Below are 115343 nucleotides of genomic sequence, written 5' to 3'. Positions count from 1 at the left end.
AAAATCTCTGTGGTAATATTACAAGTATAAAATAGTTGTTTTGGTGTTGAATTTTTAATTAATAATGGGATTTATTCTGAACTTCGCAAAAAATATTTGATTTTTTATATTTGTAATTAAATAATAGGTATATTTGATATAAATCGGATATTAGTCTGACTCAAAATGACTTAACCATCAAAACAAATATATCTATGAGAAAAATTTTACTATTTACTTTTTTATACATTTCCCATTTTCTATACTCTCAACAAGATTGTGCTACAGCACTGGCTGTTTGTGGAAACTCGAATATTACATACAGTCCTTCAGGGTATGGTACTATCAAAGAAATGGTAAATTCCGGAACTTGTATAGATATATCAGGAGAACATAATTCGATCTGGTATAAAATTACTATTGCTACAGGAGGCACTCTTACATTTGATCTCGTTCCCAATAATCAGGATGCAGATTATGACTGGGCTATCTTCGGTCCGAATGTGAATTGCGGAAGCCTCGGATCTGCCATACGTTGCAATGCTGCAACAGTGGTGGGAGTGGGAGCTGCAACAGGATTAAATATGACGAGCACTATCACGAATGGAATTGGGGGGTCAGCAACGCCTTATTGTAAATATTTGGATGTGCTCCCCGGAGAAACCTATTACTTATTTATTGATAACTGGGTAAGCGGTACGAGTAGTACAACAGCTCCTTTCTCATTAACATGGGGTGGAACAGCAACTTTAGCATCTCCTTTTACAGATCCTAATATTCAGCCTAACCCTTTTGTTCCACCCGGAATCCCCGGTGCTAATCCTGCAGATCCGAGAGAGGTTATTATTTGTGGATCTACTGTCGTATTTAACTTCAGTACTTTATCAACGGGCATTATTAATGGGAATCCAGATTTTAATGTAAGTTATCATACCAGTGCAAATGATGCATTAACAGGAAATAACCCTATTACAACTCCCCAAACTGTCAATACAAATACTGTTTTTTATTATAGTATAAGTTATACAGACCCAACGAATCCGAGCAGTCCGCTCAATAAATGTAAACAGACCGGAAAGTTTAAATTCAAAGACGGTTCAATTAAAGCAAAAGATGCCACATTAACGGAATGTAACAATAATAATGCAGGAACGGCTCTTTTTAACCTGACTAACGCCGATGTTATAGCAATTACAGGTGTTACAAAAAGGTACTATAACAGTATGTTTGATCTTAATTCAGGAATTAATGAGATTACAAATCCTACAGCATTTGTATCTGCAGAAGGAATTGTTTATGTAAAAGTTACGTCAGAATTTGGCTGCAGTTCAGTCGCAAAAATTACCTTGAAATTCCATCCTGTAGTTGTTGTTTTTGAAGCAACTTTGACTTCATGTTTCATAGAATCCAATCCGAGTACCGGATCTTTTAACCTTAACAATGCTCCGGTAACAACTCCTGATAATACAGATAAAAAATATTATCCATCCGAAACCGATGCAATCAATCAGACCAATGAGATTACAGCAGCAATGACGTATATTGCTCCTAATGGAGTAGTGTATGTAAGGGTTACCAATGCCCGGGGATGTTATGCTATTGCTAAAGTGAATTTAAAAGTGACTCCGCCGAAATACTCTGATGTGCTTCAGGATAAAATCATATGTGTAGAAAGTAAAACCACCCTGGATGCCGGACCTGGATTCAAAAGCTACCTGTGGAGTACCGGAGCAACAACTAAAACTGTTACTGTAGGAGTTGGGGTATATTGGGTAAAACTTCAAACGGGGGACTGTTTCACCACACAGACAGTAAAAGTAATTCCATCTGAAGTGCCTGTTATTTCTAATATTGAGATTTCCAATAGTACAGTGGCTGTATCTGTAATAGGAGGTATGCCACCTTATCAATATTCGCTGGATAATATTATATGGCAGGATTCTAATGTTTTTACCAGTCTTCCAAGAGGAGAGTATAAGATACTTGTGAAAGACGCCTATAATTGTGAGCCTGTAAAGGTAGAAATTGTTATTCCAAATCTGATTAATGTAATCACTCCAAATGCTGACGGCGTAAATGATGTGATTGATTATTCAGCGCTGGCAGGCAAACAAAATCTGATAATTAATGTTTTTGACCGATATGGAACCAAGATTCATCAGGCTGATAAGCTGAATGGATATAAGTGGGACGGGGCTGTAGGAGGAAGAAAAGTTCCTACAGGTACTTACTGGTATTCCGTATTGTGGAATGAGAATGATAAAAAGAATACTCCTGTTAAATTTACAGGATGGGTATTGGTTAAAAACCGGGAATAACTATTATGTTATAAATAAAATCCATAGATAAAACCATTTCGGAAGAGGTGGTTTTTCTTTTTGAATTTTTTACATTAGTTATCAAAATAGAAAGAATGAAAGATCTGTTTGTAAAACGCTTTGAATATTATAAATCCCTGGTTGATAAGTCATTTGTACAATTATCAGATGAACAGATTTTCTGGCAGTATAATGAAGAAAGTAATTCTATAGCAGTTATTGTACATCATATTGCAGGAAATATGCTGTCGAGATGGACTAATTTTCTTACTGAAGACGGAGAGAAATCATGGCGTAATCGTGATGAAGAATTTGTGAATACCTTTAAAACTAAAGATGAAGTTCTTGAATTCTGGGAAAAAGGATGGAAATGTTTTTTTGAAGCCTTAGATCAGATCAACGAAGAAAATCTTTATGCTACAATCTCTATAAGAGGAGAGGCTCATTCTGTTATTGATGCGGTTTTCAGACAGCTTGCCCATTATCCGTATCACATCGGACAGATTGTTTATATTGCTAAAATGATTAAAAATGATGACTGGAGTACACTTTCTATTGCCAGAAATAAATCTCAGGAATTTAATACTGAAATGAAAAGCAAATTTTCTGGAGAAGAACAAAAGAGCAATTCATCACCAGTCTGCTTTCAAAACAGCCCGGAAGTAAGGGATGAATATAAACAATAGACTGAATCAATATTGGATTATTATTAAAATTACTATCTTTGCACCCATAAAATTCAGGAGTAACACATGTCTACTTTTCAAAGAACTGCCGCGTATCACACACTTGGCTGCAAATTAAATTTTGCAGAAACATCTACTATTGCCCGTCAATTAACAGATGCAGGTTACGATAAGGTGAGCTTTGATGAAAAGGCTAACATTTATGTCATCAATACATGCTCAGTTACTGAAAATGCAGACCGTGAGTGTAAGCTTCACGTAAAAAGAGCAATGAAAGCGAATCCTGATGGATTGGTGGTTATTGTTGGGTGTTATGCACAGCTGAAGCCCGAAGAAATTTCCCAGATTGAAGGAGTAGATCTTGTATTGGGAGCTAAGGAGAAATTTAATATCTTAAGCTACCTGGATGATCTGGAAAAATCAGATAATGAGGGAATTGTTCATTCATGTGAGATTGAAGAAACCGACTTCTTTATCGGAAGTTATTCTATAGGAGACAGAACAAGAGCTTTTCTGAAAGTTCAGGATGGATGTGATTACAAATGTACGTACTGTACCATTCCGTTGGCAAGAGGGATTTCCCGTTCAGACACCATCGAGAATGTTCTTAGAAATGCGACAGAAATTGCAGCAAGAGACATCAAAGAAATCGTTCTTACCGGAGTCAATATCGGTGATTATGGTAAAGGTGAGTTCGGAAATAAAAGACATGAGCACACTTTTCTGGATCTTATTTCAGAATTGGATAGAGTAGAAGGAATCGAAAGAATCCGTATTTCTTCCATTGAACCTAATCTTTTAAAGGATGAAAGTATTGAACTGGTTTCTAAAAGCAGAAGCTTTGTTCCGCATTTTCATATTCCGTTACAATCAGGATGCGATGATTTATTGAAAAAAATGAAACGTCGTTATCTGACTAAACTTTACAATGACAGGGTAAACAAAATCCGTGAGGTAATGCCTGACGCTGCTATTGGCGTGGACGTTATTGTTGGATTCCCTGGAGAAACGGAAGAGAAGTTTATGGAGACTTATAATTTCCTTAATGAACTTCCTATTACCTACCTTCATGTATTTACTTATTCTGAAAGAGAAAATACAGAGGCTGCTGAAATGGAAGGAGTAATTCCGGTAGCGGAAAGAAAAAAACGTAATAAAATGCTGAGAATTCTTTCTGAAAAGAAGAAAATGGCATTTTATCAGACTCAACTTGGAAAAACGCTTCCTGTACTTTGGGAGCACGAAAATAAAGACGGGAAAATGTTCGGCTTCACAGAAAACTATGTGAGAGTCCAGAAAGACTTTGATCCTGCATCCGTAAATCAAATTGAATTTCTAAATTTAGAAAAAATCCTGTCAGATGGCACGGTTTCTGTGCAATCTTCCTACCAAAATTTTTTAGCAAAAGCATAGGCTCTTTGCAAAATTTCCACTAAATTTATTTTTAAACTTTAAATACTACATTCATGAGAGATAAGTTTTTATCTTGGGGAATTGTATTAGTAGTTGCTACCTGGATTGTAGCGCTGCTGATAAAAGCGCATTATTGGATACCGACGCTGCTATCCGCTATTTATGCATTGGGTGTTTACAATGCTTACCAATCGAAACATGCCATTTTGAGGAACTTCCCGGTACTGGGATACTTTAGGTATTTTTTCGAAAGTATTTCACCCGAAATGCAGCAGTATTTCATTGAACGGGAGACAGACGGGAAGCCGTTCCCAAGAAATCAACGCTCTGCAGTATATAGACGTGCTAAAAATCTTAGTGATACTGTGGCTTTTGGAACACAATTGGAAGTGAATCACAGAAAATATGAAGGAATCAAGCATTCTATTTATGCTAAATCTCCATCAGAAGAACTTCCAAGAGTTTGGGTAGGAGGGGAGCAGTGTACACAGCCTTATCATGCTTCTTTATTCAATATCTCAGCAATGAGTTTTGGAGCATTAAGTGACAGAGCACAGATTTCATTGAACAGAGGTGCTAAAAAAGGAAATTTCTTCCATAATACAGGAGAAGGAGGGATCTCTCCCCACCATTTGGAAGGAGGAGACTTATGCTGGCAGATTGGTACAGGATATTTTGGATGCCGTGATGAAGAAGGAAAATTTAACCCTGAATTATTTAAAAAATATTCAACGCTTCCTAATGTGAAAATGATTGAGATCAAATTATCACAGGGAGCTAAACCAGGACACGGAGGAGTACTTCCGGGGGTGAAAAATACACCTGAGATTGCAGCTATTCGTCATGTAAAGCCAGGAATGACCATTATTTCTCCGCCATCGCATACTGCATTTTCAAATGCTGCCGGATTGCTGAAATTTGTACAGGAATTAAGAGAACTCTCAGGAGGAAAGCCTGTCGGATTTAAGCTTTGTATTGGTGATACCAAAGAATTTGAAGATGTCTGTGTACAAATGAACGTACTGAAGATTTACCCTGACTTTATAACCATTGATGGAGCAGAAGGAGGAACCGGAGCGGCACCACCGGAATTTTCAGATGGAGTAGGAATGCCTTTGGAGCCAGCTTTGATCTTTGTCAACAGAACGCTTAATAACTATAACCTAAGAAACAAATTAAGAGTTATTGCCAGCGGTAAAGTACTTACAAGTTTGGATATATTAAGAGCTGTAGCAATGGGTGCGGATATGTGCAATAATGCAAGAGGATTTATGTTCTCATTGGGATGTATTCAGGCTTTAAGATGTAATTCCAACAACTGTCCTACTGGAGTGGCTACGCAAGATAAAATGCTTATTAAAGGGCTTGATGTGACAGATAAGGCAGAAAGAGTATATCATTTCCATAAAAATACCCTTCATACCTGTAATGAATTGATTGCAGCAGCAGGAAGAAGTTCTTATGAAGAAGTAGATGCTACTATGTTTATGAGGGGAGATGAATTCGATCACCTTGCAGACCTTTATTTCCCTGATATTTTAGGAAATGTAAAACAGAAAGCAAGATCTTAAAAAATATTGAGTAGCTATAAAAGTTGCTTTATGAAAAACAGATTAGAAATATACTAATCTGTTTTTTTATGCCTGAGATCAGATAAGTTTGAAGTCTGGTCCTATTGATTATTGAACTCAAAAGAATGAAATAAATATATGTTTAATCTCGAGTTATAATGAAACGACGAGTGAAAAGATATAATACTCATTGTTTTTGATCTTTACAACAAGAGATTGATATCTTAAATTTCCGATTGGGCATAAAAAAACCGTCCTAAGACGGTTTTTTTATGTTTGTTTTTTATTGCTGTTCAGGTGTTTGTATTTGATCAGCTGGTCTGTTTTCTCTTCCGTAGATCTGAAAGTTGAAAACAAAAGATCTGTTTGAGTAATCTATACCCAGATATGGATAAAAACTGTTTCTTGCAAAAGCTGCTCTTGATGGAACAATAATTACTCCCTGTAGATTATAAGGTGCCTCATCAGGTAGATTAAAAGCACTGAACTTTTGTAATGCTTCCCTGAATCCTGGTATTTGATAGTAACTTGCTTTTTTTGCAGTTGCCACTGTCGCGTCGTCCATGACCTTTTTCTTAGTATAGTAATACATTGGATCAATTACAGGAACAGTACTTCCTCCCTCTATGGTATTAAAAAAACCAACCTGTTCAATAAATGAAACAACTCCATTATTGTTTCTGGATAGGAATGTGTATGCTCTTCCCATGATTCTGATGATATCCTTATCCTGAATAGGATTACTTACAGCAGGTTGTGCTCCATCTCTCATGATGTAAATAGTTCCCGATGGAAGAGTCACAGGATTAAGTTGTGATAATTTCTTTTCATGATCATCAGCAGTGTCCGTAGCACTAAAAGGTTTTATATTTCCCGCTGCATCAAGATAATTCTCATCCATGAATTTTTTAATGGCCTGATCATCATCACCGTTTTGGTTGGTAAGGTCTCGCGTTTCTGTATAAAATGCTATCTCATCATCTTTTTTACAAGCAGAGAAACACAAAGATCCTACAAGGATATATAAAAATATTTTTTTCATTTCAAAAAACTTTAATTACTTTACAAATAATATAACGGCAAAAGTATAAAAAAATATGAGAATAGATAAATTTTTATGGAGCATTCGTTTTTATAAGACGAGAAGTATTGCAACAGAGGAGATTAAAAAGAACAGAGTTTCCATTGGAACATCCGCCGTAAAGTCATCTAAGGAAGTAAAAGAAGGAGATATTATTAAAATCCGTAAGAATCAGATTGATTATAAAATAAAAGTACTTCAGATTCCTAAAAGCAGGATGGGAGCAAAACTGGTTCCGCTTCATATACAGGATGTGACAGATAAAGAGCAGTACGAACTATTAAAGCTTCGTAAAATGACCCAGGATTATTACAGAAACAAAGGAGAAGGAAGACCTACAAAAAAAGACAGAAGAGATATGGATGATTATGTAGGTAACGATGTTGATGCTGATTTTACCGATTGGGACGATTTCTTCGGAGAAACAAATGATGAATCTGAAGAGGACAATTAAAATAAAAAAGCTCTAGAGATAGAGCTTTTCTACTATTTCTTTAACGATGTCTTCAGGTTCTCTGGCATCGGTTCCAACAGTGAACTGGGCTTTACTGTAAAACTGATTTCTTTCAAATAAATGCTTGGCGATGAATTCTGGAAGGTCTTCATCGGAAATATTGGCGATTAAAGGTCTTTTTTCTTTCTGTTTAGAGATTCTCTCCGCTAATGTTCCTACAGAAGTTCTTAAAAAAACACTTTTAGAATTATGATTGATGATCTCCATATTGTTATAATAAACAGGAGTTCCGCCTCCGAGGCTTAATACAAGATTTTCTTCAGAAGCCAATATTTCTTCAAGTGCTTCTCTTTCCAGTTTTCTAAAATAAATTTCTCCCTTTTTTCCAAATATTTCGGGAATGCTTAATTTGTTCCTTCTGGAAATCTCTTTATCAAGATCAATGAGTTTGAAATCGATTTTATCGCTTAAAATTTTGGAAATGTGGGATTTGCCACTACCCATGTATCCAATTAGTGAAATTATCATGAATTTTTTTTAAACAAATTTGCGAAAAAGTTTTGAGATAAAGAAAAAAGTTATATCTTTGCACCACTTAAAACAAGGGACATTACTTAAATGAAAACTTGTTTAATAAGTGGCCGACTCGGTAGCTCAGCTGGTAGAGCAATACACTTTTAATGTATGGGTCCTGGGTTCGAATCCCAGCCGGGTCACTAGCAATAAAAATTACTTTTATGGTAATTTTATTGCCTGCGTGGTGAAATTGGTAGACACGCCATCTTGAGGGGGTGGTTTCCTAAGGATGTGCTGGTTCGAGTCCAGTCGCAGGCACTGCAAAGAAAATTTTATAATCCGGAATATTTCTCTATATTTATTCCTGATTGTGGCCGACTCGGTAGCTCAGCTGGTAGAGCAATACACTTTTAATGTATGGGTCCTGGGTTCGAATCCCAGCCGGGTCACAAGTTTACTGAAAAGTAAATTTTTTTCATATTAATATTTTGTGATTTGGTGTTTCAAAGGCTTCCTTCCGGAGGCCTTTGATTTTTTGTGTTAAAGCCAAGGATACAATGAATTATGTAATATTACTGAGTGATATCAGTATTATTAATGAAGGCTTAACAGCAAGTAAGAGATTTGAAGCTGATTAAAATAAAAAGCCCTGGTCATAAAATGATCAGAGCTGTATTTTTATTAGACGATGGTCTTTAATAATGTTAATCCAGATGCATATTATCTATTAATCTTACTCCATCCACAACGACAACGATAAAGGCTCTGAAATTTCTGTCTTTGTAAAAGAAATCAGTTTCCTGTAAGGTGTTTTCGTCTGCGATCAGGAAGTATTCCAATTGCATTCCCTGTTGATTGTCAAAAATATCAGTTACCCTTTCTTTAATTTCAGGAATACTGACAGTTCTGAACCAGTCATTTACTTTCTTTAGTGTTTCGTAAATAATTTTAGAAGTATCTTTTCTGTCTTCATGAAGTCTTTGGTTTCTTGAACTTAAAGCCAGTCCGTTATCTGCTCTGTAAATAGAAACCCCTTTTATTTTAACGGGAAGCTGTTTTTTGTCAACCATCTTTCTGATGATGGCAAGCTGTTGGAAATCTTTTTCTCCAAAATAAGCATTGTCAGGCTTTACCTGTCTGAATAACTCCTCTACAACGGTTCCTACTCCATCAAAATGTCCTGGTCTGGATTTACCTTCCATTTCATTTTCCAGGCCATCAAAATCATAATGCTGACTTTCTGCTTTTTCGGGATAAATATCTGTGATTTCAGGAATATAAACGGCATCTACAAGTCCTGAGCTTTCTAGAATCATGATGTCTCTGTTGATATCTCTAGGGTATTTTTCAAGATCTTCAGGGTTGTTGAATTGGGTTGGATTTACAAAAATTGAAGAAATAACAAGGTCATTCTCCTTTTTTGCTTCTTCGTACAGGGAAAGATGTCCCTTGTGCAGAGCTCCCATCGTAGGGGCAAAGCCAATTCTTTTTCCCATTTCCTTCTGTCTTTCAATGAAGTCCTGAAGTGTTTTCCTGTTTTTTATAACTTCCATAGTTTATTTTAATACTTATTCAAAAATACTAAAAATATCATATAATAAAATGTGTTTTTATCAATTTGGAAAAGGGAATTTTCGTAAAAAAATGTTAATTAAAATAATGTTGGATGTTTTTTTGTAATTTTGCACATTAAAGCATTTTTACAAAAATTAGATAGAAAGTTTATGCCGAATCAAAAAATACTGTACATTACTACAGAGATGTATCCGTACCAGGAAGATACAAATATGGCCACTGTGGTAAACAAAATGGCGCTTAAGATGCACAATGAAGGCAATGATGTAAGAGTTTTTATGCCAAGATTTGGACAAATAAGTGAGAGAAAATTCCAGCTTCATGAAGTAATCCGTCTTTCAGGGATGAATATTATTATCAATGATCTGGATCAACCACTTATCATTAAAGTAGCGTCTCTTCCGGGGGAAAGACTTCAGGTTTACTTTATTGACAATGAAGAATACTTCAAAAGAAAACAATATTATTTCGATGATGAAGGAACTCCTTTCGAAGATAACGACGAAAGAGCTATTTTCTTCGCAAGAGGAGTGATTGAAACGATCAAGAAGCTCAACTGGGTTCCGGATGTTATTCATTTGAACGGATGGATGTCTTCATTTGTTCCAGTTTATCTTAAAACTTACTACGAATCAGATACTTATTTCAAGGATGCTAAAATTGTTCTTTCCCTATACAATGAGAAAGACGCGGATCTTGATAAAAAGATCGATGAAAAGCTGAAGTTTGATAATATTTCAGGTCTAAAAGCGTTAGATAACCCAACAATCAAAAGTTTTGTTATCGAAAGCATGAACTATGTAGATACTGTTGTGAAAGGAGATGAATTCCTTGATGAAGACCTGGATCAGGCCTTTAATGAAACAGCGACTCAAAAGTCTGAGTATCTGGACGTAGATTCTATAAATCAACTTTATTAAAAAACACATTTTTAATGACTCATACTCTTAAAAGAACGTTCGCCATGCTTCTATTGGCGGTTTTCGGAAGTGCAATACTTTATAACTGCGAACCTGATCCGGATTCTCTTGGTAAGCAACTCTTTGATCAAGATGCGGCTACAGGTAATGAAAGCCTGCGTGAGGTTATAGCTTATAATATCAGTAATAATGATTCCATCAGAAGTGATGCTGCGAGACTTTTAACCGGAGCTACCCAGGCAGGATCAAATTTCTCTGCAGTTCTGGGTGCCTTTAATGAAGGTCAGTTTGGAATGCAGAAAGCTTCTTATATTACTCAGTTGAGAATGCCGGTGGATAACTTCGATTTTGACGGACCAAAACCACAGGTCGATTCTGTAGTTTTAGTTTTAAAAACTCCAGCAAATACTGCAGAGAACACCTACTATATTGCTGATTCACTAAAAGCACCGGGTGCTTATGATAAAGATGACTTCATGATTGGTACAGAAAAAGTACCTGTTTCAATAGAGAAAAAATCTTACCCGGTTCGTAAATATGGCCGTTATGTTAAATCAATGAAAATTAACGTAAATGAGATTACTACATTTTTGAATCCAAACATGCCGGATGTTTTCAGCCGTTCCAATGTAACTGTTGGTATAGGTGATTTGCTAGGATCTGCTTCTTTTGATGGAAATATAAGCACTGTAACAGTTACCAAAAGATCAGATAATTCTAATGTATTTACCGGAGCACTGGGATTCAGAATGCCGTTGGATAAAGATTTTTTCCAGAAGCGTATTATTGATAAAAAAGGATCTGCTGATCTGAAAGATGCAGCTAATTTTACAAGATACTTTAAAGGAATTAGAATTTCAGTTGAAGATAAAGACGGTTACCTTTTCCAGATCTCTCCTAATGATACAGATATTATCATGTACTACAAATATGATAAAACAGATAATGGTGTAGTAACCAGACCACAGACTTCTCTTAAATTTAATTTGGGAAGTATCAATACTCATATCGGTCAGTATGAATATGAAAGGTCTGCTACTTATCAAGCTGCATTGCAGAGTCCCAACAAAACAGAAGGAGACAAAGTTCTTTTCCTTCAGGGAATGGGAGGTGCTTCGATAGGATTGAAAATTCCTGATTCAACTATTGATAGTCTTAGACAGATGTTTGTTGATAAGAAAGCAGGTATTGTGGGGGCTAAGATCAGATTGTTCGTTGATAAAAAGAATACGTGGACTCAACCTAATTTTACAGATGCTGACCGTAAGTTTATCGTTTCTCCAATCACCTTTAAAGATGATAAAGTAACAATAGACTACTCAAAATGGGCTTTTACATCAGATTCACAAAAAGGGTTCCCTATATACTACTATAAGAAGAATGCTAATAATGAAGTTGATTATTATGATTTTACAGTAACACAAGCTCTTAAGGATATTGTTGAAGTTAAAGATTATAGTGTTGCTAAAAATGCTCCGCTAATTATCAACGCAGGAGGATTTGTGAAAAATCCAGCTGGAGCAGCATATGGTCCACTAGTGACAACGCGTGCTACAGACATGAACAGAATGGTATTTATAGGAACAGACAAGACTAAGCAAAGTACTAGAGCAAGGTTGAGAGTTACTTATTCAACAAATAATAAATAAAACACAATAAACACAAGACAAAATACATATGTGCGGAATAGTAGGATATACAGGATTTCAGGATGCTTATGAGATCGTAATCAACGGTCTTAGAAGACTGGAATACAGAGGGTATGATAGTGCCGGAATTGTTTTAGAAGGTTCAGACAATAAGCTTGAAGTGGAAAAAACAAAAGGTAAAGTAGAGGATTTGGTGAATATTTCGAAGCAGTTGAAAGGAACAGCCAATGTTGGTATGGGACATACCCGTTGGGCTACCCATGGTGTTCCAAGCGATAGAAATTCTCACCCGCATTTGTCAAATAATGGAAAAATAGCACTTGTACATAACGGGATCATTGAAAACTATGATACCATTAAAACAATGCTTTCTGAAAAAGGATTTACTTTCCAATCAGAAACGGATACTGAAGTATTGGTTAATCTAATCCAGTACTTTATGGATCTTAATCCTGAAATTGATTTCCCTACAGCGGTGAGATATGCTTTGAATGAAGTATATGGAGCATATGCAATCACAGTACTGCATGAAGATCATCCTGGAGTATTGGTTGTAGGTAGATTAGGTTCTCCGTTAGCAATTGGAATCGGTGAAAAAGAATACTTTATTGCATCAGATGCTTCTCCTTTTGTAGAATTTACAAAAGAAGCTATCTACCTTGAAGAAGGTCACATGGCTACCATTTCCTTAGAAAATGGGGTAGATATCAGAACGATTAATGATAATTCTAAAATTGAACCTGAAATTCAGGAACTTAAATTAAGTTTAGAACAGATTGAGAAAGGTGGATATGAGCACTTCATGCTGAAAGAAATCTTTGAACAGCCTAAGTCTATTCATGATACGATGAGAGGAAGACTTATTGTAGAAGAAGGAGTTATCAAAATGGCAGGGATCTGGGATCATGTAGAAAAGTTTAAAAATGCAAACAGGATTATTATCATCGCTTGTGGAACTTCATGGCATGCAGGTCTTATCGGAGAATACCTTATTGAAGAATATGCCAGAATTCCGGTAGAAGTAGAATATGCTTCAGAATTCAGATACAGAAACCCAATCATTACGGATAAAGATGTTGTGATTGCCATTTCTCAGTCAGGAGAAACAGCTGATACAATGGCTGCTTTAAAACTGGCAAAAGAAAGAGGTGCATTTATATATGGAATCTGTAACGTAGTAGATTCTTCCATTGCAAGAATTACAGATGCAGGTTCATATACTCACGCAGGTCCTGAAATTGGGGTGGCTTCTACAAAAGCATTTACTGCTCAGCTTACCATTCTTACTCTAATTGCTTTCAAATTAGGAAAGCATAATGGAAATCTTGGTAATGCAGAATTTATGAGCTTAATTGCTGAGCTTGAAGCGATTCCTAAGAAAGTTGAGGAAGTATTAAGTGCAACTCATGAACTGACTCAGGATATTGCTAAAAACTTTGTGAAAGCAACAAACTTCCTTTATTTAGGAAGAGGATATAACTATCCTGCTGCTTTGGAAGGAGCTTTGAAATTAAAGGAAATTTCTTATATCCACGCAGAAGGTTATCCGGCTGCAGAAATGAAGCATGGTCCAATTGCCTTGATTGATGAGAATATGCCAATTGTTATTATAGCTCCTAAGAAAGGGCATTATGATAAAATTGTAAGTAATGTTCAGGAAATCAAAGCCAGAAAAGGAAAAGTTATAGCTGTTGTTAACAAAGGTGACCGTCAGGTTAGTGAGATGGCAGATTATGTTATCGAAATTCCTGAAACCTCAGAATGCTTCTCTCCAATTGTAGCATCAGTACCGTTACAGTTGCTTGCTTATTACATCGCAGTGTATAGAGGAGCAAACGTAGATCAGCCAAGAAATTTGGCAAAATCTGTAACTGTGGAATAAAAATTAGTTGTAAATAAAATAAATTTAGATTTCTTCCGTTATTTCAAAAAAAATCTTAAAAGTTTCTTAAAAAAATTATATATTTACGGCTTAATTATAAAAATTAACATGAAAAGGATATTTCTTTTATTATTGTCTGCGTCGGTAGCATCGGTATCTTGTTCAGGTGGTGGCAGCTCTTCTGTAGGGAAGCCAGGAACAAAAGGAGAATTGATACCAAGAGAAAAAACGAAATCATTTGTTGCGGAACGACCATACGGAATGGTTGCAATTCCTGCAGGTTCATTTGTTGCTGGTTTAGCAGACCAGGACCCAACAAATACACCTGAAAAAGCATCATTGAAGACAGTTACTGTTTCTTCTTTCTTCATGGATGAAGCAGAAACTACCAATGCAGAATACAGGGTATTTATCAACTATGTAAGAGATTCTATTGCAAGAACTCTACTCGCTGAAGCTGCCGGAGAAGGTGGTGACGAAGGCGGAGGTAGAGGGGCAAGCATAGGAGATTATGCATACCTTGCTAAAAAAGAAGAAAATTTAACACCTTATCAAGAATATATGGAAGGGCAGGGTGGCCGCGAAGAGGGTACCTATGATGCAAGCAAAAGATTAGACTGGAAAATTCCTTTACACTGGAGTACTTCAAAATACCCGGATGTAGAATACGCAGAAGTTTTAGAGTCTATGTATCTGCCTGCTTCTTCAAGAATTGGAAACGAAAGAATTTTAGATGTTAGTAAGCTGAAGTATACTTACCGTTGGGGAGATATGGATGCTGCACTTGCAGATAACGAAAGAGGAGCCAATTACCTGAAAAGCCAAAGTATCGCGATCTATCCCGATACTACGGTTTGGGTAAAAGATTTCCACTTTGCTTACAATGAGCCATTATTTGAACAGTATTTCTGGCACAAGGCTTATAAAAACTACCCTGTAGTAGGAGTTACCTGGGATCAGGCAAGAGCTTACTGTAACTTCAGATCTAAATTGAAAACTGATTACAACGAAAGTTTAAAAAGAAAAAAACAAAGACCATTGCAGTTCCGTCTTCCAACAGAGATCGAATGGGAATATGCTGCAAGAGGAGGTATGCAAAATGCCACTTACCCTTGGGGAGGTCCATATTTAATGGACGACAGAGGTTGCTATTTAGCAAACTTTAAACCTAAGAGAGGTAATTATATGGAAGACGAGAAAAAAGGTACTTATACATATACAGCTCCAGTTAAGAAATTTAAGAAAAATGGATTTGGGTTATTTGATATGGCTGGAAATGTTTCTGAATGGACAGAATCTGCATATAACAACTCTTCATATGGATTCTCTTCTACATTAAATCCTTCTACTAAAGATAAAAAGGATACTAAGAAATCTGTAAGAGGTGGATCTTGGAAAGATATAGGATATGCGTTAATGACGGGTGCAAGAGATTGGGAAAGAAAAGATTCAGCAAGAAGTTATATCGGATTTAGAACTGTTCAGGATATTCCTGAAGCAGCTGTTAAGCCAAGAAGAGTTAACAGATAACATACCAAAACAATTATTTTTCAATACAATTTTATTTAACATTAAAAAAACTAACGCAATATGTTTAAGACGAAAGATGCTTGGATGAATTTCTTCTATTCATTCGGTGCTGCAATTGTAATTCTTGGAGCTTGGCTTAAAATTACTCACATTACCCTGGGACCAATAAACGGTAATATCGCTCTTACAGTAGGGCTTATTACAGAGGCTATTATTTTTATCATTTTTGCATTTGACCCTCCAAAATCTGAAGAGTCTTATGCTTGGGAAAATGTTTATCCTGAATTATTAGATAAACATGCTAATCCTAACCCTTTACACTCTAACGTGTCTTCTAGAAATAATAATGCTGCAGCTCAATTTGCTGAATTAGAAAACTCTCTTTCAACCAAATTGGATAAAATGCTTCAGGATGCTAAATTAGATGTTCAATTATTTGATAGATTAAGAACAGGAATTGATAAGTTTTCAAACTCTGTGGATCAAATCAATCAAACTGTTGATGTATCTGCTTCTACTCATAAATATAATGACCAGCTAAACAAAGCAGCTTTACATATGGAAAGTATGAATGCTTTATATGCAATGCAATTGGAAAGCGGTAAAAAGCAGTCTGAATTTGCTAATAAATATGTTGCAGATATGCAGAAGTCTGCAGAGCAATCTGAAAAATTCAACCAAGAGCTACAAGGTTTAACTTCTAATCTTAATAATTTAAATAGAGTTTATGGTGGTATGTTAACTGCTATGAAATCTTAATTCCTAACCATTTCTGAACTTAAACTATTTAATCAAAAAACAAAGAAAAGAGAATGGCACAAGGAAAACAGACCCCTCGTCAGAAGATGATCAACCTAATGTATCTGGTGTTCATCGCGATGATGGCCCTAAACATTGATGCAGAAATCATCAGATCATATTATGACTCCACCAGAGCGTTAAATGATACAAGAACTTTAACAGAGAAGAAGAACGAAAAGATTTTTGAAAGAACGCTGGAAGCGAAAGCTCAGCAGGTTCCGGATACTTATGCTCAGCCTTGGGAACAATACAAAATATTGAAAACTAAGATTGATGTATTGGTGAAATCGGCTCAAGATATCAAAGATTTGTTAAAGAAACAATCTGATTTTCATGACAAAGATCCTAAAACAGGAAAAGAAATTGATGTAAGTGAAAACTTTGCTGCACTTAACAACAATGAAGCTACAACTGATTACTTTTTTAAAGAAGGTGACGAAAATACACCATCAAAAAATGCTACAGATTTAAAAGGAAAAATTGATGATGTAAGAAACTATATTAATGTTACTTTTGGAAAGAACCCTCAATTAAATGATTTAGTTGAGAGAGCAAACAAGTCTCTTATTGCAGAATACCCTAAAGGAAAATCTCCAAACGAAAAGACTTGGTTCCAAAATAAATTTTATCATCAGCCACTAATTGCTGCTATATCTAATTTGGAGATCATCCAAAATGATGCCAGAAATGTTCAGTCTGATGCATTAGCATTATTGCTTCAGGAAAAAGTTGATGCTAGCATCAAGTTTACAAGCTATGAAGCAATTGTTGCAGGTCCGGTTGATATCCAGGCAGGTAAACAAGCTGAAGTAAAAGTAATGTTAGGAAATTATTCTAATAGTAACAAAATCAGTATCTCTAATGTAAGTAAATTGGAGAATGGAAAAGGTATTATTCCTATCTCTGGTAATGGCATTGGTGAACATAAATTAGGTGGAGTAATTACATTAACAGATGCTACAGGTAAAGCGCAAACTTTCCCTTGGACGCATACTTATAATGTAATCGCAGGTCCTAGAGAAGTAAAACTTGAAAAAGGATTATTACTTTCTGCTGATAAAATGAATGTAATGTATAGAGGATTGGAGAACCCTGTATCAGGATCTATCTTAGGTGCAGATAACTCTAAACTTTCATTATCAGCTCCGGGAGCTACTGTAAGAAATACAGGCCCTGGTAAATGGATTGTAAAACCTTCAACAGGTACTACAGTGAAATTGACATTATCTGGAGTAGACCCTAACGGAAAATCAGTGTCTCAGGTATTTGAATATAGAATCAAGAATGTTCCGCCACCGCAAGGTCAGATGAGAGGACAGAATGTATTGTCGATGCCGGCAACTTCTATTCCGAACCAATCTGTACAGGCTGCTATTCCTGACTTCGACTTCCCGGTTTCGTTCAACGTAACGCAATTCATGGTAAGAGTACCTGGTAGAGCTGCACTATTGATCCACGGAAATACATTAAGTGATGCAGCAGGATTGATAAAAAATCTGAGAACGGGAGACGTTGTATCGATCTTCGATATTAAAGCAACAGCTCAAGGATTGGAAGGACAACAGATTAAAAACATTACTCCTATAATTATTAATGTTCAATAGGACTAAAATTGTAATTTATTATGAAAAAATATATTAGCACCCTTTTAGTATTAGTTTCGGGATTTGCATTTTCCCAGACTATTCTGAACGCTTCTTCTCCAGAAGAGTTTAGACAGATGAGAGCGGAGAACAAACAAAAAGTTGGTGATACTATTATTGATAAAACAGTAAAGCCTCTTGAATATGGATTTGTAGAAGATAAAGATATCCTTAAGAGCATGTTTGTTTGGGAAATCATCGATATGAATGATAAAATCAATCAGCCATTTTACTATGATAACCCGGATGGTCTTCTTTCTACCCCTACAAGATCCCTATATCAGTTACTGTTAGATGCAGCTTTAACTGGTAAAATCGAGCAGGTGTATGATGACGAAAACTTTACTGTAAAACTTTCACCTGAAGGAATACAGAAAAGATTGGAGAACGTTAGAATCAACGACGCTGCTATCGATATTCTAAATTCAGGGAGACAATTAACTGAACAGGAGAAAAAAGAATATACCGATGTATTTAAGACGACTACCGATAAAGTAAAAGTTCTTAAAATTATGGGAATGTGGTTCGTAGATAAGAGAGACGGGCAGATGAAATACAGACCTCTTGGTATTGCAGCTATGGGACCAGATCCAGCAGTACAGGGAGTTATAGGACCAGACGGTAAGCCTATTGCAAGCAATGACGAACTTATTGACCTGTTCTGGATTTTCTATCCGAATGCAAGAGATATTTTAGCAAACAATTATGTTTTCAACAGAAAAAATTCGTCTGCTGACCTTTCTTTCGATGATATCATTAATGCAAGAAGATTCTCTTCAATTATCTATAAATCTTCAAGTGGTTTAGGAGATGGTACTATTAAAGATTATATCCCTAAAGATGCTGATGATCAGTTGGATGAAAGCGACAGAATCAAGTTGCAGATCCTAGAAATGGAAAATGATATGTGGAATTACTAAATTTCACTTGATATTTATACAAAACCTGAGTATTTTTACTCAGGTTTTTTTATTATGAGAAATGTAGATTATATTATTGTAGGAGATGGATATGCCGGACTCTTTTTAGCCCATCAGCTTATTAAAAACAATAAATCCTTTGTGATCTTTTCCGAGGGAAGAAAAAGTGCTTCACAGGTTTCCGCAGGAATTATCAATCCGGTCGTTCTTAAAAAGTTTACCACATTCTGGAAAGCTCAGGAACAGATTGATTTTTTAAAGAGTAGCCTGAAAGAAATAGAGTCGTATACAGGAGAAAACTATCTTATCAATGCACCTATTCACAGAATTTTTCATGATGAAAATGAGCAGAAGCTTTGGCTTAAAAAATTTGGAAATGAAGAATTATCTAAGTTTTTGGATGAAAAATTTGATTCTTTAGATGTGGTAAAAAACGACTTTCTCACAGGAAAGGTGAATCAGTCTGCTAGATTAAATGTTAATGGATTTTTCACAGGTTTATTCGGTTATTTTGAAAAAAACGGTTTTCTCATCAGCGAAAAATTTGAATATACTAAACTGAGCCCATCAGAATCCTCTTACAAAGATTTTAAATTTAAAAATATAATTTTCTGTGAAGGAATGGGAGTGAAAGATAACCCTTACTTTTCAGAAATTGCTGTGGTTCCCAATAAAGGACATCATATTAAAGTTGAGCTTTCTCAGCCGATCCCTGAAAATATAACCATTAAAAAGAAACACTTCCTTTTCCCAACCGGTAACGGACTTTATTTCTATGGTGGGACCTATGATCGTGAGCAGCTTCATCATCACATTGATGAATCAGCGGTGAATCAGCTAATTAACGGGCTGTCTGAATTTTACCCTTATGATTTTGAAGTAAAAGAAGTCAATTTTGGATTCAGGCCGACAGTTAAGGACAGGAGACCAATTATTGGAAGACACGAAATCCATCATAATCTTTATGTATTCAATGGGTTGGGAGCAAGAGGAATTTTAAATGGCTGTTATTTCTCAAGAGATCTGTTTCGTTTTATGGAAGAAGGGATTCCATTGCATGAAGAAGTTTCATCAGAGAGATTCAGATAATTATCAGATATAATCTAAAATCAGACAATCTATGAATGAAAACCTACTAGGAATTATCGCAGGAGTACTTACTTCCATATCTATGATTCCACAGCTTATAAAAGTGATCAGGGAAAAAAATGTGGAGGATATTTCTCTGCTGATGCTTTTGGTACTTATTTCCGGATTGTCTTTATGGGTTTGGTATGGTTTTATGAAGGATGAGCTTCCTATCATTTTATCAAATTCTTTTGCAGTCCTGGTAAATATAAGCCTTTTGATTTGCTACACGATATATAACAAAAAGTAAAAAAGACGTCCCAATACAAGGACGTCTTTTTATATTAAATCTAATTATTTTTTTTCTTATTCAAGAACGAATTTGGCTAAAGGAGCCATTCTCGCTTTGTTTAAAGTCAGCGTGTTTCCGTTAACAGAATAGTTGTCAGCAGCAAGTATTGCCTTTGTAAACTGATTTTCGATATCAAGATCTTCACAAGCCATCATTGTAGACATTCCCTGATTGAATTTGATTCTCATAGCATCCTGTTTGATCTCAAAAGTTCCTCCCAGTCCGTTGCATCCTGCATGACCTTCATATTTCATTCCGTTCATATCAAGTTTGAAATAAGGATTGTTCTTTGGATTCTTTAATGCAATCGGCTGACCGTTAAGCTCTGTTAATTTCCATTTTTTTCCTGTAATATCTGTAGTAGGTTTCTGTGCAGTCTGTGTCTGACAAGAAACAAGAAATACAGCCAGGAAAAGAGCAGATAAATAGTAATACAAGCTTTTCATAAATTTTAAATTTTAATTTTTCTGTTTGTACATAAGCTAATACGATGCCATTTTTGCAGGACCAGATTCTTTTTTTGCCTGTTTAAGATGGAAAAGTACCATATCTACATTCTTCTTTAAAAAAGTGATATTTCCCTTAATTTCAGAGTATTGATACTCCTCGTTGGAAGCTGTATAGTCTGGTAAAGCCTCACTTTTTTTAAGGTCATAAGTTTTGCCGTTTAAATGTACTGTTGCTATATTTTTAGTACGGTTTATCGTTACTTCTATTTTTTCTCCATAGCTGTCAACATATACATCTTTTGAAATGTCATCTGTATTTTCAGGAGTAGCAGCGGTAATGGTTTCAGCATCTTTTCCGGGATGTTTACACGCTGTTTGGGAAAGAACTGCCAATCCAAAAAGAAGTGCTGTTAATAATTTTTTCATAGTGATAAGTGATTTTAAAGTGTTTCATGAATTATGGTGTTAATACTATATAAAATTACAAATATTTTCGATAATTATATGTTAATTTTACATAAAATAACATTATATTTTGATTGATTGGTTTTTTCCCATTCTTTTCAAAATATTTTTTCAGTGAAACAGAACTGATTATTTAGAGTGAGAAATTTGTGATTGAAAGTGGTGAAGGCGATTTTTTAACCGATTTATTTTCAATAGGATAGAGGGTAGTTTTTTCGTTGTTCATTTGTTGTTTAAATTTCCGGCAAAAATAATTCAAAAATAAGAGAATAACAATACGCTTATGTTAATAATTTGAAATCATGATAAAGTTTAGTTTTTCAGATGAATATTTTTTCCGGATAGTAACATTGTTCAGAATAAAATATCGAAAATCAGGATACAAGCCCATTGAAAAAAAAAGAACCTCGAGATATTATCCTATTGATAAGGGATTTTAATAATTTATAAAAGTCTGTATTTCACAGTGTTTAATATTCGATGGGATTTCAAATTCAGGTTATTTAAAGGAGCGTTAAATTTTGTTAATCTGTATGAAGATATGATAATCTAAATGTACATTTGCCACTTCAAAATGAGAAATTTTATAGTATATTTTTTAACCGGTCTTTTTCTGCTCTTTGTAGTAGAAAGCAGATTGAATGTTAAAACGCTCAGAAATGACTATTCCGGTCATGTTTCTCATCATTTACCTAAAAGAGCCAACCGACTGAATCAGACGTATGAAAAGCTGTCAGTGCAACAGATGGCCGATACTGTGGATAATTCAACTTTAGAACTTGCCGAAAATGATTTTCAGCTGTCTGATGTATTTCAGGCCATTGTTATTTTCGCCGGAGTTTTCAGTTTAATCTATATTTTTGGATTAAAGAACAATAAACAGTTTAAACCGGATATTCACGGTTTCATTTGGGGTCTTACCACCAAAAAGTTTATTCTGATCCGTTCCATTAGAATTTAAAATTTCATTTTTTTCCAATGAATTTCTGTCTGTTTTTCAGGTGGGAATACTTTGCGTTGTGTATGCTGGTAATCATCACATCGTACCATCCTCTATTACCATTTTATTTCTATTCAAAACATTAACGATTTATAAAACTCTAGAATTATGATAAAAAGAGTTGCCTCAGGTATTGCACTTAGTGTCCTTTTACTGGCTGTAAGCTGCAATAAGAAAAAAGAGGAGAAAGAAGAAGTAACCACTTACCCGGTAACATCTCCGGTAGTGATGGACACTGTAATTAATAAGGAATATGTAGCTCAGATCCAGTCTGTAAAGAATATTGAAGTTCGGGCTCAGGAAAAAGGGTTCCTTGAAAAGATTTTTGTCGATGAAGGGCAGTATGTACAGGCAGGGCAAACCCTGTTCCGTATTATGCCTAAGCTTTATCAGGCAGAATTATTAAAAGCAAAGGCGGAAGTAGAACAGGCCTCTATTGAACTGAAAAACGCCAGTACATTAGCGGGAAACAATATCGTTTCTAAAAACGAGAAAGCAATGGCTAAAGCAAAGCTGGATGCAGCCAATGCAGAAATGAAACTGGCACAGATTCATTTATCTTTTACTGATATTAAAGCTCCGTTCTCAGGGATCATCAACAGAATTCCTTTAAAGCTGGGAAGTCTGGTGGATGAAGGTGATTTGTTGACTTCATTATCAGATAATACAAGTATCTATACTTATTTCAATGTTTCTGAGCCGGAATATCTGAGCTATCAGACTCACGCTGCAGACAGAGGAAGTAACCAGGTATCCCTCATTACAGCAAATGGAGAAACGTATTCGCAAAAAGGAGAAATCCAGACTATTGAAGGAGAATTTGACAATGAAACCGGAAATATTGCGTTCCGGGCCAAGTTTCCTAACCCTGATAAACTTCTGAGAAACGGAGAAACCGGAAAAGTACAGATGACCATGCCGGTTCACAATGCACTTATTATTCCTCAGAAAGCTACTTATGAAATCCAGGATCAGAAATATGTATTTGTTGTTGATAAAAACGGGACAGCAAAATCCAGAAATATTAAAGTTGCCTATGAACTTCCGGATCTATATGTAGTAAGTTCAGGAATTTCAAAAGGAGATCAGATTCTTTTGGAAGGTGTTCAGAAAGTGAAGGATGATCAGAAAGTAAAAACAAAATTCCAGGACCCTAAAAAGGTTCTTCAGTCATTGAAATTAAAAGCAGAGTAGTGGTCTCTAAAGTGAAGTAGTATGTTTAAGAAATTCATCCGCAGACCCGTTCTGTCTATCGTAATCTCATTGATTATTGTGTTTATGGGAATACTGTCATTGGTAAAGCTTCCGGTGACGCAGTTTCCCTCCATTTCTCCCCCTAAAGTAAATATTACCGCAGAATATCCCGGAGCCAACAACGAATTATTGATTAAATCTGTTGTTATCCCATTAGAAAGAGGATTGAATGGGGTACCGGGTATGAAATATATGACCTCAGATGCCGGAAATGATGGGGAAGCTTCCATTCAGATCGTATTTGATCTGGGAACAGATCCCAACGTTGCAGCAGTAAATGTTCAAAACCGTGTATCTTCTGTAGTGAATAAATTACCTCCTCTGGTCGTTCGTGAAGGGGTGAAAATTACCCGTGAAGAACCGAACATGTTGATGTATATTAACCTGTACAGTGACGATCCTAAAGCCGATCAGAAATTCCTGTTCAACTATGCAGATATTAATGTAATGTCTGAATTGAGAAGGGTAAGCGGTGTAGGTTTTGCCGACATTTTGGGTACCCGTGAATATGCAATGCGTATTTGGCTTAAGCCGGATAGGTTAACGGCCTATAACATTTCAGCAGATGAAGTGATGGAATCACTGAACGAACAGAGTCTGGAAGCCTCTCCGGGAAAAACAGGAGAAAGTTCAGGAAAACGTTCACAGTCATTTGAATATGTACTAAAATATCCTGGTCGTTTTAATAATGAAAAAGATTATGGAAATATCATCTTAAGAGCAAAACCGGATGGTGAATCCATCAGGCTAAAAGATGTTGCCGATATTGAATTCGGAAGCTCGATGTATGATATTTATTCCACTTTGAATGGAAAACCTTCTGCAGCCATTACGGTAAAGCAGTCTTATGGATCCAATGCCAGTGATGTTATTAAAAATGTAAAAACTTTAATGGCAGACCTGGAAAAAAATACTTTTCCTAAGGGAATGCATTATGATATCAGCTATGACGTTTCAAGATTCCTGGATGCTTCCATGGAAAAAGTAATCCATACTTTATTTGAAGCTTTTATACTGGTTGCCATTGTGGTATTTCTTTTCCTTGGAGACTGGCGTTCAACCTTAATTCCGGCATTGGCGGTTCCGGTTTCATTGGTAGGAACCTTTGCCGTGATGTCCGCATTTGGTATCACACTGAATATGATCTCACTCTTTGCCCTTGTAATGGCAATCGGGGTTGTAGTTGATGATGCTATTGTTGTAATTGAAGCAGTGCATGCCAAGATGGAGGAGAAAAACCTTTCCCCTTTAAAAGCTACGGAAGAAGCCATGCATGAGATCAGCGGAGCAATTATCGCAATTACTCTGGTAATGGCGTCTGTATTTATTCCGATTGCATTTATGTCCGGACCGGTTGGGGTATTTTACCGTCAGTTCTCAATTACCATGGCATCGTCCATTATTCTATCGGGAGTCGTGGCTTTGACTTTGACGCCGGCATTATGTGCTTTAATTCTGAAAAATAACCACGGGAAAGCTAAAAAGAAGACCCCGATTACTGTTTTCCTTGATAAATTCAATAACCTGTTTACAAAAGGGGCTGGGAAATATGAAGGAATGCTTAAGAAGACTGTTACCAAAAAAGGAATCACATTGCCATTGCTATTGGCGTTTTGTGCCTGTACATTCTTCCTGAGTAATTCTCTTCCTTCCGGATTTATTCCGGCTGAAGATCAGGGAATGATTTATGCGATTATCCAGACACCTCCGGGATCTACCCTGGAAAGAACCAATCAGATTGCCAGAGAGCTGCTGAAAGAATCTGAAGATGTGGACGGAGTAAAATCTGTTTCTTCACTGGCAGGGTACGAGATTTTAACGGAAGGTACAGGATCCAACTCGGGAACCTGTCTTATCAATCTTAAAAGTTGGGAAGAACGTAAAGAATCTGCTGCAGAAATCATCGAAAAGCTTGAAGAAAAAGCTAAAAATATTCCGGGAGCCAATATTGAATTCTTCCAGCCACCTTCTATTCCAGGTTATGGAGCCGCAGGAGGTTTTGAACTTCGTTTGCTGGATAAGGCGGGAAGTGGTGATTATCATAAAATGGAGCAGGTGAGCAATGATTTTGTTAAGGAACTGAAGAAACGCCCGGAACTGGGATCTGCATTTACATTCTATTCTGCGAGTTTTCCTCAGTATATGCTTCGCGTGGATAATGACCTTGCTGAACAGAAAGGAGTCACCATTGCAAAAGCGATGGATAACCTGTCGACGCTTATCGGTTCAAACTATGAGACCAGCTTTATCCGTTTTGACAGGCCATACAAAGTTATTGTTCAGGCAGGACCTCAATATCGTGCCCTTCCAACGGATCTTTTAAAACTGTATGTGAAGAATGATAAGGATCAGATGGTACCTTATTCAGACTTTATGCACCTTGAAAAAGTATATGGACTATCTGAGATTACAAGACATAATATGTACAATTCCGCAGAGGTGAGCGGAACTCCGGCACCTGGATACAGTAGCGGGCAGGCCATTAAAGCGATTCAGGAAGTTGCGGATAAGACACTTCCCAGAGGTTTTGGTATCGACTGGGCGGGGATTTCGAAAGATGAAGTAAGCCGTGGGAATGAAGCGATATTTATATTTCTTGTGTGTTTAGGATTTGTATACCTGATCCTTGCTGCACAATATGAAAGTTTTATTCTTCCGTTACCGGTGATTTTATCCCTTCCTACAGGTATTTTTGGAGCATTTTTATGTTTAAAATTATTAGGATTGGAGAACAATATCTATGCTCAGGTAGCTATGGTAATGCTTATCGGGCTTTTAGGTAAGAATGCCGTTTTGATTGTGGAATTTGCAGTACAGAAGAAAGCTGAAGAAGGCATTTCGGTGGCAAAAGCTGCTATTGAAGGTGCTGCCATTCGTTTCCGTCCAATTCTAATGACCTCATTTGCCTTTATTGCAGGGTTAATTCCATTGGTGATTGCAACAGGTCCGGGAGCTATTGGTAACCGTACAATTGGAACGGCAGCAGCAGGAGGAATGTTGATAGGAACTGTTTTCGGATTAATGATTATTCCGGGGTTGTATTACATTTTCGGAACTATTGCTGAAAAATCAAGACTGGCAAGATATGAGGAAGAGAATCCTTTAACAGAACAAACAGAACCTTATGAACACGATGGAAAATTCGAAGACTAAAAATATTATAACAGCCATTGCCTTATCTCTTGTGTTAGCAAGTTGTAAGGCGCCAATGGCGACGGTCATAAAAGACGAGGTAAAAACAAATATTCCTCAAAACTTCAATCAGGAAGAGCAGGAAGATGGGAATAATAACAGTGGGATGACTCCGTGGAGACAGTTTTTTACTGATCCAAACCTGGTAAGCCTTATTGAAACTGCTTTAAAGAACAATCAGGAGCTGATGATTACCCTTCAGGAAATTGAAATTGCCAAGAGTGGAGTTTTAGCTAAAAAAGGGAAACTAAGTCCTACTGTTTCTGCAGGAATAGGAGCCGGATTGAAAAAAGCGGGCCGATATACGAGTGAAGGAGCCGGAGATGCCACTACAGAAATAGAACCGGGTAGAGAAATGCCGGATCCTCTTGGAAATTTTGAAGGGGGTTTAATGGCCAATTGGGAAATTGATATCTGGAAGAAACTGAGAACAGAAAAGGAATCCGCAGTGGCCCATTATCTTTCTACAGTGGAAGGGAAAAACTTTGTTCTGTCTAGCCTTATAGAGGAAGTTGCTGATAATTATTATGAGTTGCTGGCTCTGGATAATCAATTGGATATTATTCAACAGTATATCAAGCTTCAGCAAAGAGCATTGGAAATTTCCAAGATTCAGAAAGAAGCTGCTGCTGCAACAGAATTGGCGGTGAAGAAATTTGAAGCAGAATTGGCAAAATCGAAAGCTTCAGAATATACCATTCGTCAACAAATTACTGAGAAAGAGAATGAGATCAATGCTTTGTTGGGAAGATATCCGCAGCCGATTGTCAGAACAAAGGAAAACTTTATGTCAACAATTCCACCAACGGTTTATACGGGAATCCCGTCACAATTGCTGGCCAATCGTCCTGATATCAAGCGGGCTGAATTAGAATTAAGGTCTTCCAAACTGGATGTAGAAGCAGCGAGAAAAGAATTCTACCCATCACTGGAGATTTCTGCAACCTTAGGATTGGAAGCATTTAAGCCATCTTATCTGGTAAAAATGCCAGAGTCTATTGCTTATAATCTTGTAGGCGAGCTGGCCGGGCCACTCATTAATAAAAGTGCAATCAAAGCGAACTTTCAGACCGCAGATGCTAGACAGGTACAGGCATTATATGAATATGATAAAACTATTTTGAATGCTTATCTGGATGTGGCTAATCTGATGTCGAAAGTTAAAAATATAGACCAGTATTATCAGTTGAAATCTCAGGAAACAAAAGCCCTGGATCAATCGATTGATATTGCGAACCAGTTATTCAGAAATTCCAGAGCAGATTATCTTGAAGTTCTTTTGAACCAAAGAGATGCTCTTGATGCCAAAATGGAGCTTATAGAAGCAAAAGAAAAACAGCTGAGCACAGTAGTAGATATCTATAAAAGTCTGGGTGGAGGCTGGAAATAAAGAAACATCATAATTCAATCAATAAACAGTTAATGTTTTGAGGGTTGGCTCTTCGGAGCTGGCCCTTTTTTATTTCTAATGCGTCAAGTTCTGTCGTTTTAGCAGAGTAGCTTTGCATAAGAATGATATGGAAAATAAAAAGTGAGGTCAACTCTCTTTTGGATCGGAAATACTTGCACTACTTTAATAAAACTGACCATAAAATTCAAAAATAGGGAATGAAAAGCACTTTTAGGGGGATTTTATACTTTCATAACCTCAGTACCTGTATTTCAGGATTACATCATTATTTTAATAATCAATAATCTTTCTCTATAAATAAAGAATTAATGTGTACAAATGTTACAGATTAAGTTGTAACAGTAAAAGATATTATATCGCGTTTAAGTGTATTATTAATTATTATATTTAGCAAAACAAATGTTAATGAAAAAGATTTATCTCAGTGCATGTACTGTATGCACGATTCTTGGCGTATCTGCCCAGAATATTCTCTGGCAAAAAGATGTCAAGTCCTCTACTCAGGATTTCCTTAGCCAGGTCACTACCACTATCGATCAGCAGTATCTTATCACAGGAAGCTCTATACAAAGCGACAAACAGCAAACTTCAGGAAGTAAACAGAACAATGGCTACGATTTCCATCTGGTTAAACTCAATCAACAGGGAGAAGAAGCCTGGGAAAAGTATTTCTCGGGAAACAATCACGATTATTTAACTGCAACAGTCAGCACTCAGGAGGGAGGATTTCTTTTAGCAGGAACCTCATACTCTGGAAAAGGACTGGATAAGAAAGAAGATTCCAAAGGAGGTTCAGATATCTGGCTGATCCGGATCAGTGAATCCGGAGATGAATTATGGCAGAAAACATTAGGAACCTCTTCCGATGAAGAAGCTAAAGCAGTCATTCAAAGTACAGATTTAGGCTTTTTTGTAGCCGGGAATGTACAAAACTCTTCCCAAGGGTATGGCTCCAAAGATGTCTGGATCACCAGACTCGACAAAGACGGAAAAGAAGTTTCCCAATTGATAGTAGGCGGAAAAGGTTTGGATGAAGTAGAGAAAATGATTCCCACAAAAGATGGTGGAGCCTTATTAGGAATTTATTCAAGAAGCTCCGAAGTTCGAGGTTCAGGATTAAGAAATCCTGAAAGTAAATCTTCAGATGAAAGGTCTGTCAGTTCAACAGCCATTAGCCAGACGCCAAAAGCCAGCAGCAACTTCGGTGAAGGCGACTACTGGATTATCAAGCTGGATAAAAACGGAAAAGTAGAATGGGAAAAGAACTATGGTGGTAAAGGAGATGACCATATCAGAACCCTGTCTTTGACCTCAAATGGCTATATCATCGGTGGTGAATCCAGATCCGAAAGATCAGGAAACAAAACGGTAGGGATTGAAGAAGGAACCGATCTGTGGCTGATTTCTTTAAATGGAAAAGGTGATGAACAGTGGCAGAAATCCTATAATTTCAAAAACCGTGATATTCTGATGGGAGCAAGCGTAATCCATTCAGGAGACGACAAATCCTCGAAAGGAATTCTGTTAGGTGGTTACACCCAGGCAGAAGGAAGAATAGAAAAAAATGATGAGACGTTCTGGATGATCTACCTGGATGGTAATGGAAACGAACAGTGGCGAAAGCATGTAAGCGGAGAATCCAGACAGAAAGAAGAAAGACTTTCAGATTTGAAACTCAACAGAGACGGTTCTATTATTTTAGCAGGAACCAGTGCCAAAGAATTAGGGAAAGAAAACTGGAAGATTGTAAAACTTGGCGATAAACAGGTAAATGATCTGATTGAAAAATATGATATCAAGATCTATCCCAATCCTGTATCTGATTATGCTTACATAGAAATCGGTTTTGATTTTAAAGAGGCTGATATTATGCTCTATGATATGAGCGGAAGACAGCTTCAGAACTTTAAAACAAAGAACAGAGTGACTAAGATGAATACCCAAGCTTTGGTGCAGGGAGCGTATTTGGTGACGATAAAAACGGATACTAATAAAACAGCGAATGCAAAGCTAATTAAGAAATAAACACGAGAAAAAATGAAAAGAAAAAATATATTTTCAGTAGCCTTATTATTTTTGTGCAGTATCATCGAAGCTCAAAATATATCCAATATTTTACCTCCATCCCCCAATGCTTACAGCTTGTATAAAGTCAGAGATTTGGAACTTGATAAGATGAGTGGAACTGCCAACTTTTCAATTCCCATTTTTGAAATTGTTCAGGATGGAGTAACAATTCCTATTAGTTTATCTTACAATACCGGGGGAATAAAAGTAGACGAAAGATCGGGTTCTGTTGGCTTAGGCTGGGCATTGAATATTCCATATGATATAACTAAGCAAATTCATGGGTTTGATGATGACAATAGAAGACTCAAACTACCCGATAAAAAATATTATCATCCCTCAAGCTATCCTGAGATGCTTCCTTCGTTTAATTATGCTGCTATTGAAATTCCAAATGCTATGCTCATCGATATATTTGATGAAAACAGTATTTATGATATTCAACCGGATATGTATCATTATAAATTGGGGGCGTACTCCGGAAAGTTTTTTCTAGACACCCAAAGAAAACCTCAACTTATTCCTTATCAGCCTATTCAGATAAGTTCAGTTTCTCCTATGAAAATTAATGATTTTGAAGGAAATCTATACGAATTTAATTCAACACTTAATTTTCTGACTAAAGACCGTTGCTCAAATTTTAATGCTGGTGGGGATTTCAGTGGATATAATAATTATAAGATTTCCAATATCACCACTAAGAATAAAACCAATATTTTCTTTAAATATGATCAAAGTGAGAACTATGTAATTCGGGGTTTATATGAAATGAAAAATTTTAAAATAGAAGGCCCCTCGTTAGAGTTTAGCTCTCAACCGTTTTCAATTTCTTGCCAACCAATCAGAGAGGAGCATCATAAATTAATCACTGAAATTTTATTTGACCAGGGAAGAATACAATTCCAATACAAAACTATTCGAAGCGATATGGAGCCGATTAACACTCCTTCTAAAAGTCTTGATGAAATTACCATTTATGATAAAAATAACCGGATAATCAAGAGAGTTCTCTTTTCTTATAATTATTTTACAAGCTCATCTTTTTTAAGTAATAGTAATACATATTTAAACAAACGATTAAAGTTAACTTCATTAAAGATGGATAATGAAATCCATGAATTTGAATATTATGAAGATTCTTCAATCCCAGCCATTAATGTCAATTCAGTGGATTATTGGGGATATCACAGAGGAACAGCAGGAGCAACAAGAATTCCTATAATATACTTTAAAGGATCGGTAAATACAGATGGAGTCAATAGAGAGCCCGATCCAACAGGATTTTTTACAAGGATAATGAGTCTTAAAAAGATCAAATACCCAACAAAAGGGACACTCGAAATTATTTATGAGAATAATGATTATTATGGAGAGAAAAACACTTTTTTAAATCAAAGTATAGGAATAGATTCTGATAATCCATCAGTTGTTTTTACATTAGGGCCGCAGGATATTAAAAGGGTTGTTTATTTTACAACAGATTATGATAATTCTCCTGGTGGATTTGAAAATGGAATTTGTATAGGAAAAGTCTGGATGAAAGAGAACCAAGGAAATTATAAATTGATAGGGAATTTTTCAGATAACGGATCTTTTCCTAAAATTTTATCTTTAGATGGTGAATATAGGTTTACTTTAAACAATTTTGGAGACAAAAAATGTTTTATAAATGCAGAATATCTACAGAAAAAGACTGAAATGGGAGTATTTCCCGCAGGAGGATTAAGATTGAAAACCTTAAATTATTTTGATCATGATTCAAAATTGGCAAAACAAAAACAGTATCGATATGTATCAGATACTCTTGGGTATACGTCAAGTATCATGATGGGACTTCCCAATTTTATTAACGAACGGGTGATACAACAGAAAGTAGGGACGGAATATGAATATAAACTACAATATCTGATCTCTTCAGATGCGGATTTCAACCATTCTTTAAATTCTAATTCATCCGTATCATATACTCAGGTAGACGAGTTTCTGTCTGATGGAAATAAAAATAACGGGAAAATTAAATCCTTTAATTATATTGATAGTAAATTCAATTTTAGTTCATTAAAAAATTCATTTTCTTATAGATTGGTAGATGATTGGAAGAATCACACCTATAAGACACAAGTATATGATTCGAAAAATCAACTCTTAGAATACAATGAATATTTTTACAAAATTTACAGAGCAAAAAACGAATTGTCTGCCGATGCATATGGAAAATATATAGGATATGCAATGAGTAAAGGAGTTTTTCCCTCCGTTAATTCCAGTGAAATGATTGGAAATGGTTTTATAACAATAAGAGGATATCAAGCTCTTCTTGAAAGCCTTAGTTTCTATGGTCTAGATTCAGGGCTAAAGTTTCTTGCAGAATCCCGGAATTATAAAATTTTGAACGGAAAACCAGTCCTTACAAAAGAAAATAAAGAGTTCCAAAATTCTAAAGAATTCCCACATCTGCTTCTCTCAAGTACCACCACAGATCCTGATGGTAGCGTTATTCAATCCAAATATCAATATGCCCATGAAAAAGGGAATCAATTGATGATCTCAAAGAATATGATTAGAGTTCCTTTAGAAGTCAAAACAAGTAAGACTATGGGAGTTAACAGTAAAATGCTGACCAAAACAGAAACATTATATCCATCTAACCAATCGGAAGCGGATATCAAAACATCAGGCTTAGTATTGCCATATGCTGTACTTTCAACTGATTTGCAAAATGTTACATCGACTGATGTTACTTATGATAAGTATGATTCTAAAGGAAATCTTTTACAGTATACCACCAAAGACGGTGCTGTAACGGTTATTATTTGGGGCTACAACCAGACTAAACCTATTGCCAAGATTGAAAATATACGATTAACTGATATCCAGCAATCTTTTATAGACAGTATCGTGAATGCTTCTGATCTGGATGCTGCAGCCGGAGCAAATAATGAGAATAACCTACTTAATGCCTTTCAAACTTTCAGAGCCAATTTGTCCGGGCATCAGGTGACGACTTACAGTTATGATCCATTAATTGGAGTAAGAAGCATTACCCCGCCATCCGGAATAAGAGAAAGTTACCTTTATGATTCGGCCAATAGACTTGAAAAAGTAGTTGATGCTAACGGAAAGATCCTGAGGGAAATGAAATACAACTATAAAAACTAAAACCGATGAAAAAAATAATAATCCCCATAAGCATGCTGCTGATTACCCATTCAGTGCATGCCCAGCTTACCCCGCTCCCTAATACGGAGAATTATATACAGACCAAAACCTATCTGGATTATAATGGATCTGTTCCTACAAAATCTTCTGAAACAGTAGGATATTTCGATGGCTTGGGAAGACCTAAGCAGGTAGTGAACGTAAAAGCTTCCCCATTAGGAAGAGATGTGGTCATCCATATAGAATACGATCAGTTTGGAAGACAGACAAAAGATTATCTTCCTGTCCCACAATCAGGAACTCAGAATGGTGCCATTATTACCAATCCTTTATCCAATGCAACCCAACCCGGGATTTATGGGTCAGAAAAGATCTATTCGGAAAAGATGTTGGAAAAATCACCTTTGGACAGAATTATGCAACAGATTCAGCCCGGTAACGACTGGGCCAATAAACCTGTAGGATTTGTATATGAAGCCAATATTCTGAATGAAGTATATCAATATACCACGAAAACAGCATGGGAGAATGGAGCTACCAAAAGCGAGCTTATTCTGGCTTCAGCTACTTCCTTCTATGCTCCCGGAACATTGTATAAAAATGTAGTCACTGATGAAGACGGAAATAAAACCGTGGAGTTTAAGAATGGAAGGGGTCAGACCCTGATGGTAAGAAAGATCATTACCAATGCATATATAGACACTTATTATGTGTATAATGAATATGACCAGTTGGCTTTTGTTATTTCCCCCAATGCGGCAAACAAACCAATTACGGAAACATTACTTAATGATCTCTGCTACCAATACCGATATGATGGCAGAAACCGTCTGGTTGAGAAGAAATTACCAGGCAAAGGATGGGAATATATCGTTTATGACAAAAGGGATAGACCTGTGATGACACAGGATGCAAATCTCAAAGCTAAAAATCAATGGCTTCTTACAAAATATGACCAATTCAGCAGAGTTGTTTATACTGGTATTACTAATAATCCTTCCTTAAGGATTGATTTACAGGAGTATATCAATAACAGTATGGGGAGTCCTATAAATGATGAACAAAGAACTCTATCATATTTCACCATAAATGGGATGAATGTATATTACACCAATTTAGTATCTCCATCAGGAATCAATGTTTTACTGACAATCAATTACTATGATACTTATCCTGGATATACCTTTAATCCGCCGTTTCCTTCCACCATTCAGGGAGTACCTACCTTAACTGAGACAATATCTTCAGAAGGAAGAAGTACCAAAGGGCTTCCTGTGATGAGCCTGGTAAAGAATATTGAAGATGACAGTTGGACCAAAAACTACACCTATTATGACACCAAAGCAAGAGCTATTGGAACTCATTCTATCAATCATTTAGGGGGGTATACCCAAACAGAGTCTAGGCTGGATTTTACCGGAGTAGCTCACAATGTTGTTACCAGACATAAAAGACTGGCAACCGATACAGAAACAGTGATCACAGAGAATTTTGAGTACGATCACCAGAACAGGCTGCTTGTACACAAACATCAGGTAGACTCTAATCCTGCAGAAATCCTTACTCAGAATACATACAATGAACTTTCCCAGCTGGAATCTAAAAAGGTGGGTGGAATTTCTGTAGGAACTCCACTTCAGCAGATTAACTATAAATACAATATCAGAGGCTGGATGACTAAAATTAATGATCCTGTTAACCTGAATGGAAAACTGTTTGGGTATGAAATAAAATACACTAATCCAGTTAATCCACTCTATGCCACTGCAAAATACAACGGTAATATCGCAGAAATAGACTGGAATACCTCCAACGATAATGTATTGAGAAGATATACCTATGATTACTATGCAGATAATAAACTGAAGTTTGGGCATTACTCTGAACCCTGGGCAACAGTACCTCAAAACAGCTTTTACAGTGAGTATATTATTTATGACCTGAACGGAAATATCACTCAGTTATACCGTAACGCTAAGAACTCCACTACTGGAGTCGCAATGCAGATTGATGATCTTACCTATAGCTATGCAGGAAACAGGTTACAGACGGTAACAGATGGCACCCAGAATAATGCAGGTTATGAAGGAGGAGGTAATATTATTGAGTATGACCTGAATGGGAGTATGACCAGTATGAAGGATAAAGGAATTACATCCATCGCTTACAATTTTCTCAATCTTCCTGATAAAATGATCATGCTACAGTCCGGAGTAGGTCTTACTTATTTATATGGAGCCAATGGTACAAAACTTCAGAAAGTAAACTCAACTTATGAATGTGGTATTGTAGATTGCTATACTGTCAATGCTATATCAGATTATCTGGATGGCTTCCAGTATATGAGTACTTCTATAAGTAGGGGTAATGGTGGTGATACTGAGTTATTGTCTAAAAGTCGGGAAATGTCTAAGGCAATGGAGATCCAGGCCTATACACTCAATGATACTATTGTCCCAGCTACAGCAAGAGGTTCTTTGGGGCAAACAAAGAATCCCAATCTTTCTTTTTTTCCAACAGCAGAAGGGTATTATGATTATCAAAAAGATCAGTATATTTACCAATACAAGGATCACCTTGGAAATGTGAGAATAAGTTTCGGAAGAAACAGCGCAGGTGCTCTTGAAATCACAGATGCCAATGATTACTATCCATTTGGAATGAATCACCTCAATACCGGAAATACATTTTTTGGACAGGGTACTTATAAGAACTACAAGTACAATGGCAAAGAGTTGCAAGAGACGGGTATGTATGATTATGGAGCGAGATTTTATATGCCGGATTTGGGAAGATGGGGTGTGATGGATCCACTGGCGGAAACTTCCAGACGTTGGAGTACTTACACCTATGCCTACAATAACCCAATTAGATTTATTGACCCAGATGGAATGCAAAATAAAGATATAACATTTGGTAAAAATATTTCTGCTGAAACTCAAAATAAAATTGTAAGTGATTTAGAGCAAGAAACAGGACTTAAACTATCTATTGGTGATAATGGTAAATTAAGTTATACGGAACCTTCCGATGCTAGTGGAAGTAAAACAGCCCGTGATATGATAAAAGGAGCAATCGATAATCATAGAACAGTATATAGTATAGACTCAGACAATAGTAAAGGTTCATCAATTAGTGGTGAACCTACAGTAAAAGGAGAATGGATTGGAAATAAATACGGTTTTACAAGCTATTTTGATTTAAACATTAATACTGACCAAATAGATGCTTTTATTTCAGGAACTAGTGAAGCTCTTAATCCTTTGACTATGGGATATGGAATGATAACTCTTCATGAAGTAAGTCATAAATATAATAATTTAATAGATGGTATTATTGGAGATGATGGAAGAGAGCTTTCGGCGACCTCTATATATGGTATGCAGGGAGATAATGAAAAAAAAGTTATTAATGTCATTAGAACTGAGTTAGATAATTCAAAAGGATTTAAACTGCCATTTGGCCAACGAAAATCTTATTCTCCAATGAATTCAGGAAGTTTTAATTTTAGTGCATTTAGTAGTGAAGCCTATTCTAAAGGACCGCTGAAAGTCGATCCTAAAAAAGATTTATATATCAAAACTCCTCAAAGATAATAAACTCAATAAAAGATATAAAATGAAAACTTATCAAGTACTTGTATATTGTGTAGCTCTTGTTACTTTTATTAGCTGTAATTCTCAATCGAAAACAATGTATAATGAAGCATATATGGCTATAAGCAATGATTTTATCAGCAAAGATATTTCATTAAAAGAGTTTGGGAAAGATGTTTCTGGATTATATATTTATGATTTAATCTATCCCTATCCTTTAGATAAAAATGATTCAAGTAATTTTTATAAAAATATTTTATCAGAAAAAGAAGAAATAAAACCTTTAAGAGAAGATAAGCATCTTAAAGAGTTATCTAATAAATATAAGAATATAAACTGGGAACTTAATGCTCAATTTAATACTATATTTAAAACCGTTGTGCAATATCAAGGGGTTCCAAATGGACCATTAAATGCTGCTATATTTTCTGAAATTCACGACAATCAATTAAGAATTGATGTGGTCCCTTTTTTTAAAGGAAATCCCAAATATTGCGGATCAATTACCAAATACTACTTTAAATTTGATAAAACTAAAATTATAGAAAATAAAAAATGGACTGATCACTATGAGTGTTGGTAATAAAGACTATTGATTGGTAGCTTTAATTATAAGTACCAAGGGCAAGAGTTACAAGAGACTGGTTTTTACTCGTTTAAGTGGCGTAAATACATGCCGGATATAGGACGCTTCGCTCAAATAGATCCGCTTTCTGAAAAATATGCTTATAATTCTACATATGCGTTCCAAGAGAATAAGTTAGGAATGGGCGTTGAGTTGGAGGGGTTGGAATTATTGAAAAATCATACAGGCTTTTTTGCTATTCATGGAAATGCTATGAAAGTTAGACAAGCTCCTGTTTCTCAAAGAGATAGTAATGGAAGTCCTGCGTTTACAGCTGGAGATATTGGGTTGTCAACAAGTGGTTATAGTCCTAATGGGGCAAGAATGTCTTCAGGAAATACAGGCTTAAGGCTTGATTCTTATAAATATGACGGTCCAGTAGCTGATGCTGTGCAAATGCAGAATACAAGGGATAAAATATCCACTAAAGTTCGTCAGAGTTTTAAAACTACAAAAACGGGTGCGGAAATGTGGAATATTAAGCAGTATCGAGCCGATCAGGCGAGTGCAGCAAGTAGTGGAATAAAAGAGATTGTTAAATTGGCGAAGTTGGGAGCAAATATTCCTGATGCTATTAAAAGTACTAGTGATTATGTGCAGGCAGTAAATGATGTTACAGCAGTAAAGTCTCAGGCTGTGACTATGGATCAAGCAATTAAATACGTTGACGGAAGTGGAATTGATATGAATCAACAGACTAGGAATGACGTAGTAAATTATGTATTTGACGGAACGTTGCCTAGCCCTGATGCCGGATTAATGCCAAATTCTTTAATCATCCAGAATGGCTCAGAGATTATGAGAACTAATGGCATCCCTATTCAACCACTTGACGAACAATTAACAACAAAAAGTAGAAATATACCTCAATAATGAAAACAATTAAATACATTTTAGGAATACTATTCTTATTGAATATAAGCTGCTGTGTAAATCAGAAGAAAAAGGATGAAGAGCAAATAAAGGAAACAGTTACTAAATACTGGAAAGCGGTTAAGGAAAATGATTTACAGTCATATAATAACTTGATTTACGATTCAGAAAATTATCCTGGTGTAACTGCGTCCGAATTATTTTTTTTAAACAAGCATTATAATGCAATTAACTCAAAGGAAAAGTTTTTAAATAATATTAAGATAAAGGATACAACAGATATTATTCCAAGTGTTAAAATGAAATATGTTCAGTATACATACAAGAAAGAGAACGATAGTAATAATCTGAAAAAACCTTTGATTATAACACTTATGTTTTACAAACAAATGGGGTTTGATAAGATATACTATCCAGGAATTTTACAAAACCATATAGGTTGGGATAAATAAGAGCACCCCCAGCTGCGCAAAGTCTCCTGACTTTGAGCAATCAAAATAAAAGAACCTTTGCAAGAGCAAAGGTTTTTTACTTATACACTGCTCATCCGGATAAAAAATCTCATCCATCAAATATAATTACTTGAATTTGCCTCAACAGGTTATCCAAGATTCAAAAACAACTTATTATATCTACAGAGCGGATGGAACAAAGGTTAAAAAATCAGGAACTGCTGGCTTGGCTACAGATTATCTGGATGGTTTCCAATATACAGAAGCAAGCTTGAAATTTGTTCCTACTTCAGAAGGTTATTTTAATTTTGAAAATAATAAGTACATTTACAATTACGCAGACCATTTGGGAAATGTACGATTGAGTTATTTCAAAAATGGTACGGGAATAGAAGTTCTTGAGGAGAATAATTATTATCCTTTTGGTTTGAAACATGAAGGGTATAATATATTAGGAGGTAATCCAAACTATAATTACAAGTATCAGGGACAGGAGTTGCAAGAAACTGGTTTTTACTCGTTTAAGTGGCGTGAATATATGCCCGACATTGGTCGATTTATTCAGTTAGATCCATTAGCAGAAAAGTTCCCATATAATTCTACCTATGCTATTCAAGAAAATAAAATGGGAATGGGTATTGAATTAGAAGGTTTAGAATTGTTACCACATCATTCTGGTTATTTTGCGATTGGTGGAAATCAAATGATAGTTAAGCAAGCTCCTATTACACAAAGAGATTCCTTTGGAAGACCATCTTTCAGAGCTGGAGATATTGGTTTATCAACAAGTGGTTATAATCCTGACAGAGCAAGAATGTCTTCAGGAACAACAGGTTTGAAGCTGAATTCTTACAGATATAGTGGACCAACTCCGTCTAGTGCAAAAATGGAAAGCGTTAGAGGGGACGACCGACCAACAAATATTTGGACAAAAACATACGATAAAGGTCTTGATAAAGCAGGTAAGTTAAATAGTGGGATTAAAGAGCTATACAAGTTAGGCGATATGACAGCCAATATTACTGACGCAATAAAAAGTACAAGTAATTATACACAAGCAACAAAAGATGTAAACTCCGTTTTGGATCAAGCTGGAGTTATGGGAGATGCTATCAATTATGTAGATTCTAATGGAATGAAAATGGATTCACAATTAAGAAATGATGTTGTTAATTACGTTTTTGATGGTACTTTACCAGCGGGTACAGATACACAAAACGGTCTTATTATTCAGAACGGAACATCAGTTTTAAACTCTAACAATTTACCAGTTCGTCCAACACCTGGACAAGTACAAAGTATGCTGGAAAACAAGCAAAAAGAAATGCAAAATCAAGTAAACAGTATTCCACACTAATATGAAGACAATTAAGTACATATCAATATTATTGATCCTTTTCAGTTTCAGCTGTTGTGTAAACCAGAAGAAAAAGGATGAAGAACAAATAAAAGAAACGGTTCAAAAATTTTGGGAGAAAGCCAAGATAAATGATTTTGAAGGTTATAAAAGTTTAGTTGCGGATCCTGATGTTTTTTCAGGAGTAATGCAGGTAGATCTTAATTTTATTCATAAAAACTATGATAAAATAAATCCTAATGATATTCTCCTAAAAAATATTAAAGTGAAAGATACTAGTATTGCAGGACCTAATGTGCATCAAAAATACGTACAGTATGTAATAAAAAAAGAAAATGACACTAATTATCTGAAGAAACCTTTGCTTATTACATTATTATTTTATAAGCCTGTCGGATATGATAAAATATTTAATAGAAAAATTTTGCAAAACCACATAGGTTGGGATAAATAAGGGCAATAACGCTTATCAAGTGTTGTTGCTATCAATATAAGTATAATGGAAAGGAGCTGCAGGAGACAGGAATGTATGATTATGGGGTAAGAATGTATATGCCAGATATTGGAAGATGGGGTGTCGTTGACCCAACTAGCGGAAAAGTCTAGGAGATTTTCACCATTTGCGTATGCAATGGATAATCCATTAAGATTCATTGATCCAGATGGTAGACAAGTCGATGATTGGAGAAACAAGAATGGACAGTTAGTTTATGATACTAAAAATAAAGGGCACCTATTAGATTAATTTCGTGTAGTACTGGAGTTTTTGGTGATGGTGCAGCATATCAATTATCAAGATATTTAAAATCTCCAGTAACAGCTCCTACAAACTTAGTTAGGGTATTAAAAGATGGTAGTTATCAGGTTTTTGGGGGTGGAAGATTTAGAACATTTTATAATACAACAATGAAATATATAGGGTTTATAAAAGAATATGATACAATTCCTGAAGCTTTGGAGTTAGAAGCATACAGAAATGCAGGAATATATAATAGTGTAAATAAAAATAAAATTCTTGATTATTTAAAAAATGGAGAAGTAGCTTTAGCTTGGATGGGTGTTTTTATTAATGTAGAAAGTCAAGACTTTATTGGGCCTCAAATATATTACACTGATGGTAATTGGATATGGCCATCTTATTTAATTTATTACTTAGAAAATGATAAAAACTTTTGTCTAGAAAATAATTTTATAAGTCAAAAAATTCCAAAAGATAAACTTACTGAAATTGAAAATGATTTTATTATGAAATTAGAAGATGGAACCACTCTGCAAAGTTTGTAACTTTAAGGATTTAAATAAAAAAACCGCTAGCGCGAGCGTCATGCTCGTGATAATAATAACAAAAGTCACCCCTCGCTGCCGCACGAATCCTTTCGTGTGGGTGAGATAATAATAAACAGCCACTGCTATTTTTGCAGTGGCTGTTTACTTTCTTAATAAAACAAATTTTTATTCTTTAACTTTGTCTTTTTCAGTACCTATGAATATCTTTTAGTATTGAAATTTATATCCAATCAAAAAATAATATCATGTCAATTACCAGCGATGATCAGTTAATCGGAATGCAAAAAGTAAGTGAGGCGGTTGCCTATACTTTAAAAGAAATGACACAATATGCCCAGCCAGGGATGACTACAAAAGAGCTTGATGAATATGGTGCCAAAATACTCGCCGGTTTCGGAGCCAAATCTGCACCTTACCTTACTTATGGATTTCCGGGATGGACCTGTATAAGCGTAGATAATGAATTTTGCCACGGGATTCCTACCGATCAAAGAGTTTTGAAAGAAGGGGATCTTATCAATATTGATGTTTCCGCTGAACTCAACGGATATTGGGCTGATAATGGCGGTTCTTTTGTGATAGGGAAAGATGTCAATCAGCATCAGAAATTGGTAGAAGCTTCCAAAGATATTCTTCAAAAAACCATTGATAACATTAAAGGAGGGGTGAAAATTGCTGATATTGGATTTTTAATGGAGACAGAAGCGAAGAAAAGAGGTTTTAAAGTTATTAAGAACCTCGGTGGACATGGAGTAGGAAGAAGTTTACACGAACAACCTGATGAGTTGCTAAATTATAAAAACCGTTTTGATACCAGACGTTTTAAGAAAAATTCTGTGGTGGCTATTGAAACATTTATTTCCACTTCCTCAAATCTTGCTGTAGAATTAAAAGATGGCTGGACTATGGTAGGGAACAAAGGCGGCTATATGGCACAACATGAACATACTATTTTAATCACTGATGGAAAACCAATCATTCTGACCCAAATGAATGAAATCCTGAACTGATATCCTCCATCCTTAAAATTGTTAATGAGAAAATACTTTGCTATATTTAAAGAACCAAACCATTCATAAACTATTCACTATGAAAAAAGTTCTTTTAACCATTCTTGGAATTCTTGTTATTCTTGCAGCAATAGTATTGATTAAAACATACACCTATCCTTTTAAGAAAAATCTATCAGGAGCCGGAGAAGAATGGAAGCCTGTAAAAAATGATTCTGCAGTATCAAGGTTTTCCGGAGGGATAAAGATTCCTACCGTTTCTACAGGTAGTTTGGGCGAATTTAATTATGCCCCTTTTGATCAGTTTAAAGAATATCTGAAAACAACCTATCCATTAGTATATCAAAATACCGAAAACATAGAGGTTAATAAATACGGACTGGTTTTCAGGCTTAAAGGAAGTAATTCAGCATTAGAACCCATATTGTTTCTTTCCCACATGGATGTAGTTCCACCGGGAGATGCTGATATAAAAAATACAGATGAAAATGTTTTCAGACCGGATGATAAACCTTCCGAGTCAGTTTCAAAAGTTGCTGAAGATTGGGAATATGCCCCTTTTTCAGGAGCAGTGGCCAGTGGAAGAATCTATGGAAGGGGAGCAATAGACATGAAAGGGATGCTTTTCTCTTTGATGGAGTCTATGAATAATCTGATTAAAAGCAAGCAGATTCCTCAAAGAGATATCTATTTAGCTTTTGGTTTCGATGAAGAGGTAGGTGGAAAGAATGGAGCCATTCAGATTGCAGATTATTTTAAGAAAAAAGGATTGAAGTTCGATGCTGTATATGATGAAGGCGGATTGATTATGAAAAAAGGAAATGTAGCAGGAGTAGATGCGGATGTAGCAGTTGTAGGATGTGCTGAAAAAGGCTTTCTATCTGCAAAAATAAAAGTAAAAGGACTGGGGGGGCACTCCTCAATGCCACCTATGGAAAGTGCTATAGGAAAAGCAGCCGTTATTATGCAAAAACTGGAAGATGATCAGATGAAACCTGTTATCACTCCACTGGTAAAAGATTTTTTTGATAATATAGGCGGAGCAATGCCCTTTACAACAAGGCTGGCTTTGGCTAATCAGTGGCTTTTAAAACCGTTGTTGATCTCACAACTAACCAAAAGTAATACAACCACCAATGCATTGGTACGAACTACAACAGCGTTAACGATGATGAAAGGAAGTGACGGAACCAATGTGCTTTCTCCCGAAGTTGAGTTTGTTGTTAATTTCAGACTACTTCCCGGAAATACAGTGAAAGATGTTCGGGACCATATCGCAAAAGCAACCCAGGGTTTTGATGTTGAAATTGAAGAAATCGACAATACAAGAGAAGCTTCGTCAGTATCTCCATCCAATACAAAAGCGTTCAAACTGATTGAAGCAGGAGTTAAAGAAATTTACCCCGCAGCTATTGTTTCACCCTATCTTACAATGGCTGGAACCGATGCAGGGAAATACGAAATTGTAAGCAAAAACGTCTACAGATTCATGCCGATCAGGATCAATAGTGCCGAACAGCAAAGTATCCACAGTACCAATGAGTACCTGAGCATAGAAAACTACCTGAAAATGATCCATTATTTTGAATTCATGATGAAGAATTATGATAAGTAGGACGAGGTGTGTAAGATGCATTTCTAGTTGGATGAATATGTCAATTGGTTGTTAATCAGTTTGTTTTACTTGTTGGTTTTTATAAGAAATGGAATTATAATTGATATTTAGTTGCTTAGAATTGTTAATTACTGATCAAAGTTTCTCATTTCAGATTTCTTTTTCTTTTTTCAGAAAAAAAATAATACGTCAAGTTTTGTCGCATTACGGTAATAGCTTTGTCCTATCAAAATTACAGAGCTATGGAATTGCCATTTTACTTAAACTTTAACGACTTTGAAAACCATTATTATGATCAGCTTGAAAAATGGTTTGAAGAATATCATAATACCAGTGAGGCAGATTATCTGAAGACCCTTGCAGGCTTATATGCTCCTTATCTCTATTATAATTTTGCTGATGACAGCCTGCAGGCAGATGCCACCATTGAAATTAAAGATTGTTTCTTTCCCTATCATGAAAAGATAGGTATTTCATTCTGTACAGGCTGTGAACATGGTACATCACCCCAAAAAGGAATGAATCATGTTTTTGAATGGAAAACTATTTCCATGATGGAATATGCCCAGCATATCCTGGATAAGATCAACCGCCATTGCTCAAAAAATAAAGAAGCCCTGAGTGGTTATAAAAATATTCTGGATTACATCAATGATTATGATATTGTAACTTCCCGTGAAGGAGCCGGATATTGTGTGAGCTATAACAGACATCAGATGACGATTCCTTTTCTTAAAGCTTATCTTCCGTATTATGGACAGACCGTAGATATGGCGCTGTACAGAGATTTTATTTTCTCCATTGTACAGATCGCAGAATTTATCGATCAGAAATTAAAGATCATTCAGGCTTACGAACATACCATTTATGCCCAGTCAAGGGCAGAAGCTAAATTCAAGGTACAGATGAGCCGCCAGTTTCTGACTCTTTGCAACTAAAATTTTACACCAACATTCATACTTAATTATATTACGGAGAATTTATATTTTCCAACGAAAATCCCGGTCAGCAATGACTGGGGTTTTTAGATTTATTTTAATCAAGATGATCCTGATCGTTGGTCTCTCTCTTTTTATAAGGAATATTCCAGATGAGGTCTGCTGCAATATAGTGAACCCCACCATGGTGAATACTTCTGCTTCCTCTGATCAGATCATCCATATAACCAATATCTACTGTAAAAGGAGAGTTGGGGATATTGAACATATAATAAGCTGCCAGCCGCAGCTCCCGGTATCCGAAAGAATTCCAGTGCTGGTCATGTTCGTTGAAGTGACTGATAGAAAATAATGCTTCAGCACTTATTGCCAGCTTCTGATTATTCTTTGGAGATAAATTATAGGTCAGTTGGCTTTTGACACGCATTCTGAGTTGGAAATCTTCATCCACTTTATGAAAATCAGCATCAAAAAACTTTCTGAATTCCTGACGAACTGTATTTTTAAGTTTAAATTTTTTACCCAGATCAAAAGTATAGGCATACCGGCCATAAATTCTGAATTCCTGTTCTATATTTTCCCTGTCATAAGGTGATTCCTTTTCATATTCAGGTTGTCGTCTGTAGCTTAAAGCATAACTGTATTGCTGATGAGGAGCAAAAGAATGATAAAACTCGTGGTTTAATACAAAAATAGCCTGTTTAGCAAACAGATTATCATTGTCAGGGCTGCTTTTACGTCCTATAGCAATATAGCTCATGGTTTGCTTCTTTCCCAAAGAATCAAGATTACGTTTCACTCCAAACGCTGACCAGAATGCAGTGTTGGCGTCTCCAAGGCCTGGTGGGCTGATCTGTGCTTTTACAAAGCTTGCTAAAAAACCTGTGATACTTAATAAAATGAAGACTTTTTTTATACCGAACATCATGATAACTGCTTTATTATTAAAGTTAACATCTGCGAAATCATAAGGTTAGATGAAAATATCTAAGATGCGCAGAGAAAATATTTTGTCATAACAAATTTATAGGGCTTTATGAATACAATGTTTATCCAAAATCCTTAAATACTGTTTAAAAACATGACAAAATAAATAGACGACTTTGGAAAGATTTAGGAATACAATTATTCAATCCCCATTTTTTCCTGAGAACAGTCAATGTAAATTCTGTTATTTAAAAAGATTTTATTCCCCAGCATTCCTGTCATCCCGGAAAATTTCATCAGCATATATTGAGTCTGGGAAAATCCTTCTACATAGGTAACTTCACTGAGTAGAATATCTCTGTTTCCAAGACCAATCAACTCATGACTTCCTGTTGTATGAGTTATTAAAATATGGGGCCTCGACTGAGCTTTTTCCGTTTTAACTTTTGACTGCGGCAGTCTTAAGATTTCCCAGTTTTCCTTACTTGTAAGCAATTCATAAGCACTGGTTCCGGAGTCATAAAGGAATTTTTCATCCTTTCCTTTTAAATTGCCGTTAATAATGATTTTCCTCTTTTTGAATTTAAAACCAATAAGATTATTCCGAAACTCATCCGGCTCTTGGGACATATTGAAAACAATATGTTGATCTCTGAAATTGATCATTGTTTTCCTGTTTTCAAGAATATCAGCACCTAATGTTCCTATAATTTTAACAGGATCATTTTTTTCGAAAGCTTTTCCTGTATTGGATATTTTGATCTTATCAGATGTAATTTTCGACTGACCGATATAAAATGAGGATATCGCCCTTTCATTTCTGAAGGAGATTCCTTTCAGCTTTTGTATTGCTTTACTGTAAAATTCCGTGTCTGCAGCTCCTGTATCAAACTGAAGATAATAAGTTGTGGTGTCTTTAGGAAAATGAATGGGGACCATCAGGGCATTTTTATCATTTTCCATCCATTTGATGGGTACAGCTCCGCTTTCATCTTCAACCCTTAAATAATTCTTTTCAGGAGTGAATTTCTGATCAAAGTAGAGATATCCGCTTAATCCTGCAATAGCAATGATCATTAAAACAGATATCACAATTTTCTTAAATGTTTTCATGTTGATTTTTTAAGCAAGATTCGGAAATCTTACGTGGCTTTTGCACAAAAACAATACGACAGTTTTACGACATTTTTATGTCCTTGATTATAAAAAGTTGGTTTTCAGTTTTATACTTAAATCCTGGTTTTGGTTTAAACTGATTCCATTCTTGATAATGATCAATAATTTTAAAACTAAAAATAGAATTAACGGAATGATAAAAAGTGGAAATTTGAGTGAAAGAAACTTTTGTATAAACGGGCAGATAATCATTAATAAAGAAAAAATAGCTGAGATAATGATCTGTATGCAGATAATACTTTTCCCAAGCTCTCTGCTTTTGAAATCTTTGGTCTGATAGGTTAAAATAGCAGGAAGAATAATACTTCCATATGGAATAATGAGACCGGCAAGAGCAGAAAAATTAATGGTTTTGGCCTGTTGAATGTCAATTTGTTCTTCAGGAATAACAATAAGATTCTCAGGGTGGGTGTTCAAAGCGTGAGCCAGTGTTTTTAAAGTAAACCCTTTAAGAATGCTTCCACCTTCAATCCTTTGAACGGTCCGAAGGGAAAGTCCGGATTTCTCAGCAAGTTCATGCTGAGTTATATTCATTTTCTCCCTCAAAATTTTAACCTGGTTTTTCATGATCTGATAACTGTGGGTTTGTAACTGGCAGCTAATTTAATAAAAAGGGGTATTCACGTAATAATCTATTGCATTTACACTTCAATAAATTGATGCAAGTTCGATTGTGGATAACTTGTGGATAATTTATTGGTAAAATGTGGAAAAGTCCATATTTTAATTTTAAAAAGTCTTTGAAATGGTTTGTAGAGGGTAGTGATAGAAATTCTTACCTCAATAATTTAAAGGAATCATTCAAAAGGGAAATGATGATTTTTATCTTTTATTTAGAATAATTCAAATTAGTATGGTGTGAAAACTTGGTTATCCTTTATTTTTGCACTTTTATTTATAATTATTTTAAATAAGGGTGAAAAATGATACAATCAAATGAGTGTGAGCTTCCGTTGAAGTCAATACCTCCTGTCTTGAAAGTAAAGCAGGAGAACATTTTAACAGGTAAAATAATACAATGGTCTAAACCATTTCTGATTTTCTTCTTTTCCCTGACATGCTTAACGTTAATAGATGCACAGGATCTACAGGGTGGTATAACCGGTAAGGTTAATATGGTGGATGGACAGCCTTTAAGAGCGATATCAGTTTCTTTATTGGAGGCAGATCGGCAGACATTGACCGATGATGATGGAAACTATCGCTTTGTAAATGTGAATGCAGGCTCATATACTGTAAAATTGCAGATCTTAGGATCTAAAGAAATACGTATTCCTGTTGAGGTAAAAACAGGAGAAACTACTGCGCTGGATTATCAGTTATCCAAAGAAAATATTCAGGCCATACAGGAGGTGGTCATCATGAAAAATGTGAACAGATTTTCTAAAAAAGAAAGTGGATTCGTTGCAAGGCTTCCTTTAAAAAATCTTGAAAACCCTCAGGTTTACAATACCGTGACCAAAGAACTTTTTCAGGAGCAGGTAGCAGTAGATCTTGGAAGTATTTCTAAAAACGTTCCGGGTGCCGGTGTTCCTATGATTGCCAATCAGGGGAGAGTAACCTTTCGTTCCAGAGGATTTGAAACAGAACCTAACGCTCGGAATGGAGTGGCAGGAGCTGCCTTTTCAGTAATTGATCCTGTCAACTTAGAACGTATTGAAGCTATAAAAGGACCTTCCGCAACATTATTCGGGAAGAGTGTGGCAAGCAGTTATGGTGGGGTTTACAATCGTGTCACGAAAAAGCCTTACAATAAATTTGGTGGTGAAGTAGGCTATGTTGGCGGAAGCTGGGATTACAACCGTCTGACAGTAGATGTGAATACTCCGGTGAATAAGGACAGGACAGCTCTTTTCCGTCTTAATGCTGCCGGAACTTTTGAGAAAAGCTTTCAGGATTTAGGATTCACCAATTCATTGGCTATTGCCCCAAGCTTCTCATACCAGATCAATGACCGTATGTCGCTTCTTTTGGATGTAGAGTTTAATCAGGCTAAAGGAACCTCTGTAGTGCGTTTTAATCCTTATACAGGAAGTCATAAAACACAGTCTATTGCAGATATGAAGTTTCCTTATTACAAAAACTTCCTGGGTGACGATCTTGCTTATGAAACGCAGATGATGAATATCTTTGCCCAACTGAACTATAAAGTTTCAGAAAACTGGACTTCCCAGACGATTATATCCCGTGCAAGATCTACAATTAATGGTTATATTTCTGCCATTAACGGAAAAACAGATTCTACAGCAAGTGCTCAGGTAATGGTAGGAACTACCTCTTTTATCGCAACAAATATTCAGCAGAACTTTATCGGAGACTTTCATATCGGGCGTTTCAGAAACAGAATGGTGGTGGGCTTGGATTATTATAACAATTCTAATCATTTTGACCGTTATCATACCAATACAAAAGTGTTTAATTTCGTTCATCCTTCAGTAGATTTCAGAGTTAATCAGAATACCATTGATGCCCTTACCGCTACTTCTGTGGCCAGAAGAGAGAATAATAGTGACAATACTTATGCTGCCTATGTTTCGAATGTCTTCAATATAACGGATCAGTTAATGGTAATGGCCAGTCTGAGAGTAGACCGTTTTCAGTTTAAAGGGGTCTACGATATTGCTACAGGACAAATAAAAGGAGGGTTAAGTAACAGCGGAACCCAGACAGGACCTTATGCACAGACAGCACTTTCTCCTAAACTGGGGCTTGTGTATGAAATCCTGAAGAATAAAGTTTCCCTGTTTGGGAACTATATGAACGGCTTCAATAATGTAAGTGGAGTGGATATCAATGGAAATTCATTCAGACCGGAATATGCCAATCAGTTGGAATTGGGAGTAAAAGGAGATCTTTTCAACCACAGGCTTGTGGGAACATTAAGTTATTATAACATTCGTGTTGATAATATATTAAGAACCAACCCGGATGATATCAATTATTCTATACAGGACGGAACTCAGCTGAGTAAAGGATTTGAAGCGGAATTAACAGCCAATCCTTTTGATGGGCTTAATATTGTGGCGGGTTATGCTTACAATGACAGTAAATTCACGAACGCCAATCCTTCCGTTAATGGTTTAAGACCTGCATTATCCGGTCCTGCGAATATGTTCAACTTCTGGATCAGCTACAGGGTCCCGCAAGGCAAATTAAAAGGCCTTGGAATAGGAGGAGGTGGAAATATGGGATCTTCTTCCTATCAGACCAATACCCAGACTGCTAAAGTAATTATCCCATCCTATACAATGTTTGACCTGGGGATTTTCTATGACCAGCCAAAATACAGGGTAGGATTAAAATTTGATAATATAACCAATGAAAAAGCCTGGTCGGTACGTTTAACACCACAGGCACCAGCCCGTTTCTTAGGAAGTGTTTCTTTGAAATTCTAAAATAAGATTTTAATAATTGATAACAAAAAGTCCCGGGTTCATAGATCCGGGACTTTTATTTATAATGATTTTCTGTGCTTTTATTTCATTGATGGATGTTTATTCAATTTACCGTTTAAGATAACTTCCATCTTCCATCTTCCCGCTTACGTCCTCCTAATTAATCCAAAGGCAATAATTATTACGGTATCTTATCTTTGCGTAAGAAGTTCCCAAAAATATTCCTGGAGTATTGTCCTGCCAATCCTGCCTGATTATATAAAGTCCGGGCATAGTGGGTTTAAAGAAAGCTTTATTGTTTTCGTTTACCAGAATGTTCTTTTCCCAGTTTTCAGGGTTAAAAATCCTCAGCACTGTTCCTTTCTCTGCCGGTTTCATATTACGGTATGGGAAAATAGTGTAAATTCCATTTTTTTCAAAAAGTCTTATATCCATCAATGGAAGCGGAGGATTGTTACTGGATGGGATTCCCACCTGATAAGCCCCACACATAAAATCAATAGGCCGCACATTTTCCTGTGGATTTTGAGACCGTACCAAGACAGGCTGTTGGTCATTCATTCCTAAAATCCTGTAGGTTCCTTCCTGATTCGGAATAAAGGTTCCTACCCAGTGATCTCCCATAAGTTGCAACTCAATTTTTAATTTTTCTCCCTTTGCATTGTAAAGAAAAAAATTAAAATCTTTGATTCTCTGAAATTCTGGACCGGTAGAGCGGTGCCGCTCACTGAGATCATCAATAAAACCATAGCATACCTCAATTTTAACCTGATCTTTTATTTTTCCCGTTCCATGAATTTCCATCCAGTAAGCACTTGCTTTTGTGAGATGGGGGAAAAGAAAAGCGCTTAAACAAAACAGCAAAGAAAGCGCTGTCTTTATTTTATACATATACATTGAATTATAGTGATCCTGCAAATTTAAGGAAAAGGATGAATCCTATGTTGTAGCTTAAAACCAAAACTGCGATATTTTAAAAAAATACCGCAGTAAACTTGGTTATAATGATTGATTTATGTTATACTCCTGTTCTGCACATAGCATCCCAGGTAGTCCAGAAATGGGCATTAATAGCTCCAATAGGAGGATTGGTACTGTCTGCCACAATACCTACCATAGAGGCACAGTTGGAGTTACAGCCTATTTCATTGTGACTTCCTGCCTGAGGGGGAATTTGTCTCCATGTACCCGTAGAACCACTTAATAATTCTACTTTAATCTCAAAGATCCCTGATAGATTTGGGGTCTGGATCTGTTTTGTAGGATTATCGCTGGAGATAGAATCGCTCCAGTTTCCCTGTGAGAATGTTACGCGCCATTTGGAAATCATTTTAGCGGTCTCATTTTGAGGGGAAAGATATACCCAGAATTGTGCTCCGCCTCCCAGTTGTAACTGGCCGGATGAATTGGCATTTACGCTTGTTGATGTCATCTTAAATTGGTTTTTGTGGTTATTTTATAGACCAAAGTAACGAAGAACAAAACGGATAATGTAGAGTATAAACAACCAATTGTAGACTTGAGTAGAAATACTTAGATGAATGGAAAATTGATATTCTGAAAAGATTTAAAAAAAACTAGTAAAAAAGGGTAAGAGGACCTGAGCATTCATACAGAATGATAATATTTTTTAAACACAAAGTTTTACTGTTATATTCTGTAGATTTTAGGGAGCAAAGTTGGAATCAATGGATTTGATTCTTTCTAAGCTGACGCATAAACCAAATTGCTTCATCAGCGACATAGCTACATCTCTTAGCTTCCTTAAAGTATAAAGATTGTTATCATAAAACTTTGTGTCAAATTAATCCACAAATTATTGGCAGTCAAATGTTTAAAAGGGTATGAAAACAAAAAAGTCTTAAGTGTAAAACCTAAGACTTTTTTTTGCAGAGAGGAAGGGATTCGAACCCTCGATACAGTTACCCGTATACTACCTTTCCAGGGTAGCTCCTTCAACCACTCATGTTACCTTTACTTTAAATGTACTCCTATTTATATGCCTTTTTTAGATATGTCTCCTTTTCTGATAACTCAATACAATTTTCTTTTCCTTTTCAGGTTTTCTCAATATTAGATAGTACTTTCCCATGTACCAGGAACAAACATAAGTTTTATTAATGCGCTTTTGCTCATAAGCAATGCCTATAAATTGCTGTATCCACACTTTTAATTTTGTATATAAATGAGGTTTGAAATAATAGTCTATCTTAGTTAATACATCAGCATTATAATACAGCATTATCTTTTCCACTTTCAAGTCAAATAAATGCTCATGATCTGCCTTATCAAACTCATATACTTCATAGCAATACTTTTTACAGCAGTATTCCTCTTTATAGAATAGTCTAAATTCATGTTTACAGGATTCTTCACCAATCCTAAATTTTAGATGTTTATGTATCTCATTTTTCATTTGGTTTACAGATATAAAAAAACCACCTTATTTATGGTGGCTAAATATTAGTTTTATATTACTCTTAACTCATGGATGAATGCAATCTATTTCAGACTATTTCCCACTATGTAAAAAATAACTCCAAAAACAATGTATAAAACTGTTTTAGTGAATAGCATCTTTCTTTCATAAATTAATTCAGAAGGATATAGTTTGATTGCAATAAATGGTGTTACTAAATACAAGCAGATAATATTGCTTATAATAAGTATCAACCAATGCAGGTTAATACCCTTATATAAAGGGAATAATGCAATAATAAATCCACTGACAAATACCAAGAAAAGATATAATGTATTTTCATTTAATTTGCCATTTTCAAGCTCATAGTTAAAAGCCTTATCTGGATTATACTTCTGCATTCTTTTAAATCTTCTAATTGTGTCTTGATAAGTTGCAAATGGTAGCTGAAATAAAACTGCTGAAATGATAAATAATAAAGTACTCATTTCATTATATCTTATTAAGGAACTTTGCTCCAAATTCTGTTAGATAAATTTCACTAGAATATTCTGTTACTATTCTTACTCCTATTACATTGCCATTCTTTTCATCATATATAATGGCAAATGCACCTAATTCTGATTTTGATCTTCTATTTAAAGTATGTTGTATTACATCAGTTTCAAAGCCAAGGTTGAATAATCCACCATTATCATAGAATGAGTTTTTATATTTAATGTAATACTGTCTCTGAATGTTTAAATCTTTATCATTGGTATATAACTTACCTTGGGATATGTCAAAGTAAAAATAGTAGTTCTCTTTTGCTACATCTCTATCAGGTTTCATTCTATATTGTGTATCAATAGTAACATCACTTTGAGCAAAAGAGAACTGAAAACTTAGTAATGAAATTAGTAGTAGTGTTAGTGTATAAATTCGTTTCATATTTGTAAATTATTTAATTGTTCATTTAACAAAGATATAAAATGTATCATTTATGATAACCAAAAATTATCATTTATGACCACTTTTGGCTATTAATATAAAAGAGTGGATAAGAAAGAGTTTCAAATTGCTATTGGTAAGAGAATAAGACAACTTCGTGAAGAAAAGAAAATATCACAAGTTGAACTAGCAGCATTCTGTAACTTTGAAAAGTCTAATATGAGTAGACTTGAAGCTGGAAATACTAATCCTACAGCTTACACATTATATGTTATTGCTCAAAAATTAGAAGTTGAAGTCTTTGAACTTCTTAATTTTAAACCTTTAATTAAAGAATGAATTGGCTATTAATACCTATCTTAATAAATAATTGAGTTCAAATCATCTTAGATTACCTGGCATATGAGTGTAGATTCATGTATATTTATTTCCTGGTATTTTGAAATCGTGTAATCTGAAAACATAAAAAACCGTATATTTTCCCTAATCATATATAATATTCAGGAAAATATATGGTTTTCCAATTAAAAAATATCCAAACCTTACTGAAACCTATTTATGATTTTATAGTAAAATTTGGATATTTTATGATGTGAGATTAAGAAAACTCTACATGTTTTCCATTCTTAGAGAAAGATTCCATATCAGTAGCAAAGCTATTGCTTACCTGTTGCTTAACAGTATTCTTTGCTCCTGGTTCCTGTGGTGAGTATACAAATCTGTGATGTAACATAATCACTTCTCCTGTGTCCTTAACTGTATATTCGTAAGGTTCACATTCCTGTTTAACGATGCTTCCCTGCATTTGTGTTCCAATAGTAGGCTTGAAAATTGTATGTTCTTTGAAAAATGGGAATTATTATATAATGTAGAGTATGATGAAACCTTTGGAATATATGAGGTTCAAATTTTGTCTCTCTTAAATATTGTTGAAGATTTAGAAATTTATTGTGAAAAGAATCTGAAAAAATATCAGTATAGAACATCGACTACAATGGGGCTTAAGAGACCTTTTTATATGACCTTTGATTAATCAAGATAATTCCCTAAAGTATAATATCAAGGTTGCCATAAGCTCATTGTTTCATTTTACAGACTAAATAAGAAAAATAGTAAAATAAATCAACTATTTAAAACTACTGAGTTAACCAGTATTGAAGATAAGTAATTAAGTACAAAACTCTCTCATATTGATAAGAGAGTTTTTTATTTACAAGTGCATTGAATCTAGTTATTTTATTTAAATATATACAATAAATTGAATAACAATAAAAGGAATGTAAAAGCAATTATTATAAAGTCTTGTTTATTATTCCTTTTGAAGTCAATTAATAATACTATAATAAGGGTAATCTGTATTAGAGTACATAGATAAAACACCAAGTTCATTATTCCTTCAAATTGCCTAGGATTTATATAATTGTACAGTTTATTGGGAACTATTGTTTTATATAGTTTAAACCTTGAAAAAGAACTTACTATAGTAACTATAATTAATAGTATGCTTCTAAATTTCATTTATTTGATTGATGGTGCTGGCTCTGGAATATACCTGTCACTATAATTAAATAAATTCATTTTCATTGCTTCCTCTAAAGAGATGTTTTTATATGTATTGTCTGTGATTTTAAATATTGTATATTGTGGATGATATAAAGAAATGGTCTCATTTTTATATTCAAGTGCATTATCTGGTTTAAATTTATTTTTATTGTTGTTTTTGAAAAATTTTTTTGAGTAAAGAACAACAGTTTTCCCATTATGTAGATAACTTCCTGATATTGAATCTTTATTATAAAATTGAGATGTAGCAATTCTTACATAATCATTTCCATGGGTTTTTTCGTGAGTTACAGTATATAAGTTTACTGAATATTCCTTTGGAAAACTGGATGACATTGAGTCAATGACATTATTAATTTGTGTATATAAAGGTTCTTTTTCCTTTTCTTCTTTAGTAAAAGGTTTTTTTACATTTTTATTGCAACAGCACAAAAAAATAAAAAATACGATGTAACAAACTCTATTTAACATTGTAATAATTAATTTTATTTAAACTTTTAACATTTGCAGGGGTTAATTTTTGCCCTGTATTTTTATGACCAAATCTTGTATATTCAATTATACCATTGCCCAGACCTTCATGTACTGTGAAAAATCTTGGAATCATGTAGCTTCCTTTAGTTACTGAATTTGTCACTGTTACTCTTGTATCTTGGTCTGCTCCCCACTGATTTCCATATAAATCTGGATTTGCCCCTTGTAATCCATCATGATTATGATAAAAAGAGATTAAATTATTATAACCTCCAATATATTGTGTCATAAAATTAAATCCTTTGGTGTTATCATTAAGTGAATGTTGGGTTGTTATTAGATAATTTTCTGAACTTCCACCTTTTGAAAACCTCCCCAATCCAAATTCAATCCCATCAGTTGTATTATTATTAAGAAAATTAAATACACCTACAGCATCATTTACATTATTTGTATATCCTGCTGAAACAGTTCCATCTTTTATTGGTCTCATACCTCCTAAATAGCCAGTGGCCTGGCTTAAGTCGCTAATAATACTTCCATCAGTTGATTTAGCTTTATCTACTACGACAGGTGCTGTATTTGTCACATTTCCTTTCTTATCAGTAGCAAATAGCCTATCATCACTTCTTTTCTCACTACCATCATTAGGGTCTTTTCTGGTAACAGTACCATCTTGTAACAGCTTATAATCAGTAAAAACCTGCCTTCCATCAGGATCAATATTACTTATAGGATTATTTAAAACCATATTATAAGGAGACCAGCTTGAATATTCCTCACTCAATGGATCAGGGGAAAACCATCTCCCTGCTGTATCTAAATAAGGTTGAGCATCAGGATCACTCAAATCTATTTCTCTGAACTCTGTAATTTCTTTAGTTTTCCTATTGTACTTTACAGAACCAATATTGACTACAGCATCCATATCATGGAATTCTAAGTACTTTCCTTTACTTAGTGTAGCAATTTTAGGATAATAACCATATTTCTTAAAAGGATTCCCAATAGCAATATTCTTTCTTCTTCTTTCAGCTTCTTCAGGAGTAATGGAATCTCTGGTTTTTAACACTTCATCCATATAAGGTCTGTTTCTCTCTTCCTTAGTCAGCTTTACAGGATTAACCCATTTCTTCTCAGCTTTTGGCTTAGACTGGGATTTCTTGACCTGAGCATGTGTAATTCCAGTAAGAAGAACAAAGCCAGTAAGTATAATTCTTTTCATAGTCATTTGGTTATTTTGTAAAGTTATTTAATAATTTCTTATTCTCATATTTATCTCTTTCAGTTCTCAGAGATACCAACCAGTCCAAATACATTTCCTCTGGCATCTGTCTGTAACCTATTTCATAAATATGTCCATATTCTTGTGTCATTAGTTCCATGAGTTCTTTAGCTTTAGGATCTTGCTGTTGTACAAGCTTCATGTTTTCAGGCTTGTCAGTTTTGAGATTATGTTTATCCATCATTTTTGTAAACTGCTCTTTGTGAGTTTCAGCTCTAAGAATAAGTGCTTTTGCAAAGTTGGGATATACTTCTATTGCCTTGTTTACAGCTTTTAATACAAATTCTCCATCATTACCTGGAAAATTCCTATTGTAAGCCTGTGCTAAATCAAATAAGCATAATGCTAAACTTTCCTTATCATTCAGAGCCTTCATAAATACCCCATTTTTAATGGCATCTAAATGGATATACCCAGAAGCCATTAACCATGAATCCTGTGGAAACATCCCACTTGTAAGCTCTGTATTGTACCAGCCATCAGATTTAATCTGGTGTTTAATATAAACATGATTTGGAGCTAATGCTAAATTGGCTGTTTCTCCTAGCTCTTCTGCTAATATTTTATATAGGTAAGGCATGGAATTGCAATTCCCTTTCTTGGTAGCTAACAATTTAGATACAAATAAGTTAGTAATATCATTATGTCCAAATACATCAGTAAAGTCATAATTAAAAGGTTTGTACTGTATTACAGTATCTTTTATAGCAATAGGTAAAGTTTGACACATAATAGAGTACACTGCTGCATATTTACTTACTCTGTCTTTATCAGATTGTTTGTAGGTCAAATCTCTATTGACTATAATAGCTTTAGCAAACTTAGATAGAAATCTGATTTCATTATTAAGTTGTACAGTGTCTAACTTCCCTTGAAAATAAGCATTCTCTACACTGAATACAGCATCTTTAAAGCTATATTTCTGTTTATCATTCAGCATATTATCAATGGTCTGATAAGCATCATTATAAAATTGGTTACTTTGGGCTTTAACCATTCCTGAACTCAGCCATACAAATACTAAGGATAAAAGGAATAAGGTTCTATAGGATAAATATTTCTTCATTATATGATTATAAATGTTTTGGATCTATTGGGAAGTACTGAGCTTTCTGCTTAGATTGATCAGATTCTTTTTTCTTCTGTTCCTGTGCTTTTCTCAAAGCTTCCAATTGTTTCTGCTTTTGCTTCTCAGCATTAATCTGTCTCATTCTTTCAGCAATAGCTTCACTTTTCTGCTTGTTGGCTTCTCCTTTCATATTGCCTAACCATTCTTCATAAGCACCTTCTGGCATAGCTACATATCCAAGATTGTCAATAGTATTAAACTGTGCTTTAGTTTCCTGTAGTAGAGCTAATGCTTTAGGGTAGAATCTAATACTCTGTAGCTCTTCTGGATTTTCAAGGTCTTTAATACCTAATTGTATTGCTACATAACCTAACTTAGCTTGTTGGTAGGTGGATTTAAGCAGATTGGCATAAATATTATTAGGTGAGTATTCCAGAGCTTTGTCTAAAGTCTTTCCTACAAACTCATCCATTCCATACTTGTGGGCATAACCATTGGCTAAATCAGCATATAGTTGTCCCATAAGTTCCTTTTTACTCAAACTGCTCATATAAATATCATTCTGTAAAGCTTCTGATTTAATATAACCTGATTCCAGAATAATTGAACTTGTAGTAAATATTCCATTGGTAAGTTCTGCATTTTGCCATTCTCCCTCTTCATCCTTAAACTTGATGTAAGTATGGTTTGGGGCAAAGGCTAAATGAGCTTCTGCATTCATTTCTTCTGCCAGCATCAAATAATACAAGGGCATGGAGTGACATTGACCAGAGCCTGTTTTAAGGAGTTTGGAAACAAACATTTTACTCCAATCCTTTGTACCCATGTAATCCTCAAAATCATATTTGATGGCTTTGTGCTGAACACCTCCTAACTTCATACCTTTAGAAAGGTACTCAAATATCATTAAATTCTTATCTGTATTACTTTCAGTGTCCTGTTTTCTCTCTTTCATTTTCTGCAAGAGCTGTTTTGCAGTTTTCTGAATCCCAGATTTGAATTGATTATAATTCTGTTTATCTCCATAATAAGCATTCTCTACAATAAAGTTAGCTTCACTTATGGAGTAATTATTAGTATCAAGTCCAGAAAGTATATTAAAGGCATGATAATAAGATTCTGTACCTGCTTTTCCTGAAAATGATGGTAAGGTATGATAAGAATCCTCTTTGGCTTGTAGTCTATTTTCTTGTTCCTGTTTACTTCTCAGTTCTTGTTCCTGAGCTACTTTCTTAAAGTCCTCCTGAACCATTCTCATATTTTGTTGTTTTATCTGTGAACTTCCTTGATTATATAGACCTCCATGAGGAACAGAGGGAACACTAGACCTAGCTGGACTGCCATAATTCTGATTGGAATAATTCTGTAAACTACTGGTATTAGGTCTTGATATGGTAGGTAGATTAGGAATCTGTCCCAATCCATATATGCTGATACACAATAGAGGTAAAACCTGTAGTTTTTTCATCATATAAAATATTAATATTTCTGTGTTTTATTCATGATTGCAAGTTATGAAAATTCTCCAATACAAGATAAATTAGTTGTCATTTATGATTACAGATCAAAAATTGTCAAATTTTATATTGTTTTGGTATTTCTAATACAAAGCTATATCATAGGTGTGTCAAAACTTGACGTATTATATTTTATATAGAACTAAAAGACCACCCCACAAATGCAGGGTGGAAATAACTAACTCAAAAACCAATGATAATTAGAATTATCACTGAGTGTTTTCTGAACCCCTTTAGTAAATTCAAAGGCATTCAGATTTCTGTCAAGAAAAGTATCTATATAACTGCTCTTATTAGCCTGTGTAAATAAATTGTAGACATTCCATAAGTTGATCTCTCCATTATCAGCCTTACAAAAACACTTGTCGTCGTAGTAGTCTTTAGCTATGGTATTTAACTGGCTATCATTGAAAGTTAATTGAGGGATATTCAATCTTTGTTTTTCAGTCTTAGAGATATGTTGATATAGCCTTGTTCTTCCCAATAATTGAGCAAACTGATGTTCAGTCAAATAATGGTCTGAAAACTCTTTCATTTCCAATAAATGTTGCTGTGCATTATACTCTGTTAAAGTACTCATTATTTTATTCTGTAATTCCTGATATGAACTTACCCTCATATCATCTATAAAGCCATCACTCCAAACACACAAATTACAGCATACTTTATTCTGAAAACCAATGAAGAACTTAAATTTTTCAAAAGTCTTCTTATTGTATAAATTCTCCTGATTATAGGCTCTGACTCCACCCACTGTTAAGGATAATTCATTACCATTAATAGAATCAGTTATACCAGGAATCCTAATAATAAATGCCATTCTTTCAAAATACTGTGTTCTTTCATGGTCTAATAAATCTTTTGCATTCTTATAAATAGCATCAGGAGTTCTACTCTTAATTTGGTGTGAAACTCTTATCTCAGGTTGCATAAAAGAATGATGAGGAAACATCTTACTAATACAGTCCTGTATAACAACAGAAAATAAACATATCTGCTACTTGTTGTAGTCTGTCAGAAGCAAACTTGTGATTCTCAATTATGCTCAGTTCTTCCATAGTTAAGTAGATAATCTCCTTCTTAGGTTCTTTTGTTCTATATAAAAGAAAGGGGTCTTTTACTAAATAATCCATTGCTACTGCTACTCTTATGACCTTTCTGAATCTTCCTATACTTCTGTATGTAGTTGTAGGCTTAAACTTCTTTTCAACTTTCAGGTAGTACTCAAAGTCTGCAATAAAGCTGAATTGTATCTCTTTTAGCTTCATATCATTTCTCTTGAATTTAAACCAAAGAAAGTCCTTAATATGGTTGTGGGTATTATGATACCTTTCCCAACTATTAATAGAACCTTCAATGCCTATCAAGCTTTTCATCTTGTTATTATGGTAGTTGAATATATCCATTAATGTGTTATCCTCATTCTGAGTTTCACCTTTGTATTGCTTATAGATTTTCCCAGTATCAAAATCAGATTTTTGAAGCTGTAGAAACAAAAAAGCCTGATTAATTTCATTCTTAATCAGACTTAGTTGAGAGTTGATGAACTTATTATGTTCATTAGGTGGATGTGCTTTCTGTTTGGTATTCTGCCAATGTGATGGATTAATAAATAGTCCTGTAGCAAATTGTTTTCTTTCACTATTATAGGTTAATCTACAGAACAAGGGAGATGCACCATCTTTTCTCATTCTGTTGTTGGCAATGAGAAATAATATATTTAATTTTGTAATACTCATAATTGGTTAATTTTCAAATATTTAGTTTGATACCTCAAAGGTTGTAGTGATACCTATTTTGATACCTGTAAATGAGGTTGCACTTGATTAATGAGAACATAAGAAAAATTGTATTTAAGGATACAGAAGAGTATAACTACTTAAAAGTAATAGAGTTATAAAACAAAAAAGTCCTAAACAATTAAGTTTAAGACTTACAATGCAGAGAGGAAGGGATTCGAACCCTCGATACAGTTACCCGCATACTACCTTTCCAGGGTAGCTCCTTCAACCACTCGGACACCTCTCTATTTGAGATTGCAAAAATAGGATATTTTCTTTAAATACCAAATTTTTTACTGCATTTTTTCAGCCGTAATTTCTCCACAAAGGCTTTGGGTAAAGTTATCCGCGAAGCTTCCGGAGTAATTAGGATTGTCTATCAGGTGCATAGCTTTTGTGATGGCCGTTTCTGCAGTCATATCTCTTCCACTGATCGCTCCGATCCTTGAAAAGATATTACTGTTCTCATACTTGCCAAACGAAATTCCACCAGAGATGCATTGACTTACTACTACGATCTCTGTACCGTTATTTCTGATCTCCTGAAGAGTTTCCTGAGTCTTTTCACTGCTGAAAATGGTTCCCGAACCGAAAACCTGTAGGATCAGGACCTTCATTTTAGGAATTTCTCTGAAGTGACTCAGATGCATTCCCGGAAAAATTCTCCAGAACAGAACATCCTCAGAGATATATTCGTCAACATGAAATTCAATCTCAGGATCACAACGGAAAAGATTGTCTTTGAGAATATTTAAATGAACTCCGGATTGCCCAAGGATAGGGTAGTTCGGACTTGCATATGCATCAAAATATTCGGCAGAATACTTCAGTGTTCTGTTTCCTCTCAGAAGTTTATATTCGAAATAGATGGCAACCTCCTGAATGACTGCTTCATCATTTTCATACAGACTTGCATAATACAGACTTGTCAGAAGGTTTTCCTTGGCATCGGTTCTCAGATCACCAATTGGAAGTTGTGAACCAGTCATGATTACAGGCTTTCTTAACCCTTTTAGCATGAAACTTAGAGCAGAAGCGGTATAAGACATCGTATCCGTCCCATGAAGGATCAGGAAACCGTCATAGTCATTATAGTTCTTCAGGATATAATTGGCGATTACTCTCCATTCTTCAGGTCCCATATCTGAAGAATCCAGTGGTTTGGCAAAAGGATGTACGAAAACTTCACATTCCATAAGCTTCATTTCAGGCATCTTTTCGAAGATATTACCAAAATCAAAGGCACGCAGACTGCCGGTTTCATAATCTTTTTCCATACCGATGGTTCCTCCGGTATAGATGAGCAGGACTTTTCGTTTCATGTATTATTTTTAATTAAGAATGATCCCGATTAAGGATCATAGCCCAAAATTACGTTAATTTGCAAAGATTTGAAAATGAATAAAGGCTTATGATTAAATTTTATAAGAATAAGATTGTAATTATAGGCTTTATATAGAGCTATTGAAAAAATAACTAAATGCAGATGAAAGATTTAGCACAGACTTATGAATATTTAAAACAGTTTTTAACAGAAGAAAGATTATCAAAGATTGAACATTTTTCCCAGGAAAGTTCTGATTTTGTACTTCCGGTGGTGGAAGATATCTATCAGTTCCGGAATGCAGCAGCCATTGTACGCTCTGTAGAGGCCTGTGGTTTTCATAAAGTAGTGGCTTTGCAGGAAGAATATAGCTTTGAACCCAATCTTCGGGTTACCAAAGGAGCAGATACCTGGGTTGAGGTTGAAAAAATGCCACGTAATATGGAATCTTTTCAGGAAATTAAAGACCGAGGCTACAAAATTGTAGTGGTTTCACTGGAAAATAATGCTAAAATGTTACCCGAATATGAAATTACGGAACCTATGGCATTGGTATTCGGGACAGAAATGGAAGGAGTTTCTCAGGAGATTCTGGATTTTGCAGATGAAACACTGGCGATTCCGATGTATGGCTTTACAAGAAGCTTTAATGTTTCCGTGGCAGCTTCAATCTGTATGTATGAATTGAAACAGAAGCTGATAAAATCTGGTATTGATTATAAACTAGATGAAGAAAAACTGTTAAGAATGAAAATCCTTTGGACAGTAAACTCTATAAGAAGCGGGCAGCAGATTTTTGAAAAGTATCTGAACGAAAATAACATTGATTGGAAATAATCAGTTAAAATATAAATATAAAAAGGAGGTCGCTGAACCTCCTTTATTTTTTATAGATAGATTAAAAATCCATTACCTATATCATATTGTAATAATTCCACGCTGCTACAAATACGCCTGCCGTTTCAGTTCTTAACCTTTGATTTCCTAATGAAACCGCTTTAATTTTCTGTTCGGCCAAAAATGCAATTTCCTTTTCAGAGAAATCACCTTCAGGACCAATTAAAAAAGTAATCTCTTCCATTGTAGGAATACTTTTGAGTTCCATTCTTTCAAGATTTTCATGACAGTGGGCTACAAAAGTATTTTCAGAATTAATATCCTTCAAAAAATCAGTTAGCTTTACCGGATCATTGATCACCGGAAAATGAAATCTCAGACTTTGTTTAGAGGCAGCTACAGCCTGTTTTCTGATCTTATCAATATTAATATTTTTACGTTCCGTTTTTTCTGTAATAATAATGCTGATTTCTGAAATACCCATTTCTACAGCTTTTTCCACAAAAAATTCGATACGGTCAATATTTTTAGTAGGAGCAATGGCAATATGAAGTTTCGGATTGAAATCCTTTAGGTTCTCTTTAATTTCAGATACATCAATAGCAGCTTTCTTTCCTTCTATAACGAGTTTTCCCGAAGCTAACGCTCCATTTCCGTCCGTTACATAAATTTCCTCTCCCTGCTTCATACGAAGAACTTTTACAATATGCTGCTGTTCCTCGTCGTTGATGATTACTTTTTTGCCTTCTATTTCTCCGTAAAATAATTTCATATATCCTGAGTTAAGAATGCAACTCCTGTTTTTATAGTCGTATAAATATCTGTATCACATTCACGGTAAGTACACATGAATATTTCTTCTATCCACTTATTATTAATAAAAATCAGATTTAAATATTCCTGCTTTCTTAAGTTATTTTTTATAGATAAATAATCACCTTCTTTTGGTGTATAGGGAAAGCTGAAAACTTCTTCTGAATTTATTGTTTCAAGAATCTCCTCTTTTACATCCTGAATATATCCTTTTTCAGAGCTTGCCGGAAAATAATCCATAGCGTCTTCCGGATTTTCAATTTTTCCTGTAATGGTTTCTAATACCCAATAATATTTTGAGTTCTTTTTAGAATGCGTTCCCAGTACTTTTTCTTCTAAAAGTATTTTCATAAGTCATATTTTGCGGTCGCAGTAGTTTTCAAATCTGTAAATTCACCTCTTTCGAACTTCAGCTGTGCTACCATAGCAATCATGGCTGCATTATCGGTAGTGTATTCAAATTTTGGAATGTAGATATTCCAGTCTAATTTTTCTTTATTGTCTTCCATTGCCTTTCTTAGTGCAGAATTGGCAGAAACCCCACCCGCAATAGCTACTTCTTTCACCTCAAGATCTTTGGCTGCTTTTTCAAGTTTGTTCATCAGGATTTCAATAATACATTTTTGTACGGAAGCACAAAGATCGTTGAGGTTTTCCTTAATGAACTCAGGATTTTTTCTGACTTCTTTCTGAATGAAATATAAAACGGAAGTTTTTATACCACTGAAAGAATAATCATAATTTTCCAGTTTGGGTTTGTTGAATGTAAAAGCATTGGGATTTCCTTCTTTGGCAAGTCTGTCGATAATAGGACCGGCAGGATAATCCAGATCAAAGATCTTTCCGATTTTGTCAAAGGCTTCTCCGGCGGCATCATCAATGGTTTTTCCGATAATCTCCATGTCAAAATAGTCTTTTACCAGTACGATCATGGTGTGACCTCCACTTACGGTAAGACATAGAAATGGAAAAGTAGGCGGCACAGGATTTGCATCCTCGATGAAATGGGCCAGAATGTGAGCTTGAAGGTGATTAACTTCAATTAACGGAACATTAAGACTCATAGCCAGAGACTTAGCAAATGATGTTCCTACAAGAAGTGATCCCAAAAGTCCGGGGCCGCGTGTAAATCCTATAGCAGAGATTGCATTTTGTTGTATATTTGCTTTCGTAAAAGATTTTTCAACAACGGGAATAATGTTTTGTTGATGGGCTCGCGAAGCCAATTCAGGAACCACACCTCCATATTCTTGATGGATGGTCTGATTCGCAGCAATGTTTGAAAGAATAGAATTCCCCTTGATGATAGCTGCTGAGGTGTCGTCGCAAGACGATTCAATACCTAAAATTATAGAGTCGCTCATAATAATGGCAAAGTTAGAGAATAATAACGAGAATGAGAATAAAAAATCAGTAACTGAAAACCTAGGGGATCAGGTACAGAAGACTGTTGAAAATGTGGAGGAAAAGGTACGGGAGACTGTAAAAGAAGCATCTGAACTGGCTTCAGACGCTATCAATCATCCTGTAGAAACAGCAGAGGAGTTTGGAAAACAGGCTATGAAAGATGTCACCAGCTACACCTGGTGGGCAAAGCTTTTGCTTATTCTTTTTTGGCTGGGTATCGTTCTTGTTGCAGGAGTTCTTATTACAGTCAATCTTCCGGTAACTAAACAGTGGGCTGCAGATCAGGCTTTAAAATTGGTAAACAATGATTTCAAGTCTGAATTTTCTACTGAAAGTGTAGAGGTGAACTATTTCGGAGATGTTACCATAAAAGGATTAAAAGTAAAAGATTATAAAGGACTCGAGTTTATCAAAGCCCGCGAGTTTTATGCTGATTCAGACTGGATCTCTCTTGCGGTGAATGCTATTTCAGGAAACAGTAATTCTTTAAGCTTTAATTCCCTGAAGCTTGTGAATGCAGATGTAAAAGTGATTACCTATAAAGGAGACAGTATTTCTAATTTTATCAGATTTGTTGACCTTTTTGATGATGGTAAAAAAAGAAATCCAAACAAACCGCCTTTTCAGCTGAATTCCAGAATTCAGATCCTGGATTCCAAAGTTTCTATTGTTAATGAAAATTCTTCCGGAGATCACGGAAAATGGCTTACCGCAACGAACTTTAATTTAAAAGCACCCAATGTTAAGGTGAACGGACCTAATATTTCGGCGCTTATTAATAATATGTCTTTTGTAACTACCAGATGGGGGAAATCCCATACGGTAGACACTTTTTCAACAGAACTGTCTTTAACCAAGCAGTTTTTGTCCTTAAAAGACCTTACTTTAAATACAGATCATACTTTACTTCAGGGAGATATTAAATTTAATCTTCATGATGGTTCATGGGCAGATTTTGAAGATAAGGTTCGCTGGGATATGAATATTGCACAGGGAAGTCAGATGAGCGGATATGATATCAGCTATTTTGTTACAAACTGGGATAATATCAAGCCCTTCAACCTTTCAGGAAAAATGACTGGTCCTTTAAATAAATTTCATTTAGAGAACTTTCTGATCCGGAATCCTGATGTGAATATTGCCACCAAAACGATGAAGGTTGATAATCTGCTGAAAGGACACTTTTCCATTGAAACAAAAGACCTTTCTACAGACTTTACTTATAAAGATCTGAAGGCTATGATGCCTACTTTTATCTCCAGCAAGATGAAGAATTTTGCAGATGATTTCGGAAAACTGAAATATAACGGAACGGCAAAAGTAAATCCTGATCAGATTTATGTTGACAACGGAAACTTAATGACGGGAATAGGACAGGCAAAAATTTCCAAACTTTCTTTAACAGGATACAGCACAGCTATGCCTAAATATTCAGGACATCTGGATGTAAAAGACCTTAATACCTCCGTTATTACTAAAAATAAATCCGTTGGGCTGATTTCCGGTAATTTTGATCTTAATGGGCAAAGCTTTGATGTGAATACCATGCGTCTTACCACCACATCTAAGATTTCCAGCATTGAAATAATGGATAAGGTGATCAATAATCTTTATCTGGATGGCTTATTGGATCATAAAAAATACAACGGGCTGATTACGGTAAATGATGAGCAGGCAAAAGCAACCATTAAAGGGTTGATAGATTTCAGTACATCAAAAATTATGATGGATGTAAATGCTGATGTTACCCAGTTGAATATGAATTATTTTACCAATAAACCCGGAAGCCAGATTGTAAGCGGCCTGGTAGAAGGTAAAATGTCTATGTCATCCATTAATGATCTTACACTTGACGTTAATGCCAATAATCTTCACTTTGCAACTGCTACTCAGAAATACAGTATCCCAGCTGCAAAATTAAAAACTTTTGTTGAAGCAGGAGGACGTGTAATAGATGTAGATGCTCCTGGAGCTGCTACCGGAAAAATCTCGGGTAAATATAATCTTGCAGATCTTGTAGGAATGGTAGAAAACGGAGTGGGAAGAATTCTTGTGGGGCCACCACCAAGAAAATTATACAGAGATCAGAATTTTGCAATGAAATTTGATGTTCAACAGGGACTGGTTAATTATTTTTTACCTGATCTGAAGCTTCCTCACGGAGCTTTGGTAGAAGGAGAGTATGATGGAAATTCAAATAACCTGATCCTGAACCTTGATGCCACTGCGCTGAAATATATTATGACCAAAGAAGAGGAAATTACCGATGCTGATAAAGCTTTGGCAGCTTCCAATCCTAACTACCAGATCAATGGCAGAAAGAGTCTCAGCAGAGACAGTGCTATGGTAGACAGTGTTAAAGTAAGGATCAATACTGCGAATCTTGCTCAGCAGGTGTATGCAAGGATCAATAGGTTGGAGTATAATAAAAATATTATTAAAGATTTCGAACTTAAAGGGAATAACGAAAACGGAAATACCCTTCATCTGGCTACCCTATTTAAGCATGGAAGCCCGGATGATGAAATTAATGAAAAGCTTAAAGAATATGCCATTAATGTAGATCAGTCTACAGATGCAGCCGGTGATTATGTTTTCAGGTTTGAACCTACTGAAGTTAAATTCAATGAAGTTTCCTGGGCTATTGATACCAGTCCGGAACTGAATCATTCCATTACCTACAGAAAACAGACAGGCGATTTTGATATCAGAAATCTGAGGATCTATTCAGATAAGAGTGCTTTGTTTATAAAAGAAGCCCAATTTAAATCTGCTAAAGACTTCTATGTAGATGCTGATATCAACGATTTTGCAATAGAGAAACTCCTGGAAATGCAGTCGGGTGGAAATGGAATGGATATAAAAGGTCTGGCTAACGGAACTGTAAAGATCAAAATGGATAAGAACACTTTGCAGCCTCTTGTAGACGTTACGGTGGATGATATCAAAATGAATGGTAACGACATGGGTGATATCTCAATTTCTGCTACCAACGGATTCTCACTCAACGTTTATGATATTGATGTAAAAGTTCATTCTGCAGGTGTATTGGGGAATAACAGTTTAAATCTTACGGGTACTGTTAATAATAATACAGCTTCTCCTGATATTGATCTTACTGCTGAAATGCGTGATTTTGACCTTTCATTTACCCAACAGTTTGTTCATACTATTTTTGGAAACCTCAGAGGGAAAGCAACCGGTGATCTTAAGATTAACGGAAAGCTTAATAACCTTGATTACAATGGTGATATTGCTTTGAAAGATTTTGGATTAAAACTTCTGTTTACAGGGGTAGACTATTCATTTGATGATACCGTAATCCAATTAACCAAAGGGCTTGCAATTCTCAATAATATTGAAGTTCATGACGGGAGATCCAATTCCAAAGGAAATATTTCTGGAGCGATTCAGTTTGAAACCCTGTCTTCAATGGGGGTATCTCTTGTAATGAGGGCTGATAACCTGTTGATGCTGAATAGCTCTCAAAAAGATTTTGACCTTTTCTGGGGAAGGGTTTACGGACAGGGAGATCTTTATGTGGATGGACCGGTATCAGGACTGAGTATTACGACACCTAATATGAAGGCTCTTAACGGAAGTACTTTTACCTTTAATTCAGGTTCCACTTCAAATGTTGAAGAATTCAAAATGCTGAGATTCCTGAAAGAAGGAAAAGATGGGTTGATAACCTTGGAAGATAAGAAAAAGACTGGTGCCAACATGAATATTGATTTCAATCTGGCTGTGGATAAAGGGACCACTGTAAATGTTCTTATTGGAGATGATGTAGGAAGTATTACTGTAAAAGGAGTTGCAGAACCTTTGAAGTTCCAGATGAACAGACAGGGAAATATTGCGATGAACGGTACTTATAAGGTAGATAACGGAACATTTATTTCAAAAGCGATTCTTAATAAAACTTTTCAGATTCAGAAAAACAGCAGCATCAGATGGGATGGTGACGCTATGAAACCAGGACTGGATATCACGGCTAACTATGTAAGAATGGTTTCCAATGTAGGGGAATATCTGAGCTTAGGGAAACTGCAGCCTATCAGTGTTTTGCTTCAGGCTAATATTACCGAATCATTGATAGATCCTAAAGTAGAGCTGAATGTTACAGCAATGGATGTCTCCAGCCAGGTAAGAGAAACTTTAGCGGCAAAAATGAGCCAGGAAGGGGAAAAAGTACTTCAGTTTGGTTCCGTTCTTCTATTGAGTACCTTTAATGTATCCAATAGTGGTGGAGTAGAAGTGAATATGGGTAACGTTGCAGAATCACAAGGATATAATATGCTTCTGAAACAGCTGGGATCGGTTCTTAATACAATGAGTAATGAATTCCAGATTGACCTGAATTATGTGAAAGGTGATCAGAACTCAAATATCGGAGACAGGGCCAATGCAGGGGTAAGTGTTGCCCTTTCGCCAAGGATGAATATAAAGACAGGACTGGGAATTCCGTTGTCAAAAACAGATGCAAGTACAACCGGAGCACAGAATAATTATCTTTCAGGAGAAGGATCTATAGAATATGATTTGTCTAAAAAGAATGACGGTACTTTGGTGGTAAGAGGGTATTCTAAGCCAACAAACATCGGAATGATCAGTACGAACGGAGCTGCAAATCAAGCCTATGGAGTAGGGGTTATGTGGAGTAAAAGCTTCAATTCTTTGTTTAAAAAGAAGAAAAAAGACAAAAAAGTGACTGAACAGAAAACTGAAATAAAAACAGATTCTATAAAATCAAATGCTAAATAATCGGAATATTTTAATGATTTTTATCATCCGTGTTAATTATTGTTAATGTTTGATATATTTTTTTTAGTTAAATTATTTTTCGTAAATTTGCAAAAAATACATAGATTTTTTAAAGAAATTGTAATTTAACTAATATGAACTATCAACTGGACGAAATAGACAAGAAGATTCTTGATTTCTTAGTAGAAAACACAAGAATGCCTTTTACCGAAATTGCTAAGCAGATGGATGTTTCTGCTGGGACAATTCACGTAAGAGTGAAAAAGATGGAAGATGCAGGTATTATTTTGGGATCATCTCTAAACATCGATTATGGTAAGCTGGACTATCACTTTACAGCTTTCATCGGGATCCTTTTGACAAAATCAAACCGTACTCAGGAAGTATTGAAAGAATTGTCAACTATTCCTAACGTAATTGAAGCTAGCGTTATTTCTGGAAAATATAATATTTTCTGTAAAGTAAGAGCTAAAAACACGGATGATGCTAAGAGAATTATCTATCAGATTGACGACATTCAGGACGTAATGAGAACTGAAAGTATGATCTCTATGGAAGAATTCTTGAGTGACAAAAATAGACTGATCAACGCGATCTCTATTTAATTCAAATTTTAAACGAATAACTATAAAAGAACTTATGAAATCTCTCATAAGTTCTTTATTTTTGTACCTATGGAAGAATACAGCTATTTTGACGAAGATCCGAAGAAAGGATGGGGATTTGTACTGGCATTTGCAGCCTTGATGTTGTTTACAGTAATGGGATTGGGAATTGATGTTGATGAGTACCTTCAGCATGAATATCTTGATATCCCAAGATGGTACTTTTATATTATCTTTTCAATTGATGCATTGATGATGATAGGATTGGTCCTGATGTTCTTCTACAGAAAAGTCGGAATTATTATGTTCCCGGCACTTTTGGTCATGCATTTTTTTATGCACAACTATTACCTGTCTACATTTTTGTATACGGATGTGACAAACCTTTTCCTTTTTACAGGTTTTGGTATGCTGGCCATTATTCCGAAATGGAAGTTTTTTAAATAAGAGTTTTTTCTTATTTCTACATAAAAAATAGCTTTTAAACATGGTTTAAAAGCTATTTTGTTTTCCGGATGCCATAATATTGAATGGTTTTCTGTTTCAACGGATTTTTACTCCAGTCTTTCCATTCGTTGGTATAAGGATTATAACCACATTTTAACGGCTTCGAAATATCCCTGTTTTCCTGTGTATAATGAGACCGTTCTGTATAAGCCCTGCAATCTGTGCAGATATACCTGAATTCGCAGTCTTTGCAGCCTTCTATGCCGTCTTTGGTTATATCCCAGTATCTTTTGAAACCAGGTTGAAGTAAAGCATCCTCAAGGCTTATATTCTGAATGTTTCCAAAGCTTTCAGCCATTAAAGGACAGTTTTTAATGTTTCCTTCCTGATCTATCCCCATTTTTTTATACAGGCAGGAATTATGATTAATGGCTTCCAGAACCTTGGGAAGGTTGGTATTGAAGTATTTCATATCCACTTTTCCGCAGGATGATATTTTTAGAGTTTCCTTTACAAAGTTCAGACTGAACCTGAATTCATCTTTTATTTTAAAAGGCTTCTGCGTACACAGATAGAAAATAAGATTGTAAATCCTTTCTGTGCTATGGTTCAGTTTCTGTATGAATAACCGATCTATTGCTGAGTGAAAAGGAGAAATGATTTCTATTCCCTTAAGGGCAGATGAGCTAAATGTACGGTCTATGTTAATAATCTCCTCTAATGTTAATGATCTTGAACTATAAATTACCATATGCCTGATCTCAAGATTTTCTACAGAGTCTTTAAGCCTGTTTAAAAGCCTAATATCTGCCATCTCGATAAAAAGGTTATTAATACTATTAGGCTCGCTATATTGGTGAGACAAGGCCGGAAAATTACCATCCCGGTCATTCTCTGTAATAAAACCGTATTCATTGTTTAAAAGGATTTCTACATATTCCTGAACAATATCTTGAGATTCATCATTATATGTTTCCAGAATTTCTTCAATGGAATTCTTTTTCAACTGTTCAATAAGGTCATAAAATTCCAGAGGATATAATTCTGAAGCATTTCTCTGGAGATCTGAAATCAGTATCCTGTTGGCTCCTTTTGTAATCAGAATATTACTAAATAAGGTAAAATATTTCATAGCAGTCTGGAGAGTGGTTTACAAGGTTTTTCTCTGAGATAATAATCAGTTTGGTATTTTTTACATATTGAATAATAAAATGAATTGCTATCTAGCTTAGCAGAATTCCTAATTTTGAAGATATCCATATACTGGAAGGTGAGTGGCAGTTTATTTTTTTCTTTGTATAAATTTCTCATAAATATTCAGCTATTTTTCTTTCCAATTGATAGTTACAGGTATTTGATAATCCCAGGAACTGTCCTATGGGATTTATTTCCAGAAAATAAAATTTGTTTTCTTTTTTGATAAAGTCTATTGAACCACAATTGAGATCTAAGGATTGCATCAACAGATGGATCTTTTCTTCAATGTGTTTTGGAAGCTGATAGGGAACATTTCTATTAGGTTTCTTATTATTATACTTTCGGAAATCTATTTTTGTTTGTTGGTCATTTTGTGAGAAAATTGCCATGGACCAGCACTTTGTATTCAAATAAAAAGTTCTGATTTCAAAATCTTTTTCAATTTTTTCCTGAAAAAAAGTAATGAAAAAATCATTTTTTTCCTCTTTTTCAACAATTGAGGTATACATAAAACCACCGTAGTCCTTTTTGATTTCCTCCAACATAACATTTCCCCCTATAGTTTTTACGATCGTTTTATTAATCTCTACTTCTTCGGTATTTTCAGCGAGAAAATATTCAGGAACATCAAAACCTAAGTCTTTGGCCCTTTCAAGCACAATAAGCTTGTTAATATGGCAGGTGCTTTCTTTGTTGATATGTTTTTTTGATTCAAGAGTCATTCTGACGTAATCTTCAAGCCAGTGCTGTGTTTCGTACATATCAAGGTTAATTGAAGGATTACTATATTTTAAACGGTTAAAATTTAATTTACCTCTTCTATACCATACACTGTTAATTTCATCAAGAAAAAAACGATTGGCAAGGCTTTGTAAGAATATCCTCTTTTTATGTGTTCTGATTTCAAATACCTCATCTTCATGAATACGGATAAATTTTTTCTTCATGATCATCAGATATCTGATAACTTCATTTGTAGTAGCTTCATTATTTTGCGAAATGATCAGTATCATAGGTGCTTTATTCTATTTTGAAACCTTCCGGTTATTGAGCTTTTGAAAGTCTTTTGTAATGTTAGCAGATTGTTTAAGGCTTGGAAAACCTATTGCTTTACGGTTACGGTTTATCCTTGCAGAATCTGATGCATTAAAATCGGGTGTAGAATAATGTACGAATATACCGTATTGAGTTTCCAGATGATTAATATATTGATGTTTGTCAACCATTTCCATGTAATCTCTAGGAGTACATTCAACGGACTTTACATATTCTAATAGCATTGTTTTAAAGTATTCATAATGTTCATAACCTGCCATATGGTTGAATAGTAATCCCATTGGCATAAAAACGCCGTTATTCCCATACAGACCAATTTTCTGAATTGAGGGAAATCTATTTTTTTTTAAAGTCCAAACTAATAGATCTGCATTCTTCCTATCGTTAATACTAACGATTGTGCCAATACGATGATTATATTGATCTCTGTTAAATGCAATACTGAAAGAATCTACTAATTCTTTATTAAGGCTTTTTTTCCATTGTATCACTTCCTGTTCTATCTGAATGCTATCAATTCCATACTTTTTATAAAGTTTGAAAAAATCCGGATCTGCTTTTTTATATTTCCAATAGGGAGCAACCTGTGTTATAAGACTGTAAAGACTTTTTTTTCCACCAAAGTTCTTATTGAATTTATCAGAAAGCTTAATATAAGTTTCATATTCCTTAAGCCTTTCATTTTGTTGAAACAAAGGATATTTCCTAAATAATTTTTTATACTGTTTAATGGTTGATAGTGTATCTTTATTTACTCTAAAGCTGCTATCAATGGCATATAATTTATGGTAATAGTCTATATAATTTACTTTTCTAGTCTGGCAGGAAAAGAATAGTAAGACAACAATGAGTATAAAAATATTTTTTATATAATTCATTCTCTTATATTTTGACCGGTTTATGTTGATTGCCTGTTAGTTTGTCAAGAATATAGAGGGAGAGTCTCCCTCCATATATTAATTAATCTATTTCTAACGTAGCAACGAGCTCCCCGTCATTATATAATTTGGTATCACCAGTATTGCCAGGATTTCCGTTTGCTCCTGTTTCTGAAGTGGTTCTAGTATTTGTTCCGCCACCAAATATAACCTTTGAGTTCTTCAGTTTTCTGTTTTCTAAAGAAGAGAAATTTCTCTTCATTCCAACTAATTTTTTCATTTTAAGAGTTTTTGTTTGTTAAGTAAAATAGTCTGCCATATGATCCCTGGCATTGGGTGATTCATTCTGATGTTTAAATATGTACTGTACATATACAATCCAAATACAGAATGTTTTATCAACGTCGATGGTTCAAAACTAAAAATAATTACATCACTTAATGGTGATTAAATTTGTGTTTATTTTGTAATATTTTATTACAGAAACCCATAAAATGTACAGTTATTGAAGTAATTGTACATGATTTATTACATTCAATTTGAGTGTGATTTAACAAGGTGATGGAAAATAAAAAAAGGATAAAGTTTTGTTGTGAGAAAAGAAAATGGAATCAGGATAATGAAGCTGAAAAGCATGAATTATTTTCTATTGTACATAAATTACATATTAGATACAAGTTGTATCTAATTTTTTTAACCAGATAGATATTAAATGGTAGCTTAAGGAGTATTTTTGAAAAAATGATGTCTTTATGGGGCAAAAAATAACCGCATGGAGACATAAAATAATGGAAACATGTTTTGAATGTGTGAACTGCTAATTTTTTGTATATAAACAGTGTCAAATAATACGTCTATTTTCCGCTAAAAAATATACCGATGGTTTTAAGCTGAAAATACGCCTTGAAAGAAAGTATTCAAAGCCATATTTTCATCCAGTCCAAATTTCTTTTTTAAACGGTATTTAGTCATTCTTACACTCTTAGGTTCCACGTTTAGGAGATTGGCAATTTGTTTTGTATCCATTCCAAGGTAGATATAAGCGCAGTATTTCAAATCCAATGGTGTTAACTTCTGTTTAGCCTTTTCATTGATGTTTTTGAAGAAGTCAGGATGTAATTCCTGGATGGTAAACCTGATCTTTTCAAAATCATTATCTACCCGGTTTTGTTCTTTCACTACCTGGTTGATATTGATATCTGTATCTGAAAGCTTGGTCTGAAGCTGGTGAAGCACCTCATTTTTATGCTGAATATGCAACTGACTGGCCAGAACTTCACTTTGAAGTTTTTGTTGTTGTAAGGTAAGAAGTTCCTGCTCAGCTTTTAGTCTGGCTTGTTCCTCTTCCTGAAGTTTTACCCGCATTTCAGCTTCGTATTTTTCAGTATTCAGCTTTTTTTCCCTTACAATAGAGTAGCGTAATTTATAATGATAAGAACGGAACATAAAAAATGTTCCTATAAGCCCTATTATTACAAGTCCTATATACAGGAACTTCTCTTTCTTAAGGCTTGCTGTTTTTTCTGTAAGAGCTTTCAGTTCGGTCTCTTTTTTCTGGGACTGAAACTGGGCTTCCAGTCTTTTTGCGGTCTCTGCCTGTCCTTCGTTATACAGCAGATTACTGTATTCTGTTACTTTAGCCTGGTATTCATAAGCCTTTTGATAATTTTTCTGTTTTACATACAGCTTAGAAAGGTCAGTAACTATATTAATCATGACGTGATAGTATACAGGTTGCTGTGTGAGTAAGATCTGCTCAGATTTTAAAAGATACTGTTCTGATAATGCATCATCCTGATCACGTGCTGCAAGATTGCTCAGAATTCCTAATGCTCCGGCCTGGATACCTTGGTTTAAAGTCGTATGTTGAGTGAGTTTGAGGATTTCAGCTGTATCATCCTGAATTTCCTTACGGGTTTCCGGCGTAATGACGGGATAGCTCAGATAATAATTGGCAAGATTTAATAATGCAAGAGCATGAGCATGAGCTGAAACCTGTCCCGGAAATTCATGATAAAGAGCAACAGCTTTTTTACACATATCTGTTACACGTTTTAAATCCTTTAGATCGCCGGTTTTTTCATAGGGAAAATAATAGCAGACTGCCATAGCAGAATAGGCTGAACTCAACATGTTCTTATTCCCTGAATTTTGGGCTAGTTCTACTGCTTTTCGAGCATATAGGGTTGCATTTTTTGCATCATTCCACTCAGAGTGAATACCATATAGGAGATAATTGAGTTTAGCATTCAAAAGAATCTCTGAAGGCTGCTTTTCAACTTCCGGAAGAATTTTCTGAATAAGTTTAATGGTATTTTCAGACTCTCCCAAGGTATTATTATAATAAATATTCAGATAAGCAGCATAGAGAGAGGCCGTTTTATCATTTGATTTTTGGGCAGTTGCATGAGCAGCATCAATGAGATTTGGAACCTTATCATATTCAGATTGATTAAGTTTAATGATTCCATTCTGAACCAGAGCTTTTACTTCTTCAGTATAATTACGCTCACTTTTGGCCAGTTTTAATTGTTCCTGAATGTATTTTTCAGCAGTAGAATACTGATCACTGACTCTGTAATATTCTGTAAGTTCATTGTAGATTTTAAATTTTTCCTCAGCAGAAGTATTGCTCTTCAACTGGTTCTTAAGTCCATCAATGTATGTATTTTGAGCCGGGCAAAAAATACAGATAAAGAATATGAAAAATAAAAAAGTGAACTTCCGTTTCATGAGGTGAAAGTACAAAAATTGCAAAGACTGATCACTGATTAAAAGTAAAAAAAAGAAATTGTAGTCTTTGTTTAAATTACTGTTAAATAGTTTGTTATGGTGTTTTGTAGACGCTTTGTAGGCACTCCTTCTTTGAGTTGAAGTTGTTTTGTAGTAATACAAAAAATTGGAGATATGCTTTCCTGTCGCAATTTTGAGGCAGTAAAAAATCAAAAAAATATTAATTAAAAAACTTTATTATGGACAACAAGACATTATCTATCGTATCATACATCACCATTATAGGATGGCTGATCTCTTTTGTATTAGGAAAAGAAAAACCAGACAGCTTTTTAAAATATCATCTTAAGCAGTCTTTAGGAGCAGCTATTCTTTCTCTTATTCTGCCAGTAATTCTTGGTATTTTAATTTCGGTTACTCATCTCGGTATTTTGGGAGTAATAGGATTATTACCATTAGTACTGATGATTATTGGAGCCATTAATGCAGCCAATGAAGTTGAAAAACCTTTGCCGTTAATCGGAAAAATGGTTGAAGATAAATTTTCGTTTATCGGATAGAATCTGAAAAACTTACATCAATGGAAGGGTTCAAGCATCTAAAAAGGGAAGGAGCAGGCTATCAGGTGAAGCAGTACATATCATTACAACATCTGATAGTAGTGATCTGGGTATTGATTTCTATCATTGTGATTGTGAATACCAGCTATCTCAAGACAGGAATCGGAATGCTGGTATTTTCACTTTTACTAACCATTATTTCCTTTATTCCTCCTAAAATTTATTTTGATCCTGCTTCACAGGTTCTAACAGTTATCAATACAGGGTTGGTACGTAGGAAATTTACTTATGATCTTAATGATTTTGAAGGATTTGAACTGCAGACCATCGGTTTGAGTATGATTCCTTTAGGTTGTTATCTATATGGTAATTTCAAAAATATATCCCATTTTAAGCGTCCGGTCATATCTCAATCCTTTAGTAAGAGAACCATGCAGGAAGTAGTAAATGAGCTGGAAGACCTTAATAAAAAATACAACAGAACACTTATTTAATTTTTAATATCAGATTATGAAGAAATCATTGCTCATTGCAGGAATACTCAGTCTCGGGCTTTCGATGACCTCCTGTGATAAACTAGAGAAAATTAAAGAAAAGCTTTCACAAAATGGGAGTAATAATAATCAGACAAACCCTTTTAGTGTCAATTCAGGAGATGAAAACAGGGATATCGTTGCTTTTAATAATAAGGTTGTGAAAATGGATGAAGCCCAGACGGATTTCATCAAAAATTTTCAGGAGTCATTGATGCAGATGGATGAATATGTAAAGAGTGTAACGGCTAATCCTCAACATATCGGGATGTCCCCCATATTTACGCCTACTATTATGATGTGGGTCAACCAGGACATTAAGGCACCGGATGCATTGGGTAAAGATTATCAGGTACTTGTTGATAAGATGAAGGAAACAGCCTCTGAGCTGGAAGTGCTGAAGAAAGAGCTGGAAACTTATAAAACAGCCGAAGACTGGAAAGATGACAAAGGAAAGAAAATCACTGAGATCACTGAAAAATCCCAAAAACTTATTCAGGAAAACCGTAAGGCAGCCAATGATTTGTTTTCCAAACTTTCTCCCAAGGCAGATAAGGCAGAAATAGAGGTTCTTAAAGGGCATCCGTTGAAAGATCACATCATTCAGTCTAAAGAAGTGATGGAACTTGCCCAAAAGATCGTTGATGATTCTTATGATATTAAAGATCTGAACACTTACAAACAGAAATTTACCCAAGAGTATCAGCAGATGGAAAAATTGTATAAACGGAATATTGATGAAAAAATCCCATCATCTGAAAAACACAAAGAAGGAAGTTATATGGCTTTTAATAATTCGGTAAATGATTTCCTGGGTAAAATGAGAATTGTTCAAAGAAGCCTGAACGAAAATAGTGCTGAACTGAACAAAGATCTTGATGACCTTGAAAGCGAAGCAAATACTGTACTTAGCCGTTATAACAATTTTGTAGACTAATTGATAACAATTAATATTTGGATTATGAAAAAAACACTAGGAATTATTATGATTATCATAGGTTTCTGTTTGACTGTTGTTGTGAAAATAGGACCTTCTAAAGAAACATCCTGGCTGTTCAGATATGGAGAACTTCCTCTATTAATCATTGCAGCGGCCATTATAATTCCGGGATTTATCCTGTACAACAAAAACAGATAATCTTCAATAATAAAAAAAGACTAGCCATAATCATGAAACTGGCTGTACTTTTAAAAAATACAAAGCAGGATAAGGGTAATTTTACCGCCCATTTTAAAGAAGATACGAAGCATGGATTTTGAGACGTTGAAGCAACAGATAGAAAAAGCAGCAAAAAAGGCTTTTTTGGAAATGTATGAAAAGCATGGCGCTGAAAACATTTACAGTTTTGCGTTGTATAGTGATGAAGGAGCAATGACAGTCTGCCCTTCTTCCAATACAGTGGAGACCCTTAAAGAGATTGATGAAGATGATGCCGTATATTATAAATACGAACCTGCGGAATGGACGTACGAAATGGAAGGTGCAGATCAGGATTTTAATGAAATTTGTACCCATCTGAGAACAGAGCTTGATCAACATGAAGAAGATGACGAATGGTTTCAGCAATTTCAGGCTAAGCTTTATACTAGTTGTATTGAAGTATTGGAAAAACTTAAAAATGAGAACTTTTTTAAAAATACTATAGGGAAAGATATTTTCCTGATTTTTACGGTGTCAGATTATGAATTTGAGAAGCAGGATCTGAAAGATATCATTATCAGACTGAACGATAATGAGTATAAAAGTGAATATCTGGAGTGGATGGAAACCTGGGGCAATTAGAAGAATGAAGAATAAAAAAACACATTAATTATATTATATGAAGCAAGATAAAATAATTGTCTCAGACACATCTTATAACAGTAACGATCCTTATGATCTGATCCTATCCAATATTTCTGTGGTGAATCTCCTGAACGAAGAAGGATTTGAGCCAGAAAATAGGCATGAAGATTCTATCATCAGTTATTATCTTGATTACTATCTCGCCCAATATTCCAACGGGAATTTTTCCCAGTTTGTATGGAATTCAGGATGGTCACCGGAACTCAATCGGGATATTGAAGAAGGGTTGAAAAAAACTGGCGCGCAAAAGAACCTTATCCTTTTTCTTGAACAGTGTACAAAAGTAGAAAACCTGGAAGAAGGAGAACTTGAAAAATATCTGAAAAGCGAATATTTCGGACCTAATAAGACCAGGGATAAGCTAAAAAATAGTTCATTTTATAGCTTGGAAGAAGATTTAATAGTATTACATTCGCAATGGTTGAGAAATCATCCTGATCTACAGGTTTTGCCTGTTGAAGAAATGTTTTCAGCGTTAGAAAAACTTGTTGGGAGAAAAATTGAAAGATCATAATCATTACAACAAAATCAGTCTTATGGAAGATCTTAAAAAGCTCAATATTGAATTTAAAAATTATCTGGAAGCAATCAGTGATAAGCTTACAGAAGATTTGAGTCATCTGCTGAACGGAGACCATATCAGTTATGTTGGGAACAACGGAAGATCTGATATCAGAGCATTCTATTTCGAGTACGAATATGAATATCTGAATATTGTATTCTGGGGCGTAGACGGCAACAATAAAATCGCGACCAATACAATTTCTTTGCCCACTGAAAAGAATGGCAATGCTGAAGAAAATAGTGATTGGGATGCGCTGATCCCGGAAAAAATATGGATGGCAGCTTCAGATTTTCAGGATCATTATGAAGGGGAGGATTTTGATGATATACTGGATGAATATGATGACGAAAAATATAAACTGTTTGAACAATGGTTTTTTGACTGCTGGAAGAAAGCTTCGGAACAGACCAAAGTAAAAATGGATGCCTATTTTTCTATTCATGATACCTATTTCAGAACAGATTTAAATACTCTGAAGACCATTAATGAAGATGAGATTGCCCTACGCTATGAAAATTGATTCAAACCCAATACTAAACAAAATATAAACCCAAATCTATTATGAACTCTTATAAATTTTACAAACAGGAAGGAAACCAATACATTTTTAAAAATCAACCGGTTTTCGTATCTGTTTTATGTCTTTTCTTTTTAATAATAGCAGGATGGATCTTTAAAGATGTAAGAATCCTCAGCCTTATTCTTATTGCATTGGTAGTACTTATCGCTATTAATTTCTTTACCAAGAAGTTTATTATTGATATGGACCGAAAAACCATTACCGGGAAGCATACCATTTTTGTTCCGGCAAAAACTTATGATTTAAAGGATTTTACCAATTTCCATGTATTGGCTACAAAGTATATGGGTTTTATTACCACGAATGTAATATTGTCTATTTATTTTGAAGTAGAAGGGAAAGAAAAACATCTGACCATTGGGCAGGCTTTGTCGCAAAAAGGAATCCAAAAGATGGTGAATGAAACAGAAGACATCATGAAAATTAATGATTCAGGAAATGAACATAACAGACCGTTATAAATTTGAAGAGAATGGCAGTGAAATAAGCCTTATGCCCAATTACAGCTTCCTGCGCACTTTAATCTGGTGGCTGGCCTTTGGAATGATTGCCCTTTTGGTCATTATCTATTATTTTATGGATAAAATGTCTGCAGATCAGTTCAAAATTGCATTGATAATATGGGGGATTTATATGATCTATTTCCTGTTTGATCTGTTTTTCAGGATTCCTGTGAAGTATATTTTTGATAAATCTGAGAAATGTATTTACAAAAAATGGATCCTTTCTAAAAAAATTATGACTTTTGATGAAATGACCTATTTTATCAATGATGAAACAGGTGGATATTACTATTCCATAGGAAAGAAACGCAATCAGTTTGTGAAAAACTACAGGATCAGCAATTACTTTTCAGGATCAAAAGCTTCAGACAGAAGACAGGAAGAGTATATAACAGAAATATTATGCCCAATTCTTCTAGCAGTGGGAATTCCTTTGAATCAACCGGAATAATAAAAAACAAACGATAAGTAGGGTAGAAACTACAACCATGATAACTCTATGTATAACTATTCCCCTCCTGTGGAGGGGTGTCAAAAATTTAAAGAATTTTTGACGGGGTGGTTAACTCCAACATTGAATCACTCATTCAATAAAAGACTGCGGGCTGTTTCGAAGAAACAGCCCGCAGTTATTATGATAAAGCTAATGATTAGTTAGCTAAAATTCTCTTTACAGCTTCTTTCACTGCAGCAGCATCAATCTTATACTTTTTCATCAGTTCAGCAGGTGTTGCAGATTCTCCGAATGTATCGTTTACTGCTACAAATTCCTGTCTTGTAGGTCTTTTTCTTGCAAGCATTCCCGCAACAGACTCCCCTAAACCACCAAGGTAGTTGTGTTCTTCAGCCGTTACAATCTTCCCTGTTTTTTCAACAGATTTTAAGATGATCTCTTCATCAAGAGGCTTAATCGTGTGGATGTTGATTACCTCACAAGAAATGCCTTCTTTCTCAAGTTCATCAGCAGCTACAAGAGATTCCCATACAAGGTGCCCTGTTGCAACAATCGTTACATCAGTACCTTCCTGAAGCATGATTCCTTTTCCAATTTCGAAAGGCATATCTTCAGGGATGAATACAGGAACAGTGGGTCTACCGAATCTTAAATATACAGGACCTTCAAAATCAGCAATCGCAAGAGTAGCCGCTTTTGTCTGGTTGTAGTCACAAGGGTTGATTACCGTCATTCCAGGAAGCATTTTCATCATCCCGATATCTTCCAATACCTGGTGAGTTGCTCCATCTTCTCCTAGCGTAAGACCTGCGTGAGATGCACAGATTTTTACATTTTTTCCAGAGTAAGCAATAGACTGACGAATTTGGTCATATACTCTTGAAGTAGAGAAGTTTGCAAAAGTTCCTGTGAAAGGAATTTTCCCTGTGATACTAAGACCTGCAGCAATACCCATCATGTTTGCTTCTGCAATACCCACCTGGATAAATCTTTCAGGAGCTTTCTCAATGAATTTCTCCATTTTCAAAGATCCGATAAGGTCTGCACAAAGTGCTACTACATTAGGATTTTTATCAGCAAGCTCAGCTAATCCGGCTCCGAATCCTGAACGTGTGTCCTTTTTTTCTGTATATGTATATTTCATTTTTATTTTTATTAATCGAGAGTTTAACTGATGGTTAGAGATTAGTAGTCAGCAGGAGCTTCTAAATACAATTGTTTGAATGCAGTTTCCAATTGCTCATCATTAGGAGCTTTACCATGCCAAGCATGAGATCCCATCATAAAGTCTACTCCGGCACCCATCTCTGTGTGAAGCATGATGGCTACAGGCTTTCCTTTTCCTGTTTCAGCTTTTGCTCTTTCAAGAATACCGATTACAGCTTCAAGATCGTTACCGTTCTTTTCTTCTAAAACAATCCATCCGAAAGCTTCAAGTTTAGCATGAAGATTTCCAAGGCTTAATACATCATCTGTATCACCATCAATCTGACGTCCGTTATAGTCAATAGTAGAAATAATGTTATCTACTTTTTTAGCAGCAGCAAACATCAGTGCTTCCCAGACTTGACCTTCCTGAAGTTCACCATCTCCGTGAAGAGTGTAAACAAGAGACTGGTCTCCGTCCATTTTTTTACCTAAAGCAGCTCCCAATGCTACAGAAAGACCTTGTCCTAAAGAACCGGAAGCAATTCTGATCCCTGGAAGACCTTCATGAGTAGTAGGGTGTCCCTGTAATCTTGAATCAAGCTTTCTGAAAGTCTTCAATTCTTCTACCGGGAAGAAGTTGAATCTTGCCAAAGTAGAGTAGTACACAGGAGAAATATGCCCGTTTGATAGATAAAAATGATCTTCATTCTTGCCTTCCATTGTAAAAGGAAGATGATAGTTCATCACCTTTCCATAAAGTGCTGTAAAGTACTCTGTACAGCCTAAGCTTCCTCCCGGGTGTCCTGAATTTACAGCGTGAACCATTCTTAAAATGTCTCTTCTGATCTGCGTAGTAAGAGATTTTAACTCTTCAATACTTTTACTCATTATATCTGATTTATTTGCACGCGAATTTACAATTTTTTACCGGCTTACGGAAATGCAAAAATCCGGATATAAAAATCCGGATTTTGATTGATTTGAATATTTTCCTGCTTTTAACAGCCTTCGTTGATGTAAACAGTAATTTCTGTAACGATATTATTAATAAATTTAAATGTTAACTGAGTTCCTGCATCATAGTCCTCAATATTAAAGTATCCTGCATCTTTAACACGTTTACCATTGTCATCAACCTCCGGGCGAACACTAAATATAGGATAATTTCTATAAGCATTAATCAATTCATCTCTGGTACTTCCAACACCCATTCCGCTTTTGGTTTTGAATTTTTTACTGGTAGTGGTCATTCCTGCAATGGTAACAGCATCAGGCTTTGCTGCTCCACCATACCCCTGAAAAACTTCAATACTAATAGCCTCTCCATTGTATTTTACAAAACTCTTTTGCTGTCCGTCAGAAATTTTGATTGTAGTCCCTGCAATTTTTTCTGCTTCACTTTTTTCCATGAAGATCTTGTAAGGCCCAATCCTTAAAGTAGACACCTCAAAATTTTCCTGAGCTGCTACAGAACCGAATGTTAATATAAAGACGAAAAGTGAAATAATTTTTTTCATAGTTTTAATACTGTTTTTTTATTTTAATTCTTGCTTTCAAAGATATTGAAATAGATCCCTCTATAAAGGATGAACACAGAATATTTGAGGGCCTTCTGATAAAATTCCGAGTTTTTTACCATTTAGAAGTGAATACAAAGCAGCCTTGTTAATATTTTCCATGATGTTTATTGTTTTTTAAGTATTTATTTTTCAGATTATTAGAATCTGTATTGTTTTATGAATAGATAGAGAATATTTGTTTTTTTGTATAGGTTTATTGTCTAGATTTATAATTATTTTTGGTTAAATAATTTATTTTTAACCCCCTTTGATTATTTATTTAAGAGTTAAAACCACATACACAATGAAAATTAAACAATTACTCTATTTAGGGATATTTATGATATCCATTTCTTTGGGGAAGGCCCAGGACTTTTTTACAAAAATTAGTGAAAGGTCTGTTGAGGCTAAACCAGGTGACAGGTTGATACAACCAGAAAGATTTCTCAGTTACAGGTTAGATGTAGCAGGAATGAAAAGCTACTTCCAATCAGTTCCGGAATTGAGGGATGCTGATTTTAAAGATAAGGCTCCCATTATTATTTTGCCTATGCCTGATGGAACAAAAGCAAAATTCAAAATCTGGAAATCTTCAGTAATGGCTCCTGAATTAGCTGATAAATACCCTCAATTGGTTACTTTTACAGGACAAGGGGTTGATGATCAATACGCTACTGTGAAATTAGATTTTACAGAATTGGGATTTCATGCTCAGATAAAATCTGTGGTGGCGGGAGATATGTATATTGATCCTTATGCAAAAAATGATCTGAATAATTATATTATCTACAAAAAAGGCGATTTAATTAATAAGAGCCCGATAACTTGCGGTACTAAAGACGGGAAATTTCAAGCAGAAAAAAAAAACGGACAAAAAAGCGTCACTCCGGGCGTAGGAAATCAAATTAGAATTTTCCGGTTTGCAGTAGCCTGTACAGGTGAATATGCAAAAGCTGCAACAGGGCTAGCTTCTCCTACTGTGGCTCAAACACTGTCTGCTATTGTAACAACCGTAAACAGAGTAAATGGTGTTTATGAGCAAGAAGTGGCTGTGAGACTAATATTAGTTCCTGATGAGACGAGTCTTATTTTTACAAATCCTGCTACGGATCCTTTTAATGGTAATAATAATTCAGACCTGTTAGTTGAGGAAAGTCAGACTCAGATTAATGCAATAATTGGAATTAACAGTTATGATATAGGACATACTTTTAGCACAGGTGGTGGTGGTGTAGCTTATTATGGTATATGTGATCCTGAGTATAAAGGAAAAGGAATCACAGGAAGAAGTAACCCGGTTGGTGATCCTTATGATATTGATTACGTTGCTCATGAAGTAGGGCATCAGTTTTGGGGACCCCATACTTTTAATGCTGTAACTGGAAATTGCGGAGGCGGTAACCGGGATGCTGATGCTGCCGTAGAACCGGGAAGCGGGATTACGATTATGGGATATGCCGGAATTTGCGGATCTCTGAATAATTTGGCTAACAACAGTATTCCTATTTTTCATACCAACTCATTTCAGTCGATCACTACAGCAGTAGCATCAGCAGATTGTCCGGTGATCACTCCTGTCAGCAACACTGCCCCTACAGTAAATGCCGGAAATGATTATACAATCCCTAAAGGAACACCATTTAAGCTTACTGGTTCTGCAACAGACTCTGAAAACAATGCGCTTACCTATTGCTGGGAACAAAATGATAACGGTCCTGAAGGAGATTGGAATACTCCAACCGGAAACGCTGCTATATTCAGATCATTTGTACCGGAAACCGCTTCCTACAGATACTTTCCAAAATTGGCAAGTATTCTCAACAATACGGTATCAAAAGGAGAAATTTTACCATCTTACGGAAGAACAATGGAGTTCAGACTTACTGTAAGAGATAATAATGCAGGTTGTGGAGGAGTAGCCAATGATGATGCAATTATTACGGTTGCTGGAAACTCTGGTCCGTTTAAAGTAACTGCACCCAATACTGCGGTAACATGGGGTGCTAGCTCTACACAGACTATAACATGGGATGTAGCCAATACTGCCGCTGCTCCGGTAAACTGTGCCAATGTAAGTATTTTACTCTCAACGGATGGAGGTCTTACTTATCCAACTACTCTGGTTGCCTCTACCCCAAATGATGGATCCGAAGCTATAACTATTCCTGACGTAAATACAACAACGGCTAGAATTATGGTAGCAGGGGCAGGAAACGTATTTTTTAATATTAATCCTGTTAATTTTACAATCAGTAAAAATGTATTGGCTGTAAATGATGTAACCGGAAATAAAGATGCATTTGTCATATATCCTAACCCAGGTAAAGAATTTCTTAATATTAAATTTTCAAATACAAATGAAGTTTATGATGTTACCATATATGATGTAAGTGGAAAACTAGTATTCAGTAAGTTGAATAATACACCTGATCACAATAATCTGGGTACTTTTAATGTGGCTCAGCTTATAAAAGGAGATTATTTGATTAAAGTTAAAACAAAAACTTTTGACAGAACCATAAAATGGATTAAAGAATAAAGAATAAACAATTCACAAAAAAGGCTGTTTTCAAAAAAGAAAACAGCCTTTTTACTTTTTATAAAGACCCAAAAGGTTGGACGCTAAAGTCTTTTAATCCTAAACAACTCTTAAATGCTGTTTATCCTTCACTAGCCATAAACCGATAAAGGTAAGCAGCCCATTAAGAACAATAAGCTCTACACCAATTCTGTAATCTGTGTAAGAAGTCACAGCAAAGTTGATTAAATAAGTGATGATAGGAGCAAGGATCGTTACTGTAAGAATTGAATACTTCTTGGAAATATGGAACTTGGTGAAAATTCCGAAGGCAAAAAGTCCTAATAACGGCCCATAAGTATATCCGGCAACCTCCATAATCAGGTATACAATAGATTTGTCGTTCAGAGCTTTGAATACCATGATTAAAATAAAAAACATAATGGTGAATGTCAAATGCACTTTCATACGAAGGCTTTTCTTTTCTTTTTCAGTCTTTGTTTTATCTTCGTTAAGGTTTAATAAATCTACACAATACGAACTTGTTACTGCCGTTAATGCCCCATCCGCAGAAGGGAATAATGCTGAGATTAATCCAATAATGAAAATTACAGAAATGGTCATCGGGAAATACCCGTTAAGAGATAAGGCTGGGAAAAGGTCATCACCCATAACATTCTTGATGTTTCCTGCAGCATCTTTGAATCCGAAGATATTGCTTACAGGATCGGTTCCTGTTGTTCCATATTCTGCTCCATGTTGCAAAGCAAAAAGGTAAAGTAATCCACCTAAAAATAGGAATGCAAGATTAACTAACAGAAGAGTTCCTGCAAAAGTTAACATGTTTTTCTTTGAGTTTTGGAGATTATCTACAGAGATATTTTTCTGCATCATTTCCTGATCCAGTCCGGTCATTGCAATCGTAATGAAAATTCCACCCAGGATGGTTTTAAGGAAAAACGTCTTGGAATTAGGATCGAAATTGATAAAGTGAGTATAATTTTTCTGTTCTAAAATTGTGTATGCTTCACCAAAAGACAGGTTCAGGTTAGATAGGATGTATACAATACATGCCACCAGGCTGATAATCATGAAAGAAGTCTGTAAAGTATCTGTAATCACAATGGTTTTTACTCCGCCTTCAAAAGTATAAAGAAGAACCATGAGTAAAAGCACCATGGAAGTTACCCAAAATGGAACCCCTAATCCTTCAAGAAGGAAAATCTGTAAGACATTTACTACCAGATATAATCTTGCTGTAGCTCCGATTGCTCTTGAAATAATAAAAAATATCGATCCGATCTTATGCGCTTCCACATTGAATCTTTTTCCCAAATACGTATAAATGGAAGTAAGGTTCATCTTATAATACAGAGGCAGAAGGATGGCAGCAACAATAAAATATCCAATGAAGAAGCCGATCACCATCATATAATATTCAAAACCTCCATAAATATATTCGGAGCCGGTCATTTTTCCAACTGTTCCTGGAACTGAAATAAAGGTAACCCCACTTAAACTGGTCCCAATCATCCCGAATGCAACGAGCCACCATTTGCTTTTTTTATTACCGATAAAGAAAGACTGGTTGTCAGAATTTCGGCTGGTGAAATATGAGATCACCAAAAGGCCGATAAAGTAGATAAAGACAAACAGCAAAAGGACAGTTCCTGGATTCATGCTTAGATTTTAAATTTTAGCAAATATATAAAAAAGAAGCATCGTGAATCATGAATTTAGTTAAGAGGTAATTTTTATATAATTACTTAGGGGGAAGTAACCTAAGCTTGGGATTAAGCTTATGTTTTTCAGAAAGGTTTGAAGCTGGGAGCTGGAAGCAGGAAGTTATGGCACTTATAAAAGCAATTATTCTCTACGTCTTCATCTTTTTTATAGTGATAAAGAGTAATTGTTTCATTAAAATTAGCTTCGCATTTATTAAAGCGGGGCCTGTTTTCTAAGCTAATGATAACAGTTCGTTTTATCAAATCGATTGAAAATCGATTCCCTCTTTGCTCACTTAAAAATTTAATATAATCCAAAATAAACCTTTGCGTGAAGAAAGAACCTAGTGAGGGATAAAGAGTTTCTGCTAAGTGAAACGCCTTTGCGAGCTCTTTGCTGTAATTTAAATAAACTCTTTGCAAACTTAGCGTTAAAAAGAAAATTATTTCCCACTTAAAGAAAAAACCTTCCAGATCTGCTCTGAAAGGTTTGTATTGTAAGGGTAGAAACTGTGACTAATTCACCAAAACATCCTGTAATTCCTCACTCTTCTGAAAACTGGCTTTCGCAAAAGGACAAAGCGGAATGATTTTTTTTCCGTTTTTTCTTGCAAAATCTACAGCAGCCAAAAGCATTTCCTTACCTACCCCTTTTCCGTTGTAGGCTTCTTCCACCTCGGTGTGGTCAATAATAAATCTTTCTTCTCCTGCCCAGGTGTACGTCATTATTCCTGCGCGTCTTCCATCTATGAAAGCTTCAAAACTTCCGTGTTTCTCGTCGTTGTTTTGTTTTACTTCGATCATGTTTTATGAGAATTTAGTTAGTATTTCTATATCGTTGGTTAATATTTTATGTACCGGACATGCATCAGCAATGGTATGAAGTCTTTTTATTTGCTCATCATCCAAAATTCCTTCAAAGGTAATATCTCTTTTGAAGATTGCTTTTTTTGTCAAGGGATAATTTTCAAGTTCCACTTCTACATTGATGTTTTCCACATCCCATTCCTTTCTTTCAATATACATTCTAAGGGTTGCTGCTGTACAGCTTGCCAAAGAAGTAGCCAGAATTTCCATGGGATTGAAACCTTTGTTCTGTCCGCCTTTATCTATAGGTTCATCGGTAATAATCGTATTTTCTCCCGCTGTTACCTCTGTATAATATTTTGTTTTTCCTAAACTTGCTTTTACCGTTACTGCCATTATTTTTCAGTATTGAATTTATAACTTAATGCTCCAGATGGGCATTGATCTATCTGTATTTTTAGTTCTTCCGGGGTTGCATTGGTTGCTTTTATCCAGGGTCTGTCTTTTGGATTGTAGACTTTGGGAAGCATTTTTACACATACAGCCGAGTGGATACACTTCTGAGGCTGCCAGATGACAGTAATGTCGCCGTTGGGATATTCGTGTGTTTCCATATTAATTGTCTTTTAATGATTTTTCGATTCTTCTGTCGGGAATCATCCATATAAGAGCCACTATATAATAAAAACCTATGGCAATATAAGGATAAAAAAATGAAGTAGCGATGCCCAGAATATAAAATATAATGGATATATTCTCTTTATACTTTGAATGTATAGCCTCCTTCAGCTGTGAATTTTCACCCTCACACCGGATAATAACATTCTCCAAAATACTATAGGCAATAGCGCATAATACGAGAACAATACCATAGGTTGCTACAGGGTTTTCTGCAAAACCGGTAGTGCCGATCCATTCTGTAGCAATAGGCATCATGGAAAGCCAAAATAACAAATGAAGATTGGCCCAAAGAATACCTCCGTTTACTTTTTTTACTGTCTGAAATAAGTGATGATGATTGTTCCAGTAAATTCCTACATAGATAAAGCTGAAAATATAGGCTAAAAATTTAGGAATCAGAGGTTTTAGGCTTATCCAGCTGCTTCCTTCAGGTACTTTCAGTTCAAGAACCATGATGGTGATAATGATGGCTAGAACTCCATCACTAAAAGCTTCCAGTCTTCCCTTAGTCATTGGTAATTGAATTTTTAAAGCTTTCAATCTTCATTTTCAGCTCGCTCAGCATATCAGGATTGATCACTCCACTTTCAAGATCAAAATTCTCATAGAACTTGGGTAGGGAAAAAGTATCCTTGATATCCGCTGCAAATTGAGGGAAAAATGTTTTTGCTGTATCCATAACATTTCCACCACCATACCCTCCGGGAGAAGTACTCATCAGAAGCATTGGTTTATTCTGGAATACTTTCACATTAATCCTTGATGCCCAATCGAAAAGATTTTTAAAAGCAGCGCTGTAAGACCTGTTGTGTTCTGCAAGAGAACAGATGATAACATCACATTCTTCAATGGCTTTTAAAAAATGATGAGCTTCATCCGGAAATCCTTTCTTTTCAAGATCTACGGAAAAAACAGGCATTGTGAAATTGTTGAGATCAATAAGGTTGATCTCTTCATGCTGGAAATCTTTTAAAACAAACTTTACCAGTTCCCTGTTGATGGAAGTGGAAGAACTGCTTCCTGCAAATGCTAATATTTTCATGGTTTATGTCAGCTGAAATTATTTTCTGTTTAAAATCGCTTTTGGCAATGGAACGTATTCCTGCTCATCACCAGGAACCAAAGGAAATGCATCATGATTCTGATCGTTCCAGTTTACTTTAGCCTGATCAATTATTTCCTTGTCAGAGTTTACAAAGTTCCAGAAGATAAAACGCTCCTCATCAAAAGGTTCACCTCCGAAAAGATAGACCGTTCCGTTTTCACTCATATCAAATTCACACAGCTTAGTGTCTTTGGCGATCATCAGCTGTTTTGAACCATAAGAGTTTCCTTCAGTAGTTACCGTACCATCCAGAACATACATAGCAGCTTCCCCATAAAGATCCTTTCCTATGCTGATTTTCTTCGCTTCTTTGGTTTTGATTTCAATGAAAAATAATTTGCTGTGTACGGGAACAGGTGAGGTTTTTCCAAATGCTTCTCCCGCAATTAATTTATACTGAATGCCGTCTTCTTCCCAAACCGGAATCTCATCCGCTTCAATATGATGGAAAGTAGGTTCAGACTGTTCAAGATGTTTTGGAAGTCCCACCCAAATCTGAAATCCGTGAAGTCTTTTATCACTGTGTCTTAAATATTCAGGCGTTCTTTCAGAATGTACCACCCCTTTTCCGGCAGTCATCCAGTTTACTGCACCGGGTTTAATCTCAAGAGCACTTCCGATGCTGTCTCTATGGAAAATAGATCCTTCCAGCAGATAAGTTAATGTAGATAATCCGATATGTGGATGAGGGGGAACATCAAGGTTTTGATAATCCTTTAATTCCGAAGGGCCCATGTGGTCAATAAATACAAAAGGTCCAACCGCTCTTTTTTCACGGAACGGAAGAAGTCTTCCTACCAGAAAATTTCCGATATCTGCTGCTTTTTCTTCGATGATAAGTCCAATATTTGACATAATGATGTAATGCTTTTTTAATGTGTTAAATAAATGTTGATAAATAGTTACAGTTTATGGTATCCATCAAATTTTTCATCTACGATACGTTTCCATTCAGGATGCTTTTTGATAAAGGCAAAAACATACGGACAGAACGGAAGAAGTTTTTTACCGCTTTCTTCAATATAATTCAGGGTTTTTTCCACTACAGCAGCGGCTGCACCTGTTCCCGCCAGTTCTGGTTCTGCTTCAGTGTGGATCAAAGCAATCTGATGACTTGTTTCACGATAATTAATAAAGGCATAATGTCCATTAACTTCTATTTCAAATCTTTTTTCGGCTTTTACAAGGGGGATATTTTCAAATTCTGATTTCATAATTTTTTGTATTAAAAAGTTGGTTAAGGTCTAGGTCTAAAGAGGTTAATGTCTTTTGTATTTATAAAAGAAAGAAACAAACCTTATAGGTTTTCGAAACCTATAAGGTTTATATCCATCCATTATTTAACATTAATCTTTGACATCTTAAACCCGTTATAATGTTATATAAAGTTAGTAAAAAAGAACTCATTTAAGATTAAGGAAAACTTAAATCTATCCTTTTAATCTTCAAGATATCCGAATTTTCCGGTATTGAAATCCTCAAAAGCCTGCATGATCTCTTCTCTTGTATTCATTACAAAAGGTCCATGAGGAAAGATGGGTTCATTAATAGGCTCTCCACTGATGATTAAAACAATTGAATCTTCTTGGGTTTCAATGGTAAAGCTTTCTCCTTCATTTTTAAATAATGCAAAATGATCTGCTTTCACTTGTTCTTCTCCATTGACAGTAATATTTCCTTCAATAACCAAAGCGGCTGTGTTGAAGTGGGCAGGGAAATTAAATTCTGCTTTACCTCCAGCTTTAAGTTTTGCATTCATCATATGAATAGGAGTGAAGGTAAATGCAGGACCTTTGTTTCCATTATAATTTCCGGCAATTACTTCAATAAAGCCATTTTTACCAAGATCTACTTTTTCCATCTTAGAGTTTTCAATGGACTGGTATTTTGGATGGCTCATCTTATCTTTTGCAGGAAGGTTGACCCACAGCTGAACCATCTGAAAGATTCCACCTTCTTTAGCCCATTCTGTTTCATGGTATTCTTTGTGAAGAACTCCTTTGGCAGCAGTCATCCATTGTACATCGCCTTCGCCAATAATACCACCGCCTCCGGCACTGTCATGATGTTCCACTTTACCGCTATAGGCTATGGTTACTGTTTCAAAACCTCTGTGTGGGTGAACTCCTACACCTCTTGGTCTATCTGAACCGTTGAAATGAAATTTTGAATTATAATCAAGCATAATGAACGGATCCATTCTTTTCATATCTAAGCCATGTACGCCCGGAATAAAATTATGAACTCTAAAACCGTCACCTACAAAGTGTGCAGGTCTTGGAGATACTACCATTTCTACTTTTTTAGTTGCCATAATATTGTTGATTTTATGTAAACAAAATTACCATACTTATAAAGCAAATGCATTGATCTGTGATAAGTTCGTATTGTAGTAAAAGACTGATGTACAATTAACCTTTGCTTATTCCTCTTTTGATTTCATATTCTTTCCGTCTGAAATGTGTAGTCTTCTAAATACAAAACCTGATAATATCGTTAATATTCCTACCGTGAGAAAGGTATATCGGAAAGCATTGTGAGTTTCTCCCTGGATGAGGTCAGAGTTTTCAAATATTTTTAAAACAATCAATCCAAAGGCAATTCCGAAACCGATCGCGAGCTGCTGATTAACGGAGATTAATGAATTGCCACTGCTGGTCTGAAAATTCCGGAGATCTGCAATGGAAATCGTGTTCATAGAAGTGAACTGTATAGAATTGAAAAATCCAAGCACAGCAATAATAGGAACAAACCAATATAATGAAGTGTGAATATCTGGAATAGCCAGCATGCAGATTAAAGTTCCAATGATAAATGTATTTACCATCAACGTTTGCCGATAGCCATATTTATCAAGAATTTTAATAACAGATGATTTCCCGAATATAGCAGTCAGAGCCATTGGAGCAATGATCCATCCTGAAGTTACGGCAGACTGTTTATAAGCAATCTGGATCATAAGCGGAAGCAGTAACGGAACAGAGCTGATCCCGAGTCTTGTCGCTAAGTTCCCTACAATCCCAACGCGGAAAGTCCTTACCTGAAACAGGTTTAAAGGGAAAATAGGATGTCCTTCTTTTTTTGCATGTTTATAGTAATAGTAAAGAAACAGGAATCCCAGGATAAATACAATGAGAACCGGTGTTATATTCTGCATATTTCCAAAAAGTTCTAAGGAAATAGAGAGTAAGAGAGAGGCTGCTGCAAAGATTAAGAATCCTTTAAAATCAAAATCTACATCATCAGATCTATAATCAGGCATAAATTTTAATCCTAAAATAATTCCTAAAAAACCAATAGGAATATTAATAAGAAATATCCAGTGCCATGACAAATAATCCACCATATAGCCACCTACCAAAGGTCCGAGAACAGGCCCGATAAGGGCAGGGATAATAGCAAAGTTCATAGCCTTAAGCAATTCACTCTTATCAAAAGTTTTAATGAGTGCCAGCTTTCCGACAGGTGTCATCAGACTTCCTCCAACACCCTGAATTACCCTTGAAATAACAAGATGGGTAAGGTTTTGAGACAGTGAACAGAATAATGAACCCAAACTAAATAGTATCAATGAGAAAATAAATACTTTTTTCGTTCCGAACCGGTCTGCCAAAAATCCACTTGCAGGCATGAAGACAGCCAAAGTCAATACATAACTGATGATAGCGTTCTGCATATTCAGCGGAGATTCATGAAGGTCCTTGGCAATGGAGGGAAGAGAAGTATTCAGAATGGTTGAATCCAGCATTTGCATAAAAATAGCAGTGGCGAGAATCAAAGGAAGAATTTTCTTTATTGAGGTCTGTTGGGGGCTTGTTTCTGTCATTTTGTATAGGCTGGAATATTCAAAAAATTCCAGACTTATTTTTATTGAAGAGAATGCTTGCTTTAAGCAGTTTGATTCTTAGATAAAGAAATCCATATAAAATTAAAAAAGTCCTGTGAAATATCACAGGACTTTTTGATTTATTTTTTAGGTTTTTCTACTCCTTTCCATTCGTCACCGGCTTTTCTATACTGGCTTAAAGTGAAATTTTTGAAATCCTTTGTTTTGTATTCAATATTATCGGTATTCTGCTCGAAAGGCATGATATAATAATATTCTATATCTGTTTTATCAGACTTGTTTCCTTTTTTTACAGAAGGAACATATTTTGAAAACTTATAGTTAGGAAGGTATTGTCTCAATCTTGTGTAGAATGATTTGTCATCTTTTTCACTAGGAATAATATCTACAATGTTAAGATCATCTTTTTTCTTATCCACCCAAAGATAGTAGGTCTTTTCTTCTCCTAAATTTCTGTTGAAAGAATTAAAGGCAAACAATTCTTTCGGAACCAGTTCTTTGATCTTTTCAGGATCAACCTTTGTATAGAATTGTCCTTTTGACGGGTCAACGTAAGTTTCAAGGTTGTACATTAAAACAGAATTGTTCTCAAAATTCTTGTTCTTGAAGTATTGATTTAAAGACAATTCTGCAGTAGCTCTAAGCTCTTTGTCTCTTTTATCCAGTTTTTTTGTCGGATTCTGAGGGTTTACGTATTTTACAAATTCATACAACACTACTGGCTTTATATCCTTAAGGTGAGGATAAGTCTTAAGTTGCTCAGCTTTTACCAACCAGTAGAACTGTTGATAATAGTCATCCTTATCAGCATCTTTCACGCTTTTATAAGCTAAAGCAAGCTTTTTTGAGTTCAGATATTTGCCATATTTTCCCTGTCCAAAAGCAAAACTGATGGATAATAAGGCAAATAAAACAGTAAGGTTTCTTCTCATTTTTTTATAATTGATATTTTCGTTTTCCAAATATAATTATTTATTAGATATTATTTTTGATTGTCAGTTAAATTATGCCATATTGTTATTGTTAATTCAAAAAATAATCCCGTATTGCTACAGGATTAATAAATTATTGTGGTAGAGTTTAGAAACAAGAGGGAAGATAATCCGGATAAGAGGTAAAGACACGAAAAGATAATAGATAATAGACAAAGTGGATAGAACCTGAAATCTTAGATCTTTTTAATGTCAATCATCCATTTGGCTTCGCAAGCGAATCGTGAATTTAGGATCATACAAACTTTACCCCTCAAGCCCTCAAACTTCTAGTACGATGTCTCATGTACTTTCACTGCTCTTCCACTTGGATCATTCATCTTTTTGAAAGCTTCATCCCATTCCAGAGCGATAGGAGTAGAGCAGGCGACAGATGGAACAGATGGAACAGTTGCTGCTGCTGTCTCACTTGGGAAATGCTCTTCAAAAATAGTTCTGTAACGGTATTCCTCCTTGTTTTGTGGGGTGTTTAACGGGAATCTGAATCTTGCGTTAGTCATCATCTCATCAGTAACTTCTTTTTGAGCAACTTCTTTTAACGTATCAATCCATGAATATCCCACACCATCCGAGAACTGTTCTTTTTGTCTCCATACAATAGATTCCGGAAGAATATCTTCAAAAGCTTTTCTTAATACCCATTTTTCAATTTTCCCTTCAGAAACATTAATCATTTTATCCTGTGGGTTAAGCGTCATGGCAATATCCATAAATTCTTTATCAAGGAAAGGAACCCTGCCTTCTATTCCCCAGCTCATTAAAGCCTTGTTGGCTCTCAGGCAGTCATATAAATGAAGCTTTCCAAGTTTTCTTACTGTTTCATCATGGAATTCTTTAGCGTTAGGCGCCTTATGGAAGTACAGATAGCCACCGAACAGTTCATCAGCACCCTCTCCGGACAATACCATCTTGATTCCCATTGATTTGATCACTCGTGCTAAAAGATACATTGGGGTGGAAGCTCTGATGGTTGTCACATCATAAGTTTCCAGATGATAGATTACATCACGTACTGCATCTAATCCTTCCTGAACGGTAAAGTTAACTTCATGGTGAACAGATCCTATATGCTTGGCTGCTTTTTGAGCAGCTGCCAGGTCTGGAGAACCTACAAGTCCTACCGCAAAGCTGTGCAGTCTAGGATACCATGCTTCCTGAGTATCTCCGCTTTCAATTCTTTGCCTTGCAAACTTTGCTGTAATCGCTGAGATAACAGACGAGTCAAGCCCACCGGAAAGTAATACACCATAAGGGACATCACTCATCAGCTGTCTGTGAACAGCATCTTCAAGCCCCTTTCTTAGTTTATCAATATCTGTTTCGTTATCCTTTACGTGGTCAAAGCTTTCCCATTCTCTGGTATACCATTGCTGAAGCTCAGCTCCATCTTTGCTGTATACCAAATGTCCAGGTAAGAATGTTTCAATGGTTTTGCATATGCCTTCCAAAGCTTTTAGTTCAGAAGCTACATAATAATTTCCGTTTTTATCCCATCCCTGATACAGTGGGCAGATTCCCATATGATCACGAGCAACGAGATACACGTCGTTTTCTGTATCGTATAATGCAAATGCGAAAATCCCGTTCAGCTTTTCAACAAAGTCTTTTCCGTATTTTCTGTAAAGTGCCAGAATAACCTCACAGTCAGATTGAGTCTGGAACTCATAATCGGTAAATTCTTCTTTTAATTCTCTATGGTTGTAGATCTCACCATTTACGGCTAATACTACTTTTCCGTCTTTAGTAAATAAAGGCTGCTTTCCGGAAGTAGGATCTACAATAGCAAGTCTTTCATGAGAGAAAACTACTTTTTCATCCTGATAAACTCCACTCCAATCCGGTCCTCTATGACGGATCTTTTTTGACATTTCTAAAACCTGAGGCCTTAATGTCTCGGTTTTCTGCTTGGCGTCAAATAAACATACTATTCCACACATATTTTTATTATTTATATGACAAAAGTAAAGGGGATGTTTATAAATAACAATTAAAATTACGTGTAAGTTAAAATTTTCAATTAATTAATTTATTTGAAAGAAAAATATTAACTATTTAAGAGAATTGTAATGTTTTTGATTAATTTTTTTCGTTAGGCTAAAATAGATGTTACCTCTATACAAAATAAAAATGACATATTTCTTAATATATGGTAATTTATTATGTGAATTTTAGCCCTTACTTTGTGGCTCGAAATAATTTTTTTTCATCATTTGTGTTTTTACCTTCTTGCAATTCTCATGCAAGAAGGTTTTGTTTTTATAGACTTTTAATAAGTTCTTTTTAAACTCTATTAGTAAGCTAAAAATCCTGTTTTCTTACTAATCTTTATATTCAGACCTTGAAATGATTTTTCCTGCTTAAAAAAGCAAGACAGCATTGTCAGGTCGTCTTTTAAATGAGTAATCGTTTTGTATTCACTGTTGGTGCTACTCCTGATGAATTTTTCCTGCTCATGGCCAGAATGGGAGTCGGATGTTTTTTATATGATAAGAACTGATATAACGGCTCCCGTATGCCTGTGTAGAAGACAGGTAAGGTAAAAGGGCAGCCGGAAATTTAAGTACAGTTCCTTTATTCATAATATTATTTGGCAATAAAGTAATTTGGTTTACAAATATACTTTACAGCAACAAAACGGTTAATCTATAGAGTTAGTAGGGAATTGGTATGAAATGTTACATTTTAACTACAAAAAACAAAAAAACTACTCCTTAGAGTAGTTTTTTATAGTTGTATGGAGGAATCGGTTAAGAAACTCTTTCGATCAACGCCATATAGAATCCATCATACCCTTCGCTTGGCATTACTTTCTCATCCTTGATCATTTTGAATCCCGGATTGTTTTGAAGGAATTCTTTTACCTGAAGGTTGTTTTCAGATGGCAGGATAGAACATGTGGCATATACCATCTTTCCTCCTTTTTTAAGTATTTTAGAATAGTCCTGAAGGATCTGCTGTTGCTCTTTCTTGATTCTGTCAATGAAGTCCTGATCAATTTTCCATTTACTGTCCGGATTTCTTTTCAAAACTCCAAGACCTGAACATGGTGCATCAATCAATAACCTGTCTGCTTTATCATGAAGACGCTTGATCACCTTATTGTCGGAGATCATACGGGTTTCAATATTGTGTGCTCCCGCTCTTTTAGCACGACGCTTCAATTCAGTAAGTTTCCACTCGAAAATATCTAAAGCGATAATCTGACCTTTATTTCCCATTAGTGCTGCCAGGTGAAGAGTCTTTCCTCCTGCACCCGCACATGCGTCCACAACTCTCTGTCCTTCCTTTACATCAAGGAAATACCCGATCTTCTGAGAAGAGGCATCCTGAACTTCAAATAATCCTTCTTTGAAAGCTGTAGTAAGAAAAACATTCTTTTTCTCTTCAAGCTGTATAGCGTCAGGATAATTTTTAATAGAAAAGGATACAACACCTTCATCCGAAAGGTCCGAAATAAGTTCCTTTGTAGTTGTTTTTAATGAGTTTGTTCTTAAAACAGTAGGTGCCTGCTCATTCAAAGCAATCATTTCTCTTTCCCAGGTAGCTCCCAATTCTTTTTCCAACGTTTCTGCCAACCAGTCCGGGATAGAATGTTCTATTGCTTTTGTAGGAACCGTATTCTTTTTAAGTTTGGTAAGGATATCCGCAATCTTGATTCCGTCAAACTCTTCAAACTTTTTATAATTGGTCTTGCTCCAAAGAAGATAAGCAATGATAAGTTTATAAATATTGTTGGGCTTTACCCCTTCACCCATATAATATTCAAGGCGTTTTTTCCAACGGATAATATTGTAGAAAATCTCAGAAACAACGGCTCTGTCCTGGCTTCCCCATTTTTTGTTTGCCTTTAAAAGTCTTTCAATAACTTTATCGGCATACTTGTTTTTTTCAAAAAATGTTTCTTGTAAGGCATCGTGAATCCCGATAGCCAAGTTTCTGTGAATAAGTTCCATAAATTTGCTTCGCTGTTTGAATCTGCAAAAATACGAATTAAAGTTGAGAGTTGAAGATTGAGTTGGAGAGTTTGACGGGTAGTGGGTTTTAGAGTTGGATAATAAGAGGGGGGAAGGGGAATGGTGAATGGTTTGTCAATTTTTGTAGCCATCAATGATTTTCTGTTCACTTCCTAAGAAAAATTCACTATTGATATTTAAAAGGACTGAAGTTATCAGCTTTGTCCTTCCTGTCTCTCATCTCTTAGTCTGTTATCTTTCCGTCTTTTTACCTCTCATCCAGATTCCCTCTTGACTTCAACCTCCAAAAAGCTATACCTTTGCAAAAATTAAAAATATGAGTGATACAGTACTTTGTCCGAAATGTAGTTCTGAGTTTACGTACCCAAATGATAACATGATGGTATGTTCTCAGTGTTTCTACGAATGGAATCCTGAAGAAGCAGCTTCTGAAGTAGCAAACGAAGGGAAAATATTGGACTCTAACGGGAATGAGCTTCAGGATGGTGATTCTGTAGTGGTTGTAAAGGATCTTCCTGTAAAAGGAGCACCAAAGCCGGTAAAAGCTGGGACTAAAGTAAAAAATATCCGTCTGAGACCAGGAAGCGATCACAATATCGACTGTAAAATTGATGGTTTCGGAGCAATGGCTTTAAAGTCAGAATTTGTGAAGAAAGCATAATAGCTGTTAGTGAATAGCTTTTTGCTGTTAATACTATACTTTTGATTAAAAGTTTTTAGCTTAAGACCATAAAAAAAAGGAAAAAATTGGACAGTGTAATCTTTCAATAAACTTAATTGCAAAATTGCTAATGTCCGTCTAGAAGGCAGAAAGAGAAATAACCAATAATTTCCTTATGCTGTGGAAATACAAATGTAAGAAAAAGTTTGATAACAGATTCTTATGTTTGTATTTTTTTTATTGATAAGTGTAAGTAAATGTATGAGTTATGTGCTTTTTTGTAAGGCTTAAAAGGTCAAGGGAGCTAATGTGCTTAGGTTTAAATATTAATCATTTACTGTCTCGTTATTCTTCGATTTAAATAAACGAAATACTAACTAAGCCTTCTAATTTTTCATCGGTATAGATCACAAGTTCTTTGTTTCTTGCTTTAATTTTATTCCAGTAATAGTTTCCGGCAAACCTGCTTTCCAGTACTTCAGCTTCAGGGCCAGCTTCGGATATTTTTATTTCTTTTGGGTAGTAAGAAAGTTTTGTAAGCTGGAAATCTGCTGCTTCAGTTTCAGTAAACAGATTGACTTCTCCGAATAATTTAGCAACATAGGCATTGTAAGGTTTTCGGTAGGTTTCTTCCGGACTGTCATTCTGAATGAGTCTTCCATCCTGAAGAATAACAATCTGATCCAGCCATGGCATGATGTCCTGAAGTTCGTGGGTAGAAATGATCAGAGAGATCTGCTGCTCCTTTACGTATCGGAAAAGTCTCTCCCTAAGCTCTATTTTTCTTGGAAAATCCAGATTACTGAAGGGTTCATCCAGAATAAGCAGTTTGGGCAAAACGGAAAGTGCTCTTGCAATAGCAACTCTTTGTTGTTGTCCACCACTTAAATATTTAGGAAGTACATCGGCAAACTCCTGAAGTCCGACAACTTCAAGAAGTTCCATGACGGTTTCTCTTTTCTTTGCTAAATTGATATTTGAAATAAATTTACCTACATTTTCAGCAACAGTAGCATAAGGCATAAGGTCAAAATTCTGGGCTACAAATTTCATTTGAGCTTCTCCGGGAACAAGGTTTCCTTTGGGGCCCAGCAATCTGATTCCATCAAAAATAATATCTCCGCTTTCCCAATTCAGTAATCCATACACCAGGTTTAAAAGAGTGGATTTTCCACATCCGCTTTCCCCTGCCAGGGCAATGATTTTATTGGCTTCAAATCTTAAATTAAGGTTTTGAAACAAGGGATTATCTTTGGTGTGTGAGAAAAATAAATTGTTTATTTCTAATAGCATATTACAAATGTAAGGTTTTTATGAAAACATAATTTTTTTTATTATATTAGCGGAAGTAATAAAAATAAATCAAAAATGAGAAAAAAACTGTTTTCGTTGGCTATTCCTGCTTTATTCGTTGCTGCTGTAGTGGTTTCTTGTAAAAAAGATAAACCGCTTACCAGCGAAGGTAATGAGGTGACTACAACCAAGGATGGTAACCAGTACACTTTGGATACGCTAAACAGTAAGGTTGAATGGAAAGGATACAAAGTATTTAAATCTGAAAATACGAGCCACTTCGGAACAATTAAGTTTGAAAGTGGAGATGTAACGGTGAAGGATGGAAAACTGGAAAGCGGTAAATTTGTTTCTGATATGAACTCCCTGACTTCTGTAGACTTGAAAGACAGTCCTGAAGATATGGGTAAATTAAACGGTCACCTTAAAAGCGGTGATTTCTTCGAAGTAGAAAAGTTCCCTACGGCTTCTTATGAGATTACAAAGGTTACTCCTTCTACAGAAGGTGATTATAATACTCTTTTGGACGGTAATTTAACGATTAAAGGAATTACAAAACCTGTACAGTTTAAAGCTAATGTTTCTGTGAAAGACGGAGAAGTAAGTGTAGCGACTGAGCCAAAAGATATCAAACGAGAAGAGTTTGGCGTGAAGTTCCAGGCTCCGGCTGAAAATGGAGTGATTAAAGATGAGGTAACTCTTCAGATCAACGTTAAAGCTTTAGAAAAGAAATAATTTTTTTATTTAAGTGAAATAAGTGATTGAAGTCTGCCTCCCGAAAAAGAGGCAGATTTTTTTATGACGGACTTATTATTCAACTTAAAAGTCGTATTTTTGCAAAACATTTTGAAAGGGTAAAATAATGATAGAAAAGATAGAAGAACTACTGATCGAAGTAAACGGCTTCAATGCTACCTCTAAGGAAGATATAGAAAGCTTCCGAATCAAGTACAACGGTAAAAAAGGGGTTCTGAATGATTTTTTTGAAAAATTTAAAGAAGTTCCTAACGACCAGAAGAAAGAATTCGGACAAAAGATCAATACTTTAAAACAGGCAGTTGCTGTAAAACTGGAAGATTTGAAAAATACTTCCACATCTTCTGTTGTGTTAGAAAAAGAAGATCTTACGAGGCCTGCTTTTCCATTGGAATTGGGCTCCAGACACCCGATCAATCTGGTTAAAAACAGAATCATTGAAATCTTCAAATCGATTGGCTTCGCAGTTGCTGACGGTCCTGAAATTGAAGATGACTGGCATAATTTTACTGCATTGAACCTTCCGGAGTATCACCCGGCAAGAGATATGCAGGATACTTTCTTTATTGAGCAGAATCCGGATATTCTCTTGAGAACGCATACTTCTTCTGTACAGACCCGCTATATGGAAGAAAATCAGCCGCCTATCAGAATTTTGTCTCCGGGAAGAGTATTCAGAAATGAAGCTATTTCTTCACGTTCTCACTGTATCTTCCATCAGATTGAAGGATTATATATTGATGAAAATGTAAGCTTTGCAGATCTGAAGCAAACAATCCAGTTCTTTACTACTGAGCTTTTCGGGAAATCTAAAATCAGAATGAGACCTTCATTCTTCCCGTTCACAGAGCCAAGTGCTGAAATTGATGTGTATTGGGGATTAAACTCTGAAACAGATTACAGAATCACAAAAGGAACAGGATGGTTAGAAATCATGGGTTGTGGTATGGTAGATCCTGCAGTATTAAAGAATGTAAATATTGATGCTGAAAAATATTCAGGATATGCATTCGGAATGGGAATTGAAAGAATCACCATGCTTCTTTACCAAATGAGTGATATCAGAATGTTCTTTGAAAATGATATAAGAACCTTGGAGCAATTCAAGACACTATAAAAATAAACCTCCGGAGCTCCGGAGGTTTTTGTTTTTAATTACTGACCTAAGAAACAAAACGTAATTAAAAACTGATTTTATTGAAAAATTTACACGTGTCTTGTTTCTTTCTATAATACGCTGCATATTCATCCACATTTAGGAACATTGTGCCCTTTATTTCTCTGGTATTATATTTTCGCTCTTATTATTAAGACAACTTAAAACCATACTATATTACACGGTTGACAGAAAAAAACGAATATATGTTTCTTTTTCAATGGGGGGCAGTTATTGTACGCCAGGTGAAGTTCTCATCAATAAAATTCAGTCATTAAATTTTTTTTTCTTTTTTAATGTTCCGGAATCTGGCAACTGTCCTCAGTACAGTGAATGGGGATGATTTTTCGCTTTATAGCCAGTTCTTTGTAAATAATTTCCCCAATTCCTGAAATTTTTAATAAAAATAAGATAGGAATGAAAACCCATGCAAGAGGAAGTCTTATCAATATGAGATAAATAGAAATAAAACCATAATTCCATTTTTCCTGATAAGAAGCCATTTCTTTATATGCTTTCTGTAAATCCAATCCAGGATATTGATTTGAAAGGGCCGGATTTCTTAACGGAACCTCATGAATTCCCTGCAGCCAATCGACTTTCTTTACAGTGTTTATAAATCGTGTACAATTGGGACACCAGTTATCATAAAAAACAATCACTTGCTTACTCATACTGTAGATTTTAGGGTTAATAATTAATCTTTACTATGGGTTTCGATGTGTTATTGGGAACTTTTATCCATCACACTGATCATTGATTTGGTCAGCTCGGCTTTCTGTTCCAAAAAGATGTTTTCCTTGATAAGAAATTTCTTTTTGTTGGTATTGAAATCCTGTTGTAAAGAGGTGTAGAGTTCATCAAATTTTGAACTGAAATTATTCAGGTACTCAATTTTAGTCATCTGGGTAGTTCTGAAAAAATCTTCAGACCAGATTACCAATCCGGGTAAGCCAAAGAAATTCACAGGGCCGCTGGATACAGGAATGTCATCGGTATACCATGTTGTAATTAAATATTCTTCTTTTTTGGAAACGGCTTTTCGGGCTTTAAATCCTAAAAGTTCTTTTTCTTCGGCAGTTATTTTCCATTCGATATCAGATAATTTCCCTTCTGAGTAGAACTTCTGGTTGAATATGGATTCATTGAGGAAATAGGAGTCCTGATTTTGTCTTACACAATATTTAAATTCGTCATTGATCATCAGTTGTACGTCTTTTTGGTTTTCAGGTTTATTGATCTTAGTGCTGTCCATTTTGTAAATAGAACGGTTGGTTTTGGGGTCAATCAATAAGGTGTAATAAAACTTGTGAGAACTTTGTAATGCAATGTCATTATCCCGGCTCTCCTGAGATACTCCTGCATTATTACTCACCTGATGGGAGCTTAGAGGCATGTTCATATAAGATACTTTAATTATTCTCTGATCAGCGGCCTCTTGTGCGGTTAGCTTTTGAGTACTTAGTATCAGTAATAAAAAGCAAACGTTGATTTTTAAAATAGTTTTCATTGTGTTAAAATTTATATTCTACTCCTGCCATCAGATATTTCATTCTGTATGGATTGATTGTTTCTGTAATGATATTACCATCTGAATACACATTGAGATCTTTAGTCTTGTTATTGCTGGATAATAAATCGAATAAAGCTTTTCCTCTCAGGAAAAAACTTATTTTATCCGAATATTTGTAGGATGATAAAAGGTCAAGATTAGGAGTGTTGTAATTGATTCCTTCAGCAGGGCTGTAAGAGTAGCTTGCTGAGAGAAGGTTCTCGAATTTCCCGATGACACTTTTTACATCTAAAAAAAATGAATTCACAGTAAAGCTGTTTACATTGTTTCGGTTGATATTGATATCCTGAATGTTTTTATGATAGGCAATACTGATATCATTAAATATCCTGGATTTTAAGTTTAAAGAAGTCTGCAAGCTGATGGTATAAGTATTACTATTATACTTGTCGCTGGTATTGTTAATAGGAAAATCACTTCTGTTATAGCTGAATTTTGTAGTGAAGTCAACCTTCCTGTTTTCTGCGGAAAAATAATATCCTTTTCTCCAGGATACATTGAAGTTGTTTTTATATACATGATCAATGATGATATTCCTGTAATAGGTAGTGATGCCATCAAAATTGGTAAAAACAGGCTGTATGATATTTCTGCTTTCCACAAAAGAATAATCTATATTAAAAGATTTAGATCGTGCAATATTAGAAAGATAATAGCCCAGCTTTATCTTGAAATTCTTTGAAATATTATATTGAGAATCTATATTTCCTGTATTTACAGTTGCTAAAGAGGTATATAATGTATCAACTCCTTTTACAAGATCCTCAACTCTGTTGCTTTTGTCAATATCAAGAATAAGATTTGCACCTCCGGAAAGACGGAAGGTCATATTTCCACTGATCATAAGGTCTGTATTGTTTTTGTCCGACTGGTTACGGAAAGAGAAGTTTCTCTGGCCCACTGCAAGAGAATACTCCCATTTTTTATCTTTTCCACGGATACCCGGATAAATATCTGATACAGTATATTCTCTTTGATATTTTTTATCATCTGAAAATAATGCATTATCTACTGACTTTACTTCAGAGAAAAGGTAGAATGTCAATAGATTAGAATGTTTGTAATTGATATTTGCATCAAAATCGAAGACATGATTGAACTGTCTCAGCGACTGATTATTTCTGATCCCTGTATTTAAATAAGATGAAAAATTACTGCTGGATTTCTCATAGAAGTAAGAAGTGCTGCCACTTACCAGAATCTTATCGCTGATTAATCCTCCATAGGAAATCTTATTGTTGATAGCGAATGTATTAGGAATTATCCTTGCTTCATCTCTGTATAAGACAGAATTGGTCGTCAGATCTCCTGAAAGGAAATTTTTCATATGATTATTGATGATTGAATTCTCAATACTCAGGATACTTTTTTCACTCAGTTTAATATCATACATAATTTTACTGTTCAGGTAATTCCCCTGATTGGTAGTAGAATTATCAAGATCTCTTATTGGTTCTTTGTTTTCTGCATAGTAAGATCTTTGAAGAGTGTTTTTTTCCCAGTTTAAATAATTGTATTCAGCAGAAAAATTAAGTCTGCTGTATTTCCATTGTTTTCTCAGTATAAGATTATTGTTGGAATTTTCATCCTTTTTTACAAGATTATCCGAGATGTAATATTGGTTAATACTCTCTCCAAGAATATTTCCTGATAAGCTAAAGATACCGTCAAGTTTATCCGTATTAATGTCCTTTTCCCCTACATTATTGGTGTTGGTAGTAAAAAATGCATTGATGTTATCAGAAAAATACATAGCACTTCCCTTTATAAGATAGGCATTTTTTGCTCCGTATAATCCCTGAAGGCTTTTCTTCAGAATTCCTTTGTAATTGGATTTGGTATTGATATTAAGAACTGATGCGGTGAAATTATCAAAATCTACTTTAAAACCATCCCTGTAATTATTGACCATCTGTATTTTTTCGATGGCTTCCATATTGATATTATCCAGAGCAATCTTATTCTGATTGACGAAAACTTCTCTTTTGTTGACCAGTATTTTTGTAATAGGGACTCCATTGTAGCTGATTCCTCCTTCTTTGGTAACAATAAAGCCTTCAGCCTTATTGAGAGCATCCCTCAAAGAAGATTTCTCAGTGATGCTTGGATGATCTGTTTTTACAGCTACTGTATCTTTATATTTGGTGTTCTTTATTATAATCTCATTAATCTGATTGGTTTTTTCGGATAGAAGTATGCTGATTTTTTGTTCCGCTTTAAGGTTTTTTTCTACATGTTTTTCATATCCCAACTTAGAAACCGAGATATTGAGGTTTTTACCTTCCTTATTGTGAAAATCTACTTTTCCGTTTGCATCGGTTTCTTTATAAAACAGGATATTGTTTTCATTATCCGATAAAGTTACGATAGCACCCGGGATTCCGTTATTCTGACTGTTATGAACGGAAATGTTTATTTTTTCCTGTGAAAAAAAAAATTGAAGACAAAACAATAAAGAAAATGTAAAAATCTTAGAATTCATTTACCACCTGAGTTTTATATTCCTTGGATATTGAAAACCAAGCCAACATATTCCACAAAATCAATATAAACGCAAAAGAATACAGCTTTAAAATGAAGGCAATCCCCAAATGCATAATGATGCACATAATAACAGTGATATACCTCGTTTTCTTGATGGAAACAAGCAGGGGATAAAGAGTTTCCAACAAGACAGTTCCAATCCCGAATATAAGAAAGAAGAAAGGTGGAAGTTTAAAATTATTATCGTAAATAGATGAAAAAGACCTCCATAAAGAAATCCCGTTCCACCATTCTATATCCAATGCTTTTGCAATCCCGGCAAAGAAATAGACAATACACAGGTGAATCTGTATTACCCTTGCATAGTTGAAATCCGAAAGCTGTTTCTGTTTGAACAATATGGAATCTATAGAATACTTCCTGTTGGTAGGGAAAATAAGACAATAGAATAAAGAAATGGTTGCAAACTGATCATATCCATAGCCTACCTCCGCGAATGAGCGATAGATGATAAGCTGTGCCACCAGTGCAATCAATACAGAAAACCGGGTAAAGAGTCCTGCTAATACAAATACTAATGCAGCGATATAAATAATTAAAATATATTTATAATAAATACCTGATAAATTGTTGATGTCAAGGTAATTATACAGCCCGTTCAGATAATCGAAATATTCAGAATATAAGAACAGAAAATCTCTCGGAATGAAAGTTTCATTTGCAGAAAAAAGCAGCCTGATATCCTTATACATAGATAAAATATCCACCAGAGCAATGAATACAACCCCAATTCTGAAGAATGGGAGAAACATCTCTGTTGTCTGATTTTGTGGAATTCTCCAGAAAGTATCAGCTTTATTTAATATAGTATTTATACTCTTTTTCAACATATACTTTGTTTTTTGTTATTTGTCCCTGCCATATATCATGCGGAATGATAGTGCAAAGCCTGATAATGTAGTATTGGGTATTAGTGTCGTTTCCTACAGCTCTTTTTCCTAAATGTTTAAATAATTTATAAGCATAGTCTTCCCTAAGTTTGATATCTTTTGATTTTTTTTGTGTGCTGTCTTTGGCAGCCATTTCCTCAGTTTCTGAAATAAAGTTGGAAATATGAGTAGGAAATCCTTCGTATCGTATTCTTCCGGTAACAGTGGTAAATCCAAAATTATCACTGCTTTCAAGCAGTTTGTTATTGATGTCATAACGTTCCATTTCAATGAATTTCTGCGTAGAAACACTGGTTCCAAAAAAACCATAACCGGTATTGATTCCTGTAAAAACAAAATACGGATGCAGATTTCTGTTGCTGAACTTTACAATATCTTTTAAAACCCAAACGTCTACATCCTTAGATTCCTTTACTTTATAATAGGATGAGATACACAAATAAAAAGACATGCTTAAGACTAAAAAGAAATGCAGGGTAAAGTAAAAATATAATTTCCTCATGATCAGTCGTTATATTAAAAGCAAAGCTGTTGAATTCAACAGCTTTGCATAGGTTATTGAATGGAAATAGTTCTAGTACTTGTTAAGAACATTAGAAACCTTTTGTACAGTTTCAATTTCCTGTACAGCAGTCCAGTCTTTGTGGTACTTAGACCAAACTACCTGCTTGTCAGAATGGTTGTCATATGAACTTGTAAATGATTTTGCAGTCCCTGCGTTGAAGATGATATTTCCTGATACAGGATCGTAAACTCCTTTTTGAGACTCTAGTGGCTTAAATGAAAATGCTACTAAGCAAACAGCAGTAGCGCCTGCTGCGAATAATAATCTTTTGTTCATGGTTGTAAATTTTAAGATTTAATAAATTAATTAATTTCACTTTTATCTATAATCCTTCCTGGTCTGTATTGGCCACTACAAACTTAAATGGATGAAAGATCGGATTTTGATATTAGGATATCAATGATGATTGTATCCTGTAAGGAGTATAATATTGAATGGGTAAAGACCTCAGTATGTCATAAACCGGTAGATCCTGGTCTTTGTGAGAGAAGGTATATTGAAATTTAACCTTGCAGAAGAATTAAGCTTGTAACACATATTTTAAAATAATAATGTTACTGTATCTAAAAAGCCGAAAATAAATTCTTCTTGCTCCTTAAATTCCTCATGATAGTTCTCAGAGTTTCAATATTATTAAATTCATAATAATTTTGTTTAATCTTTGTTATTAGTTTTGTTTCGTGGTTCTTTTGCTAAAGTATTCAAAAAAAATAAGAATCCAAATTTTTTTTCACTTTTATTGGAGATAATTATTTAATAAATTGATATTCAGTTTTTTAAATTTATTTACTCTCCTTTAAATTGCCAGGAAATCTATATTTTTCAAGTATTGATTTCAGAAATTGATGTTTTTTTTATCTCGTTTAAGAGAATTAATAAAGCTTTTAAATATTGTTTGCAGCTTCTCTTATTATTAAGACAACTTGAATTTAAAATTTATAACACACACTCATTAAAAGTGTAATTAATTCTAACTCTTTGGGTAATTTTGAATAAAATGGTTGTTTTTTTTCATTAAAGTTATATTTTGTTGCAATTAATTTAGTTAGATTTTTATTTTTGATCTAGTTAAATTATAAACATTATGAAAAAATTGTTATTTCCGCTTTTAATTGCGGGGGTATGTTTTAATGCCCAAAAAATTGAAATTGCAGCCAGTTATGGAGCTCCTTCCGTGTATGGAATTGCGTACGAACTAGCTCCTGCCATTACTCTAGCTTTATTACCTGGAACTTCCTCAATAAGTCCTTCAAGCAATGGTGTTGCTGCTTTTGGAGTAATGATGTACAGTAAAAATATGAACTGGCGCTATGGGATAGATGTTACCAATGAATTTTTTGGAAAAACAGAGTCTGTTTCGAAACAAAACATAACCTCAATACTTCCAAAAATAGATTATTTCTGGCTTAGAAAGAATAAGCTAGGACTATATTCAGGAGGTAGCATTGGCGTTAATTTTGCCAGTACAACTTATGTGAATAAGGATACTAAAAAGGAGAATAAAGATAGCAGTACTGGATTTGGATTTAATGTTGTTCCCATTGGGCTAAGATATGGAGGAGATCTAAGTGTTTTTGTGGAAACTAATATTGGAATGAAAGGAATTGCTCAAGCAGGTGTTTCTTACAGATTTTAAAATATGGAATGTCTTAAGGGATAAAATAAAACAGAGAGTCTGGCTATAGATTCTCTGTTTTGTTTTTATTGTATTCTGAAACTATTTGGTAAACTTTAAAGGATATTTTACGTTTTTATAATCATCAATACTTGCTTTCAGTGAACCCACAGCCAATTCAGCTTTCAAGAGCATCGGTAAGTGATTGGCATCATTGGAAACCCACATGGTAACTCCTTCTTTTTCCTTGAATACTCTTCCGCTTTTTACAGAAGGAATTATTTTTAAGCAATTGATTGTACCGAATTTTGTTTTTAAGTTCTCAGTTCCTGTAACTTTAAGCTGAAAAGGAAACATTTCGTCATCAATCCATACATTCATATTGATAACAGTTCCTACTTTTAATTCATCCGGGTTTTTGCTTCGAAGATAATAGAAGCAGGAAAGCATATCCTGAACTCCTTTCACAGATTTGATAACCTTTGAACCATTAGCTGGTGTTTTTTTATCAGTTAAAATTAAAGTATTGTTATCGTGATTAAAGGCCGTTTCAAAATGCTGACGATATCCTCCCTCACGTACATTTCTTACGTAGTAGCTTGGTAAACCGGTTGCTGTATCAATGAAACTTTCATATAAGTCTTCTACTTTGAAGAATGCTTTTACCGCACCAGTAGTTTGTCCGGTCCCTTTTACATAAAGGTGAGGAGCGCCTTTATAAGTAGTCTTTTTAGTAGTAAGATTGGCGGTTCCTGCATTTAAGAAGCCATAGTGGATTCTAAGGGTGATGGATTCGCCGTCTGCGATGTTATCAATCTGGGCAGAGCCTAAAAAGAATATAAATACTGCAAAAAGGTTTAAAATTTTCTTCATGATAAGACATTTACAAAAACATTGCCAAATTTAATATCTTAAATAATAGATATTTGACAAATCTCAGGTTTTTATTTAGAATCAATTAAATATGCTTCGCATTAAAATTAGTAAATTTGCAGTTACATGTATAATTAAATTATCTTAAATTATGATAACCACTGATATATTGATCATAGGGGCAGGGCCTACAGGGCTTTTTGCCGTTTTTGAAGCAGGTCTTTTAAAAATGAAGTGCCATATTATTGACGCACTTCCACAACCGGGAGGGCAATTGGCTGAACTTTATCCGAAGAAACCTATTTTTGATATTCCGGGGTATCCTTCAGTAAACGCTGGAGAATTAGTGGATAATTTGATGGAACAGATCAAGCAGTTTCAACCTGGATTTACATTGGGAGAAACAGCTGTTTCTTACACAAAAGTAGATGATGAGTGGTTTGAAGTGGTTACTAACAAAGGAACTGTTCACAGATGTAAGGCGATTGCTATTGCAGGTGGATTGGGAACTTTCGAACCTAGAAAACCTACTTTTGAAAATGTAGCTGATTATGAAGAAAAAGGACTTGAATATTTCGTTAAAGAACCTGAGCACTTCAGAAATAAGAAAGTGGTGATTGCCGGAGGTGGAGATTCTGCCCTTGACTGGAGTATTTTCCTTTCTAACGTAGCAAGTGAAGTTACTTTGATTCACAGAAGAAATGAGTTCAGAGGAGCTTTGGATTCTGTAGAAAAAGTTCAGGATCTGAAAAACGCAGGAAAAATCAAGTTGATCACTCCAGCTGAAGTAACTGGAATAAGAGGTGATGGTAAAGTAGAAGCAATCACTATACAGAAAGATGGTGAAGATGCTTTTGAAATTGAAACAGATTATTTCATTCCATTATTCGGGTTGACTCCAAAATTGGGGGAGATCGGAAACTGGGGACTGAACATCGAGAAAAATGCAATTGTTGTAAACAATGCCCTTGATTATCAGACTAATATTGACGGTATTTATGCTATCGGAGATATTAATACATATCCTGGAAAACTGAAGTTGATTCTTTGTGGTTTCCATGAAGCAACTTTAATGTGTCAAAGTGTTTATAACAGATTGAATCCTGGTAAGAAATTCGTATTGAAATATACTACAGTAAGTGGAGTAGACGGATTTGACGGAAGCCGTAAAGAAGCAGAGAAGGCTGTTGTGAAAAAAATTGACTAATTTTGCAGAATTATGTCAGATGTTAATATTAAAATCACCGACAGAGAAGGTGTAACCCACGATGTTATTGCTCCAACGGATATGTCCATGAACCTAATGGAAATCATCCGTTCTTATGAATTGGCTGAAGAAGGTACTATTGGTGTATGTGGTGGAATGGCGATGTGTGCTTCATGCCAGGTTTATGTAATCAACGATCCTGGTCTGGAACCAATGGGAGATGAAGAAGATGCGATGCTTGCTGAAGCTTTCCATGTGAAAGACAACAGCCGATTAGGTTGTCAGTTGCATATTGCAGATGCCATGGAAGGACTTGAAGTGGAAATTGCTCCTTATCCTTAAAAATATTTTTTAATCTTAATAAGAGACCCGTTTGGAAAATCCGAACGGGTTTTTTATATTTTTTTGATTGAGAACTTATATTTCCTCTTTAGAAATCCACTTTCCAACCGTAGGAGCCTGATAATTTCTCATTTTTTCCAGCAATTCATCTATATTGTCACTGATCAGAAGCATATCTCTGTTTACCTGCTTCAAAAAGCCCTTATCTACCATATTCTGAACTAAGTTTATCAGGTCATTGTAGAATCCGTCAATATTCAAAATGGCGATCGGTTTTTTGTGAAGACCAAGCTGTGCCCAGGTAATCATCTCAAAGAATTCTTCCAAGGTTCCGTAGCCGCCGGGAAGGACGATAACCCCATCACAAAGCTCATTCATTTTGGTTTTTCTTTCGTGCATCGTTTCTACAAGAACCAGTTCAGTAAGGTTTTTATGGGCAATTTCCTTGGCCTGTAAAAAGTTAGGGAGAACGCCAGTCACTTTTCCGTTTTCACTTAATGCTCCGTTTGCAATCGTTCCCATTAAACCGGTTTGAGAGCCACCGTAAATGAGTTGTATATTTTGTTTTGCTAAAGTCTGACCAAGTAAAAATGCCTGTTCTTCATAGGTTTTATCTGTACCGAAACTTGAGCCGCAAAATACTGTAATACTTTTCATATTTAAATGTCTTTATGATTAAAGCTAAATAAGGTAAGAAATTATTTATTGATATTTATGTTTACCCCACTTGTTCTTAATTTCTTAATATAGTTTAATGATTTGATAA

General features: G+C 35.2%; 107 protein-coding genes, 5 tRNA genes and 2 pseudogenes (1 of these 114 only partly in view). 58 read left to right on the top strand and 56 right to left on the bottom strand.

The features are described 5' to 3' along the window. The 5 genes from WH267_RS00845 to WH267_RS00825 form a co-directional block, all read left to right on the top strand. On the top strand, nucleotides 1–35 hold the 3' end of the coding sequence (locus WH267_RS00845) for a hypothetical protein (protein WP_123321724.1). Its footprint begins 763 nt before the window's first position; 35 of the gene's 798 nt are visible here — the last part of the coding sequence; the start codon falls outside the window, past its left edge; the stop codon is at nucleotides 33–35. A 159-nt stretch (nucleotides 36–194) separates the two neighbouring features. Next, a complete protein-coding gene (locus tag WH267_RS00840; RefSeq protein ID WP_340004810.1) occupies nucleotides 195–2297 on the top strand; it encodes a T9SS type B sorting domain-containing protein in 2103 nt (700 codons plus the stop codon). A gap of 95 nt (nucleotides 2298–2392) precedes the next feature. Next, the gene (locus WH267_RS00835; protein WP_340004808.1) at nucleotides 2393–2983 is read left to right on the top strand and encodes a DUF1572 family protein; all 591 of its coding nucleotides are present in this window, start codon (nucleotides 2393–2395) and stop codon (nucleotides 2981–2983) included. Nucleotides 2984–3049: 66 nt separating this feature from the next. Further along, a complete protein-coding gene (mtaB, locus tag WH267_RS00830; RefSeq protein ID WP_340004806.1) occupies nucleotides 3050–4396 on the top strand; it encodes a tRNA (N(6)-L-threonylcarbamoyladenosine(37)-C(2))-methylthiotransferase MtaB in 1347 nt (448 codons plus the stop codon). 53 nt (nucleotides 4397–4449) lie between these two features. Then, a complete protein-coding gene (locus WH267_RS00825; RefSeq protein WP_340004805.1) occupies nucleotides 4450–5967 on the top strand; it encodes an FMN-binding glutamate synthase family protein in 1518 nt (505 codons plus the stop codon). Nucleotides 5968–6250: 283 nt separating this feature from the next. Here the strand turns inward: WH267_RS00825 and WH267_RS00820 are convergent, their stop codons facing one another. Then, entirely contained in the window at nucleotides 6251–7009 is a 759-nt protein-coding gene (locus WH267_RS00820) for a hypothetical protein (RefSeq protein WP_123321719.1), read from the bottom strand. Between the two features lie 55 nt (nucleotides 7010–7064). On the opposite strand from WH267_RS00820, the gene WH267_RS00815 reads away from it, so the two are divergent. Continuing rightward, nucleotides 7065–7502 (top strand): RNA-binding S4 domain-containing protein, encoded by a 438-nt coding sequence (locus tag WH267_RS00815; RefSeq protein ID WP_340004803.1) that lies wholly within the window; start codon nucleotides 7065–7067, stop codon nucleotides 7500–7502. A 12-nt stretch (nucleotides 7503–7514) separates the two neighbouring features. On the opposite strand, the gene WH267_RS00810 is transcribed toward WH267_RS00815, so the two are convergent. Continuing rightward, a complete protein-coding gene (locus WH267_RS00810; protein ID WP_340004801.1) occupies nucleotides 7515–8030 on the bottom strand; it encodes a shikimate kinase in 516 nt (171 codons plus the stop codon). A 115-nt stretch (nucleotides 8031–8145) separates the two neighbouring features. Here WH267_RS00810 and WH267_RS00805 point away from each other — a divergent pair. The 3 genes from WH267_RS00805 (at nucleotide 8146) to WH267_RS00795 (ending at nucleotide 8467) form a co-directional block, all read left to right on the top strand. Continuing rightward, a tRNA-Lys gene (locus WH267_RS00805) sits at nucleotides 8146–8218 on the top strand. 35 nt (nucleotides 8219–8253) lie between these two features. Then, nucleotides 8254–8336 (top strand) — tRNA-Leu (locus WH267_RS00800). Nucleotides 8337–8394: 58 nt separating this feature from the next. Next, nucleotides 8395–8467, top strand: a tRNA-Lys gene (locus WH267_RS00795). A gap of 255 nt (nucleotides 8468–8722) precedes the next feature. Here WH267_RS00795 and panC read toward each other — a convergent pair. Beyond that, entirely contained in the window at nucleotides 8723–9571 is an 849-nt protein-coding gene (panC, locus tag WH267_RS00790; protein WP_340004799.1) for a pantoate--beta-alanine ligase, read from the bottom strand. 171 nt (nucleotides 9572–9742) lie between these two features. On the opposite strand from panC, the gene WH267_RS00785 reads away from it, so the two are divergent. The 9 genes from WH267_RS00785 to WH267_RS00745 all read left to right on the top strand — a co-directional run bounded on the left by WH267_RS00785 (nucleotide 9743) and on the right by WH267_RS00745 (nucleotide 20316). After that, nucleotides 9743–10513, top strand: a complete 771-nt coding sequence (locus WH267_RS00785) for a glycogen/starch synthase (protein ID WP_115973909.1) — start codon at nucleotides 9743–9745, stop codon at nucleotides 10511–10513. Nucleotides 10514–10527: 14 nt separating this feature from the next. Beyond that, a complete protein-coding gene (locus WH267_RS00780) occupies nucleotides 10528–12162 on the top strand; it encodes a DUF4270 family protein (protein WP_123321717.1) in 1635 nt (544 codons plus the stop codon). 28 nt (nucleotides 12163–12190) lie between these two features. Then, entirely contained in the window at nucleotides 12191–14044 is a 1854-nt protein-coding gene (gene glmS, locus WH267_RS00775; RefSeq protein WP_123321716.1) for a glutamine--fructose-6-phosphate transaminase (isomerizing), read from the top strand. 108 nt (nucleotides 14045–14152) lie between these two features. After that, nucleotides 14153–15574: a type IX secretion system lipoprotein PorK/GldK gene (porK, locus tag WH267_RS00770; protein ID WP_115973906.1), complete on the top strand. Its 1422-nt coding sequence runs from the start codon at nucleotides 14153–14155 to the stop codon at nucleotides 15572–15574. A 60-nt stretch (nucleotides 15575–15634) separates the two neighbouring features. Further along, the gene (gene porL, locus WH267_RS00765; protein ID WP_123321715.1) at nucleotides 15635–16333 is read left to right on the top strand and encodes a type IX secretion system motor protein PorL/GldL; all 699 of its coding nucleotides are present in this window, start codon (nucleotides 15635–15637) and stop codon (nucleotides 16331–16333) included. Between the two features lie 53 nt (nucleotides 16334–16386). Next, complete coding sequence (gene porM / locus WH267_RS00760) at nucleotides 16387–17979, top strand: type IX secretion system motor protein PorM/GldM (RefSeq protein ID WP_123321714.1); 1593 nt, start codon at nucleotides 16387–16389, stop codon at nucleotides 17977–17979. Nucleotides 17980–17999: 20 nt separating this feature from the next. Continuing rightward, nucleotides 18000–18938, top strand: coding sequence for a type IX secretion system ring protein PorN/GldN (gene porN, locus WH267_RS00755; protein ID WP_115973903.1), 939 nt, complete (start codon nucleotides 18000–18002; stop codon nucleotides 18936–18938). A 54-nt stretch (nucleotides 18939–18992) separates the two neighbouring features. Beyond that, entirely contained in the window at nucleotides 18993–20027 is a 1035-nt protein-coding gene (locus WH267_RS00750; protein ID WP_340004794.1) for an NAD(P)/FAD-dependent oxidoreductase, read from the top strand. Nucleotides 20028–20058: 31 nt separating this feature from the next. Beyond that, nucleotides 20059–20316: a SemiSWEET transporter gene (locus WH267_RS00745; protein WP_123321713.1), complete on the top strand. Its 258-nt coding sequence runs from the start codon at nucleotides 20059–20061 to the stop codon at nucleotides 20314–20316. A gap of 56 nt (nucleotides 20317–20372) precedes the next feature. Here the strand turns inward: WH267_RS00745 and WH267_RS00740 are convergent, their stop codons facing one another. Both WH267_RS00740 and WH267_RS00735 read right to left on the bottom strand, forming a co-directional pair. After that, nucleotides 20373–20804, bottom strand: coding sequence for an META domain-containing protein (locus WH267_RS00740; RefSeq protein ID WP_123321712.1), 432 nt, complete (start codon nucleotides 20802–20804; stop codon nucleotides 20373–20375). 36 nt (nucleotides 20805–20840) lie between these two features. Then, nucleotides 20841–21233 carry a hypothetical protein gene (locus tag WH267_RS00735; protein WP_123321711.1) on the bottom strand — a complete coding sequence of 131 codons (393 nt, stop codon included), beginning with the start codon at nucleotides 21231–21233 and terminating at the stop codon, nucleotides 20841–20843. A 613-nt stretch (nucleotides 21234–21846) separates the two neighbouring features. Between WH267_RS00735 and WH267_RS00730 the strand changes: the two genes are divergently transcribed. The 18 genes and pseudogenes from WH267_RS00730 (at nucleotide 21847) to WH267_RS00650 (ending at nucleotide 45108) form a co-directional block, all read left to right on the top strand. After that, nucleotides 21847–22233, top strand: a complete 387-nt coding sequence (locus WH267_RS00730) for a hypothetical protein (RefSeq protein ID WP_115973898.1) — start codon at nucleotides 21847–21849, stop codon at nucleotides 22231–22233. A gap of 150 nt (nucleotides 22234–22383) precedes the next feature. Next, a complete protein-coding gene (locus WH267_RS00725; protein ID WP_115973911.1) occupies nucleotides 22384–23466 on the top strand; it encodes an efflux RND transporter periplasmic adaptor subunit in 1083 nt (360 codons plus the stop codon). Nucleotides 23467–23487: 21 nt separating this feature from the next. Then, nucleotides 23488–26679: an efflux RND transporter permease subunit gene (locus WH267_RS00720; protein ID WP_340004786.1), complete on the top strand. Its 3192-nt coding sequence runs from the start codon at nucleotides 23488–23490 to the stop codon at nucleotides 26677–26679. Further along, complete coding sequence (locus WH267_RS00715; protein ID WP_340004785.1) at nucleotides 26651–28108, top strand: TolC family protein; 1458 nt, start codon at nucleotides 26651–26653, stop codon at nucleotides 28106–28108. The genes WH267_RS00720 and WH267_RS00715 overlap by 29 nt, the downstream gene beginning before the upstream one ends. Before the next feature lie 426 nt (nucleotides 28109–28534). Next, the gene (locus WH267_RS00710) at nucleotides 28535–30154 is read left to right on the top strand and encodes a T9SS type A sorting domain-containing protein (protein WP_340004784.1); all 1620 of its coding nucleotides are present in this window, start codon (nucleotides 28535–28537) and stop codon (nucleotides 30152–30154) included. A 12-nt stretch (nucleotides 30155–30166) separates the two neighbouring features. Beyond that, nucleotides 30167–33355 (top strand): RHS repeat domain-containing protein, encoded by a 3189-nt coding sequence (locus WH267_RS00705; protein ID WP_340004782.1) that lies wholly within the window; start codon nucleotides 30167–30169, stop codon nucleotides 33353–33355. Nucleotides 33356–33360: 5 nt separating this feature from the next. Continuing rightward, entirely contained in the window at nucleotides 33361–36951 is a 3591-nt protein-coding gene (locus WH267_RS00700) for a DUF6443 domain-containing protein (RefSeq protein WP_340004780.1), read from the top strand. Nucleotides 36952–36973: 22 nt separating this feature from the next. Beyond that, on the top strand, nucleotides 36974–37534 hold the full coding sequence (locus WH267_RS00695; protein WP_141395684.1) for a hypothetical protein: 561 nt from the start codon (nucleotides 36974–36976) through the stop codon (nucleotides 37532–37534). A 9-nt stretch (nucleotides 37535–37543) separates the two neighbouring features. Next, nucleotides 37544–37696: pseudogene (locus WH267_RS25065) on the top strand (RHS repeat-associated core domain-containing protein); the annotation flags it as partial. A gap of 93 nt (nucleotides 37697–37789) precedes the next feature. Beyond that, nucleotides 37790–38449, top strand: a complete 660-nt coding sequence (locus tag WH267_RS00690; RefSeq protein WP_340004776.1) for a hypothetical protein — start codon at nucleotides 37790–37792, stop codon at nucleotides 38447–38449. Then, nucleotides 38449–38901: a hypothetical protein gene (locus WH267_RS00685; RefSeq protein WP_340004774.1), complete on the top strand. Its 453-nt coding sequence runs from the start codon at nucleotides 38449–38451 to the stop codon at nucleotides 38899–38901. The genes WH267_RS00690 and WH267_RS00685 overlap by 1 nt, the downstream gene beginning before the upstream one ends. Nucleotides 38902–39031: 130 nt before the next feature. Continuing rightward, nucleotides 39032–40258 carry an RHS repeat domain-containing protein gene (locus WH267_RS00680; RefSeq protein WP_340004772.1) on the top strand — a complete coding sequence of 409 codons (1227 nt, stop codon included), beginning with the start codon at nucleotides 39032–39034 and terminating at the stop codon, nucleotides 40256–40258. A gap of 1 nt (nucleotide 40259) precedes the next feature. Beyond that, complete coding sequence (locus WH267_RS00675) at nucleotides 40260–40712, top strand: hypothetical protein (RefSeq protein ID WP_340004770.1); 453 nt, start codon at nucleotides 40260–40262, stop codon at nucleotides 40710–40712. Between the two features lie 29 nt (nucleotides 40713–40741). Next, nucleotides 40742–40934, top strand: a pseudogene (locus WH267_RS25060) (RHS repeat-associated core domain-containing protein); the annotation flags it as partial. 230 nt (nucleotides 40935–41164) lie between these two features. Further along, nucleotides 41165–41542: a hypothetical protein gene (locus WH267_RS00665; protein ID WP_340004768.1), complete on the top strand. Its 378-nt coding sequence runs from the start codon at nucleotides 41165–41167 to the stop codon at nucleotides 41540–41542. Between the two features lie 248 nt (nucleotides 41543–41790). Beyond that, nucleotides 41791–42555, top strand: a complete 765-nt coding sequence (map, locus tag WH267_RS00660) for a type I methionyl aminopeptidase (RefSeq protein ID WP_115973594.1) — start codon at nucleotides 41791–41793, stop codon at nucleotides 42553–42555. Nucleotides 42556–42634: 79 nt separating this feature from the next. Continuing rightward, nucleotides 42635–44170, top strand: a complete 1536-nt coding sequence (locus WH267_RS00655) for a M20/M25/M40 family metallo-hydrolase (protein WP_340004765.1) — start codon at nucleotides 42635–42637, stop codon at nucleotides 44168–44170. Nucleotides 44171–44412: 242 nt separating this feature from the next. Beyond that, nucleotides 44413–45108: a hypothetical protein gene (locus WH267_RS00650; protein ID WP_340004763.1), complete on the top strand. Its 696-nt coding sequence runs from the start codon at nucleotides 44413–44415 to the stop codon at nucleotides 45106–45108. 97 nt (nucleotides 45109–45205) lie between these two features. On the opposite strand, the gene WH267_RS00645 is transcribed toward WH267_RS00650, so the two are convergent. The 3 genes from WH267_RS00645 to WH267_RS00635 all read right to left on the bottom strand — a co-directional run bounded on the left by WH267_RS00645 (nucleotide 45206) and on the right by WH267_RS00635 (nucleotide 47778). Further along, nucleotides 45206–46036: a DUF2490 domain-containing protein gene (locus WH267_RS00645; RefSeq protein WP_340004761.1), complete on the bottom strand. Its 831-nt coding sequence runs from the start codon at nucleotides 46034–46036 to the stop codon at nucleotides 45206–45208. 197 nt (nucleotides 46037–46233) lie between these two features. Further along, entirely contained in the window at nucleotides 46234–47148 is a 915-nt protein-coding gene (locus tag WH267_RS00640) for a hypothetical protein (protein WP_340004759.1), read from the bottom strand. Nucleotides 47149–47235: 87 nt separating this feature from the next. Further along, a complete protein-coding gene (locus WH267_RS00635) occupies nucleotides 47236–47778 on the bottom strand; it encodes a helix-turn-helix domain-containing protein (protein WP_340004758.1) in 543 nt (180 codons plus the stop codon). 356 nt (nucleotides 47779–48134) lie between these two features. Between WH267_RS00635 and WH267_RS00630 the strand changes: the two genes are divergently transcribed. Then, nucleotides 48135–50606: a TonB-dependent receptor domain-containing protein gene (locus tag WH267_RS00630; RefSeq protein WP_340004756.1), complete on the top strand. Its 2472-nt coding sequence runs from the start codon at nucleotides 48135–48137 to the stop codon at nucleotides 50604–50606. 156 nt (nucleotides 50607–50762) lie between these two features. Here the strand turns inward: WH267_RS00630 and WH267_RS00625 are convergent, their stop codons facing one another. From WH267_RS00625 to WH267_RS00600, 6 genes are all read right to left on the bottom strand, one after another. Continuing rightward, entirely contained in the window at nucleotides 50763–51497 is a 735-nt protein-coding gene (locus WH267_RS00625; RefSeq protein WP_340004754.1) for a hypothetical protein, read from the bottom strand. Nucleotides 51498–51624: 127 nt separating this feature from the next. Further along, nucleotides 51625–52038 carry a hypothetical protein gene (locus WH267_RS00620; RefSeq protein ID WP_115973585.1) on the bottom strand — a complete coding sequence of 138 codons (414 nt, stop codon included), beginning with the start codon at nucleotides 52036–52038 and terminating at the stop codon, nucleotides 51625–51627. Between the two features lie 458 nt (nucleotides 52039–52496). Continuing rightward, a tRNA-Ser gene (locus WH267_RS00615) sits at nucleotides 52497–52584 on the bottom strand. A 30-nt stretch (nucleotides 52585–52614) separates the two neighbouring features. Next, nucleotides 52615–53022 (bottom strand): hypothetical protein, encoded by a 408-nt coding sequence (locus WH267_RS00610; RefSeq protein WP_340004749.1) that lies wholly within the window; start codon nucleotides 53020–53022, stop codon nucleotides 52615–52617. An 86-nt stretch (nucleotides 53023–53108) separates the two neighbouring features. After that, nucleotides 53109–53513, bottom strand: a complete 405-nt coding sequence (locus WH267_RS00605; protein ID WP_340004747.1) for a hypothetical protein — start codon at nucleotides 53511–53513, stop codon at nucleotides 53109–53111. 4 nt (nucleotides 53514–53517) lie between these two features. Then, the gene (locus tag WH267_RS00600) at nucleotides 53518–53856 is read right to left on the bottom strand and encodes a hypothetical protein (protein ID WP_340004745.1); all 339 of its coding nucleotides are present in this window, start codon (nucleotides 53854–53856) and stop codon (nucleotides 53518–53520) included. Between the two features lie 204 nt (nucleotides 53857–54060). Here WH267_RS00600 and WH267_RS00595 point away from each other — a divergent pair, with 204 nt between their 5' ends. Then, a complete protein-coding gene (locus tag WH267_RS00595) occupies nucleotides 54061–54294 on the top strand; it encodes a helix-turn-helix domain-containing protein (RefSeq protein ID WP_340004743.1) in 234 nt (77 codons plus the stop codon). Between the two features lie 259 nt (nucleotides 54295–54553). On the opposite strand, the gene WH267_RS00590 is transcribed toward WH267_RS00595, so the two are convergent. The 9 genes from WH267_RS00590 to WH267_RS00550 form a co-directional block, all read right to left on the bottom strand. Continuing rightward, nucleotides 54554–54760 (bottom strand): hypothetical protein, encoded by a 207-nt coding sequence (locus WH267_RS00590; RefSeq protein WP_340004741.1) that lies wholly within the window; start codon nucleotides 54758–54760, stop codon nucleotides 54554–54556. Between the two features lie 713 nt (nucleotides 54761–55473). Next, nucleotides 55474–55989 (bottom strand): hypothetical protein, encoded by a 516-nt coding sequence (locus tag WH267_RS00585; protein ID WP_340004739.1) that lies wholly within the window; start codon nucleotides 55987–55989, stop codon nucleotides 55474–55476. Next, nucleotides 55979–57217 (bottom strand): RHS repeat-associated core domain-containing protein, encoded by a 1239-nt coding sequence (locus WH267_RS00580; protein ID WP_340004737.1) that lies wholly within the window; start codon nucleotides 57215–57217, stop codon nucleotides 55979–55981. The genes WH267_RS00585 and WH267_RS00580 overlap by 11 nt, the downstream gene beginning before the upstream one ends. Nucleotides 57218–57227: 10 nt before the next feature. Then, complete coding sequence (locus tag WH267_RS00575; protein ID WP_340004735.1) at nucleotides 57228–58343, bottom strand: hypothetical protein; 1116 nt, start codon at nucleotides 58341–58343, stop codon at nucleotides 57228–57230. Nucleotides 58344–58350: 7 nt separating this feature from the next. Further along, nucleotides 58351–59817 carry a cell envelope integrity protein TolA gene (locus WH267_RS00570; RefSeq protein WP_340004732.1) on the bottom strand — a complete coding sequence of 489 codons (1467 nt, stop codon included), beginning with the start codon at nucleotides 59815–59817 and terminating at the stop codon, nucleotides 58351–58353. A gap of 224 nt (nucleotides 59818–60041) precedes the next feature. Continuing rightward, a complete protein-coding gene (locus WH267_RS00565) occupies nucleotides 60042–60794 on the bottom strand; it encodes a DUF3871 family protein (protein ID WP_340004730.1) in 753 nt (250 codons plus the stop codon). A gap of 25 nt (nucleotides 60795–60819) precedes the next feature. Next, nucleotides 60820–61602, bottom strand: coding sequence for a site-specific integrase (locus WH267_RS00560; protein WP_340004728.1), 783 nt, complete (start codon nucleotides 61600–61602; stop codon nucleotides 60820–60822). Nucleotides 61603–61804: 202 nt separating this feature from the next. Further along, nucleotides 61805–61891 (bottom strand) — tRNA-Ser (locus tag WH267_RS00555). 46 nt (nucleotides 61892–61937) lie between these two features. Further along, entirely contained in the window at nucleotides 61938–62966 is a 1029-nt protein-coding gene (locus WH267_RS00550; protein WP_115972861.1) for an asparaginase, read from the bottom strand. Between the two features lie 164 nt (nucleotides 62967–63130). Between WH267_RS00550 and WH267_RS00545 the strand changes: the two genes are divergently transcribed. Further along, nucleotides 63131–63805 carry a TrmH family RNA methyltransferase gene (locus WH267_RS00545; RefSeq protein WP_228438878.1) on the top strand — a complete coding sequence of 225 codons (675 nt, stop codon included), beginning with the start codon at nucleotides 63131–63133 and terminating at the stop codon, nucleotides 63803–63805. 76 nt (nucleotides 63806–63881) lie between these two features. Here the strand turns inward: WH267_RS00545 and WH267_RS00540 are convergent, their stop codons facing one another. From WH267_RS00540 to tsaD, 3 genes are read right to left on the bottom strand one after another with little or no spacing between them, the layout of a single operon-like run. Then, nucleotides 63882–64577, bottom strand: coding sequence for an RsmE family RNA methyltransferase (locus WH267_RS00540; protein ID WP_115972859.1), 696 nt, complete (start codon nucleotides 64575–64577; stop codon nucleotides 63882–63884). Continuing rightward, nucleotides 64574–64969 carry a hypothetical protein gene (locus WH267_RS00535; protein WP_115972858.1) on the bottom strand — a complete coding sequence of 132 codons (396 nt, stop codon included), beginning with the start codon at nucleotides 64967–64969 and terminating at the stop codon, nucleotides 64574–64576. Before WH267_RS00535 ends, WH267_RS00540 begins: the two co-directional genes overlap by 4 nt. After that, entirely contained in the window at nucleotides 64966–65982 is a 1017-nt protein-coding gene (tsaD, locus tag WH267_RS00530; protein WP_123321381.1) for a tRNA (adenosine(37)-N6)-threonylcarbamoyltransferase complex transferase subunit TsaD, read from the bottom strand. The genes WH267_RS00535 and tsaD overlap by 4 nt, the downstream gene beginning before the upstream one ends. Before the next feature lie 4 nt (nucleotides 65983–65986). Between tsaD and WH267_RS00525 the strand changes: the two genes are divergently transcribed. From WH267_RS00525 to WH267_RS00515, 3 genes are all read left to right on the top strand, one after another. Beyond that, entirely contained in the window at nucleotides 65987–70789 is a 4803-nt protein-coding gene (locus WH267_RS00525) for a translocation/assembly module TamB domain-containing protein (RefSeq protein ID WP_340004722.1), read from the top strand. A 134-nt stretch (nucleotides 70790–70923) separates the two neighbouring features. Further along, on the top strand, nucleotides 70924–71394 hold the full coding sequence (locus WH267_RS00520) for an Lrp/AsnC family transcriptional regulator (RefSeq protein ID WP_065400659.1): 471 nt from the start codon (nucleotides 70924–70926) through the stop codon (nucleotides 71392–71394). A 69-nt stretch (nucleotides 71395–71463) separates the two neighbouring features. Then, nucleotides 71464–71841 carry a hypothetical protein gene (locus tag WH267_RS00515; RefSeq protein WP_115972854.1) on the top strand — a complete coding sequence of 126 codons (378 nt, stop codon included), beginning with the start codon at nucleotides 71464–71466 and terminating at the stop codon, nucleotides 71839–71841. A gap of 52 nt (nucleotides 71842–71893) precedes the next feature. Here the strand turns inward: WH267_RS00515 and gwsS are convergent, their stop codons facing one another. The 5 genes from gwsS to WH267_RS00490 all read right to left on the bottom strand — a co-directional run bounded on the left by gwsS (nucleotide 71894) and on the right by WH267_RS00490 (nucleotide 77705). Continuing rightward, complete coding sequence (gwsS, locus tag WH267_RS00510; protein WP_340004713.1) at nucleotides 71894–72973, bottom strand: grasp-with-spasm system SPASM domain peptide maturase; 1080 nt, start codon at nucleotides 72971–72973, stop codon at nucleotides 71894–71896. Between the two features lie 175 nt (nucleotides 72974–73148). Continuing rightward, on the bottom strand, nucleotides 73149–74051 hold the full coding sequence (gene gwsG, locus WH267_RS00505; protein ID WP_340004711.1) for a grasp-with-spasm system ATP-grasp peptide maturase: 903 nt from the start codon (nucleotides 74049–74051) through the stop codon (nucleotides 73149–73151). 12 nt (nucleotides 74052–74063) lie between these two features. Beyond that, nucleotides 74064–74972 (bottom strand): hypothetical protein, encoded by a 909-nt coding sequence (locus WH267_RS00500; protein ID WP_340004709.1) that lies wholly within the window; start codon nucleotides 74970–74972, stop codon nucleotides 74064–74066. 82 nt (nucleotides 74973–75054) lie between these two features. Next, the gene (locus WH267_RS00495) at nucleotides 75055–75234 is read right to left on the bottom strand and encodes a hypothetical protein (RefSeq protein WP_340004707.1); all 180 of its coding nucleotides are present in this window, start codon (nucleotides 75232–75234) and stop codon (nucleotides 75055–75057) included. 623 nt (nucleotides 75235–75857) lie between these two features. Beyond that, on the bottom strand, nucleotides 75858–77705 hold the full coding sequence (locus WH267_RS00490) for a helix-turn-helix transcriptional regulator (RefSeq protein ID WP_340004704.1): 1848 nt from the start codon (nucleotides 77703–77705) through the stop codon (nucleotides 75858–75860). A gap of 239 nt (nucleotides 77706–77944) precedes the next feature. Between WH267_RS00490 and WH267_RS00485 the strand changes: the two genes are divergently transcribed. The 9 genes from WH267_RS00485 (at nucleotide 77945) to WH267_RS00445 (ending at nucleotide 82743) form a co-directional block, all read left to right on the top strand. After that, on the top strand, nucleotides 77945–78265 hold the full coding sequence (locus WH267_RS00485) for a DUF4870 domain-containing protein (protein ID WP_123321376.1): 321 nt from the start codon (nucleotides 77945–77947) through the stop codon (nucleotides 78263–78265). Nucleotides 78266–78285: 20 nt separating this feature from the next. After that, nucleotides 78286–78759 (top strand): hypothetical protein, encoded by a 474-nt coding sequence (locus WH267_RS00480; RefSeq protein ID WP_340004701.1) that lies wholly within the window; start codon nucleotides 78286–78288, stop codon nucleotides 78757–78759. Nucleotides 78760–78775: 16 nt separating this feature from the next. Continuing rightward, the gene (locus WH267_RS00475; protein WP_123321374.1) at nucleotides 78776–79735 is read left to right on the top strand and encodes a DUF3829 domain-containing protein; all 960 of its coding nucleotides are present in this window, start codon (nucleotides 78776–78778) and stop codon (nucleotides 79733–79735) included. 24 nt (nucleotides 79736–79759) lie between these two features. Continuing rightward, complete coding sequence (locus tag WH267_RS00470; RefSeq protein ID WP_185018956.1) at nucleotides 79760–79936, top strand: hypothetical protein; 177 nt, start codon at nucleotides 79760–79762, stop codon at nucleotides 79934–79936. A 111-nt stretch (nucleotides 79937–80047) separates the two neighbouring features. Continuing rightward, nucleotides 80048–80581 (top strand): DUF4303 domain-containing protein, encoded by a 534-nt coding sequence (locus tag WH267_RS00465; protein WP_340004698.1) that lies wholly within the window; start codon nucleotides 80048–80050, stop codon nucleotides 80579–80581. A 37-nt stretch (nucleotides 80582–80618) separates the two neighbouring features. Then, a complete protein-coding gene (locus WH267_RS00460; RefSeq protein WP_340004696.1) occupies nucleotides 80619–81158 on the top strand; it encodes a DMP19 family protein in 540 nt (179 codons plus the stop codon). A gap of 22 nt (nucleotides 81159–81180) precedes the next feature. Then, on the top strand, nucleotides 81181–81729 hold the full coding sequence (locus WH267_RS00455; protein WP_148060823.1) for a hypothetical protein: 549 nt from the start codon (nucleotides 81181–81183) through the stop codon (nucleotides 81727–81729). A 41-nt stretch (nucleotides 81730–81770) separates the two neighbouring features. Beyond that, nucleotides 81771–82250 carry a hypothetical protein gene (locus WH267_RS00450; RefSeq protein WP_123321370.1) on the top strand — a complete coding sequence of 160 codons (480 nt, stop codon included), beginning with the start codon at nucleotides 81771–81773 and terminating at the stop codon, nucleotides 82248–82250. Continuing rightward, a complete protein-coding gene (locus WH267_RS00445; RefSeq protein ID WP_228438876.1) occupies nucleotides 82228–82743 on the top strand; it encodes a hypothetical protein in 516 nt (171 codons plus the stop codon). The genes WH267_RS00450 and WH267_RS00445 overlap by 23 nt, the downstream gene beginning before the upstream one ends. 199 nt (nucleotides 82744–82942) lie before the next feature. Here WH267_RS00445 and WH267_RS00440 read toward each other — a convergent pair whose 3' ends face one another. The 3 genes from WH267_RS00440 to WH267_RS00430 all read right to left on the bottom strand — a co-directional run bounded on the left by WH267_RS00440 (nucleotide 82943) and on the right by WH267_RS00430 (nucleotide 85412). After that, complete coding sequence (locus tag WH267_RS00440; RefSeq protein WP_115972839.1) at nucleotides 82943–83890, bottom strand: transketolase family protein; 948 nt, start codon at nucleotides 83888–83890, stop codon at nucleotides 82943–82945. Between the two features lie 41 nt (nucleotides 83891–83931). Continuing rightward, nucleotides 83932–84786: a transketolase gene (locus tag WH267_RS00435; RefSeq protein WP_259081184.1), complete on the bottom strand. Its 855-nt coding sequence runs from the start codon at nucleotides 84784–84786 to the stop codon at nucleotides 83932–83934. A gap of 107 nt (nucleotides 84787–84893) precedes the next feature. Beyond that, nucleotides 84894–85412, bottom strand: a complete 519-nt coding sequence (locus tag WH267_RS00430; RefSeq protein ID WP_340004690.1) for a hypothetical protein — start codon at nucleotides 85410–85412, stop codon at nucleotides 84894–84896. A gap of 346 nt (nucleotides 85413–85758) precedes the next feature. Here WH267_RS00430 and WH267_RS00425 point away from each other — a divergent pair, with 346 nt between their 5' ends. Next, entirely contained in the window at nucleotides 85759–87993 is a 2235-nt protein-coding gene (locus WH267_RS00425) for a reprolysin-like metallopeptidase (protein WP_340004688.1), read from the top strand. Nucleotides 87994–88092: 99 nt separating this feature from the next. On the opposite strand, the gene WH267_RS00420 is transcribed toward WH267_RS00425, so the two are convergent. From WH267_RS00420 to WH267_RS00360, 13 genes are all read right to left on the bottom strand, one after another. Next, nucleotides 88093–89652 carry a sodium:solute symporter gene (locus tag WH267_RS00420; protein WP_340004686.1) on the bottom strand — a complete coding sequence of 520 codons (1560 nt, stop codon included), beginning with the start codon at nucleotides 89650–89652 and terminating at the stop codon, nucleotides 88093–88095. A 560-nt stretch (nucleotides 89653–90212) separates the two neighbouring features. After that, nucleotides 90213–90500, bottom strand: a complete 288-nt coding sequence (locus tag WH267_RS00415) for a GNAT family N-acetyltransferase (protein WP_185018954.1) — start codon at nucleotides 90498–90500, stop codon at nucleotides 90213–90215. Between the two features lie 3 nt (nucleotides 90501–90503). Next, nucleotides 90504–90899: an OsmC family protein gene (locus tag WH267_RS00410; RefSeq protein ID WP_115972834.1), complete on the bottom strand. Its 396-nt coding sequence runs from the start codon at nucleotides 90897–90899 to the stop codon at nucleotides 90504–90506. After that, on the bottom strand, nucleotides 90899–91117 hold the full coding sequence (locus tag WH267_RS00405) for a (4Fe-4S)-binding protein (protein ID WP_123321366.1): 219 nt from the start codon (nucleotides 91115–91117) through the stop codon (nucleotides 90899–90901). The genes WH267_RS00410 and WH267_RS00405 overlap by 1 nt, the downstream gene beginning before the upstream one ends. A gap of 1 nt (nucleotide 91118) precedes the next feature. After that, entirely contained in the window at nucleotides 91119–91697 is a 579-nt protein-coding gene (locus tag WH267_RS00400; protein ID WP_123321365.1) for a TMEM175 family protein, read from the bottom strand. Then, entirely contained in the window at nucleotides 91690–92226 is a 537-nt protein-coding gene (locus WH267_RS00395) for an NADPH-dependent FMN reductase (RefSeq protein WP_123321364.1), read from the bottom strand. The genes WH267_RS00400 and WH267_RS00395 overlap by 8 nt, the downstream gene beginning before the upstream one ends. Nucleotides 92227–92244: 18 nt before the next feature. Continuing rightward, nucleotides 92245–93144, bottom strand: a complete 900-nt coding sequence (locus tag WH267_RS00390) for a pirin family protein (RefSeq protein WP_115972830.1) — start codon at nucleotides 93142–93144, stop codon at nucleotides 92245–92247. 47 nt (nucleotides 93145–93191) lie between these two features. Further along, nucleotides 93192–93503 carry a GNAT family N-acetyltransferase gene (locus tag WH267_RS00385; RefSeq protein ID WP_340004676.1) on the bottom strand — a complete coding sequence of 104 codons (312 nt, stop codon included), beginning with the start codon at nucleotides 93501–93503 and terminating at the stop codon, nucleotides 93192–93194. A 224-nt stretch (nucleotides 93504–93727) separates the two neighbouring features. Next, nucleotides 93728–94603 carry a pirin family protein gene (locus WH267_RS00380; RefSeq protein WP_340004674.1) on the bottom strand — a complete coding sequence of 292 codons (876 nt, stop codon included), beginning with the start codon at nucleotides 94601–94603 and terminating at the stop codon, nucleotides 93728–93730. A 108-nt stretch (nucleotides 94604–94711) separates the two neighbouring features. Further along, nucleotides 94712–96115, bottom strand: coding sequence for an MFS transporter (locus tag WH267_RS00375; protein ID WP_123321361.1), 1404 nt, complete (start codon nucleotides 96113–96115; stop codon nucleotides 94712–94714). A gap of 140 nt (nucleotides 96116–96255) precedes the next feature. After that, the gene (locus tag WH267_RS00370) at nucleotides 96256–97098 is read right to left on the bottom strand and encodes a hypothetical protein (protein ID WP_228438874.1); all 843 of its coding nucleotides are present in this window, start codon (nucleotides 97096–97098) and stop codon (nucleotides 96256–96258) included. A gap of 299 nt (nucleotides 97099–97397) precedes the next feature. Beyond that, nucleotides 97398–99065: an asparagine synthase B gene (gene asnB / locus WH267_RS00365; RefSeq protein ID WP_115972825.1), complete on the bottom strand. Its 1668-nt coding sequence runs from the start codon at nucleotides 99063–99065 to the stop codon at nucleotides 97398–97400. 810 nt (nucleotides 99066–99875) lie between these two features. After that, nucleotides 99876–101081: an RsmB/NOP family class I SAM-dependent RNA methyltransferase gene (locus WH267_RS00360; protein ID WP_123321359.1), complete on the bottom strand. Its 1206-nt coding sequence runs from the start codon at nucleotides 101079–101081 to the stop codon at nucleotides 99876–99878. Between the two features lie 337 nt (nucleotides 101082–101418). Between WH267_RS00360 and WH267_RS00355 the strand changes: the two genes are divergently transcribed. Then, a complete protein-coding gene (locus tag WH267_RS00355) occupies nucleotides 101419–101763 on the top strand; it encodes a zinc ribbon domain-containing protein YjdM (protein ID WP_340004667.1) in 345 nt (114 codons plus the stop codon). Nucleotides 101764–102120: 357 nt separating this feature from the next. On the opposite strand, the gene WH267_RS00350 is transcribed toward WH267_RS00355, so the two are convergent. Continuing rightward, nucleotides 102121–103056, bottom strand: a complete 936-nt coding sequence (locus tag WH267_RS00350) for a sulfate/molybdate ABC transporter ATP-binding protein (RefSeq protein ID WP_340004665.1) — start codon at nucleotides 103054–103056, stop codon at nucleotides 102121–102123. A gap of 75 nt (nucleotides 103057–103131) precedes the next feature. On the opposite strand from WH267_RS00350, the gene WH267_RS00345 reads away from it, so the two are divergent. Both WH267_RS00345 and pheS read left to right on the top strand, forming a co-directional pair. Further along, complete coding sequence (locus tag WH267_RS00345; protein ID WP_115972822.1) at nucleotides 103132–103791, top strand: YceI family protein; 660 nt, start codon at nucleotides 103132–103134, stop codon at nucleotides 103789–103791. Between the two features lie 127 nt (nucleotides 103792–103918). Further along, the gene (pheS, locus tag WH267_RS00340; protein WP_115972821.1) at nucleotides 103919–104929 is read left to right on the top strand and encodes a phenylalanine--tRNA ligase subunit alpha; all 1011 of its coding nucleotides are present in this window, start codon (nucleotides 103919–103921) and stop codon (nucleotides 104927–104929) included. A 332-nt stretch (nucleotides 104930–105261) separates the two neighbouring features. On the opposite strand, the gene WH267_RS00335 is transcribed toward pheS, so the two are convergent. The 6 genes from WH267_RS00335 to WH267_RS00310 all read right to left on the bottom strand — a co-directional run bounded on the left by WH267_RS00335 (nucleotide 105262) and on the right by WH267_RS00310 (nucleotide 110816). Further along, complete coding sequence (locus WH267_RS00335; RefSeq protein ID WP_123321356.1) at nucleotides 105262–105642, bottom strand: thiol-disulfide oxidoreductase DCC family protein; 381 nt, start codon at nucleotides 105640–105642, stop codon at nucleotides 105262–105264. A gap of 50 nt (nucleotides 105643–105692) precedes the next feature. Then, a complete protein-coding gene (locus WH267_RS00330) occupies nucleotides 105693–106478 on the bottom strand; it encodes a GLPGLI family protein (protein WP_115972819.1) in 786 nt (261 codons plus the stop codon). 4 nt (nucleotides 106479–106482) lie between these two features. Continuing rightward, nucleotides 106483–109023 carry a TonB-dependent receptor gene (locus WH267_RS00325; protein ID WP_340004661.1) on the bottom strand — a complete coding sequence of 847 codons (2541 nt, stop codon included), beginning with the start codon at nucleotides 109021–109023 and terminating at the stop codon, nucleotides 106483–106485. Beyond that, entirely contained in the window at nucleotides 109013–109915 is a 903-nt protein-coding gene (locus tag WH267_RS00320; protein ID WP_115972817.1) for an HTTM domain-containing protein, read from the bottom strand. Before WH267_RS00320 ends, WH267_RS00325 begins: the two co-directional genes overlap by 11 nt. Next, entirely contained in the window at nucleotides 109881–110477 is a 597-nt protein-coding gene (locus WH267_RS00315) for a hypothetical protein (protein ID WP_123947413.1), read from the bottom strand. Before WH267_RS00315 ends, WH267_RS00320 begins: the two co-directional genes overlap by 35 nt. A gap of 72 nt (nucleotides 110478–110549) precedes the next feature. Then, nucleotides 110550–110816, bottom strand: coding sequence for a hypothetical protein (locus WH267_RS00310; protein WP_115972815.1), 267 nt, complete (start codon nucleotides 110814–110816; stop codon nucleotides 110550–110552). 808 nt (nucleotides 110817–111624) lie between these two features. Between WH267_RS00310 and WH267_RS00305 the strand changes: the two genes are divergently transcribed. Beyond that, entirely contained in the window at nucleotides 111625–112176 is a 552-nt protein-coding gene (locus WH267_RS00305) for a hypothetical protein (RefSeq protein ID WP_340004657.1), read from the top strand. A gap of 81 nt (nucleotides 112177–112257) precedes the next feature. On the opposite strand, the gene WH267_RS00300 is transcribed toward WH267_RS00305, so the two are convergent. Further along, nucleotides 112258–113028 (bottom strand): DUF3108 domain-containing protein, encoded by a 771-nt coding sequence (locus WH267_RS00300; protein WP_115972813.1) that lies wholly within the window; start codon nucleotides 113026–113028, stop codon nucleotides 112258–112260. Nucleotides 113029–113179: 151 nt separating this feature from the next. Between WH267_RS00300 and WH267_RS00295 the strand changes: the two genes are divergently transcribed. Beyond that, entirely contained in the window at nucleotides 113180–114235 is a 1056-nt protein-coding gene (locus WH267_RS00295; RefSeq protein WP_115972812.1) for an NAD(P)/FAD-dependent oxidoreductase, read from the top strand. A 12-nt stretch (nucleotides 114236–114247) separates the two neighbouring features. Continuing rightward, on the top strand, nucleotides 114248–114577 hold the full coding sequence (locus tag WH267_RS00290; protein WP_047495204.1) for a 2Fe-2S iron-sulfur cluster-binding protein: 330 nt from the start codon (nucleotides 114248–114250) through the stop codon (nucleotides 114575–114577). A gap of 75 nt (nucleotides 114578–114652) precedes the next feature. Here the strand turns inward: WH267_RS00290 and WH267_RS00285 are convergent, their stop codons facing one another. Continuing rightward, entirely contained in the window at nucleotides 114653–115234 is a 582-nt protein-coding gene (locus WH267_RS00285) for an LOG family protein (protein WP_115972810.1), read from the bottom strand. Between the last annotated feature and the right edge of the window lie 109 nt (nucleotides 115235–115343).

The organism is Chryseobacterium sp. MYb328, from assembly GCF_037572595.1.
GTDB lineage: Bacteria > Bacteroidota > Bacteroidia > Flavobacteriales > Weeksellaceae > Chryseobacterium > Chryseobacterium pennae.
This window is presented reverse-complemented; position numbering and strand designations above follow the sequence as displayed.

Excerpts from the sequence above, each read along its gene's own strand:
- WH267_RS00705 (WP_340004782.1), top strand. The coding sequence starts at position 30,167 with ATGAAAAGAAAAAATATATTTTCAGTAGCCTTATTATTTTTGTGCAGT.
- gwsG (WP_340004711.1), bottom strand. The coding sequence starts at position 74,051 with ATGATACTGATCATTTCGCAAAATAATGAAGCTACTACAAATGAAGTT.
- WH267_RS00700 (WP_340004780.1), top strand. The coding sequence starts at position 33,361 with ATGAAAAAAATAATAATCCCCATAAGCATGCTGCTGATTACCCATTCA.
- WH267_RS00460 (WP_340004696.1), top strand. The coding sequence starts at position 80,619 with ATGAAGCAAGATAAAATAATTGTCTCAGACACATCTTATAACAGTAAC.
- WH267_RS00560 (WP_340004728.1), bottom strand. The coding sequence starts at position 61,602 with ATGAGTATTACAAAATTAAATATATTATTTCTCATTGCCAACAACAGA.
- WH267_RS00810 (WP_340004801.1), bottom strand. The coding sequence starts at position 8,030 with ATGATAATTTCACTAATTGGATACATGGGTAGTGGCAAATCCCACATT.
- glmS (WP_123321716.1), top strand. The coding sequence starts at position 12,191 with ATGTGCGGAATAGTAGGATATACAGGATTTCAGGATGCTTATGAGATC.
- WH267_RS00550 (WP_115972861.1), bottom strand. The coding sequence starts at position 62,966 with ATGAAACGAAAAGTCCTGCTCATCTATACCGGAGGAACCATCGGTATG.
- WH267_RS00330 (WP_115972819.1), bottom strand. The coding sequence starts at position 106,478 with ATGAAAACTATTTTAAAAATCAACGTTTGCTTTTTATTACTGATACTA.
- WH267_RS00720 (WP_340004786.1), top strand. The coding sequence starts at position 23,488 with ATGTTTAAGAAATTCATCCGCAGACCCGTTCTGTCTATCGTAATCTCA.
- mtaB (WP_340004806.1), top strand. The coding sequence starts at position 3,050 with ATGTCTACTTTTCAAAGAACTGCCGCGTATCACACACTTGGCTGCAAA.
- WH267_RS00290 (WP_047495204.1), top strand. The coding sequence starts at position 114,248 with ATGTCAGATGTTAATATTAAAATCACCGACAGAGAAGGTGTAACCCAC.
- WH267_RS00620 (WP_115973585.1), bottom strand. The coding sequence starts at position 52,038 with ATGACATCAACAAGCGTAAATGCCAATTCATCCGGCCAGTTACAACTG.
- WH267_RS00360 (WP_123321359.1), bottom strand. The coding sequence starts at position 101,081 with ATGGAACTTATTCACAGAAACTTGGCTATCGGGATTCACGATGCCTTA.
- WH267_RS00730 (WP_115973898.1), top strand. The coding sequence starts at position 21,847 with ATGAGAAATTTTATAGTATATTTTTTAACCGGTCTTTTTCTGCTCTTT.
- WH267_RS00485 (WP_123321376.1), top strand. The coding sequence starts at position 77,945 with ATGGACAACAAGACATTATCTATCGTATCATACATCACCATTATAGGA.
- WH267_RS00735 (WP_123321711.1), bottom strand. The coding sequence starts at position 21,233 with ATGAAAAAATTATTAACAGCACTTCTTTTTGGATTGGCAGTTCTTTCC.
- WH267_RS00625 (WP_340004754.1), bottom strand. The coding sequence starts at position 51,497 with ATGTATAAAATAAAGACAGCGCTTTCTTTGCTGTTTTGTTTAAGCGCT.
- WH267_RS00395 (WP_123321364.1), bottom strand. The coding sequence starts at position 92,226 with ATGAAAATATTAGCATTTGCAGGAAGCAGTTCTTCCACTTCCATCAAC.
- WH267_RS00655 (WP_340004765.1), top strand. The coding sequence starts at position 42,635 with ATGAAAAAAGTTCTTTTAACCATTCTTGGAATTCTTGTTATTCTTGCA.
- WH267_RS00495 (WP_340004707.1), bottom strand. The coding sequence starts at position 75,234 with ATGAAGAGAAATTTCTCTTCTTTAGAAAACAGAAAACTGAAGAACTCA.
- WH267_RS00840 (WP_340004810.1), top strand. The coding sequence starts at position 195 with ATGAGAAAAATTTTACTATTTACTTTTTTATACATTTCCCATTTTCTA.
- WH267_RS00455 (WP_148060823.1), top strand. The coding sequence starts at position 81,181 with ATGGAAGATCTTAAAAAGCTCAATATTGAATTTAAAAATTATCTGGAA.
- WH267_RS00610 (WP_340004749.1), bottom strand. The coding sequence starts at position 53,022 with ATGAAAAATGAGATACATAAACATCTAAAATTTAGGATTGGTGAAGAA.
- WH267_RS00440 (WP_115972839.1), bottom strand. The coding sequence starts at position 83,890 with ATGAAATATACATATACAGAAAAAAAGGACACACGTTCAGGATTCGGA.
- WH267_RS00305 (WP_340004657.1), top strand. The coding sequence starts at position 111,625 with ATGAAAAAATTGTTATTTCCGCTTTTAATTGCGGGGGTATGTTTTAAT.
- WH267_RS00515 (WP_115972854.1), top strand. The coding sequence starts at position 71,464 with ATGGAAGAATACAGCTATTTTGACGAAGATCCGAAGAAAGGATGGGGA.
- WH267_RS00480 (WP_340004701.1), top strand. The coding sequence starts at position 78,286 with ATGGAAGGGTTCAAGCATCTAAAAAGGGAAGGAGCAGGCTATCAGGTG.
- WH267_RS00470 (WP_185018956.1), top strand. The coding sequence starts at position 79,760 with ATGAAAAAAACACTAGGAATTATTATGATTATCATAGGTTTCTGTTTG.
- WH267_RS00635 (WP_340004758.1), bottom strand. The coding sequence starts at position 47,778 with ATGAAAAACCAGGTTAAAATTTTGAGGGAGAAAATGAATATAACTCAG.
- map (WP_115973594.1), top strand. The coding sequence starts at position 41,791 with ATGTCAATTACCAGCGATGATCAGTTAATCGGAATGCAAAAAGTAAGT.
- WH267_RS00285 (WP_115972810.1), bottom strand. The coding sequence starts at position 115,234 with ATGAAAAGTATTACAGTATTTTGCGGCTCAAGTTTCGGTACAGATAAA.
- WH267_RS00540 (WP_115972859.1), bottom strand. The coding sequence starts at position 64,577 with ATGAAATTATTTTACGGAGAAATAGAAGGCAAAAAAGTAATCATCAAC.
- WH267_RS00815 (WP_340004803.1), top strand. The coding sequence starts at position 7,065 with ATGAGAATAGATAAATTTTTATGGAGCATTCGTTTTTATAAGACGAGA.
- WH267_RS00500 (WP_340004709.1), bottom strand. The coding sequence starts at position 74,972 with ATGAATTATATAAAAAATATTTTTATACTCATTGTTGTCTTACTATTC.
- WH267_RS00740 (WP_123321712.1), bottom strand. The coding sequence starts at position 20,804 with ATGAAAAGCTTGTATTACTATTTATCTGCTCTTTTCCTGGCTGTATTT.
- WH267_RS00355 (WP_340004667.1), top strand. The coding sequence starts at position 101,419 with ATGAGTGATACAGTACTTTGTCCGAAATGTAGTTCTGAGTTTACGTAC.
- WH267_RS00585 (WP_340004739.1), bottom strand. The coding sequence starts at position 55,989 with ATGTTAAATAGAGTTTGTTACATCGTATTTTTTATTTTTTTGTGCTGT.
- WH267_RS00390 (WP_115972830.1), bottom strand. The coding sequence starts at position 93,144 with ATGTCAAATATTGGACTTATCATCGAAGAAAAAGCAGCAGATATCGGA.
- WH267_RS00570 (WP_340004732.1), bottom strand. The coding sequence starts at position 59,817 with ATGATGAAAAAACTACAGGTTTTACCTCTATTGTGTATCAGCATATAT.
- porK (WP_115973906.1), top strand. The coding sequence starts at position 14,153 with ATGAAAAGGATATTTCTTTTATTATTGTCTGCGTCGGTAGCATCGGTA.
- WH267_RS00650 (WP_340004763.1), top strand. The coding sequence starts at position 44,413 with ATGGAATTGCCATTTTACTTAAACTTTAACGACTTTGAAAACCATTAT.
- tsaD (WP_123321381.1), bottom strand. The coding sequence starts at position 65,982 with ATGAGCGACTCTATAATTTTAGGTATTGAATCGTCTTGCGACGACACC.
- WH267_RS00545 (WP_228438878.1), top strand. The coding sequence starts at position 63,131 with ATGAAAGATTTAGCACAGACTTATGAATATTTAAAACAGTTTTTAACA.
- WH267_RS00405 (WP_123321366.1), bottom strand. The coding sequence starts at position 91,117 with ATGGAAACACACGAATATCCCAACGGCGACATTACTGTCATCTGGCAG.
- WH267_RS00600 (WP_340004745.1), bottom strand. The coding sequence starts at position 53,856 with ATGAAACCTGATAGAGATGTAGCAAAAGAGAACTACTATTTTTACTTT.
- porM (WP_123321714.1), top strand. The coding sequence starts at position 16,387 with ATGGCACAAGGAAAACAGACCCCTCGTCAGAAGATGATCAACCTAATG.
- WH267_RS00645 (WP_340004761.1), bottom strand. The coding sequence starts at position 46,036 with ATGATGTTCGGTATAAAAAAAGTCTTCATTTTATTAAGTATCACAGGT.
- porN (WP_115973903.1), top strand. The coding sequence starts at position 18,000 with ATGAAAAAATATATTAGCACCCTTTTAGTATTAGTTTCGGGATTTGCA.
- WH267_RS00450 (WP_123321370.1), top strand. The coding sequence starts at position 81,771 with ATGAACTCTTATAAATTTTACAAACAGGAAGGAAACCAATACATTTTT.
- porL (WP_123321715.1), top strand. The coding sequence starts at position 15,635 with ATGTTTAAGACGAAAGATGCTTGGATGAATTTCTTCTATTCATTCGGT.
- WH267_RS00345 (WP_115972822.1), top strand. The coding sequence starts at position 103,132 with ATGAGAAAAAAACTGTTTTCGTTGGCTATTCCTGCTTTATTCGTTGCT.
- WH267_RS00745 (WP_123321713.1), top strand. The coding sequence starts at position 20,059 with ATGAATGAAAACCTACTAGGAATTATCGCAGGAGTACTTACTTCCATA.
- WH267_RS00375 (WP_123321361.1), bottom strand. The coding sequence starts at position 96,115 with ATGACAGAAACAAGCCCCCAACAGACCTCAATAAAGAAAATTCTTCCT.
- WH267_RS00630 (WP_340004756.1), top strand. The coding sequence starts at position 48,135 with ATGATACAATCAAATGAGTGTGAGCTTCCGTTGAAGTCAATACCTCCT.
- WH267_RS00385 (WP_340004676.1), bottom strand. The coding sequence starts at position 93,503 with ATGAAATCAGAATTTGAAAATATCCCCCTTGTAAAAGCCGAAAAAAGA.
- WH267_RS00695 (WP_141395684.1), top strand. The coding sequence starts at position 36,974 with ATGAAAACTTATCAAGTACTTGTATATTGTGTAGCTCTTGTTACTTTT.
- WH267_RS00350 (WP_340004665.1), bottom strand. The coding sequence starts at position 103,056 with ATGCTATTAGAAATAAACAATTTATTTTTCTCACACACCAAAGATAAT.
- WH267_RS00750 (WP_340004794.1), top strand. The coding sequence starts at position 18,993 with ATGAGAAATGTAGATTATATTATTGTAGGAGATGGATATGCCGGACTC.
- WH267_RS00575 (WP_340004735.1), bottom strand. The coding sequence starts at position 58,343 with ATGAAGAAATATTTATCCTATAGAACCTTATTCCTTTTATCCTTAGTA.
- asnB (WP_115972825.1), bottom strand. The coding sequence starts at position 99,065 with ATGTGTGGAATAGTATGTTTATTTGACGCCAAGCAGAAAACCGAGACA.
- WH267_RS00710 (WP_340004784.1), top strand. The coding sequence starts at position 28,535 with ATGAAAAAGATTTATCTCAGTGCATGTACTGTATGCACGATTCTTGGC.
- WH267_RS00420 (WP_340004686.1), bottom strand. The coding sequence starts at position 89,652 with ATGAATCCAGGAACTGTCCTTTTGCTGTTTGTCTTTATCTACTTTATC.
- WH267_RS00785 (WP_115973909.1), top strand. The coding sequence starts at position 9,743 with ATGCCGAATCAAAAAATACTGTACATTACTACAGAGATGTATCCGTAC.
- WH267_RS00565 (WP_340004730.1), bottom strand. The coding sequence starts at position 60,794 with ATGCAACCTGAGATAAGAGTTTCACACCAAATTAAGAGTAGAACTCCT.
- WH267_RS00675 (WP_340004770.1), top strand. The coding sequence starts at position 40,260 with ATGAAGACAATTAAGTACATATCAATATTATTGATCCTTTTCAGTTTC.
- WH267_RS00825 (WP_340004805.1), top strand. The coding sequence starts at position 4,450 with ATGAGAGATAAGTTTTTATCTTGGGGAATTGTATTAGTAGTTGCTACC.
- WH267_RS00835 (WP_340004808.1), top strand. The coding sequence starts at position 2,393 with ATGAAAGATCTGTTTGTAAAACGCTTTGAATATTATAAATCCCTGGTT.
- panC (WP_340004799.1), bottom strand. The coding sequence starts at position 9,571 with ATGGAAGTTATAAAAAACAGGAAAACACTTCAGGACTTCATTGAAAGA.
- WH267_RS00445 (WP_228438876.1), top strand. The coding sequence starts at position 82,228 with ATGAACATAACAGACCGTTATAAATTTGAAGAGAATGGCAGTGAAATA.
- WH267_RS00425 (WP_340004688.1), top strand. The coding sequence starts at position 85,759 with ATGAAAATTAAACAATTACTCTATTTAGGGATATTTATGATATCCATT.
- gwsS (WP_340004713.1), bottom strand. The coding sequence starts at position 72,973 with ATGAAATATTTTACCTTATTTAGTAATATTCTGATTACAAAAGGAGCC.
- WH267_RS00525 (WP_340004722.1), top strand. The coding sequence starts at position 65,987 with ATGGCAAAGTTAGAGAATAATAACGAGAATGAGAATAAAAAATCAGTA.
- WH267_RS00430 (WP_340004690.1), bottom strand. The coding sequence starts at position 85,412 with ATGAAAAAAATTATTTCACTTTTCGTCTTTATATTAACATTCGGTTCT.
- WH267_RS00520 (WP_065400659.1), top strand. The coding sequence starts at position 70,924 with ATGAACTATCAACTGGACGAAATAGACAAGAAGATTCTTGATTTCTTA.
- WH267_RS00715 (WP_340004785.1), top strand. The coding sequence starts at position 26,651 with ATGAACACGATGGAAAATTCGAAGACTAAAAATATTATAACAGCCATT.
- WH267_RS00310 (WP_115972815.1), bottom strand. The coding sequence starts at position 110,816 with ATGAACAAAAGATTATTATTCGCAGCAGGCGCTACTGCTGTTTGCTTA.
- WH267_RS00780 (WP_123321717.1), top strand. The coding sequence starts at position 10,528 with ATGACTCATACTCTTAAAAGAACGTTCGCCATGCTTCTATTGGCGGTT.
- WH267_RS00410 (WP_115972834.1), bottom strand. The coding sequence starts at position 90,899 with ATGGCAGTAACGGTAAAAGCAAGTTTAGGAAAAACAAAATATTATACA.
- WH267_RS00315 (WP_123947413.1), bottom strand. The coding sequence starts at position 110,477 with ATGAGGAAATTATATTTTTACTTTACCCTGCATTTCTTTTTAGTCTTA.
- WH267_RS00535 (WP_115972858.1), bottom strand. The coding sequence starts at position 64,969 with ATGAAAATACTTTTAGAAGAAAAAGTACTGGGAACGCATTCTAAAAAG.
- WH267_RS00605 (WP_340004747.1), bottom strand. The coding sequence starts at position 53,513 with ATGAGTACTTTATTATTTATCATTTCAGCAGTTTTATTTCAGCTACCA.
- WH267_RS00335 (WP_123321356.1), bottom strand. The coding sequence starts at position 105,642 with ATGAGTAAGCAAGTGATTGTTTTTTATGATAACTGGTGTCCCAATTGT.
- WH267_RS00490 (WP_340004704.1), bottom strand. The coding sequence starts at position 77,705 with ATGAAACGGAAGTTCACTTTTTTATTTTTCATATTCTTTATCTGTATT.
- pheS (WP_115972821.1), top strand. The coding sequence starts at position 103,919 with ATGATAGAAAAGATAGAAGAACTACTGATCGAAGTAAACGGCTTCAAT.
- WH267_RS00590 (WP_340004741.1), bottom strand. The coding sequence starts at position 54,760 with ATGCAGGGAAGCATCGTTAAACAGGAATGTGAACCTTACGAATATACA.
- WH267_RS00300 (WP_115972813.1), bottom strand. The coding sequence starts at position 113,028 with ATGAAGAAAATTTTAAACCTTTTTGCAGTATTTATATTCTTTTTAGGC.
- WH267_RS00465 (WP_340004698.1), top strand. The coding sequence starts at position 80,048 with ATGGATTTTGAGACGTTGAAGCAACAGATAGAAAAAGCAGCAAAAAAG.
- WH267_RS00475 (WP_123321374.1), top strand. The coding sequence starts at position 78,776 with ATGAAGAAATCATTGCTCATTGCAGGAATACTCAGTCTCGGGCTTTCG.
- WH267_RS00580 (WP_340004737.1), bottom strand. The coding sequence starts at position 57,217 with ATGAAAAGAATTATACTTACTGGCTTTGTTCTTCTTACTGGAATTACA.
- WH267_RS00640 (WP_340004759.1), bottom strand. The coding sequence starts at position 47,148 with ATGAAAACATTTAAGAAAATTGTGATATCTGTTTTAATGATCATTGCT.
- WH267_RS00820 (WP_123321719.1), bottom strand. The coding sequence starts at position 7,009 with ATGAAAAAAATATTTTTATATATCCTTGTAGGATCTTTGTGTTTCTCT.
- WH267_RS00320 (WP_115972817.1), bottom strand. The coding sequence starts at position 109,915 with ATGTTGAAAAAGAGTATAAATACTATATTAAATAAAGCTGATACTTTC.
- WH267_RS00400 (WP_123321365.1), bottom strand. The coding sequence starts at position 91,697 with ATGACTAAGGGAAGACTGGAAGCTTTTAGTGATGGAGTTCTAGCCATC.
- WH267_RS00380 (WP_340004674.1), bottom strand. The coding sequence starts at position 94,603 with ATGGCAACTAAAAAAGTAGAAATGGTAGTATCTCCAAGACCTGCACAC.
- WH267_RS00690 (WP_340004776.1), top strand. The coding sequence starts at position 37,790 with ATGAAAGTTAGACAAGCTCCTGTTTCTCAAAGAGATAGTAATGGAAGT.
- WH267_RS00685 (WP_340004774.1), top strand. The coding sequence starts at position 38,449 with ATGAAAACAATTAAATACATTTTAGGAATACTATTCTTATTGAATATA.
- WH267_RS00295 (WP_115972812.1), top strand. The coding sequence starts at position 113,180 with ATGATAACCACTGATATATTGATCATAGGGGCAGGGCCTACAGGGCTT.
- WH267_RS00325 (WP_340004661.1), bottom strand. The coding sequence starts at position 109,023 with ATGAATTCTAAGATTTTTACATTTTCTTTATTGTTTTGTCTTCAATTT.
- WH267_RS00665 (WP_340004768.1), top strand. The coding sequence starts at position 41,165 with ATGAAATATATAGGGTTTATAAAAGAATATGATACAATTCCTGAAGCT.
- WH267_RS00415 (WP_185018954.1), bottom strand. The coding sequence starts at position 90,500 with ATGATCGAAGTAAAACAAAACAACGACGAGAAACACGGAAGTTTTGAA.